Below are 112,543 nucleotides of genomic sequence, written 5' to 3'. Positions count from 1 at the left end.
ATCGATGCTGGCATTGCACATGCTGCGATTGAAGACACGCTTACGTTTGTGCGCACACGTTCGCGACCGTGGATCGATAGCGGAGTGGAGCGCGCAGCCGACGATCCGCTGACCGTGCGCGAGATCGGCCATCTGCACATCCAGCTTCACGCGGCCGATGCGTTGCTCGAACGCGCTGCGCGTACGCTCGATGCGATTGCCGCGCAACCCGAGGTCAGCGAAGACGACGTCGCGCGCGCTTCGGTGGCGGTCGGCGAAGCGAAAGTGCTGACCACCGAGATCGCGTTGCTTGCGAGCGAGAAGCTGTTCGAACTGGCGGGCACGCAATCGACGTTGAGCGAACACAACCTCGATCGTCACTGGCGCAATGCGCGCACGCATACGCTGCACGACCCGGTGCGCTGGAAGTATCACCTCGTCGGCAACTACTATCTGAACGGTGTCAAACCGGCGCGTCATCCGTGGAATTGACGTCATGAGCGCATTGCCAGATTCAGTGGCGCGTGGCAAGCGTGTCGCAACGCGCATCGAGAGCGACCAGCAGGCGCTCGACATCGCCCGTGCGCTCGCGCCAACGTTCGCCGAAGGTGCCGCCGAACGCGATCGCGAGCGTCGCTTGCCGTTCGATGAAATCGAAGCGTATTCGGCGAGTGGTTTGTGGGGCATCGCGGTGCCGCGCGAATATGGCGGCGCGCAGGTATCGTTTGCGACGCTCGCGGAGGTCACGGCGATCATCTCCGCCGCCGACCCGGCACTCGGCCAGATTCCGCAGAACCATTTCTTCATGCTCGACGTGCTGCGTGTGAACGGTACACGCGAGCAACAGGCGCTTTACTTCGAACGTGCGCTGGCGGGCGACCGCTTCGGCAACGCGTTGTCCGAACGCGGCACGAAGACAGTGCGCGACTATCGAACCACGCTGACACCGGAAGGCGCCGGTTTCCGGATCAACGGCACGAAGTTCTATTCGACCGGTGCGCTGTTTGCGCAATGGATTCCGGTGGTCGCGAAAGCGGCCGACGACACGCTGTACGTCGCCTTCACGGCAGCGGACACAGCGGGCCTGTCGGTCATCGACGACTGGTCGAGCTTCGGACAGCGCACCACGGGCAGCGGTACGACGGTACTCGACAACGTGTACGTCGATGCCGCAGCCGTGGTGCCGTACAGCACCGCATTCGATGCGCGCCCGACGACGGTCGGCCCGCTCGGACAGTTGATCCATGCCGCCGTCGATCTCGGCATCGCCCGCGCAGCGTTTGCCGACGCGCGGCGCTTCGTGCGCGAGCGGTCGCGGCCGTGGGTCGACAGCGGCGTAGAACGCGCCAGCGACGATCCGCTTACGCTCGAACTGTTCGGCAAGCTCGCGCTGCAACTCGACGCAGCGGATGCGCTGTTCGAACGCGCGGGCCGCAGCGTCGATGTAGCGGCCGCGCAGTCCGACGAACGCACGGTGGCGGCTGCATCGATTGCGGTGGCGAAGGCGCGCGCCGCGACAACTGAGATCGCGTTGCAGGCTTCGACAAGACTGCTCGAACTGGCCGGCACCCAGGCGACGTTGCGCGAACACAACCTCGATCGCCACTGGCGCAACGCGCGCACGCATACGCTGCATGATCCGGTGCGCTGGAAGTACATCACGGTCGGCAACTACTATCTGAACGACACGCTGCCGCCGCGTCACGGCGCGTTGTAACGCGCCGCGTTTTCGTTCCGAATTTTCGTTCGCTCTACTCCAGGATTTCGACGATGACGAGACAGATCCGCCTCAACGCGTTCGACATGAACTGCGTCGGGCACCAATCGCCGGGCTTGTGGGCGCATCCACGCGATACGTCGTGGCGCTACAAACACCTCGACTACTGGACGGACCTCGCGAAGCTGCTTGAGCGCGGCAAGTTCGATGGTTTGTTTATCGCCGACGTACTCGGTATCTACGATGTGTACCAGGGCAATGGCGAGGCGGCGATTCGCCAGGCCGCGCAGGTGCCGGTCAACGATCCGGTGCTGCTCGTCTCCGCGATGGCCAACGTGACCGAGCATCTCGGCTTTGGCGTGACGTGTTCGTTGTCGTACGAACATCCTTATCCGTTCGCGCGTCGCATGTCGACACTCGACCACCTCACCAACGGACGAGTCGGCTGGAACATCGTCACGTCGTACCTGGACAGTGCCGCGCGCAACGTCGGCTTGCCGAGCCAGGCGAATCACGACGAACGCTATGCACTTGCCGAAGAGTATCTGGAGGTTTGCTACAAGCTGTGGGAATCGTCGTGGGAAGACGATGCGGTGGTGCGCGATGCGGCGCGGCAGGGGTTCACCGAGCCGTCGAAGGTGCATCCCATTGGGCATCGCGGCACCTACTTCGACGTGCCCGGCATCCACTTGTGCGAGCCGTCGCCGCAACGCACACCGGTGCTGTATCAGGCGGGTGCGTCGAAACGTGGCAAGGACTTCGCGGCACAGCACGCGGAATGTATCTTCATCGCCGCACCGTCACGCACGATCTTGAAGAATTTCGTCGCCGATATCCGTGCACGCGTGAAGTCGTTCGGTCGCGATCCACACGATGTGCTGATTTTCAACCTGCATACGGTGATCACCGGCAACACCGCCGCCGAAGCGCACGCGAAGCACGCCGACTATCGCCGCTATGCAAGCGACGAAGGCGCGCTCGCGCTGATGTCCGGCTGGACCGGTATCGATCTGTCGAAGTACGGACTCGACGAACCGCTGCGGCATATCGAAAGCAATGCGGTGCAGTCGGCGGTGGAGGCGTTGTCGAGCGCGGATCCGACGCGCGTGTGGACCGTGCGCGAGATTGCGAAGTGGGGCGGTATAGGCGGGCTGGGTCCGCTGTCGGTGGGCGATCCGCGCGAAATCGCCGATGAACTGCAGTCGTGGGTCGACGAGACAGATGTCGACGGTTTCAATCTTGCGTATGCGCTGACGCACGAAACGTTCAGCGATTTCGTCGATCTGGTGGTGCCGGAATTGCAGCGCCGCGGAGTCTACAAGACCGACTATGCTGAAGGCACGCTGCGCGAAAAATTGCACGGCGGCGGCGCGCGGCTTACCGGACCGCATCCGGGCGCGAGCTATCGCGCGGCACATGCGGCACACGAATGAAGATTTTTATCGCTTCACTCGTTCATACATATGAACTTCACGGGCCGTTCGTAGCGGCCAGAAAATAGAAAAGGACTTTCGATGAGATCGCTTGTTCATGTTGCGCGCCGTGTGCGTGCATCGCTGCCTATTGCCGTCGCGCTAGCTGTATTGGCCACGTTCCTTGTAACAACCGCGGCGAATGTTGCGAATGCCGAACCACTGAAAGGCGCACCTGCGCCGTTCGACAAAGGCGGCGTAAAGGTCGCACTGGTCAACTATCTGTCGACCGGCGATTTCTTCCAGGCCTATGAAGCCGGTGCGCAGAAACAGGCCAAAGCGCTCGGCATCGATCTGCGCATTTACGAAGGGCGCCAGGACGCTGCGGAGCAGCGCGAGCAGATCCAGCAGGCGATCAGCCTCGGCGTATCGGCGATCATCGTCAATCACGGCTTGCCGGAATCGCTGAAGGATGTCGTGCAACGTGCACTCGATAAAGGTATCAAGGTCGTCGCTTTCGACGTCGATCTGAACAACCCGAAGGTGCCGCAGATCGAACAGAGCGATCGCGATCTGGCGACGCTGCTGCTCGATCAGGCGGTCAAGGACAACGGCGATGCATTTGCGGCGGGTTATGTCTATGTAGCGGGTTTTGCGCCGCTGGACCGGCGCGATGCGGTATGGCGCAGCTTCAAGGAAGCGCATCCGAAGGTGCAGGAGAAAGCGCGCTGGGGCACGGTCGACAATCCGATTGCGCAATCGGTGGCGAATCAGGCTGCGGCTGCGTATCGTGCGCACCCCGATATCCGCGTCGTGTTTGCGCCGTATGACGAGTTCGCGCGCGGCGCGAAACTCGCCGCTGACGAAGCCAAACTGTCGACGAAAATCCGCATCTACAGCGCCGATATTTCAACCGCCGATATCGAAGCGATCCGCGCACCGGGTAGCGCGTGGGTTGCAACTGCGGCGACCAATCCAGCCGTGGTTGGCGCGGTATCGGTGCGGGCGGCGGCGCTGCTGGTGGCGGGGCAGAATCCGGGCGCCCACATCGCCGTGCGGCCCGCGTTGATTACCCGTGATGACCTCGTCAAGAACGACATCCACACGATCGCCGAACTCGGCGCGAAATTTCCGGCGTTCCGCACGAGCGATGCGGCGCAGGCGGCGTGGATTCCGGTGGCGGATTGAGCGTACAGAGCGTCGCGCTTCAGCGCTTCCCGCGCGAACGCTCTGCCGTCTGACGGCGACGTTTTTTCCGCCGCGCCGGGCCTGTCGATGCGCGCACAACCAGTACAGGCACCGGCGCAATCTGCATCGGTGCGTTACCGCCGGCCTTGCCGTCGATCAACGCTTCCAGCAATTCAACCGCGAGCGTCGCAGCAGCTTCAGTCGGCACCGCGACCGTCGATAACCCCGGACGCGATTCGCGTGCCAGCTGAATATCGGTGATGCCGATCACCGAAATGTCTTCAGGAATACGCAGCCCGCGATCGGCAGCGGCATGCATTGCGCCGAGCGCTGGCAGGTCGTTGGTCGCGAAGATTGCGGTGAGATCCGGATGTGCGTCGAGCAACTGCACGGCAGCCTGATATCCGCCTTGCACGGAGTCGGTGGTGAAGCGCACTTCGCTATCGGGATGCGCGACGTTCTCTAACTTCAACGTCGCGCAGAAACCCTCATAGCGCGGTGCCTGCACGCCATCGAGCCCGCCAGCGAGAATCGCACCGATCCGCCGATGCCCCAGCTCCAGCAGATGATGCGCGGCGAGCGCACCGGCTGCGGCGAAATCGACGGCAATACATGGAATACCGGGCGGGGTTTCCGGCCGCTCCCACAAACACAGCACGACCGGTGTGCCGCGTGCCTGGGTCTTGCGCAGCACCTCGAAATCGACTTTCGCATTCATCACGAGCATGCCTTCGGACAACGTCCCCGCAATCTGATCGAGGTACGCGCGCAGCATGACGGGGTCTTCGTTGGTATTGCACACGATCAGGAAGCGCCCGCTACGTCGCGCGGCTCGTTCGGCGGCGAGCGCGAACTCCGGATAAAACGGATTCGCGATGCTCGAGACCATCAGCGCGAGCGTCGGCGTGCTGCCTTCCGCCAGTGCGCGTGCAGTGAGGTGCGGACGATAGTCGAGCGCCGCGACCGCTTCCAGCACGCGCTCGCGCGTTGCTGCACCGACCTTGCCGCGCTGACGCAGCACGTTCGATACGGTGGCCGGAGTGACGCCGGCACGTTGCGCGACTTCCATCAGGGTGGTCATCGATGCTTTGGGTCGAGTGAGGATGAATGCGCCGGCGAATCAAGGTCGGCGCAACTGTCGCAAGCATGCGGTCGGGCTGCAAGTTTTGGCAGGGGTGTCCACATTTCGGGATAACTTCCCGGTATTTGCATGATTGCGTGGACCTCGTTAGATTTCGTCCCAAGGTAGCAAGAACATCACGACGGAGACGGCCGGACAGTAGCGATCCAGACACGGATCGTTTTTTCTACGGCACGAGGTTAAGCGCTTAACCTCGATGTGTCTCCGAGGGAAAATACGGAGACGTCGGGCATGGCGAGCATCTCGTTACGATCGGTTCAGAAGGCATATGGCGACCATGCGGCGGTTATTCGCGACGTCGATCTCGAGATCGGCGAGCACGAGTTCTGCGTATTTCTTGGTCCATCGGGTTGCGGCAAGTCGACGCTGCTGCGCATGATCGCGGGCCTCGAAGACATCACCGATGGCGATCTGCTGATCGACGGCAAGCTCGTCAACGATGTGCCTGCTGCGCAGCGCGGTGTGGCGATGGTGTTTCAGAGCTATGCGCTGTTTCCGCACATGACCGTGTACGAGAACATGGCGTTCGGCCTCACGCTTGCAAAGACGCCGAAAGACGTGATCGATCGCAAGGTTCGCGAAGCAGCGCGCGTGCTGCAACTCGAGGCGCTGCTGGAGCGGCGTCCGAAGGCGCTCTCGGGCGGGCAGCGGCAACGCGTGGCGATCGGCCGCGCGATCGTGCGTAGCCCGGGCGTGTTTCTGTTCGACGAGCCGCTGTCCAATCTCGATGCGACGCTACGCGGCCAGACGCGCGTTGAGATTGCGCGTCTGCATAAGCAGTTCGACAAGGCGAGCGTTGTCTACGTAACCCACGATCAGATCGAAGCGATGACGCTTGCCGACAAGATCGTGCTGCTTCATGCGGGCGCCGACACTGCGAAGTACGGCAGCATCGCGCAGATCGGTGCGCCGCTCGAGTTGTATCACCGGCCTAAGAGCCGCTTCGTCGCAGGCTTCATTGGTTCGCCGAGAATGAATTTTCTGCCTGCGCGCGTGGTTTCGTGCAACGCCGGTAGCGTTCAGATCGCGCTCGACGGAACCGGCGAACGTCTCGATACGCTGCTCGACGGTACCGCGCTGCAGCCAGACCAGAACGTCACGCTCGGCATTCGCCCCGAACATCTCGAACCCGCCGCCGCGCACAACGGCGTTCAGCAGATTCGCCGCACGGTGTCGCTCGTCGAGCGTCTCGGCGAGCACAGCTATCTGCATCTCGATCAACCTGACAGCACGACATCGCATGCGGCGCTGATCGCCAAAGCGCCAGGCGACCACACGCCCGGCAGCGGCGAAACCGTCGCATTCAACGTGCCGCCGGCGTCATGCCATCTGTTTACCGAAGACGGTTTCGCCGTCCCACCGGCGACTATCAATCACTAGCGTAGGAGCGCACCGTATGCGTCTTGGAGTCTGTTATTACCCGGAGCATTGGCCGGAGACAATGTGGAAGGACGACGCCGCGCGCATGAGGGCGCTCGGCATCGACTACGTGCGGATTGCAGAGTTCGCGTGGAGCCGTATCGAACCGTCGCCGGGCGAGTACCAATGGGACTGGCTCGATCGTGCGGTCGACGTGCTCGGCGACGCCGGCCTGAAGGTTGTGATGTGCACGCCGACAGCGACGCCGCCGAAGTGGCTGATCGATCGTCATCCGGACATCCTGCCGGTCGGTGCGGATGGCCGCGTGCGCGGCTTCGGCTCGCGGCGGCACTACGATTTTTCGTCGCCGTCGTACTTCGAAGCTGCGCGCACGATCTGCAGGGCAGTCGCCACACGCTATGGCAGGCATCCGGCGGTCGCGTTCTGGCAAACCGATAACGAATTCGGTTGTCACCATACGGTGGTCAGTTATTCGCCTGCTGCGGCCGCGCGTTTTCGCAGCTGGCTAAGAGAGCGTTACGGCAATATCGATGCGCTCAATACCGCATGGGGCACGGTGTTCTGGAGCATGGAATACCGTAGCTTCGAAGAAATCGATCCGCCCATTGGCACGGTGACCGAAGCACATCCGTCGCATCGGCTCGACTATCGACGCTTCGCCTCCGACGAAGTCGTGCGTTTTAACCGCATGCAGGTCGACATCATTCGCGCGCACTCGCCGGGTCGACCGGTTGCGCATAACTTCATGCAGCTCTTCACCGAGTTCGATCACTACAAGGTCGCGGCCGACCTCGAGATTGCCGCGTGGGACAGCTATCCGCTCGGCGCGCTCGAAGAGCAGTGGTTCGCGCCGGAAATCAAGGCGAAGTGGTTGCGCACCGGGCATCCGGATTTTGCATCGTTCAATCACGACGTCTATCGCGGCATGTCGGCGCTGCCGTTCTGGGTGATGGAGCAGCAACCGGGACCGGTGAACTGGGCGCAATGGAATCCGGCGCCATTGCCGGGGATGGTGCGGCTATGGAGCTGGGAAGCGTTCGCGCACGGTGCCGGTTGCGTGTCGTATTTCCGCTGGCGCCAGGCGCCGTTTGCGCAGGAACAGATGCATGCGGGGTTGAACACACCGGACAACCGGCTCGACATCGGTGGTCTGGAAGCAACGGCGGTCGCGCAGGAAATCGATGCGGTGCTAAAGGCGGACGGTGTCATGCCGGTCGTCGCGAAGGTCGCGCTGATCTGGGATTACGAAGCGAAGTGGCTGTTCGAGATTCATCCGCAGGGCGCGGACTTTCACTATCCACGCTTCGCGTTCGAGTACTACAGCGCGCTGCGTAGTCTCGGACTCGACGTCGATGTGATTGCGTCGAGTGCGCCGCTTGATGGCTACAGCATGATCGTTGTGCCTCCGCTGCCAGTTGTGCCTGCGGGCTTCGCCGCAAGGCTGGCCGCGAGCGGCGCGCAGGTGGTGCTTGGGCCACGCAGCGGATCGAAGACCGAAAGCCTGACGATTCCCGGCACGTTGCCGCCGGGCGCCGATCTCGCGAGCATCATGCCGATTCGCGTGTGGCGTGTCGAATCGATGCGGCCGGGCATTGCGGTGAAGGTCAACGGAAGCGTCACCGGAGATGCGTACCACTGGCGCGATTTTGTGGAAACAGGCGAAGGCGTACAGATCGATGCGCGCTTTGCCGACGGTCATCCGGCCATCGTGCGTCATGGGTCGATTCGCTATCTGGCGGCACCCTTCGATGAAACGCTGACACGAACGCTACTCGGCGACGTTGCCCGGCAGGCAGGGCTGCCTGCGCAGGCGCTACCGGATGGTGTGCGCATCAGCCGGCGCGGTGCGCTGACCTACGTGTTCAATTACGGCGACGCGCCGTACCGGATCGAGGCACCCGGCAGCTTTGTCGTCGGGCGGCAGAAGGTCGAGCCGCAGGGCGTCGCGATCTATCGCAGTTGAAGACAGCAAGCGAAGTACACAACACTCATCCATGAGGAGACGCGCATGAAAACTTCGATTCGCTTAGCGTTAACCGGTGTCGCGCTGGCCGTTGCATTTGCTGCGACGGGCGCCGCGCAGGCCGGTACGCTCACCGCCAACATCGCCTTCAAGGGCGCGAGCCAGCGCGCGGTCTGGCAGCAGACCTTCGATGCGTTCCACAAGGCGCATCCCGACATCGACGTGAAGGTCTCGTTCGTCGACGAGGAAGCCTACAAGGTGCAACTGCCGGGCTGGCTCACGACCGCGCCTCCCGATATCATCAACTGGCACAACGGCGAGCGCATGGCGTACTACGCGAAGCGCGGCCTGCTCGAAGACCTGACGCCCGACTGGAACCGCAACAACTGGAATGCGATGTACGCGTCGACGAAGCAATCGTCCACGTACAACGGCAAGCAGTATTCCGCGCCGACCGTGTACTACGCGTGGGGCATGTTCTATCGCAAGGATCTGTTCCAGAAGGCTGGTATTGCCGGCGAGCCGAAGACGTGGCCGGAATTCCTCGACGCCTGCAAGAAGCTGAAGGCCGCGGGCATCGTGCCGGTCGCGGTGGCGGGCCGCGATGCATGGACGCTGGCCGGCTGGTTCGACTATCTTGATCTGCGTATCAACGGCAATGCATTCCACCAGCAACTGATGGCGGGCGAAGTACCGTATACCGATGCGCGCGTGAAGAAGGTGTACACCGCGTGGAAGCAACTGATCGACGACAAGATATTCATCGACAACTCGCTGTCCTACGATCTCGACGCCGTGCAGCCGTTCCTGTTCCAGGGCAAGGCGGCGATGATGCTGATGGGCACGTTCATTACGGCGGGTTTCCCGGAGAACATCAAGCCGCAGATGGGCTTCTTCCAGTTCCCGATCATCGACAGCAAGGTGCCGACTGCTGAAGATGGCCCGGTGGAGTCGCTGCACATTCCGGCGAAAGCGAAGAACAAGGCCGATGCGCACACGTTCCTCGCATTTGCCGAGACGCCTGCGATCAGCGCGCAACTGGCGAAGGGCATGGGCTCGTTGCCGACCAATAGCCAGTCGCCGGAACCGGACGATGCGATTTCGAAGACCGGCTTCCAGATCCTCTCGCAGACGACGGGCGGTATCGCGCAGTTCTACGATCGCGACATGACGAAGGAAATGGCCGACGAAGGCATGAAGGGGATGCAGCAGTTCGTCTCCGATCCGTCGAAGCTCGACGACGTACTCGCGCAGCTCGAAGCGACGCGCAAGCGCATCTACAAGAAGTGACGCGTTATGCGGCTCGCCAGGTCGGCGAGCCGCATAACCGATGAGGAGAGCACGATGTCCGAAACCCTCCGCGCGCCGGTCGCTCGCGCGAAGCGTCGCAGGAAACTGTCGGCTACGGCGCGCCAGCAGCGTGTCGCCGCGTTTCTGTTTCTCGCGCCGGCCTGCGCGATGGTTGCGATCTACGTGGTGTGGCCGATCCTGTCGAGCATTGCACTCAGCTTTTACAGCTGGGACGGGATGACGGAGAAAACCTTTGTCGGTTTCGCCAACTACGTGGAGCTGTTTCACGCGCCGACGTTCTACACCGCGCTCAAGAACAACCTGCTGTGGCTCGTCATGTTCCTTCTCGCACCGCCGATGGGTCTCGCGGTCGCGCTGTATCTGAACCAGGCGGTCAGCGGCATCCGCGTGGTGAAGTCGCTGTTCTTCGCGCCGTTTGTGCTGTCGGGTGTGGTGGTCGGGTTGATGTTCAGCTGGTTCTACGATCCGACGTTTGGTCTTCTCAAACTGATCCTCGGCCACGGCATACCGGTGTTAGGCGATCCGCGCTATGTGAGCTTCGGCATCATCTTCGCCGCGCTGTGGCCGCAGACTGCCTATTGCATGATCCTGTACCTCACCGGGCTGACTACGCTCAACGCGGAGCAGATCGAAGCCGCGCGGATGGAGGGCGCGAAAGGCTGGGCGATGCTGCGACACGTCGTGCTGCCGCAACTGCGGCCGACGACGTTCATGGCGATCGTCGTGACGATCATCGGTGCGTTGCGCAGCTTCGATCTGATCGCTGTGATGAGCGGCGGCGGCCCGTTCGAAAGTTCGACCGTGCTCGCGTATTACATGTACGACCAGGCGATCAAGTACTACCGCATCGGCTATTCCGCCGCGATTGCGGTGGTGCTGTTCGCGATCATGATGGTGTACATCGTCTATCACCTGCGCCGTATGCTGCGCACCGAGTCATAAAGGAGCGCGCGATGTTTCCGACACCGATCGCCAGATGGAAGCCCGTCAACCGGACGCTGTACAAGCTGTCGTTACCTGTTGCGCTTTTCATCTGGCTGCTGCCGCTTCTTGCCGTGATGGTGACGTCGATCCGTTCATCCGACGAGCTTGTCGAGGGCAACTACTGGGGCTGGCCGAAGCACTTCTCGCTGATTGCCAACTACAGCGACGCGTTGACCACGTCGCCGATGCTGCATTACCTCTGGAACAGCGTGCTGATTACGGTGCCGGCGGTGGTGGGTTCGATCGTGCTCGCTTCGATGGCGGGTTTTGCACTCGCGATCTATTCGTTCCGCGGCAACACGACGCTGTTTGCGACGTTCGTCGCGGGTAATTTCGTGCCGATCCAGATCCTGATGATTCCGGTGCGTAACCTGTCGCTGGAACTGGGTATCTTCAATACGGTTGGCGCGCTAATCCTGTTTCACGTGGCTTTTCAGACCGGTTTTTGCGCGCTGTTTCTACGTAATTTCATCAAGCAACTGCCATTCGAACTGGTCGAGGCGGCGCGTATCGAAGGTGCGAACGAATGGACGGTGTTCTTTCGCATCGTGTTGCCGCTGATCCGGCCTGCGCTTGCGGCGCTCGCGATTCTCGTGTTTACCTTCGTGTGGAACGACTACTTTTGGGCACTGTGTCTGACGACCGGTGACGATGCAGCACCGATTACGGTCGGCGTGGCCGCGCTCAAGGGGCAGTGGGTGACTGCGTGGAATCTGGTGTCGGCTGGGTCGATACTCGCAGCGTTACCTTCAGTGATGATGTTCTTCGCGATGCAACGGCATTTCGTGGCTGGGTTGACGTTTGGGGCGACGAAGGGGTAAGCGCGTGCGTTGGTGGCGGACGGTGGCGACAGGTGAGAGTAGGGGATAGTATGCTCGTCACTCAGTCGGATTTTCGACTGGCTGCGCAACCCCATACGGATAGCAGACCATGAAGCTTTCGTCCAAGGACGCCGTTACCATTGCCGGAATGCTTGCCGATGTCGCACAGCGCGAAGTGATGCCGCGGTTCCGGAAGGTTCGTGAACTCGAAGTGCGCGAGAAGACCTCGAGTTTCGATGTGGTGACCGATGCAGACCTCGCGGCGGAGCGCGCGATATCGGAGTCCCTTAGTCGCCTCTTTCCGGGCGCCGCTATCATTGGCGAAGAAAAAGCAGCACGCGATGCGACCGTACTCGAAGGGCTTGCATCGGCGGAACTTGCTTTTATCGTCGATCCTATCGACGGTACGAAGAACTTCGTGTCGGGGTTGCCGCTGTTCGGCATCATGGTCGCGGCGACCATCCGTGGAGAGATCGCACTCGCTGCGATTCATGATCCCGTCTGCGGCGACACAGCACTGGCAGTGCGCGGCGAAGGCGCGTGGCTTGAAGGCGATGGCCCCACTCGCATCGAACTCCGCGTAGCATCTGCGGTACCCGTGCCGGAGATGAACGCGATCATCGGCACCAACTTCCTTCCCGAACCGCTGCGAACCACGGTCAACGGCAACCTCTCCAGACTAGGGATGAGCTCCTGGCTCCGATGCGCCGCGCACGAGTACAGAATGGTCGCCGCGGGACACTGCCATCTACTCTTCTATAACAAGCTGATGCCTTGGGACCACGCTGCCGGCTGGTTGCTTCATCGTGAAGCAGGCGGCTATAGCGCGCATTTCGACGGGAGCGCCTATCGACCCGATCACCTGACAGGAGGGTTGATCTGCGCGCCCGACAAGGAAAGCTGGGAGCGAGCGCGACAGGCGCTATTTCAGCCGCGATCGACGGAATAACGCCCCGGTCCTGCCGCACCCAGCGCAACCAGTCCACCCGCAATCGACAGATTCTTGTAGAAGTGAATCATCATGTTCATGTGATCGGCGGGCGGTACCGACCAGTAGTGGTGGCCGATGATCGCGGTGCCGATCGTATAGAGCGCGAGCAGTAGCGCAAGCGGCCGGGTTTGATAACCGATCAGCAAGGCGATGCCGACAAAGAACTCCAGCACGATCGCGATCAGTGCGGAGATGGCCGGCAACGGTGCACCTTCCATATTCATCAGTTTCACCGTGCCGGAATAGTCCAGCAGTTTCTCCCATCCGAACAGCACGAACAGGATGACAAGCAGGATACGGGACAGGAGCAGTAAAGCGTCTTTCTGGTTAGCGAGGAACGTTGAACTCGATGTCATGGAAATCTCCGTTAATACGTGTGTGCGGTACTTGCGCGCTTATTGGTGGCAAAGGCTTAAGCGCGGATCGGGCGTGTGCTTGCCTTTATTCGCTCTTCTGTTGCGCGGGCAATTTCGCCGGCGGCCGGTTCAGTTCATCCTTGATGACCGCAATCCCTTGAACCTCGACGACGATGCCCGGGCGCGCAAAGTTGGAGATGGTCAGAAGCGCGGAACCGGGGTACGGGCCGTCCTTGAAAACTTCCTTGATGACTTCCGCCTCCGTCTGATTCATCCGCGGGTCGTTGACGTAGACCGTGATCGACACGAGATCCGACACGTTGCCGCCTACGCGCTGTAAATCGGCATCGATATTCTTGAAGATCTGGCGGACCTGCGCCTTGAAGTCGTAGGAGATGTCCTTGCCGTTATCGTCGGTCGTGGTTGTATGTCCGCCAAGCCAGATGATCTCGCCACCCTTGGTGACGACGAGCGGCGAGAAACCCCATTGCTTTTGATAGTCGGTGAGTTCGACGCGTTGCTTGGAGTATGCAAGCGGAGGCAGCGCAACGAGTGCTGTGCCAAGCGCCAGGGTCAGCGCGATTCGGGAGAGACTTTTAGAGCGCATGATGTTCAACATTTGGTTCCTCGTCTATAAAGGGTGATGGACGCATACGCCCATTACGAATTTTTGCTGATCGAAGCGTCTCGTTCATCGCCCAGAGTAAGTAGGTCTTTTGGCATAGACGCTTGCGTCATGCATCAGAACGGGTACTCGCGCGGCGTGGTCTGGATCGTGATCCACCGCAACTGGGTGAAGAAGTCGATGCCGGCACGGCCGCCGAAATGACCGAAGCCCGAGTGCTTGACGCCACCGAACGGCATCGGCGCTTCGTCGTGGACGGTCGGGCCGTTGATATGGCAAATGCCCGATTCGATGCGCAGCGCCACGTTCCAGGCGCGCGCGGTGTCGCGACTGAACACCGCTGAAGACAAGCCGAACTCGTTGTCGTTGGCGACGGCAATCGCTTCCTCGTCGCCCTTCACACGCACGATGCCCTTGACCGGTGCGAAACTCTCTTCGCGGTAGATGCGCATCTCGGGCGTCACATAGTCCAGCAGCGTGGCGGCCATGAGCGTGTTGTCAGACTTGCCGCCGCACAGTAGTTTGGCGCCCTTGGCCAATGCGTCTTCGATCAGGTCGTTGGTGTGTCGCACGGTGCGGCTATCCACTACTGAGCCGAGCACTACAGGTCCTTTGCGTGGATCGCCTAACGGCAGGCTGCTGGCTTTAGCGACGAGACGATCGACGAAGGCGTTAGCGATCTTTTCATCCACGACGATGCGCTCGGTCGACATGCAAACTTGACCCGAGTTGACGAAGGCGCCGAAGGCGACACCGTCGACAGCCACTTCGAGGTCGGCGTCGTCGAGCACCAGCACAGGCGCCTTGCCGCCCAGTTCCAGAATGACAGGCTTGAGATATCGCGCGCAGGTCTGGGCGATGATCTGGCCCACGCGTGTAGAGCCGGTGAAGTTGACGCGTTTGACGGCGGGGTGAGACACGATCGCTTCGACCACTTCGCCGGCGTCTTCCGGTGCATTGGTGATGAAGTTGACCACGCCCGGGGGCAGGCCCGCTTCCTGCAATGCCTCGATCACCAGGCCCTGGGTATGCGGACTCATCTCGGCACCCTTCAGGATCACGGTATTGCCACAGGCGAGCGGCGTGGTGATGGCACGCAACGCCAGGATGACGGGTGCGTTCCACGGCGCGATACCGAGCACCACGCCAGCGGGTACGCGTACGGCCAGCGCGAGGTTGCCTGGGATATCGGAGGGAATCACTTCGCCGTTGATCTGGCTCGTCAGCGCAGCCGCCTCGACGAGCAAGCTGACGCCCAGGTGCGCGTTGAATTCGGCCCACACGGATGAGGCTCCCGTTTCGCGGGCCATCGCGTCGATCAACGCGGGCGCCTTGGCTTCGAGTGCCTGAGCGGCCTTGAGCAACAGCGCACGGCGCTCGCTGGGGCCGAAGGCGGACCACACCGGGAAGGCCGCGGCGGCAGCGTCGGCGGCTGCGCGGGCATCGACGGCTTTGGCGGCCGGTGCTCGCGTGGCGACCTCGCCGTCCAGCGGATTGCGGCGTTCGAAGGTGGCGCCGCCCGCGGCCTGGACTTTACGGCCGCCGATCAACATATCGATAGTGCTCATTTCACGTTTCTCCTGCGAAGTCTTGTGGATAGGTGAGTCGATGTGTGTGGTTTCAGCGTCCGGCGCTGTTGACCACCGGCTCTGCACGAGCCCGGTCATTCGTCGCGTGCTGGAGCAGATCGAGCGCGACATCGACGATCATGTCTTCCTGCCCGCCGACCATCTTCCGGCGGCCGAGCTCGACGAGAATATCGACGGTCTTCAGGCCATACTTGTTCGCCGCGATTTCCGCGTGGCGCAGGAAACTCGAATAGACGCCGGCGTAACCGAGCGCAAGCGTCTCGCGATCGACGCGCACGGGGCGGTCTTGCAGGGGCCTGACGAGATCGTCGGCGGCATCCATCAACTGATACAGATCGCAGCCGTGATGCCAGCCAAGGCGCTCCGCCGCCGCGATGAACACCTCGAGCGGCGCGTTGCCGGCACCGGCACCCATTCCGGCGAGACTGGCATCGATGCGGTCGCAACCTTCTTCGACGGCGACGATAGAATTGGCGACGCCGAGGCTCAGGTTGTGATGCGCGTGGATGCCGGTTTGCGTGTCGGCCTTGAGCACGTCTTTAAACGCACGGAACCGGTCTCGCACATCGTTCATGCCGAGCGCACCGCCCGAATCGACGACATACACACAGCTTGCGCCGTAGCTCTCCATCAACTTCGCCTGCGCGGCGAGCTGCTGCGGCGTTGTCATGTGGCTCATCATCAGAAAGCCCACTGCGTCCATGCCGATGTTGCGCGCATATTCCAGATGCTGGCGCGATACGTCGGCCTCGGTGCAGTGCGTGGCGACTCGCACGACCGTTGCGCCAGCATCGAAGGCGTTGCGCAAGTCGTGGATCGTGCCGATTCCGGGAATCAGAAGCGTCGATATTTTTGCGTGCTTCACGCTCTGTCTCGCCGCTTCGATCCATGCAACATCCGAATGCGCGCCGAAGCCATAGTTGAAGCTGGAGCCTTCAAGTCCATCGCCGTGCGCGACTTCCATGCTGTCCACGCCGGCCTGATCGAGTGCGCTGGCGATCGCCTTCACGTTCTCGATGCTGTACTGGTGACGAACCGCATGACTGCCGTCGCGCAGCGTCACGTCGGAGATATAGAGTTTCTTGTCGCCGGGATTCATCACACCGCCTCCTTGTGACCGCGAGCGATGCCCGCCGCAATTCTGCGTCGCGCCATCATGTCGCCGCACGCCAGTGCGGCCGACGTCATGATGTCCAGATTGCCCGCATACGACGGCAAGTAATGCGCCGCGCCTTCCACTTCGAGAAACACGGACGTCTTCAAACCATGCTTCGGTCCGAGTCCCGGAACATTGAGCGGCTTGTCCTCGGGGATCAGATCGAACTGCACCTTCTGCTTCAGACGATATCCGGGCACATAGGCCTGCACACTGCGCACCATCGCGGCGATGCTGGCTTCGACCTTGTCGGTGTCGACCGCGTCGGACAGGACGAAGACGGTATCGCGCATGATGAGAGGTGGCTCGGCGGGGTTCAGGACGATGATCGCTTTGCCGCGCGTTGCACCGCCCAGTTGTTCGATTGCGCTGCGGGTGGTCTCGGTGAACTCGTCGATGTTGGCGCGCGTCCCCGGTCCGGCCGACTTGCTGCTGATCGATGCCACGATCTCCGCGTAGTGAACCTGCGCGACTCGCGACACGGCAGCGACCATCGGAATCGTCGCCTGACCACCACAGGTCACCATATTCATGTTCGGCGCGTTCTCTTCCTCGAGATTGATCGCGGGAATCACATACGGTCCGATGGCGGCCGGTGTCAGGTCGATCACCTGAATGCCGTGCTGCTGCAGAATGTCGTTATGCTTGCGATGCGCGCCCGCCGATGTCGCGTCGAACACGATATCGATGTCCTTGAACACGTCGAGCCTGAGCAGTCCCTCGATACCATCGGATGTCGTCGCCACACCCATGCGTTGTGCACGCGCCAGGCCATCGGACTGCGGATCGACGCCGACCATCGCGCCCATCTCGAGATGCCGGCTGTTGCGCAGCACCTTGATCATCAGGTCGGTGCCGATGTTGCCCGGCCCGATGATCGCTACTTTTACCTTGGTACTCATTTCGCCTCCTTAACGTGAAAGCCGGCGCTGCCGAGCCGATCCATCTCGACCGAGACGTATTGCCCGGGAGCAATCCACTCGGCGGAAGTGGCGCCGCCCGCCATCACGATCCAGCCAGCCTGGAGAGGTTCTCCCGCAGCGGCCGACAGGCGCGCTGCCGCAACCAGCGAGCGCAGCGGATGACCCAGGAGCGCGGCGGTCGAGCCCACCTGAACAACGCGCCCATCGAGGTTCAGCGTCAGGCCGAGGTTGCTGAAATCGAGCGACGGGCGGTGCCATGCGCCGATCACGAAGCCGCTCGACGACGCGTTGTCCGCAATGACTTCGGGAAGCGAGAACCTGAAATCGCGGTAACGCGAATCGATGATCTCCAGCGCCGGCGCGATCGCCTCTACTGCAGCGAGCGCTTCCGGCCCGGTCACGTTGCCGCTCAACGAGCGCTTCAGTACGAACGCGATTTCCGGTTCGACGCGCGGGCGGACGAAACGCGAGAACTCGACTGAACCGCCATCCTCGATCTGCATGCTGCTCGTCAGGCGGCCCCATATCACGTCCGAGAGGCCCATCTGGATCATCTTCGCGCGGCTCGTGAAGCCCATCTTCACGCCGACGCGATGTTCGCCGCGTGCGAGGCGCCGCTGGATCGACTGCGACTGGATGGCGTAGGCATCGTCGAGCGACAGTCGGCCTTCGGGATCGAACTGCGTAACGTTGTGGGCGTGGCTCGCTGCATCGTCGAGCAAGCTCGCGTATTCGGTGAGATGGCTCATGAGCGTGCACCCTTGTTCTCTGATACGTCCGATGCGGACAATTCGAACACCGCGCGTACCGATCCCAAACCATCGATACGCGCCTGAAAAACATCGCCCGCTGCGACTGCGACCATCGGACCGAGCGCGCCCGACAGCACGAGGTCGCCCGGCCGCAACGGCGTACCGACCTCGACCATCTTGCGTGCGAGCCAGACGACCGCATTCAACGGATTGCCGAGGCACGCTGCACCTGCGCCGACGGAGACCGGTTCGCCGCGCCGTTCCATCACCATGCCGCACAGCCGCACATCGAATTCCGTCAACTTGCGCGGCGAGGTGCCGAGTACGTATGCCGATGACGATGCGTTGTCGGCAATCGTGTCCGCGATGCGTATATTCCAGTTCGCGATCCGGCTACCGACGATTTCGAGTGCAGGCAGCGCATAGTCGATCGCGTTCATGACTTCGTGCGGCGTCGCATTCGGCGCGGTCAGATCGCGACCGATCACGAACGCGATTTCCGCTTCGATCTTTGGTTGCGTGAGTCGCGACATCGGGATCGGTTCGCCGTCGCCGTAACCCATATCGTCAAACAGCATCCCGAAGTCGGGTTGATCGACGCCCAGCTGCTTCTGCACCGCAACCGACGTCAACCCAATCTTGCAACCGACCAGACGGCGACCCGATTCGATCCGGCGTTCGGTGTTGATCCGCTGAATCGCATAAGCGTCTTCGATGCTGATGTCGTCGTAGGTTTCGCGCGGCGGCGAAATATAGATGCCGCTATGCTCCGCGTCGGCAAGCGCGCGAGCAGCCTGGTCGATCTGTTGGGGCGTCATGGTTGTTACTCCCGCTTTTCGGACTGCCGGGCTTCGGTCAGTTCATCTTTCGTTTGCTCGCCCACTGCCCAGTGCGTGGCAGGCGTCGATGTCGCATACACGCGAATCGTCGCGAGCGGGGCGCCGAGTGTTTCGTGAACGGTTCGGGCAACGGCCTTGACGCAGGCTTTAACGGTTTCGTCGTCTCGTCCTTCGACGAGTGCGATGTGTACGATAGGCATGGCTTGAATGTTCTCCGGGTATGGGATGGATGAGGCTGGGTATCGGTATCGGTCGATACCCGATCGTTATCAGGCGCTTCGTTCCAGGATCGTCTGGTCAGGGCGCGCGCCAAGTGCCTTGCCCGTAATAGGTGGCTTGGGCAACTTCGCTTCGCCTGCCTCGATCACGAAGTGGTGATCGAGCGAGTACCAGGGCCCTTCGATGTCGTCGGCCGGCGCCTTCTCTCCGTCATGCAGCACGTATTGCCCGACCAGCGCACGCGTCACACCGAACTGCACATCGGTTTCCAGATTCGGGTCGTCGCTTGAATACACCTGCGAGAACTGGGTCTTGAAACCGGGCTTGTAGATCATGAAGTGGATATGCGCCGGTCGCATGTTGTGGCGTCCCTGCACACGCAGCAGATCGCCAACCGGGCCCGATACCGGAATCGGATAGCCCGCCGGCTTCACGCTGCGAAATGCGATGTGGCCGTGCGCATCGGTCGTGAACTTGCCGCGCAGGTTCATCTCGGCCTGCTCGGGGTCCTGATTTTCATAAAAACCGTCGGCGGAGGTGTGCCACACATCGACTTCCGCGTCCTGAACCGGACGTCCGTGCCCGTCGCGCACCCAGGCATTCACGAAGATCGGCGCGCCGGGCGTCGGACTACGTACGATCGATGCGCCGTTGAGCGTGTGCGGCGAGTCCATGCGCCAGAACGGGCCCATCAGGTTCGCGGTCGTGTCGGTCTGCCCGCTGTCGCCGTTGTTGAGCAGGCAAACCAGCGAAGACAAACCGAGCGAACCGGCGATCAGGACGACTTCGTTGTGCGACGCGGTGCTCAGCTGGCCGAGTCGGGCGATCACCGCGCAGGCCTGGTGAAATTCCGCTTCGGTGAGTCGCGTCTCGCGGGCAAACCCATGCAGATGCCGCACGGCGGCCGACATGATGTCGCGAAAGCGCGGGTCCGCTGCGCGGGCAAGTTCCGCGAGTACCGCGTCGGTCACTTCCTGCTGGTTGGTGATGATCACGCTCTGCCTCCTGTTGGCATCCGGTCGTGGACGTCTTCGTTGAGTGAATATTGAGCAATTGAAAGCAACCCGTCCAATGCTATATTTTGGAAAATCGATACCGATCCGGTATGGACCAATCATTGCGCATGACCGTGAAACTGGAGGAGCGAACGAATGGAACTGAAACAGATGCGCTACTTCCTCGCGCTGGCCGAAGAGCTCAATTTCGGCCGGGCTGCCGAGCGTCTTCACATCACACAGCCCCCGCTCACGCGCAATATTCACGCGCTCGAAGAAGAACTTGGGGCACAGCTCTTCGTGCGTTCGTCAAAAGGCACGGAATTGACGGAGGCCGGCAAGGCGCTGCTGGCGGAGGTGCCCAACATACTCGGGCTGTCGAAGCGGGCGGCCGAGCTGGCCAAACTCGCGGGGCAAGGGCTGACAGGAAGGCTCGACGTCGGCATCTTCAGCTCGGGTGTGTTGAACGTCATCCCCAGGTTGCTTGCCGAGTTTCACACCCAGCGCCCGAACATCAAGATCGGTTTGCACAACATGTCGAAGACCGAACAGATCGTGGCGCTCCGGGAGCGGCGCATCACGATCGGCTTTAACCGGCTCGTACCGGACGAGCCCGATATCGAAGTGGATTGGGTACAGCGAGAACCGTTCCTCGTCGCGCTCTATGAAGGGCATCCGCTGTGTTCCAGGAAGGTCATTACGCTAAAGGACATGCATGACCAGCCGATGATTGTCTATCCCAACGCCCCCGTCTACGGACTCGCCCAGCAAGTAGCCGCTGCGTTTCGTGAAGAAGGGTACGGCCTGCGCATCGAGCAGGAGGTCGAAGACGTCGTGACATGCATTGCACTGGTGGCCAGCCGGTTCGGCATATGCATCACAACCGAATCAGCCGCGAACCTGCGCCTTCCGGGCGTGGTCTATAAACCGTTGAAATCGTCGGTACTCAAGCAGATCGAATTGAATTGCCTCTATCGGCGCGGAGATTCGTCGGCGGTTTTGCAGGCGTTTCTGACGCTCGTCAAACGCGCTCGTACGAAGCGGGTCGAGATCGAATACTAGCTGCGTTCAGCCGACGTTTTAGGTGTGAATGTTTTAGGTGCGAATATCTGCGAAAATCCACCTGAAACGGTTGGTGCCGGCGCAATGACTTGTCAGAAATAGGTGGAAGCATGAAAGGAAGGGCAAGCAGCATTGGAATGAAACTCGAACTGCTATTCGGGTTGGTCGCCTCGCGGGTGTTTCACCACGCGTCGACGATGTTGAACGGCGATGTGACCTTCGCGCGCATCATTTCCCTGTTTCACCTGCAGTTTCACGATACGCAGACCATTGCGGAGATCGCCGGGGTTACTGGCCTGAGTCAGGCCGCGGCGAGCCGTATGGTCGACGGGTTGTACCGGGAGGGGGTGGTGGATCGTCGCGAGTCGGAAGAGGATCGCAGGCAGAAATGTGTCGAACTGACACCTGACGGCTTGAAGCGGATCGAGGCCATGCGCCAGGTCACCACCGACGCCTATGCCGAGCTGATGGCGCAGGTGCCTCGCGATCTGCGTATCAGGCTGCATGAAGTCCTGATCGAACTCGAGCCATATTTGATTCCGTCCGAAGCAGGGCGCGAGGGTCGTCCGCCAGGGTCCCGGGTACCGCGCTAAAACTGAAGGCGTGCCGCGGAACACGGCGACGGCACAGTGCCTCGCTTCATGACACTTGCGTGAAGTCTATTCGCGAGTGCATTGTATGCATGATCGCACATGATATAGTTTGCATCGATCGCAACGAGACGTACCCATCGCTTAGTGCCTACGCTTAGTGTCCACCGCTTAGTGCCCGCCATTTCCGCCGCCATGTCTCAAGAGCCTAGACGTCATACCGAATGGCGTGCCTCCTTTGGACCGTTCACCCTGTCTCCCTCAGAGCGTCTGCTTGAGCGAGACCGCGTACCCGTCCGGCTGGGCGGCCGCGCGCTCGACCTGCTTATTGCACTGGTGGATTCCGCAGGAGAAACGGTCAGCAAGCAGGACCTGATCGCCCAGGTGTGGCCCGACGTACTTGTCGAGGAAGGCAGCCTGCGCTTCCATATGGTTGCCATTCGCAAGGCACTCGGCGAGGGAGAGGGCGGCAGTCGCTATATCACCAACACGACCAATAAAGGGTACACGTTCGTTGCCTCTGTCGAACGCCGGGAGTTGAGTTCGCCTGTCCAACCGGCCATTACCAGCACCTTCAAATCGGTGCCGGCGCCCGCCACCCCGGTGGTAGGGCGTGACGAAGAAGTGAAGACGCTCGTCGCGAACCTGCTGCAGCGGCGCCTGGTTTCGGTCGTGGGGCCCGGCGGCATCGGCAAGACTACGGTGGCGATCGCGTGCGCGCAGACCGTGGCCCGGCAGTTCAATGGCGATGTGCACTTCATCGACCTGTCGGCGATCTCGGAGACGCAACTCGTGCGCTCGTCCGTCGCCACGGCGGTCGGACTGCAGAACCGCTCGGACGACCTGCCCGCGGTCGCCACGCATCTGGCCGACCGCAACACGCTGATCGTGCTGGACTGCTGCGAGCATGTCATCGCGGGAGCCGCCGAGCTTGCCGAAGCGTTGATCCGCGTCTGCCCCAACGTCCATATTCTCGCCACCAGCCGCGAACCGCTGCGTGCCGAGGGCGAGCTTGTCTATCGTCTGCAGCCGCTGGCCTTCCCTCCGGAGGGTGCGGGGACAACTGCGCAAGCAGCGCTTGCCTACCCCGCGGTCAGACTGTTTGTGGACCGAGCGATCGCCAGTTGCTCGAGTTTCGAACTCAAGGACAGCGACGCGCCGCTGGCTTCGCAGCTGTGTCGGGAGCTGGATGGCATTGCGCTCGCCATCGAGCTCGCGGCCGGTCGCATCGAGGCATTGGGTCTCCAGGCCATTACGTCTCACTTCGATGCGAGTGTCAGGTTGATGTGGCACGGAAGGCGCACCGCGGTGCCGCGTCAACAGACCTTGGGGGCGACACTCGACTGGAGCGTCAATCTTCTGTCGGATGACGAGAAGCGTCTTCTCTATCGACTCTCGGTGTTTGCGGCAACGTTTTCTCTCGATGCAGCCATCGAAATCTGCAGCTTCGATGGCGACAGGTCGGTTGCGATCGAGTTGATCGCAAGTCTCGTGTCGAAGTCGCTGGTTACCGTCGATGCGGGCGAAGCCGCGCTTCGCTACGGCATGCTGGACACGACACGGTCGTATTGCTGGAAGAAGCTCTGCAATACCGGCGAAGAGGCCGCGGTTTCGCAGCGCCTTGCCTGCTACTTCAGGAACTGGGCGCAGCAGTATGCGGCGGGCAACCTCGACAAGGACGCGCTCGACGTCGTGGTGCTGGAGATGTCCAATCTGCGCGCGGCACTCGAATGGCACTTCCGCGCGGATGAGCACCAGTCCGACGCGTTCAAGCTTGCGGCCTCGCTGTGTCCTCTGTTGCTGCAGCTGTCGAAAGTCGCCGAGTGCGCTCGATGGGCGCAAACCGCGCTTTCGCAGATGCCGGCCGAATTGCTCGGATCGTCTTTTGAAATGCGGCTACAGGGCGCGCTAGGCCAATCCTCGATGTTCTCGACGGGCGGTGGTGAAGCCGAGACGGCATACCGCCGAGGTATCGAACTCGCGGAGCAACTGAAAGATTTCCGCAGCACGCTGCATCTGCTCAACGGCTACGTGGTGCTGCTGCATCGAGATGGGCGCTATACCGATGCGCTCGACAACGCGCGCAAAGCGCAGTCGCTTCTGACTGAGCTAAACGACATGGAGTCGCGCGCCATTGTCGACTCGCTCATGGGTGTCGCGCTTCACCTCGTCGGCAATGTGAACGAGGCGATGCATCATTGGGAGCGATGCTTCGCTCAAAGCTCGGGTGCGTCGTCCAGTACGACCTCGAAGCTCGGTTTCGACTTTCACATCAGGGCGTTGTGTGGACTCGCGCGCAGTCTGTGGCTCACCGGGAACTATTCAAAGGCAATTGCCGTTGCCGAAGAGACCATCGCGAAGGCGCGCGAATCGGGCCATGCGGTGACCTATTGCATCGCACTTATCTGGGCTGGTTCGGTGTACATCTGGGCACGCAATGTCGAGCGCCTGGAAGAAATCGCAGCAACGATCGAGCGCGTGGCGAAGCAACATTCGCTCACACCGTATCTCGCGTTCGCGCGTATCACGCGCGGACAGTTGCTGATCGCGAGACGCCAACCCGCCGAAGGCGTTGAACTGATTCGAAGCGCCGTGGAGGTACTGCACGAGTGCCGCTACAGAATGGTCACCAGCGTGTCGCTGTCCATCCTGGCAAAAGGGCTGTCCGATATGTCGCTGCACTCGGCGGCGCTCGCGATGTGCGACGAAGTCGAGACGCTGATCCAGACCTGCGGCGACTTCCTCCGTATGCCCGAGCTATTGTCCGTTCGGGGGTACTGCCTTGCAGCCGCGGGGCAGGCAGCGGAGGCCGAGAAAAGCTATCGTGCGGCTATCGAGCTTGCCCGTTCGCAAGAAGTGAAGTCAGGTCAGATCGAGGCAGCGGTCGCGCTGGCCCAGCATCTGATCGGGTCGGGCCGACAGGAAGAGGCCCGGCGCCTGCTTCATCCATTGGTCGCGGAAGCCGGCGATGAAATCTCGCTCGACCTCTCGCTGGCGCGCAGTCTGCTCGGTTAAGTCTCTTTCACGAACGTGCCGAAAGCGGCGCCCAGGCTGCAGCCACTACGCGGCCTATGCCAAAAGACATACTCAATCTTGGTGATGGATACAGCGCATCGATCGACGAAACTATCGATGTGCAAGCGACCTCAACTGCAAGTCATTCATGAGGAGGCGTGCACGACCATCACTCTTTAAGACTGGGGACCAACATGCAATTCAAACCTTTCTCTCTCCGGCATACCCTTCTCGGCATGCTGACCGTCGGCCTGGGAACGCTCGGCGTCGTCGAGCAAAGCGCCGCTGCCGGACCTGTCAGGAACGTGGTGCTGGTGCACGGCGGCTTCGTCGACGGTGGTGGCTGGGAGCCGGTGTACAAGCTGCTGAAAGCCAAGGGCTACAACGTCAGCATCGTGCAGAACGCCACGACCTCGCTCGCCGACGACGTGGCTACGACGAAAGCCGTCATCGCTTCGCAGGATGGCCCGGTTGTGCTGGTCGGTCACTCGTACGGCGGAGCGGTTATCACGGAAGCCGGCAACGATCCCAAGGTCGCGCGCCTCGTCTACATCGCAGCATTTGCTCCCGATAGCGGCGAATCGGTGCAAAAGTTGATCGCCAATCCGCCGCCTGGCGCCGCGGTTCCGCCGATCCTGCCGCCGGTCAACGGCTTCCTGATGCTGGACAAGACGAAGTTCGCCGAGTCGTTTGCCGGCGACGTAGCGCCTGAACGCGCCGACTTCCTTGCCAATGCACAGGTACCCTGGGGTGTGGCCGCGTTAGCCGGCGACATCTCCACGGCCGCCTGGCATACGAAGCCGAGCTGGTATCTGCTCACCACGCACGACCGGATGATTCCTCCGCCGGCCCAGCACGCTATGGCCGAGCGCATCGGTGCGGTCATTGCGGAATCTTCGGCTAGCCACGCCGTGTACGAGTCGCGGCCAGCCGATGTGGCAGCGCTGATCGAGAAGGCGGCTACGTCGGTGAAGTAGCGCGCAGCGGGCACGCTACCGTACGCCCTTGGAGTCCACACTCGAAGGGCGTTTTTCTTGCTCGCCACCAACGCCGATCGTTAAAGCGCTTTGCGGATGTCGGGCTCCGCGTCGTCCGTTCGCGTCAGCAAGATGATCAATCGGGCCACCTTTCCTGCGTGGACAAGGAAATTGAAGCTCAGGATCATCGGATCAGGCAAGCCCGTGCTGTCGAAATCTCCGGAGACTTTGGCCAGCAGGATCAGGTCGCTGTAGTGTCGCCGGGCCTGCAACACATCCATGCTAAAACGCACGCCGACAATTTCGTTGCGAATCCAGTCTTCAACCGCGTCGATTCCCCAGAAGTCGCGCAGCTGGTCGTTCACATGCGCGTTCTGCGCGAAGAGGCCGGTGAGCTTATCCGCGTCGAAGGTGTTGACTGCGTCTACGAAGGAAACGACGACGTCATCGGGGATTTCCCGCCAGTTTTTCGAAGATTGATCAGGCTGCATCGTGATTTGCCTAGTAATACACGCTGCCATCATGAGCCAATCCGGGCAAAGCCGACGCTATGGATTGTTATGCGTGGTTAGAACGACGGCCGCCCCTTTGGGTATGTGGCATCGCTCGAAGGGGGCGCTTTTCCTGCTGGCTATCAATCAGCTAACAACGGATAACTCGACCCCGCCTTTTCTGTCGTTAAAGATAAAGGTACGGCGAAGTCACTTGCCATCACCAGGGGAGGGCGAAATGAGTCAGCATCAAACCGGGCGTCGGATCGCGGTACTTGTGTCTGTCGCCACACCGTTGTTGCATGCCGGCGTTCGCGCATCCCTTGCAGATGCACCCGATATCGAAGTACTCGGCGAAGGCTACATTGCCGTCGAGCGCAGTGTCGACGTCGTGGTCGCGGAAAGCTCGACCGCGGCGCGGATTGCGCAGGATAGCCGGCGTTTTACGCACTGCCCGGGTCTGCAATCCTCACGCATCCTGGTGCTCTCCGACCAGGTGCGGGAGCACGCGGTGCGCGGCGCACTGGAGCAGGGCATCCACGGTTTCGTGCTGATCAGCTCGCCTGTGTGCGACCTCCTTGCCGGTGTCCGGGCGCTTGCGCGCGGCGGCACCTACCTGTGCCCGCCGTTGGCGCAGCAACTGGCACAGATCTCCGGCCACGACATGCTGACGAGTCGTGAAGGCGAAGTACTGCGACTCCTGACGATGGGTCAGTGCAACAAGTCGATTGCGTGCGATCTGGAAATTGCAGTCGGTACAGTGAAGGCCCACGTGAAATCGATCATGTCGAAGCTGGACGCGAGTTCTCGAACCGAGGCCGCACGCATTGCGACGGAGCGCGGACTGATCGATCTGCCGGATGCCTCGGTGGGGCGAAAAAAACTGCGCGCCTTTGCATCGGCCCGGATGCATTCCTCTCTGCTTCAACCTGGCTATGCCTGATCGGCACAGCGCAAGGAGGTTTCATGACTACGGTACGACATCATTTGTTTGGACTGGAAGCGGAAGTCTCGATCCTGGAGCGCGGTGCCGACGACGTCTGGATGCGCTGGCTGGAGCCGGGACGCTGTCACTATGGCGAGCAGAGATGGGCCGCGACCGTCGCGCGGGGCAACGGCAGGTGCGCTTTGACTGGCGCACCGATACGGCGCGGCGACCGGATCTTCAGGCCGACCGGGCGACCGCGTCCATCTAACGCGAATGTGCTGATTCTGGCGGATCAGATCGTGAAGATTCTCGATAGCGCACCGGTGGGTGAAGCTGGTTAGTGTGGGTGAATTTCGCGCCGTCACCCCAGCAACGGCGGCAACTCATCCTTCAGAAAATCGACGAACGCGCGCACCGCCGGCATCATTCCGCGGCGCGTCGGAAACAGCGCGGCAAGTCGTCCCTCTCGTGAGCGAAACTCCGGCAACACGACGCACAGGGTCCCGGTTTCGAGCTCGCGCGCGCAGGCATAGAGCGGCAGGCTCGCGATGCCCATTCCTGCGAGCGCCGCTTCCCTCAACGCCGCGAGATTGTCGCTCTGCAGTCGCGGTTGAATCGTTCGCACGAGCGCCTCGCCGTGTGCATCGATCAGGCGCAGTGTGGTCACCGGTTTGTTGATCGATTCGTAGATCAGCAGATCCCCCTGAGGCAGCGCGTCCGGCTCATCGATCATCCCGGTACCTGCGAGGTACACAGGGCTCGCCACGAGCCCCCAACGCGCCGTACCGAGCGGCGCCTGAACCAGGCTGGAAAGCTCCACGTCGAAACTCAACCCGCGCACCACCACATCGATGTGTTCTTCGACAAGATCGACCTGGCGGTTGCTTGCCTCGATCGCGAGCCGCACCTTCGGGTAACGCAGCATGAAGCGGGGCAGCAGTCTGGCCAGCAGGACGTCGGTGATCGCCACCGACATGCTGACGCGCACCAGTCCCGTCGGCTCGGCAGTCCGGCGCCGGACTGCTTCTTCGCCGGCCTGCGCTTCGGCAATCATGGCCCGGCAGTGCGTGTAAAGCTCCTCGCCCGCATCGGTCAGGCTCAGTCTGCGCGAGGTTCGCTGCAACAACCGAACGCCGAGACTCGCTTCGAGATGCGTGACGCGCCGGGAGATGTGGGACTTGCTGATGCCGAGCAACTCTCCGGCGGCAGTAAACCCGCGCTGCTCGATGACCTGAGCAAACAGGTAGAGGTCGTTCAGATCGAGAGAGGTGGAGTTCATTCGACGTCCAGGTCGCCTTGGGAGAATCCATTCTATCGTTTCCTGTGAGCAACGATAGGTTGATAAATACCCTATTTATCGCCAATCGTTGCCTGCATATGATTCATCTCAACCGGAACAGATACGAACCGGACAGTCCGGCAAAGCGTCGATACGCCGATGCCGCATCCAAATGTCACTGGTACAAACATCATGAAACTCTCCAATCTTCTGAAAGCTGTCGTTCTCCCCCTGGCTATCGTTGCCACCTCCGCTGCTACGGTTCAGACCGCCAGCGCGGCGCCCGCGACGAGCGCGGTTGCACCTTCGGGCGCGCCGTACTCGCTGCTGTCGCGCGACAACACCGTGCTGGTGCTGGTCGATCATCAGATCGGTCTCTTCACCGGTGTGCGCGACATCGATGTCGGCGAACTCAAGCACAACGTGGTGGCGCTCGCCAAGGCCGCGAAGACGCTCGGCATCCCGATCATCGTCACGGCGACGGTGCCCGACGGCATGTGGGGCCCGACGATCCCCGAACTGACCGCGGCGCTTCCGGGCGTCCCGGTGATCGCCCGGACCTCGATCAATGCCTGGGATGATCCGAATGTCCGCGCTGCCATCGAGAAGACCGGTCGCAAGCAGGTGTTGATCGCCGGTGTTTCGCTGGAAGTTTGTGCCACGTTCCCGGCGCTGTCGCTGAAGGCCGCCGGCTACGATCCACGTGTCGTGCTCGACGCGTCCGGTACGTTCAGCGATGCCAAGCGCACGGTTGGATTGCAACGCCTCGCGGGTGCCGGCATTCCGGTGACCGACTACGCGACGGCCGGCGTGGAAATGCTCCACGGCAACGACGATCCGAAAGCCCAGCAGGTGTACGCCGATCTCGACATGCCGTTCGCCAACCTGGTGTGGCAGTTCAAGAACGTCAAGGCCAAGTGATACCGATGCAATGACCCGATCCGGCGAGGACCCGCAGCGTCTTCGTCCGGACAACCTCGAAACCGTCCGCGCCCACGTGCCCGGACGGTTTCGGGCTTAACGCTACAGTGAGAAGGAGTATCGCCATGGACAAGTTCGTGCGTGTGTCGCCTGTCGTCGCCGGTCACGATATGACCATCGGCAAGGCATTTTGCGCAAAGCACTTCAGTGAGGAATCGTTTGGTGGCCTGGTGGACCCCGTTGTCATGCTCGATCATTTCCACATGACGCGTCCAACCTTTGCGGTGCATCCGCATGCGGGCATTTCGGCGGTGACCTACGTGTTCGAGGACGCGACCGGGCCGCATGTCAATTACGATTCGCTCGGCAATCAAGGCCCGATCAATCCGGGGGCGTTGCACTGGTTTGCGGCCGGGCGCGGCGCGGTCCACACCGAGCAGCCCGAGGGCGACGAGCAGCACGTCCACGCGCTGCAGATCTTCGTGAATCTGCCGGCCAGCAAGAAATTCGACGCGCCTTATGCCGTGCATGTGGAACCGCACGAGATCCCCGAGATCGAGACTCCCGGCGTTCGCGTGCGCGTGGTTTCCGGTAGTAGCAACGGCGTGAGCGCCGATCACACGTTGCGGTTACCTGAACCGTTTACTCTGCTGGATGCTTTCCTCTCGCGTTCGTCTGCATTCCGCCACGAGTTATTGCGTGGATGGAGTGCGATGATCTACGCCGTTTCGGGAGCGTTGCAGATCGAGGTTGGGGGCGAGGCGCGGCAACTGAAGGCGGGAGAAGCCATTGGCGTGGCTCTGGATGAAGACGCTGCACAGAGCACTGCGGCCATTCAGTTTGCTTCTACTGAGGGCAGCCACTTCGTGGTGCTTTCCGGTCCGACGCTGGATGAACCGATTGCGAAGCACGGGCCGTTTGTCATGAATACGCACGAGCAACTCGAAGACCGCTTCAGGGCGTTTCAGAACGGTGAATTTGGACAGGTCGCGATGGCGCAGTCTGCGAGGCCGTGATCTTCCCTTGTCCCGATGCTCCGGTGTGCGTGATCGGGTGGTGCTGTCGGACACGCTCAATGCGCAAGCCGGGCACGGGCGAGTTGTCCCAGCTTGCGGACGCCGTTTTCGATGCGCTCGCTCCATTCATATCCGGCGCTCAGGCGCAGACAATTCCGGAAGCGCCGGCCGGCGGAAAAGACATCGCCAGGGGCAAAGCAGATGCCTTGCTCGAGCGCCTCGTCGAAAAGCGCACGTGAATCGAATCGCTTCGGCAGTTCGAGCCAGAGCACAAAACCGCCGGCCGGTCGACTCACTTTCGTATCGTCGGGAAAGCTCGCTTCGATCGTTCGTGTCATGCGCGCAAGATTCTCTTCGAAGGCTGGACGGATACGCCGCAAATGCGCGTCGTAAGCACCGCTCGCGAGGAAGTCCGCCAGCGCGACCTGCGGCAACATCGGACCGCACAGACTAAACGCAAGCTTGCGTTCCATGACCTGCTGCATGTAGGCGCCCGCCGCGATCCAGCCGATCCGGTATCCGGGCGCAAGGCTCTTCGAGAACGAACTGCAGTAGATCGTATTGGCGCTACCGTCGAGCGCGATAAACGGTTTTGGCCGCTCGCGAGCGAAGTGGATATCGCCGTAGACATCGTCTTCGATCAATGGCACGGCATGTCGCGCGAGTAGTGCAAGGAGCGCGCGCTTGTCGGCTTCGGCCATTATCGAGCCAAGCGGATTGTTGAAATTCGACGAGAGCAGGCAAGCTGCTACCGTTTCCGTCTCCAGCAGGCGAGCGAGTGCCACGATATCGACGCCGCGCACGGCATCGGTGGGCAATTCGAATGCCTTCAGGCCCAGCATTTCCAGCGTATGCAAAAACCCGAAGTAGGTGGGCGATTCGACCGCGATCGTATCGCCGCGTTGCGCAACCGTAGACAGCGCGAGCACCAGTGCTTCGGTGCAACCGTTGGTGACGAGCACATCGTCGGGGGAGAGCGCGTGTCCGAAGCGCATCGCGCGCTTCGCGATTTCCTGACGCAGATGCGGCTCGCCGTGCGGTGGGCAATAAACGTTGTAGCGTGCGCCGTGCTGTCGCGCAGCCCGTGCGAGCGCGAGATCGAGCCGCTTCGATTGCAATAATGCCCCGTCGGGTACCGAACAGCCGAGCGGAACGAGCCCGGAATTCGAGGCGTGTTCGAGCAGTGTCGCGACCGCTCCGCTGATCGATACGGTCGACGCCTTCGTGCGCGGGCGCGATGTGGACGGCAATGCGAGCGTGCCACGGTGCTTCGCGGCGACGTAAAAGCCAGACTGCGGCCGCGCGACGAGGACGCCGCGATCTTCGAGCAGACGGTACGCCTGCAGCGCCGTGGCGATGCTGATGCGATGTTCCTCGCTGACTGCGCGCACCGAGGGTAGCCGCATGCCTGGCTCGAGCGCGCCATTGTCGATCATGCCGACGATGAGCTCGGCCAGTTGCTCGTAAAGGTACGAAGCGTGCGTGTCCACGGTAGCGCCCGTCACGGAAGAATGCGCCATTATCGAGCCGCAAATGAGCGATCGGCAAGCAAAACTGTGCTGGTTCAATCAGTTGAAAACTGTGACTGTTATGGTCGGTCCATGAAGGCTACGATGGTTGGGTTCCTACGCCGAGACTTTCCAGATGAATTCCGACGCACAACAAACACGTGGCTTGAACGAACCGGACGCCCATGCGTGGCGCGGAAGATTTCCGTACAACGAGATCATTTCGCTGCTCGATGTGAATCGACCGTTCAACCTGGCCGAGAGCACATCGCAGGACCTGACGGTTGGCGAGTTGATGGATCTCGCGGGGCTGGAGCGCATTCGCGATCTGAAGCTCGGCTACGGCACATCGGCCGGCGGGATCGCGCTTCGCACGGCCATTGCAGATGCCTGCAAGGTGCCCGCCGAGCAGATCGTCACGACGCAAGGTACCGCGCTCGGACTCTTTCTTCTCGCGTTCGAAGTATGCCGCGCCGGCGACGAAGCGGTTCTCGCGACACCGTGTTTTCCGCCGAGCCGCGACAGCCTGCTTGGTGTCGGCGTCGAGGTTCGCGAAGTGACGCTTTCGTTTGAGAACGGCTATCGGCTGGATCTGGAGCAGATCGAGGCGAAGCTATCGCCGAAGACCCGCCTCGTGAGTATTGCTTCGCCGCAAAACCCAAGCGGCGTGCAGACATCGCGCGCGGAGATCGAGAAGCTGCTGGTGCTGATGGAAAAGCGCTCGCCGCAGGCGATACTTTTTGTCGACGAGACTTATCGGGAAGCCAGCTATGGCGACAAGGCCGTGATCGAGAGTTTTGCGGGACTCGACCCGCGCGTCGTCACCGGTGGCTCGGTATCGAAGGCGCTCGGTGCGCCGGGTTTGCGGACCGGCTGGCTCACGGTGGCGGACGATGATCTGCGTGCACGTCTCGTTGTCGCGAAGATGAATACTGTCATCTCGGGTTCGGTGCTCGATGAGGCGCTGGCCACGGTCCTGTTGCGCAATAAGGAGGACGTGCTCGCGCCGCGCCGACGGTTGCTCGCCGCGGCGCTCGATGAACTGACGACCTGGTGCGAGAGCGAACGCGCTCGCGTCGAGTGGGTGCGGCCCGATGCCGGTGCGTTGTGTTGCGTACGCCTGCGCTCCGACGCGTTCGACGATGCGGCGGTTTCGCGCTTCTGGGATCTGTTGCCGCAACACGATCTGCAACTGGCGTCCGGTGCGTGGTTTGGTGAAAGCAGTCGCGTGTTCCGGCTGGGCTTCGGGTATCTGCCACCCGAACGTCTCGCGCCTGCGTTGTCGGCGATTTCGGTTGTTATGAACGCTGCTACCTCGTATCGGTCGTGAAGACTCGAGATTAAGTGGCCGGTGGCTAGAACGTCGACCTCTAAACACATGGAGTAAAAGCATGAAAGTACGAATCGCCTATATCGAGGAACCGCCGTTCTACTGGACCGGCGAAGATCGCGCCCCAACGGGCTCCGACATCGAACTCGCCGATGTGATCCTTCGGGCGATCGGTGCATCGTCTATCGAATATGAACTAACCACGTTTCCGGAGTTACTGCTGGGTGTACAGGCAGGCCGCTGGGATATGAACGTGCCGATTTTCGCAACGGCCGAACGCGCAAAGGACGTGGCGTTCAGCGTACCGGTCTGGACGCTTGGCGATGGCTTCGTGGTGCATCGGGGTAATCCGAAAGCACTGACGAGCTACAAGAGCGTAGCGGCACGCAGCGACGCACGGCTTGGGGTCATTCCTGGTCAGGTGCAGTTCGACGCCGCAAAGTCGGCTGGTGTGAGCGACAGCCAGATCGTCGCGTTCAAGGAGCAGTCGGAAGCGGTCGCCGCATTGTTGGCAGGAACAATCGATGTATTCGCAGCCACCGCGGTGGGCAACCGTGCGATTGTCGATGCCAGCCCGGAACTGGAGGCAGTCGCTCACGAAAGTAGCCGGGACGGCAAATCGCCTGTCGGTGCGTTCTCGTTCAGCAAGAGCAATCACAGCTTTTTGCAGGCGGTCAATACACAGCTTCGCGAGTATCTGGGTTCGGCCGATCATCGCGCGCGGATGGCGAAGTATGGAATCACGCACACCGAGATCGATGGCGTAGTAGTGGGTAAAGACACGAAGTAATCCGCTTCGTGGAAAGACGCGAATGTTCAGAACGGAGGCCACGATGAAGCGTTCCTACAAAGTAGTCGATGTGTTTACGCATCGACCGCTGCTGGGTAATCCAGTAGCCGTGATACTGGACGCAGACGATTTAAGCACCGACGCGATGCAAGCAGTCGCGCGCTGGACGAATCTTTCCGAAACGACTTTTGTTCTTTCGCCCACGATAGCCGGGGCCGATTACCGCCTGCGGATTTTCACGCCGCGAAACGAGCTTCCGTTTGCCGGGCATCCGACACTTGGCAGTGCCTACGCCATTCTTGAGGACGGGCGTGTGTCGCCTCGTGCAGACGGTCGGTTGATTCAGCAATGCGAGATCGGCCTTGTCGAATTGACTGTCGAAGGGCAAGGCGACAGTCGCGAACTGACGTTCAACCTGCCGCCTGCGAAGATGACATCGCTGCACGTCGCCGATATCGCGGATCTGGAACGCGTCCTTAGTTGCAACGTGACTGCGAGGACCGTACCCGCCATCGTGAATGTTGGGCCCAAATGGGTGATTGCACAGTTGAACGACGCCGCTTCTGTCATCGATCTGCGGCCCGATCTTGCCCGGCTCGCCGAGTTCGAACGGCGCCTCGGTGTTACGGGTTTGACCGTGTTCGGCGTGCACGGGCATGGAGATGCAGCCATCGAAGTGCGGACTTTTGCGCCGTCCTGCGGAGTCGAAGAGGATCCCGTGTGTGGAAGCGGCAACGGTAGCGTGGCTGTCTTTCAGTGGGAACGTGGCCTGTTGCCGCGCGATGGAGCGGACTACGTCGCTGCGCAAGGGCGCTGTGTCGGTCGGGATGGACGAGTGAAGGTGAGTGTGGATGCGGGTGGCAAGGTGCGTGTCGGTGGTGCTTGCGTCACGTGTGTGGAAGGCTCGCTTACGCTTGCGGACATTTGATAAATATCTATAACCACTCCGCTTAAGTCGAGTGCAGCGATTACACCGCGCTGACATTGATTCATCAAGCATTTCTGCTTCGAATCGACATCCTCAAATTTCCTCTCCTTGAATTGGAATCGGTGTGCACGTCGCCTATGCTCAGTCCGGCGTGCCATTCGATGACCGAAGCAAAAGAAATTCCATTTACATCGTTATTCCAGATGGATCGTGTATCGGTTGTTACCCGTGCAGAACAACAACTCCCGGAATGAGCATGTAAAAACCCTTCTATGGAGAATCAACCATGAATCGCGTTTCCAGTTTTCTGTTGAAACGGCTGATGGCGGTGACCGTAGTCTCGGTGGGTCTGCTAGGGATGGCGTCTGCAAATGCGGGCACGACCAACGTTAGCAACGCGCAGTTGCGGCGCGTGAGCGATCTGCCGGCCAATACCGCGCCGACCACGGTGCCGCTCGATTATGTCGTCACACCGAACGGGTTTTTCCCGTCGGAGTGTGTGCACGAAATCAAGCGAGGTGAAACGTTGTTGAGCCAGTTGCGTGTCTTGAGCGCGGATGGCAAGACGGTGCGACAGGAAGCGATCTGTGCGCGGCCGCACTACACAAAGCAGGGACAGCGTGTCGATACCGCAGCGGGGATTCGTCGCGATGCCGCGTCGGGCACGAAGCCCGATAGCAGCGGTGGTTGGTATGAGGCGTTGACGTACGTGAACGGCAGCACCGGTACGCGCCAGTTGTCCGCCAACTGGACCGTGCCGTCCGCACCGTCGGTCGAGAACGGGCAGGTTGTGTTCTTCTTCCCGGGCCTCACGCAGTCGAATTATTCCGGCACGATCCTGCAGCCGGTATTGCAGTGGAACGAGTTCGGCAACAACTCGTGGCAGTTCTCGAGCTGGAATTGCTGTGGTGCCGATGGCTCGGGCACGATCAACTACAGCACGCCTATCGATGTCGCTGTGGGCGATCAACTGGCTGGATCGATGACGCAAACCTGTGCGGTCGGGTCGAGCAGTTGCGCAAGCTGGAATATCGTCAGCGCCGATCAGACGACCGGCCAGAGCACGACGTTGAAGACCAGTGGCAATAACACGGGATCTAGCGGTCAGGTCTACAACTGGCTCGATGGCGCAGTGCTGGAGGCTTACGGGGTGACCGCCTGCAATCAGTTCCCGGCCGACGGCAGTGTGCATTTTTCGTCGATCTCGGCGCATGACGCGAACAACCACGTGATCACTCCCACGTGGTCGTCCGACGCGAATGGGATCGGCTATGTCACGAGCCCGGCGTGCAACTACACGTCGTCGGCGACCGCGACCGATAACTGGTTGTACTACTGATCACACGCTCAAGGCGAAATAAGATCCGCAAGCGCGACGTGCGTTTCAGTTACTGCATCTGCATGCCTGTAGACGACCGCGACGCTCGGCACATTGGGCGCCTGAAGCATTGCCCTGATCTTCGATAACGTGGAAGCGTCGGCCTTAAGCGGGCCGACTCTTTCTATCAAATCGCCTGAGCGAACTCCCGCTGCGGAAGCCGGGCCGTCCGCGACGACGTCAAGCACCTGAAGCCCACGCTGCGCCGATAACCCCAACCACATACCGCTTCGATCGTACCGATCCGACGCGGCGAATTCGGCGCCTTTCGAAAGCCACATCACGTGACGGCCGTAGTCGAACGACACGCGAAACCGTTTGAGCACCCCCATCCCTATGTTGCCGGCGCGATCTGTCTGGGTAAAAGCACCGGCCTTCTGCAGCGACAGGCGGGTGACCGGAGACGGTAACGTCACATCACCGATCGAAAACGCAGTTGGCCGCCCGACCAGTCCGCGAATCGGCCCGCCACCGCCATATCCGGTCATGGCCTCGACCGTGTGCCCCATCTTTTCATTCAAGGCATGTGCCTGCCAGAACGCATTGAACAGCGTCAGGCTGAACCGGTCGCCGGTATCGATCTGAAACAGGCCCGTTGTGCCCGCAACCGTCGCTTCGATCAAGGGCATCTGGTTCTCGTCCAGTGAGAACGGCACCTTGATTGCGTCTGCGGGTGGCTTGAACTGCGCTTCGCTCTCGATGACGAGTTGCCGGCGGGCGGCATCGAGGGTCAACACGTGCTGCTGGAATATCTCGACGCCAAGCACGCCTTCGAAGTGCTGGAATCCCAGCGCCTGGCTTAGTGCGCTCGTGTCCATCGCGGGAGCGTCCAGCGCGCCGATTGAGAATGGGCCGACGCTTAGATCGTCCAGATGAACCACCGGGAACGACAGTGCGTGTTCGCCGGCGCCGGTTCCCGTGCCGGTGTTGACCGCAGGCAGCTTCAAACTTTCTGCGAGCGCGGCGCTGACGGTGGAACTCGACGAACCTGTGTCGAGGATGAACTGAAAGGGTCCCTTTGCATCGACCGTTACGCCGACAAACGGACGGTTATCGATGATCGAGAGCGGAAGAACGGCGGTGTGCGGCGAGTCCGCAATCGTCGCGGATCGCGCCGCGGTGCTGCACAAGAACAGTAAGGCTAGCAAGGTCGGCCGTGCGACGCGCATGTTCATCACCGTATTCCTGTCGGAGGCGGAAATTATAGGGCAGCTCGATTGCACGGGAAAACGTCGCCCGCTCTTTGTCAATCGCTGGACCGCAGAAATAGAAAGCATAAAAACTTGATTGACCGCTGCACGCCCGGTCCCTACACTCTAACCCATCTTGTCATAACAAGTTGAGTTCACTGTGCCGAAGTCCTCGGGAAACCTGATCCAGCTGTCCCCGGCGCCGCTTTACGAGCAGATCAAGACGGCGTTGCGCGCGAGCATTCTCGACGGTACGTACCCGCCGCATAGCCAGATGCCGTCGGAAAGCGAACTGTGCGCGACCTTCGACGTGAGCCGCATCACCGTGCGCCAGGCGCTCGGCGATCTGCAGAAGGAGGGCCTGGTGTTTCGCCTGCATGGCAAAGGCACCTTCGTCTCGAAGCCGAAGGCGTTCCAGAACGTCACCGCGTTGCAGGGCTTTGCGGAGGCGATGTCGTCGATGGGCTACGAGATCGTCAACCAGTTGCGCGTGCTGCGCTTCGTGCAGGCAAACGCGCATGTCGCGGGCAAGCTCGCGTTGCCGGAGGGCGCGCGTGTCGCGGAGATTCATCGCGTGCGGTTGCTGAACCGCGAGCCCGTGTCGCTCGAAGTGACGTGGGTGCCCGAGGAACTGGGCAAGCGTCTCTCCAACGCGGACCTCATCACGCGCGACATTTTTCTGATCATCGAGAACGATTGCGGTATCGCGCTCGGCCGCGCGGACGTGTCGATCGACGCGATCCTCGCCGACGACGAACTCGTCGATGCGCTGCAGGTCGAGGAGGGCGCGCCGGTGTTGCGCATCGAACGATTGACGCATGGCGCGGACGGCGCGCCGATCGACTACGAGCATCTGTATTTCCGCGGCGACGCGTTCCAGTACCGGTTCCGCGTCGACCGGCAGAAAGCGAAACGAACCGCGAAGGGGGCACGATGAATACGCTGGTGAGCGAATACGATGTGGTCGTCGTGGGCGGCGGCACGGCTGGCCCGATGGCGGCTATCAAGGCAAAAGAGCGCGACCCGTCGCTGAAGGTGCTGCTGCTGGAAAAGGCGAACGTCAAGCGCAGCGGCGCGATCTCGATGGGCATGGACGGGTTGAACAATGCGGTGATTCCCGGTCATGCAACACCGGAGCAGTACACAAGGGAAATCACGATCGCCAACGATGGCATCGTCGATCAGTCTGCCGTCCACGCCTACGCGCAGCACAGCTTCGCAACAATCGAGGAACTCGATCGCTGGGGCGTGAAGTTCGAGAAAGACGGCACCGGCGACTACGCGGTGAAGAAAGTGCATCACATGGGCTCGTACGTTCTGCCGATGCCCGAGGGTCACGACATCAAGAAGGTGCTGTACCGGCAACTGAAACGCGCGCGCATTGCGATCACCAACCGGGTCGTCGCAACGCGTCTGCTGAAGGATGCGCAGGGCAATGTATGCGGCGTACTCGGCTTCGATTGCCGTACCGCAGAATTTCACGTGATCCGCGCGAAGGCCGTGATTCTCTGCTGCGGCGCGGCCGGCCGGCTCGGCTTGCCGTCCTCGGGCTATCTGATGGGCACCTACGAAAACCCGACCAACGCCGGCGACGGTTATGCGATGGCATATCACGCGGGCGCTGCGCTTGCGAACCTCGAATGCTTCCAGATCAATCCGCTGATCAAGGACTACAACGGTCCCGCGTGTGCGTACGTCACGGGGCCGCTCGGCGGTTTTACGGCGAACGGCAAGGGCGAACGTTTTATCGAATGCGATTACTGGAGCGGCCAGATGATGTGGGAGTTCTATCAGGAACTGCAGAGCGGTAACGGCCCTGTGTTCCTGAAGCTCGACCATCTCGCCGAAGAAACCATCCAGACAATCGAGCAGATCCTGCATACCAACGAACGTCCGAGCCGCGGCCGCTTTCACGCGGGGCGCGGCACCGACTACCGGCAGCAGATGGTCGAGATGCATATTTCGGAGATCGGTTTCTGCAGCGGGCACAGCGCGTCGGGCGTGTACGTAAACGAGCGCGCGGAGACGACGGTGCCCGGCCTGTACGCAGCCGGCGATATGGCAGCGGTGCCGCACAACTACATGCTAGGTGCGTTCACGTATGGCTGGTTCGCCGGCACTAACGCCGCGCAATACGTGGCGGGTCGCGAGCACGCGCCGCTCGACGAAGCGCAGATCGCCGCCGAACGCGCGCGTATCTACGCGCCGCTCGAACGCGAGACAGGGCTCGCGCCTGCACAGGTCGAATACAAGCTGCGACGCATGGTGAACGACTACCTGCAGCCGCCGAAGGTGACGCGCAAGATGGAAATCGGTTTGCAGCGCTTTGCGGAGATTGCCGAAGACATCGATGCGATCAAGGCCCACAACTCGCACGAACTGATGCGCGCCGCCGAAGTGCGCGCGATCCGCGACTGCGCCGAAATGGCCGCGCATGCCTCGCTGTTTCGCACGGAGAGCCGCTGGGGCCTATATCACCATCGCGTCGATTATCCGCAGCGCGACGACGCCGAATGGTTCTGCCACACGCATCTGCGCAAGGATGAGTTCGACCGCATGACGAGCGCGAAGCGCGCAGTGGAGCCGTACATCGTGCCGCTCGATGCGCGCGACAGCGACGCCTATCGCAACCTGCGCATCGCTGTGCCTGCAGCTGTGCCAGCCTGAGATGACCCTAGCCATGTCCACGACACCCCACGATATCTTTCAGCGCAGCGCTGCTCCCGTCACGATCGACGAAGACCTGTGCATCGCCGACAAAGGCTGCACGGTTTGCGTCGACGTCTGCCCACTCGATCTGCTCGCGATCGATATGACTAAAGGCAAGGCCTACATGAAGTTCGACGAATGCTGGTACTGCATGCCGTGCGAGAAGGACTGCCCGACGAATGCAGTGAAAGTCGAGATTCCCTATCTGCTGCGCTGACATGACCGATTCCTCGCTACCACTCACCTTCGATCCCGCCGCGCTCGACCCCGAAGCGGCGCAACTGCTACCGCGCCTCGCATCGCCGGATGCGGCCGTGCGCCGCATCGCGCTGCTCGCGCTCGCCGATCTCGAAGACGAAGCCGTATTGCCGCCGATCGTGGCAACGCTGCACGACGACGCTGCATCCGAGGTGCGTGCGGAAGCGGCACAGGTGCTCGGTGCGTGGGAACGCGACGACGTGGTCGAGGCGCTGTGCCGCGCGCTGATCGATGCCGACGCCGCTGTGCGCGACGCGGCCGCGCTGAGTCTCTCGCAGTTGAAGGACGTGCGCTCCGGGCCGATCCTCGCGCGCTGGAGCGGACACGCAGAGCCGCTCGTGCGTGCGGCCGTGCTTCGCGCCCTGCGTGAATTGCGCTATGCAGGCGCACGCGAGCCGGCGCTTGCCGCGCTCAATGCGCCTGAAGCTGCTGTGCGTCTCGAAGCCGTCAGCGTGCTCGGCTGGTTGAAGGATCGCAGTGCGCTCGGAGCGCTTACCGCGCTCGTCACTTGCGATTCACATGCCGAGGTGCGCCGCGCGGCAACCGGCGCACTCGGTCTGGCAAGCGCCGCGGACGCGCAAACGGTCGATGCACTGCTGAGTGCGTTACGCGACGACGCGTGGCAGGTGCGCGAAGCAGCCGCGACCACGCTAGGCAAGCTGGCCGCGGCGGATGCGTGCAATGCACTGCTCGCGGCACTCGATGACGCGTACTGGCAAGTGCGTTTGCAGGCGGTGCGCGCGCTCGGCAGGCTGCACGACGTTCGCGCGGTCGAGCCGGTGGCCGGCTTGCTGACGCACGCGATCAGCAATCTGCGCAAGGAGGCGGCGCTGGCACTCGGCGAACTCGGTGACGCACAGGCGCGGCCGGCGCTTGAAGCTGCTGCCGCCGATGCCGACCCCGAGGTACGCAAGGCGGCGCGGATTGCGCTGGCGCAGATCGACGGGGTGCAGCGGTGAACGTACCGCAACAGGTGGCCGTCGATGCGGCCGCGCGCACGTTGACGCTGCGATGGGACGCTGCACGCGTGCAGACGCTCGATCATGCGGTGTTGCGAACGGCGTGCCCGTGTTCGACCTGTCGACGTGTGCGTCTCGCGGGCACTGTGGTACCCGCGACCAAAGATATCGCCATCGTCGACGTGCAACCGATGGGCTATGGCGTGCAGATCGTATTCAGCGACGGCCACGCGCAAGGCATTTTTCCGTGGGCGTATCTGGAGACGCTTGTTACGAACCAACGCGTTGATACAGGCGAAAAAAGACCCGCATGAAGCGGGCCGAACTGTTACCGGAGTTTCGCGAGTTCATCGCATGCAGGATCGTAGTCACTCAGTGTGAAAGCCTCGTGAAAGTAATCGACTCGGCACGGAATCACTGCTTCAGAGATCGAAAAACACGGTTTCGTTTTCGCCTTGCATATGGATGTCGAAGCGATAGACGGCGTTTCCTGTTCCAGGCTCGCGTCGCGCGATGAGCGTGGCGCGACGTTCGGCCGGTACCGTTGCGAGTACTGCATCGCGCTCATTGGCTGCCGCCTCGTCATCGAAATAGATCCGCGTGAACGTGTGCAGCAGCATGCCGCGCATCGTCACGACCACATTCAGATGTGGCGCTTCATCCGCCGACACGCGGCCCGGCTTCACGGTATCGACGATAAAGCGCCGCTGCGGATCGGTCCCGGTACCCACGCGCGCAAAGCCGCGAAACCCGCTCGCCGAACATTCCTCCCGCGACGCCGGATAGCGGCCTTCGCTATCCACCTGCGAGAGTTCAAGCATCGCATCGAAGATCGCCTCGCCATTGCCGTCGAACACCCGACCCACGATCGTGATGTGCTCGCCCTTCGCTTCGCGATCGGCGAGCGTTGCAGTGAACAGGCTTCTGAAGTCGAAGTCGTATTGCTGCGGGCAGAGTCCGTAGGCGAAATACGGGCCGACTGTTTGCGACGGTGTTTGTTTGAGCGTCGTCATGTTCAGCGCTCCATCGGGGTGTCGTTGCGGCCGCGCAGCACGATGTCGAACTCATAGCCGAGCGCGAAACCTTCTTCGGTCACATCGAGCGAGAAACGCGAGATGAGGCGCTCGCGCGCATCGGCGGGCGTGCCCTGGTAGATCGGATCGAGTGCGAGCAGCGGGTCGCCGGGGAAATACATCTGCGTGACGAGGCGCGAGCCGAAGTAGTCGCCGAACAGCGAGAAGTGGATGTGGTTCGGCCGCCATGCGTTCGGATGATTGCCCCACGGGTATGCGCCTGGTTTGATTGTGAGGAAGCGATAACGGCCCTCGTTGTCGGTCAGACAGCGGCCCGCGCCGAGAAAGTTCGGATCGAGCGGGGCGTCGTGCTGGTCGGACTTGTGCACATAGCGGCCCGTTGCGTTTGCCTGCCAGATTTCGACCAGTGTGTTGCGCACCGGCCGCGCGTTCTCGTCGAGTACGCGGCCGGTCACGATGATGCGTTCGCCGAGCGGTGCGCCGTTCACCACGGCGTTGCGCGTCAGGTCGTGGTCGAGTGCGCCGAGGTCTTCCGCACCGTAAACCGGCACGTGCTGGTCGCGTAGTCGCTCCTTCAGCGGGATCAACGGGCGCAATGGGCCGCGTTTCACCGACGAGCGGTAGCCAGGCTCGATATAGGCGGGGTGCGATGCGAAGTCGCGTGGAGTGAGGATGGAGTTGTCCATCGGGTGTCTCCGTTGAGGGATGTATAGGGGGCGCAGCGTATGACGCGACTTTATCTAATCCGAGAAGTTATGCAAAATGACGTTTTCTAGTGTTTCGTATAACCATCCGTTATGCAACGTAGCCTTGCTGACAACCGCGTCAAATTTCGCCATCTGCAGTGCTTTCTGGCTGTCGCGCAGTTCGGCAGCGTGCAGAAGGCAGCCGAGAGCCTGTCCGTGACGCAACCCGCCGTGTCGAAGACGGTGGCCGAACTCGAGGCGATTCTCGATGTGAAGCTGTTCGAGCGCGGTCGTCACGGTGCCGTGCCGACCCGCGAAGCACAGCTGTTTCTGCCGCATGCCAGCGCGTGTCTGAGCGCGCTGCGGCAGGGCGTCGACCTGCTGGCGGGCACGCAGGGTGCGATAACGGCAACGCTCGCGGTGGGCATGCTGCCGACCGTTGCGCCTTCGCTGGTGCCGCCGGTGTTGCGGCGTTTCGCGGCACAGTGGCCGCAGGTGGTCGTGCAGCTTGCCACCGCCGCAAACGGCGATCTGCTCGAGCAATTAAAAGCAGGGGCCATCGAATTCGCCGTCGGGCGGCTGGCCGACCCGGAGCGGATGGTCGGTCTGAGCTTTGAGCAACTGTACGGCGAGCCGCTCGCCGCCGTGGTGCGCGCCGGACATCCGATGGCGAAGAGCGCCATGCCGGCCGCCGCATTGCTCGACTACCCGGTGGTGCTGCCGCCGTACGGCACGATCATCCGCCAGTCCGCGGAAAGCCTGCTGACAGTGTGGGGTGTGCCGCCGCTGTCGTCGTTCGTCGAGGTGCTGTCGGTGTCGGTGGGGCGTGCGCTGGCGCTCGCCAACGACGCCGTCTGGTTCGTCCCGATCGGCGCAGTCGAGTACGAACTGGCGCACGGCGTGCTGGTGCGCTTGCCCCTGCCGTTTGCCGGTACCGACGAGCCGGTCGGACTGATCCTGCGCGCGGACTCGCAGCCGTCGCCGGCCGGGCGGGCGCTGCTCGACGCGGTGCGGGCGGTGGCGCGGGAGCGGCTGGCGGCGCCCGGCGGCGCGTCATCAAAGCGCGGACGCAAGGCGGGAGGCAGGCGGGGGAACGCGGCGGATTGACATTCTGCGTTGCGGGTAGATAGGCCTAATAGGCCCACAGGGTGCGGGGCCATCGCTTCGAGCAAACATCGCCGAACGCCCGCATCGCGCTCCCAATTCCGCCGCAACGGCCATCGCGCCGTGATCGCGCCGGGCTCCTCCACGAAAACGGCGACTTTCTGCTATCGTCGCGGGCATGCAAACGATCCTATCCGTTTCGAATCTCTCGAAAACCTACGCGTCCGGATTCCACGCACTCAAACAGATCAACCTCGCGATCCGGCGCGGCGAGATCTTCGCGCTGCTCGGCCCGAACGGGGCCGGCAAGACGACGCTGATCAGTACGATCTGCGGCATTGTCCGGCCGACCGAAGGCACCATCACAGTGGCCGGCCACGACATCCATACGTCGTACCGCGCGGCCCGCTCGATGATCGGCCTCGTGCCGCAGGAATTGACTACCGATTCGTTCGAGACCGTCTGGGCAACCGTGTCGTTTAGTCGGGGCCTGTTCGGCAAGCCCGCGAACCCGGCGTACATCGAAAAGGTGCTGAAGGACCTGTCGCTGTGGGACAAGCGCAATAACAAGATCATGACGCTGTCGGGCGGCATGAAACGGCGCGTGCTGATCGCCAAGGCACTGTCGCACGAGCCGCAGATTCTCTTTCTCGACGAGCCAACCGCGGGCGTCGACGTCGAACTGCGTCGCGACATGTGGAATCTCGTGCGGGGCCTCAGCACGAGCGGCGTGACGGTCATCCTGACGACGCACTATATCGACGAAGCCGAAGAGATGGCTGACCGGATCGGCGTGATCAACGGCGGCGAGATCATGCTGGTCGAGGACAAAGCCGAACTGATGCGCAAGCTCGGCAAGAAGCAGCTGACCGTGCAACTCGAAAGTCCGCTGACTACCGTGCCCGCGCAGCTCGCCGACTATCGCCTCGAGTTGTCGGGCAACGGCAGCGAACTCGTGTACACCTACGACACCCACGACGAACACGCCACCCAGGCGGGCCAGGTCGGTGATGATCGGCCGGTCGAGCGCAGCACGAGCATCGTCGCGCTGCTCAACGCGCTGAGCGATGCGGGGATCCGCTTCAAGGATCTGCAGACGACGCAGAGTTCGCTGGAAGACATCTTCGTCGGGCTTCTGAAGGGCGGCCGCAACGGCACGAACGGTACGAGCGGCGACGCGTCGGACGACAACGATAAAGGCAGTACATCATGAACATCCACGCAATGCGCGCGATTTACCGCTTCGAAATGGCGCGCACCTGGCGCACGGTGATGCAGAGCATCATCGCGCCGGTCATCTCGACGTCGCTCTATTTCGTCGTGTTCGGTTCGGCGATCGGTTCGCGTATCAGCCAGGTGGGCGGCATCAGCTACGGCTCGTTTATCGTGCCTGGACTCGTCATGTTGTCGCTGCTTTCGCAGAGCATTTCGAACGCGTCGTTCGGCATCTACTTTCCGCGCTTCACCGGCACCATCTACGAGTTGCTGTCCGCGCCGGTGTCATATGCGGAGATCGCTATCAGCTATGTCGGTGCGGCCGCAACCAAATCGATCATCCTCGGGCTGATCATTCTCGCGACTGCGGCACTCTTCGTGCCGCTGCAGATCCTGCACCCGTTCTGGATGATCCTGTTTCTCGTGCTGACGGCGGTGACGTTCAGCCTGTTCGGTTTCATCATCGGGATCTGGGCGGACGGCTTCGAGAAATTGCAACTGGTGCCGCTGTTGATCATCACGCCGCTGACGTTTCTCGGCGGCAGCTTCTACTCCGTCGATATGTTGCCGCCGTTCTGGCGCATCGTCACGCTGTTCAATCCGATCGTCTATCTGGTCAGCGGGTTTCGCTGGAGCTTCTACGGTCTGGCCGACGTGCATGTCGGCGTGAGTCTCGGTATGACGGTGGTGTTTCTTGCGGTGCTGATGGCGGTTGTCGCGTGGATCTTCAAGACGGGCTATCGGCTCAAGACCTGAGCGATGTTTATGGCGGCAAGCGGTTGTTGTTCGACCGCGCCGCCCTGTGCCGTACCGCTTCGAACGACCTTCAGGTACGCCCAGTCTTCATGCGAGCCGCAACAAGCAACGAGATCAGACAGCCCACACCAAGGTAGGCCGCGACCGGATGCCACGAGCCGCCTGCCAGATTCACTAGCGCGACCGCGATGAACGGCGTGAAGCCGCCGCCCACCACACTCGCCACCTGATATCCAACGCCCGCGCCGCTATAGCGATACTCGGTGCCGAACAGTTCGGTGAACATCGGTTGCTGCACGCTCACGACCATGTCGTGTGCGACGTTCGCCAGCAGCACGGCAAACACCACGATCCAGACCGTCGAGCGCGCATCGAGCGCGACGAAGAACGGCACTGCGCCGAGCACGCCGAGCGTCGCGCCGAGCATATAGATGCGCCGGCGGCCGAAGCGATCCGCGAGCCACGCAAAACACGGAATCGTCACGCAACTCAGCGCGCCCACCAGCAGCCCGATGCCAAGAAAGAACTCGCGCGGCATGCCGAGATTCGCTGTCGAATAGTTCAGTGCGAACGCGGTGACGATATACATCGTGAACAGCTCCGCGAGACGCAGCGCGATGATCAGCAGGAACGCCTTCGGATGGCGCAGCAGCGCTTCGACGATCGGCGCGCGCAGCCGTCGCTCGCCGTGCTCGCCGACCTTCTCGACGAACTCGCGCGACTCGGCCATGCTCGAGCGGATCCATAGTGCGACCAGCACGAGCAGCACACTGAACAGAAACGGCAGACGCCAGCCCCACGCGATAAACGACGCATTGTCCATCGACCGGCTGATCAACGACACAAGGCCAGTCGACAGCACGAGCCCCACGCCGTAACCGACCTGCACGCCGCTGCTGTAAAACGCCTTGTTGCGCTCGGGCGCGCTTTCGACGGCCATCAGCGCCGCACCGCCCCATTCGCCGCCGACGGCAAAGCCCTGGATCGCGCGCAGCGTCACGAGCAGCACAGGCGCCCACCAGCCGATGCTCGCGAACGACGGTAACAGCCCAATCGCGGCGGTAGACAGGCCCATCATCGCGACCGTTACCACCAGCATGCGCTTGCGGCCGAGCCGGTCGCCATAGTGGCCGAAGATGAAGCCGCCTAGTGGACGAAACAGAAAACCGACACCGAACGTCGCGAATGCGGCAAGCGTGCCCATCGCGGGGCTGACCTTCGGGAAGAACTCGGTATTGAACACGAGCGCGGCGACGATGCCGTACAGCAGGAAGTCATACCAGTCGACGACCGCACCGACAAAGCTGCCGAGCGCAGCCTTGCGCGCCTCGTTGCGAGTGCCGGCAGGGTTCGCCGATGAGGTGTCTGTCGTAGGCTGAGGGCCAGCTGCGATGGGCATTGCGAGGTCTCCTGATGTGATGTTCCAGCAAGCGCGCCGTGCTTTCGTCCAGACTCACGGTCGCGCTGCGTCGCGGCGCAGTTGCGTAGAGTAATGCAGCGTATCGATGCCGGCCATCAGCAGCAGCTGGCAGTTCGCTGAGAGTCAGCGTACGCCCGGATGGCGTGTTGCTGACCACGGTCCGTCGCAAGTATTCGCTGGATGACCTCGTTGCCCAATGCAGCACAAAAGCGCCTTTCCCGAGCGACATGACTGCATGGGGTGACGCCAGGCCGGTGGGGCGTGAAGCACGGTGAGGCGAGTCTGGTTCGAGCGAGGCGACGGTTTATTTCACCACCCAAAATCAATCGCAAACGATTCCCCGGAGCGCTTGATCCGCCCAACATAGGGCGTTTCAAAGTGCGCCGGCAGCAGCAACACATTCTCGGACGCACAGAACTCCAGCAGCTCGCGACGCGATTTCGCCGACATTGCCTTGTCCCAGCACACTCTGCTGCTCCAGTTCCAGAACGGCACCTGCACCGGCGAATGCATGATGTCGCCCGAGAACACACCGCGCTCGCCCTGAGAGTTCAACTCGATGCGCACGTGGCCAGGCGAATGACCCGGCGCGGGACGTAAGGTGAGGCAGTCGACAAACTCCTGCACGTCGTCGACAAAGTAAGCCTTGCCCGCTTCGACAATCGGAAAGATTGAATCCTCGAATACCGCTTTGAGAAACGGGGGACTGCCTGGATTAGCGGCTTCTTCTTTTGCAGCCTCGAACTCGGTCCGGGAAATAACGTACTTCGCGTTTGGAAACGTGGGTACCCAACGACCGTTGGCGAGCCGCGTGTTCCAGCCGACGTGATCCACGTGCAGATGCGTACAGAGCACAAAATCGATATCTTCCGGGCTCACACCGCAGTCCGCCATGCGCTCGAGATAGCGATTCTCGAGCATGTGCATTTCCCCAATGCCAGGCCGCGACTTGTGGTTTCCCATACACGTGTCGATCAGGACGTTATAGCTTCCCACCCTGAGCAGCCAGCTATGCACCGGCATGGCAAAGTGACCGCTCTCCGGGTTGTAGTGCGTCGGACATAGCCAGTGTTCGTGAGCCCTGACTGCCTCGCGATCGAAGTCCGGGAACCATGACTGCATCGTTTCGCCAAGCAGATAACTGTCGAGAATTCGACAGATCTCGATGTTGCCGACCTTACCGACTACGTTCCTTAGCATGCGTATCTCCGGTTCATGTCCAGTCCGTGCCATTCAAGCTCGCACGACATTCACTCGCTGCTAGTCCATTCGACATTTGCGCCGATCGAGCGCAGGTTCTCGACAAAACGCGGATGCGCTCGCCGGATCGGCAGCGCATTCATGATCTCGGAGCGTCCTTCGATACTGGCCGCAACCATCAGCAACGCAATCGCCACGCGAATAATGTACGGACTCTCGACGCGCGCCGGGCTCAAAGCAAGGCCGCCGAACGTGATCAGCCGGTGCGGGTCGGATAGGAACACATGCGCACCGAACTTCGACAGCTCGCTGGTCCAGCCCATCGCGCCGTCGTAGACCTTGTTCCAGAACATCGCGCTACCCTCGGCTTTCACGCCGAGCGCGACGAAGATCGGCAGCAGGTCGACCGGGAGATAAGGCCACGGCGCGGCCTCGACCTTGGTGAGAATATTCTGCGTGAACGGTCGGCGTACCCGCAGCGGACCGTTGCTCAGCGCACGCGACCAGCCGTCACGATGCTCGACGGTGACACCGAACTTCGCGAATGTTCTATCGATCAGCGGGAACTGCTCGGGGGCGGAGTTTTTGACCACGATATCGCCGCCGGTGATCGCACCGAGCGCGAGAAACGTGGCGATCTCGTGGAAGTCCTCGCTGAAGCGAAACTCGCCGCCGCCAAACCGTCGGCCGCCCGTCACGCTGAGCCGCGACGTACCGATGCCTTCAATGCCGACGCCAAGCATGGCGAGAAAGCGGCAGAACTCCTGCACGTGAGGTTCCGATGCCGCGTTGACGAGCGTCGATGTTCCTTCGGCGGCGGCCGCGCACAGCGCGAAGTTCTCGGTCGTGGTAACCGATGCGTAGTCCAGCCAGTGATCGTTGGCGGCCATGCGCTGTTCGTTATGCACGAGCAATGAATCGCCGGTGCGTTCCACCCGCGCACCGAATCGTTCGAACACTTCGACGTGCGGGTCGATCTCGCGCACGCCGAGCGTGCAGCCCTTCACATCGCTCTCGAGCCGTGCCACGCCGAAACGCGCCAGCAGCGGCGGTACCAGCATGATCGATGAGCGCATCTCTTCGGGCAGCCTGTGTGTTGCCGGATCGAAGGTGGTCGCGCTGTGATGCAGGTCGAGGATGCCGCTCGAAAAATCCACCGACACCGCGCTGCCGAGCGTGCGGAAGATGTCGAGAATCTTTCTGACATCGGTGATATCGGGTACGCCGATCAGGCGCACAGGTTGATCGGTGAGCAGCGTGGCGCAAAGGATCGGCAGGACAGCGTTCTTGTTGGCGGATGGCGTGATTTCCCCGCGTAGCGGGGCGCCGCCGTGGACGATCAGATTGGACATGGTGGAGACGGTTCGGGAAATGAGGACGTGAGGCCGATATCATGCCATCGCAGCGGGAAAGTCGCTGCAAATCACCCGGCGTCTTCGCAAAGATCATCGCGAATGCGCGGGCCGCTTCTTCTCCTGTCGCAAGGTCTGCGCGACCAGCGACCTGAACCATCGATGGCCCGCATCGTTGTGTCGTCGTGCGTGCCAGAATTGCTGCACGGTCAGGTCGGGCAAGCTGATCGGCAACTGGAACACGTCGACGTCGGCCATTTTGGAGAACAATTCCGCGAGTTCGTCCGGAACCGCGGCAATCAGATCGGACGTCGCGACAAGACTCGGCACCGCCAGCAGATACGGTACCTCAACACCGACGTGTAGCCGCGCGCCATGCCGGCGTAATTCCTTCTCCAGCAACTGGTTCGTGATCGCGAGCGTGCCCGAGACGACATGCTCCGCTTCGACGAACTGCTGCAGCGTCAACGATACGCGCCGCCGCGACTTGCCACCGCGCACGATGCCGACCAGCGACCGCTCGAACAGCGGTTGCTGATGCAGGCTATCGCCCAGCCTGCCGAGGTAGCCGATCGCCAGATCGATCTTGCCGTCCTGCAAGGCGCCCGCCAGTTCGAGCGATGGCAACTGGATCGGCTTGAGCGTCGCGAGCGGCGCCTGTTGCTTGATCGCGGCGAGCAGCCGTGGCAGCAACACGATCACACCCATGTCGCTGAGACAGACGGAGAACGTCCGACGCGTCGTCGCTGGATCGAATGCGACGTTGCTCCAGATCTCTTCCTCCACCACGGCCAGCACACGGTCCACGCCCTCGATCAAACGTTCGCCGATCTGCGTCGGCGCCATTTCGCTGCCGGCGCGGACGAACAGATCGTCCTGGAACGTCGTCCGTAGTTTCCCCAGTGCGTGACTCACAGCAGGTTGCGTAATGCCAAGCCGCTGCGCGGCGCGCGACACGCTGCGCTCCTTGCCCAGCGCCTGAAGCACAAAAAGGAAGTTAAGGTCGCGGGTCGTCATCATGAACTCAATTCATTTTCGATATGAATTTCATTGTATGGATTTATAGAGGTATCCGCACTATCTTTGGCGCAAAGCATGAAACCCAGGAGACAGGAATCAGATGGATTGCGATGTCATCATTGTTGGCGGAGGCCCAGTCGGTCTGTATCTCGCGGCTGCACTCGGGCAGCGCGGCGTGCGCGTCGAACTTTTCGAAGCGCGTGACGGAACCAGCCGGCATCCGGCCGCCAACGCAAATAGCGCGCGGACGATGGAGCATTTCCGGCGCATCGGCGTATCGAAGAGGATCCGCTCGCTCGGCTTGCCGACGGACTACGCCCCCGATGTCGCCTACTTCACCAGCATCACCGGTCACGAACTCGCGCGCCTGCATCAACCGCCGTCAGGCGAAGCCGAGCGTTGGGCGCAGTTGCACGCGTTCACGTGGCCGACGCCCGAGCCGCCGCATCGCTGCTCGCAACTGTATGTCGAGCCTGTACTGCTGGATGCGGCGCGCGCCTGTTCGACGGTGAAGGTGCATTTCAGCGCACGCGTCGTCGACTTCGTACAAGGCGCCGATTCGGTGACGGCGACCGTGGTCGACACCATCGACGGCGCCGAAGCCTCTCCGCGTCGGGTACGCGGCCGCTATCTGGTGGGCTGCGACGGTCCGCGCAGCTTCGTGCGCAAGACGCTGGACATCCGCTATAGCGGCGTCGCCGGTGAGAAGCGCGAGTTCATGGGCGGCCTGATGGACGCCGTCTACTTTTATGCCCCCGATCTGTATCGCGTGTCGCCGCATGCGCCGGCGTGGCAGTACTGGACTTTCACGCCGAAGCAGCGCGCGCTGATGATCGCCGTCGACGGCAAAGGTCATTTCATCATCAACGTTCAGGCGCGCGAGGGCGAGAGTGCCGATGCCGAGGCGATTCGCTCGCGCATTCGCGAGGCGATCGGCGCGGAAGTGCCGTTCGAGATCCGCAGCACGTCGCGCTGGACCGCGGGCTATACGCTGGTTGCCGATCGATTCGCAGCGGGCAATGCGTTGCTCGCGGGCGATGCTGCGCACCTGTTCACGCCGACGGGCGGCCTCGGCTACAACACCGGCATCGACGACGCGGCGAATCTCGCGTGGAAAATCGAGCTTGCGATGCGCGGCGAAGGCGGCGAAAGGTTGATCGACAGTTATGACGCGGAGCGCCGGCCAGTCGCGTTGCGCAATACTGCATTTGCACGCGCGTTCGCCGACAGTATCGGCCACGTGTCGGTGCCGGCAAACCTGCTCGATGACGACGCCGCCGGCGCTGCATCGCGCGATGCACTGGGCGACTATCTGCAGTTTCATGCGAGCTTCGAGTTCGCGATTCCCGGTGTCCACCTCGGCACGCGCTACGAAAGCTCGCCACTGACGACACCCGAAGACGGCGTGCCACCTCCCGACAATCCGAATCTGTACGCGCCCTGCGCGCGTGCCGGACATCGCGCGCCGCATGTGTGGATCGCCGACACGTCGCTTTACGACTGTTTCGGCGCCGGCTTCACGTTGCTGTGCACGGGCGCGCGCGCGCTGACGGCACAGGATCAGCGCACGGTCGATGCCGCGCGCCTGACGCATGCCGCGCTGAGCGTCGTGTGCACCGACGATCCGCAGGTGAAGGCGCTCTATAGCGCGAATTACGTGCTGATCAGGCCCGACCTGCATATCGCATGGCGCGGCGACGCGCTCGAAGAACATCTGCAAATCGCCCTGGATCGTGTGCTCGGTCGTAACGAACACGCGGCTGACACCGCACCGTCGATCGCGCAACGACCCGCGGCCTGAACAGGCATGCGTCGCAGCAGGCGGTGCCGGACGTATCGCCCATAACAATCATCGGAGACATTCATGCACGCGAACGCAACGTCGGCAACGTCGGGGGAGGCCGCGCGGGCGGACACCGGTCGGCCGACGGCTATCCAGATCGTGACACTCGTACTGTGCTTCCTCGTGGTAGCCGCCGATGGTTTCGATGTCGCGAGCGTTAGCTATGTCGCGCCGCTGCTCAGGAAGATGTGGTCGCTGACGCCGGCAGCGTTGGGGCCGATCTTTGGCGCGGGTCTGTTCGGCCTCGCGGTCGGCAGTTTCGTGTTCGGTCCGCTCGCGGACAAGATCGGACGCAAGCGCGTAATCGCGCTGTCGTTGCTGCTATTCGGCGCGGGCAGCCTGGCGTGTGCGGCTGCGCCATCGGCGGGCTGGCTGATCGTGCTGCGCTTCCTGACCGGTGCAGGACTTGGCGGCGCGATGCCGAACGCGATCACGCTGTCGTCCGAATTCGCACCGCCGCGAAACCGCGCGCTGCTCGTCACGCTGATGTTCTGCGGCTTTACGCTCGGGCTCGCGTTCGGCGGTGCGGTGGCGTCGGTGCTGATTCCGTCGTTTGGCTGGCAGGGGGTGTTCGCATTCGGCGGCCTGTTTCCGCTGGTGCTGGCGCCGTGCATCTGGCTCTGGCTGCCTGAGTCGTTGCGCTTCATGGCGGGCAAGCCACGCTACGCGCGTGAAGCACAACGGGTGGCGCAGCGTCTCGGTGAAGCGGCACATGCGCTTCTGCAAGGCACGCACACAAAGGCCGGCGATACACCTCGCGAGCGTGTCATCGGTCTGCTGTTCAGCGCGCAATATCGCGCCGGCACAGCGCTGCTATGGCTCGCGTTCTTCTGCACGCTGTGGGTCTACTACCAGATCAGTAGCTGGTTGCCGCTAGTCATCACTAGCGCCGGGATCGACCCGGTTCACGCCGCCCGCGTGGTCGCGATGATGCCGCTCGGTGGCACGATCGGCTCGCTCATCAATGCGCGTCTGATGGACCGTCGCAATCCGTTTCTGGTGCTCGCCGCGTCGTATGCGATCGCGGCCGTGGCGATCGCTGCGATCGGCGTGTCAATCCATCTGCCGTCGCTGATCTATTGCTCGGTGTTCGTCGCCGGATATGGCCTGTCCGGCGCGCAGACTGCGGCGAACGTGCTAGTCGCCGGCTTCTACACCACGGCCGCGCGCGCCACGGGTGTGAGCTGGGCACTCGGCGTCGGCCGTATCGGATCGATCTTCGGCTCGATGACAGGCGGCGTGATTCTCGCGTGGTTCGGCCGGGTGGAGCCGGCATTCATCGCGTTCGCGGTGCCCGTCGTGCTGGCCGGCGCAGCGATGGTCATCGCCGGTCGGCTCTATCCGCGGCGCAGTCTCGATGAACGCGCGCCGGCTGCAACGCCAGCAACGTCATCGGGTCATTGATTCGCAGATCGGTTGATTCACCACGAAAAACAAAAGGAGGGGAGACATGAAACTACGCGTGTTGTCGTTGGCCGGGCTTGCCGCCGGTCTGCATCTGGGCATCGCCTCGGCACAAAGCAGCGTCACGCTGTACGGCATTCTGGACACAGGAATTGAGATGGTCACGCACGCCGACGCAGCAGGCGACCGGATCGTGCGCATGCCCGGCATCACCGGCTCGATGCCTTCGCGCTGGGGACTTCGCGGGAGAGAAGATCTCGGCGGCGGGCTGGCCGCGATTTTCACCCTCGAAGACGGCTTTAACCCGCGGGCCGGCGACATCAATCAGGGAGGACGGCTGTTCGGTCGTCAGGCGTGGGTCGGTCTGTCGAGCCCGTACGGTGCACTGACATTCGGGCGTCAGTACACGATGACGTACTGGGCGATCGTCGATTCCGACATTCTCGGCCCCGACATCTACGGTGGTGTCGGTTCGCTCGATGCGTACGTGCCCAACGCTCGCAGCGACAACACGATTGCGTACAAGGGTACGTTTGCGGGATTGACCGCCGGGGCGACGTGGTCGTTTGGACGCGATTCGGCGGGCACGGGCAATTCGCCGGGGCAGGGCACCTGCGCGGGTTCGTTGCCGGGCAATGCGCAGGCCTGTCGCCAGTGGTCCGTGATGCTGCGCTACGACGGCGATAACTTCGGCGTGGCGAGTGCCTATGACGAGCAGCGCGGCGGCCCCGGCGCGGCGGCCAACCTGTTCAACGGCGCTGCGCCATTGCCGCTGACGGCGAGCGGCGACAAGGACGTGCGAATGCAACTCAACGGCTACTACAAGCTTGGCTCGTTCAAGGTCGGTGCGGGCTGGCTTGGCCGTCACGTCGAGACCGTATCGCCTGCTGTGCCGGGCGTTCATACCGACATCTGGTACGTGACTGCGAGCTACTTCGTCACGCCGGCCGCCATCATCGACGGCGGAGCGTACCGGACGATCGATTCGCAGCAGGACACGCGCGGCACGATTGCGACGCTGCGCGGCACCTATCTGCTGTCGAAAGCGACGGCGGTATATCTGCAGAGCGGCTATCTCTTCAACAGCGCCAAAGCGAAGTACACATTGAGCCAGGGTGGTCCCGGCGCGACACCGGCGGCGGGCATTGGGCAACTCGGCGTAATGGCAGGCATTCGACACAGCTTCTGATTCCATCGATAGGGAGAACCGGTCATGACAAACAAGATGAGCTGGCGATATGTTGCCGCGAAGGTTGCAACGGGCGTGCTGCTGCTAGCCGCGCTCGATGCATCGATGTCGGCGTCGGCGTCGGGCCCCGGCGCGGGCAGCCTGACGATCGTCGAATCGGGCGTGCTCGTGGGCGGCGCGCCGGACGCGTCGGGTGTGGTGAGCTACAAAGGCATTCCGTACGCGGCGCCGCCGGTGGGTCCGCTGCGCTGGCGCGCACCGCAGCCGGTCCAGCCGTGGTCTGGCGTGCGCAATGCGCAGCAATACGGCCACACGTGCTGGCAGGGCACGGCGTTCGGACCGGTCGATAACAGTCAGGCAAGCGAGGATTGTCTGACGCTCAATGTCTGGAGCGCAGCGAAAGGACCGGGCGAACGACGGCCCGTGATGGTCTGGCTGCATGGTGGCGGCTTCCAGTTTGGCACCTCGGGCGACCCGCGTTGGGAAGGGGCCAGTCTCGCGAAAAAAGGCGTGGTAGTGGTGTCGATCAACTACCGGCTCGGTGTGTTCGGCTTTCTCGCGCGAACCGATCTCGACAGTGAAGCGCCCGGCCAATCGTCCGGGATGTACGGCATCGAGGACATGATCGCGGCGTTGCGGTGGGTCAAGGCGAACGCAGTGGCTTTCGGTGGCGATCCGGGCAACGTGACCGTATTCGGCGAATCGGCGGGCGCGCATACGGTCGGCATCCTGATGGCGTCGCCGATCACGGGCGGGTTGTTTTCCAAAGCGATCGCCGAGAGTGGTGCATTCTGGGAAAGTCCGAAAGGTGTGATGGCGAGCCACGCGGCGGCGTTGCAGATCGGTGGGCAACTCGGTGCGGCGTCGGGTGGTCCGCAGACACTCGCAGCGCTACGCGCGGCACCGGCCGCGCAATTGATGGCCGATCCGACCGAGCCCGCGTATAGCCCAAGCATCGATGGTTTCGTGCTGCCGACGGATCCCGAGACGCGCTTCGCGCGCGGACTGCAACGCGACGTGCCGTTGCTCGAAGGCCAGAACGCCGACGAAGGCACGATTTTCGCTGCGACGTCAGGCATCCCCGGCAATTCGGCGCAGGATTTCATCGCGGCTGCAACGACGGCATTCGGCGCATCGAACATCGATCGGTTTCTGCAGCTTTATCCCGCCGCGAGCGATGCGCAGGCGCAGCAGTCGCAGGTATTGCTCACCGGCGACCTGGTGATAGCGTCGCAAACCTGGCAGATGGCCAACCTGCATCTGAAGACGTTGCACGCGCCGGTCTATTCGTACTACTTCAGCCAGACGTCGGCGTATAACCCGCTGCCGATCCACGTCTCCGAAGTGCCCTACGTGTTCGGCGATCTGGTGCCGAACGGTCATGGCACACCAGGCGCAAGCGACGTGGCGCTGTCCGATGCCATGTCGTCGTACTGGACCAACTTCGCGAAGACCGGCAATCCGAACGGCGCAGGCTTACCCGGCTGGCCGACGTATACCGGCGCCGGTGGCACGGTGATGGGTCTCGCGACACCGTTGCAGCAGCAAGCCGAAGTCGGCACCGCGCGCTTTGCGTTTTTGAACAGCTTCCGGACACCGGGCAATCTGGGTTTTCATTTTTAACCTCATCGGGAAAGAAGGAGCAGGGACATGCGTTTCATCAGTTTCGAGAAGAATGGCCGGTCGATGCTGGGCGTTCGGGAGGGCGAGCACGTGCGGGTGATCGGCGAGGTATCGCTGGAAGCGCTGCTCACGCAGGGTGTGGATCTGACGGCCTATGCGCGTGCGCATGCCGGCGACGAGCGGCTGGCGATCGATGGCCTGAAGCTGTTGCCGCCGCTCTCGCGGCCGTCGAAGATCATATGTGTCGGCCTGAATTTCGCGGACCACACGTCCGAGAGCAACTATCAGCAACCCGACTATCCGACGCTGTTCTTCCGCGTCGCGACGAGTCTTGTTGCGCATGGCCAGCCGATCGTTCGACCGGCGGTCGAGGATTGCGACGGCGTCGATTACGAAGGCGAGATCGCGGTCGTGATCGGGCGCGGCGGCCGGCATATCCGTCTTGAAGATGCGCTGTCGCATGTCGTCGGTTACTCGCTGTTCAACGACGGTTCGATCCGTGAATACCAGTTCAAGACACCGCAGTGGACCGTGGGCAAGAACTTCGATGCGACCGGCGCGTTCGGGCCCGATCTCGTTACCGCGGACGAACTGCCCCCTGGTGTCGAAGGGTTGCGTCTGGAGACGCGCTTGAACGGTCAGGTCGTGCAGTCGGCCAGCACCGACGAGATGGTGTTCAACGTCGCGAGCCTGATCAGCATCATTAGCGAAGCCATCACGCTGGAGCCGGGCGACGTGATCGTCTCCGGAACGCCATCGGGGATCGGCTGGGCACGTCAGCCGAAGCTGCTGATGAAGGCGGGCGACGTATGCGAGGTGTCGGTCGAAAAGATCGGCACACTGCGCAACGTGATCGCCGATGAGGTCGTTTTGTGAGCTCACGCATTGCGTATCGTTCAGGGAGAACATCATGTCTGCCTCTGTAGCCGACCATGCTGCCGTTCATTCAATCGATCATTTCGCGCTCAACGTACCCTCGCTCGACGAAGCTCGCCGCTTCTACACGACGTTCGGCCTCGACGCGCGCGATGCCGCGAATGCCGGGGAAGCGTTCGAGCTTTACGCCGCCGATGGGCATCGCTGGGCGCGCATCCTGCAGGCTGGGCGCAAATCGCTGGCGTATCTGTCGTTCGGCTGTTTCGCCGCCGACCTTGAGCGGCTGCATCGACAGATTGCGAGCACAGGCGTGGAAGTATCGACGGATGCAGAAGGGCTGTGGTTTCGCGATCCCGATGGCAATACCGTGCAGGTGAAGCCGGCTCCGAAAACCAGCCCGTCGGGCAAGACGCCTTCGCTGCTCGCAGGTGTGCCGGCGAATGCGCGTGGCTCGCACGCGCGCTCCGAGTCGGTGCCGGTCAGGCCGCGCAGGCTGTCGCATGTGTTGCTGTTCAGCGCGGACGTGCTCGCCGCGCTCGACTTCTACGAACGTGCGCTCGGATTGCGGCTCTCGGACAGATCGCGCGACATCATCGCCTTCACGCACGCGCCTCACGGCAGCGATCATCATCTGGTGGCGTTCGCCAAAAGCGCCGCACGCGGCTGGCATCACTGCGCGTGGGACGTCGACGACATCAACAGGGTCGGCGAGGGCGCGGCGCAGATGGCCGCGGCAGGTTACACGAAGGGATGGGGCACCGGCCGGCACGTGCTGGGGTCAAATTATTTTCACTACGTCGAAGATCCGTGGGGATCGTTCTGCGAGTATTCGGCGGATATCGACTACATCTCGGCGGGCGAACAGTGGGATGCCGGGGACTTCCCGCCGGAGGATTCGCTGTACCTCTGGGGGCCGGCTGTGCCCGAGAATTTTGTCAGGAATAGCGAGTGCGGAGAAGAGAAAGAACCGGTGCGGCATTCCTCGTCATCGCCCACTCCGTGATTGCGACTTGATAAAGTCCACAAAAACTCTAAGCGCCGCCGGCATCTGGCGGCGGCTGTTGTAGTACAGCCTGGGGCCTGCGAACTCCTCCTGCCAGTCGTTCAGGACCCGCACCAGTCTGCCGTCGGCGAGCGGCTCCGCGACGAATTCCTCGAAGGTGAACAGGATGCCGAGGCCGGCCACCGCGCCAGCCACTTCCACGTCGGACGACTCGCTTGCGAGGCGACCATCCGGCACGACGCGGACGATCTCCTTCTTGCGTTTGAGCTCCCAGACGATTCTCCGCCCGCTACCGAACATGTGTCGAATACAGGCATGCTCGTTCAAATCGCGTGGGTGCGCGGGCACCCCATGGCGGGCGAGGTAATCCGGCGCCGCCACTCCCACCAGGCGTTGTCGCGCGGGCCCGATGGGGACAGCGATCATGTCGCGCGCGAGGTGCTCTTCATAACGCACGCCGGCATCGCAGTTGGCCGCAAACACATCTACGAGCCCTTCGGTGACGGTGACTTCCATGCGGATCGTCGGGTGGGCGACGAGGAAGGCTGACGCAATTTGCGGAAGCACATGCCGGGCGACGATACCCGGAACGTCGAGCCGCAGGGTCCCTGTCGCCTGGTCACCCATTGCAATACTGTCGAACGCGGCGTCGAGTTCGGAAAGCGCCGGGCGCAATCGCTCCAGCAACTGCTGACCGGCTTCAGTGGGCGTGACGCTGCGCGTTGTCCGGTTCATCAGACGGACGCCCTTGAGTTTTTCGAGGCGTTGAATGGCGTCGCTGAGCGAGGACGCAGACAGCCCGTTCCTGAGCGCAGCGAAACGGAAACCGCCTGCCTCGGCGACGAGCGCAAACATCTTCATATCAGTCAGATCGGAGATATCCATTGTTCTCTCTCCCGTACGGCTCGTTCTTCTCAGGACGGGTTATCGAATGAGCGCTGCAGGCGCATAGTGAAGTCACATTATCGAACGGGAACACTGATGAAACATCGCAAGCTCGGATCTACGGGTCCCACTGTGTCCGCTATCGGACTGGGTTGTATGGGAATGTCGGATGCATACGGACCGGCCGACCGATCCGAAAGTATCGCGACAATACAGGCCGCGCTCCACGACGGCGTAACGCTGATCGATACCGGTGACTTCTACGCCTCCGGGCTCAACGAATTGCTTATCGCAGAAGCGCTGAATGGTATTGCGCGCGACCGCTATCAACTCTCGGTCAAGTTTGGCGGCGTGCGCGATCCGGCTGGAGGATGGGGTCCCATGGACGGTCGTCCCGAGGTTGTCCGGAATTATCTGGCCTATTCGCTTCGTCGTCTCAACGTGGATCACATCGATATCTATCGGGTGGGCGGCCTCGACCGATCGGTTCCGATCGAAGACACGATAGGCGCGCTGGCGGACTGCGTTCAGAAAGGCTGGATCAGGCACATCGGACTGTCCGAAGTCGGAGAGGACACGATCCGTCGTGCGGCAGCAGTGCATCCTGTTGCCGATTTACAGATCGAATACTCGCTGTTGTCGCGCGGGATCGAAGACAGGATATTGCCGACGTGCCGCGAACTCGGTATTGCGATTACCGCCTACAGTGTGCTGTGCCGCGGTTTGCTCAGCGGACACTGGCATCCAAACGGGACAACTGACTTTCGATCCATCAGTCCGCGGTTTCAGGGCGACAACCTCGCTGCAAACCTGCAACTGGTCGAGCAACTTGCTCGGGTCGCTTCGACGAAAGGCGTGACGACCACCCAGTTAGCGATCGCCTGGGCGCTCGCGCAGGGCGAGGACATCATTCCGATCGTCGGCGCCCGTCGACGCGAGCGTCTTGCCGAGGCGCTCGGCAGCCTCGATGTAACCCTCTCCGAGGACGATCTTGTTTCCATCGAACGTGCCATCCCGAAGGGTGCGGCGAAGGGGGCACGATATCCCGAAGCAATGCTGGAACATCTGGACAGCGAACGGAACGGATCTGCTGTTTCGTGAGTTCGACGGCGTTGAGAGATCGCCTTGCTGCTGATCCGTGCTGGCTTGCGCAGCCATCGCGATAGTCTATTAATATACCGACTGCTTTCCACAAATAACGACTGGACTTCTGGGCGCACGGGTCGTTGGTCGCTCGACGACGGTTCGTCCATCCCACACGCGCGTTCCTTTCCCTTTACCGTGTCTGGGGGGCGTGGCCATGAAGGTGCAGTCGATAGCGGTATCGGTGGGTGTCGGTGTAGCGATCGCGTCGATGAGCGGATGCGGGCACGGCGACAGACATTCGCCACCCCCTGTCTCGAGCGGCGCAGGCTTCATCAAGAGTTTCCAGATCATTTCGAGCGTGCCCGCTTTCAATGGCGCGACGCCTGCCGGTGCGGCAGGCCCGTACCAGGTGATCACCGCCGTCGTACACGGCGAACTCGATCCGAACAATCCGCTCAATGCGGACATTGTGAACATCAAGAACGCGCCGGTCGGCAGCGATGGTGACGTCGCCTATTCGACCGACGTCGTCATCCTGCGCCCGCAGAGCGCATCGACCGCGACACGCGTACTGTTCTACGACGTGGTGAACCGCGGCAGCAAACTTGGCGTGGGGTCTTTTGTGGGTGGCGGCGCGCTCGACACCGGTGCGGCGCCGCCGTCGAGTTTCCCGTCGCTGCTGAGAAACGGCTATACGATCCTGTGGAGTGGCTGGCAAGGCGATATTCCGCTCAACGGAAGTAGCACGACAGCGGGCGCGGGTTTGCTCGGCGTCACCTTTCCTGTTGCGACGAACCCGGACGGAACACCGATCACCGCCATGAGCCGCGAGGAATTCATTCCGGACTACGCCGGCGGATCGCCGACCACCATTCCGCTGACCTACCCGCCGACCAATCTGTCCGACACGGCATCGGTCACGTTCACCGCGCGCCAGTCGTGGCTCACTGCCTACGGCAGTATTCCGGGCGGCGTCGAAACCTATACCGCGCCATCGCAGCCAGTGGCGACGTGGCGCTACATCAGCACGCCAGACAACGTCTATGAAGGCAACTATTCAGTGTCGTTCACGCCGCCCGCGAGCGTGCCTGGCCCGAACGGCACGCAAGTTTCACCCGATGCCGGGACCATCTACAGTTTTGTTTATCGGGCCGCTGCACCGACGGTCGACGGGATCGGCTTCGCTGCGTTGCGCGATCTGGTGTCGTTCCTGCGTTACGACGCCACCGATGCACAAGGCGTCCCCAATCCGCTCGACGATCTGAAAAACGCCGCATGTGTTGCATCGTCGTGCTCGACCAGCACGAACTTCGATATCGCGATCGGCGAGGGTATTTCGCAGTCGGGCCGTTTCATGAAGGACTTTCTGTATCAGGGCTTCAATGTCGACAGCAACGGCAAGATTGTGTTCGATGGCATGTTCCCGATCATTTCGGCCGCTCGCCGTACGTGGACCAATGCGGACTTCGCACAGCCGGGGAGATGGTCGAAGCAGCATGAGGATCACTTCATGCCCGGCTTCCAGTTCCCGTTCACTTACGCGACCACGACCGACCCTGTGAGCGGGGCGACCGACGGCATCCTGAAGCAGTGCACGGCGACCAACACCTGTCCGAAGATCATGCAGCTCGATGGCGCGTTCGAATGGTGGGGCGGTGCGGCGTCGCTCGTCGTGACCGACGGGCGTGGCAACGATATCCAGTTGCCGCAGAATGTCCGTTACTACCTGGTGCCGGGGACCCAGCACGGCGGCGGCAGCGGTGTGACGACCGGCAATTTCACTGTGCCTGCAGCGGGGAGTCAATGTCAGTTGCCGGGATCGCCGGTTGAGGAAACGCCGGTGGAGCGCGCGCTGATTCCTGCGCTTGTCAACTGGATCGGCCAGGGCACGCCGCCGCCAGCCTCGCAATATCCCACGGTCGCCTCCGGCACGCTGGTCGAACCGACCCAGATCGCGGTGGGCTTTCCGTCGCTGACCAACGTGAAGGTGCCGAGCGGAGCGGCCGCTACCCCCACGCTGCTGCAACTCACTTTCAATGGCGAATACAACCAGTTGTTCGTCACCGACTTCAGCAATGCGGTGCCGGTCGTGAACGCCGCGCAGGCTTATACGATTCTTGTGCCGAGTGTGGATTCGAACGGAAATGAGACGTCCGGCGTGCTGGTGCCCGACGTCAGCGTGCCGCTCGCGACCTATACCGGCTGGAACTACCGCGGCGCGGGCCATGCGATCGGCGACGGCTGCATTTCCAACGGCTCGGCGATTCCGCTTGCGGTGAATGCCGCTGCGCAGGCGGGCGGCACCGATACGCGTGCCACGCTGGCGACCCTCTATGGAGGCAGCCGATCGAAGTACCAGGCGGCGGTCGCGGCCGCGGCGAATGCACTCGTCAGTCAGGGCTATCTGCTGCAGGACGACGCGAATAACGTCTTCATTGCAAACGCGGGCAGCGTTTCTGCCACGCTGTTGCCGCAACCTTGAAATCTGGTCGGCCCACAGCTAACGCGTCGCTTGAGCTTTCGTTCCATCGGTGTCGCTATCCGATGGAGCGGACGAACGCAGTCCGGCCATCACGAGATCGAGCACGCGGCCGACCTGTTCTTCATCGGCCGACGCTGTCGCAGCGACAACCGAGCCGGCCAGGCTCAAGGTGAGATCGTCCGCTCGAATCCCACTGCGGATGCTGCCGTCGCGCGATCCCGCTGACAGAAACTTCTCGATGGTCTCGTTGATCCGGATGCGCGTCTCGGAGACGGTCCCGGAGCGAAACGTCATTGCGATCCTTAGCGCATCGTGCATGGCATGTTTGGTCGCGACGAACTTTGCATAGCGGTCCATCCACTGGCGCATCGCGTCCGCGCCCAGATGCCTCGCGAGAAGCTCCTCGGCCTCGAGATCCAGCGCGTCGAGTTCAGAGCTGTATACCGCCTCGACTAGCGCCTCTTTCGTGGGGAAATGACGGTAGAGCGTGCCGATTCCCACGCCCGCCGCCCGGGCGATGGCCTCCAGCGAAGTCGTGCTGGCAGCAGTCGAGAACAGCCTGCGCGCCTCGACGACGATCTGCTCGCGGTTCTTGGTTGCATCGGCGCGTTGGCGAGATGGCATTGACAAGCGGAGGATCCTCCGGTTAAGGTGATGAAAAACGGAGGACCCTCCGCCAAGGTGTGATTATAGGAGAACCCTTGATGTCCCGGCATACTTCGAGACCTGCTGCCCGTGCGGGAAGCTATCCCCTGGGCGCCCACGAGGTCGCACGGATCGGCTTCGGCGCCATGCAACTCCAGCGAAGTGCCGACACGCCGGCAGAGGCGCTCGAACTTCTTCGGCATGCCATCGATCTCGGCGTCAATCACATAGACACCGCTCAGTTCTACGGCAACGGTTTCGTCAACAGGACGATCGGTGAACTGCTTCGCGAGGCGCCGCAGATTGTCGTGGCGACCAAGGTTGGGGCCGATCCCAATCCTGGAGGGAGATTCCACCTCAGACCGGCACAGCGCCCGGAACAATTACGGGCCAGCGTCGAGGACAATCTCCGCAGCCTCGGCGTAGACCAGCTTGCGGTCGTCAATTTGCGTCGTCTGGACGTCGGCCCTGGCATCGCCGCCGAAGGTGACCAGATCGTCGATCTCGATGACCAGCTCGCCGTGATGATCGCCATGCGACACGAGGGCAAGATTGAGGCGATCGGACTCAGCGCCGTCGATCTCAATGGACTCAGGCGCGCCATCCCCGCAGGCATTGTGTGTGTTCAGAACGCCTACAGCATGATCAGCCGGCAATACGAAGACATGCTCGACCTGTGCGCCGATCACCAGATCGCATGGGTGCCATTTTTTCCACTGGGAGGCGCTGGTTTTGCTGAGTGGCCCAAGGTGATCGACCAGCCGAAGGTTATCCAGATTGCCGCGCGGATGGGCGTCGAGCCATCCCAGCTCGGGCTCGCCTGGTTGCTGGCTCACAAGCCGAATATCCTGCTCATCCCAGGCACCTCGAGCCTTTTGCATCTCGAAGAAAATGTCGCTGCGGCGTCGATAGCGTTCGACCGCGATGTTCTTGCCGAGCTTGATGCCAACGACGCCAAAGCCGCTCAGGCACCTCACGGAGTCAGACTGTGACCGATCAATCGACGGATCAGCCGCTTACCGCCAAGGCCGTTACATACAAAGGCCCGGGCGGCTATGAGGTCATCGAAATCCTGGAACGTCAGGTCCGGCCACCTGCGGATGACGAGGTTCGTATCGAGGTGAAGGCGGCCGCGGTCAATCCGACAGACCTGCTTCTCCGTGCCGCGGGCGCAGGCGATCAGACGTCGTTTGTTGTGCCCGGTATGGATGCTGCGGGGATCATCGAATCTGTCGGGCCGGGCGTATCGCGCCTGCATCCCGGAGAGGAGGTGATGGCGGCCGTCATGCCGCGGCGCCCTGAAGGGGGAGCGCAGGCACAGTACATCGTGGTGCCTGCCGCCTCAGTTGTTCGGATACCTGAAGGTGTATCCATAGCGGAGGCCGCGACCCTGCCGATGAACGGGTTGACTGCATTCCGGGCGCTCGAACTGGCTGCCTTGAAGAAAGGGCAATGCCTGGCCGTGAGCGGCGGCGCCGGGCTTCTCGCGCACTACGCAATCGCGGTCGCGAAACGGCAAGGAATCAAGGTCATTGCCGATGCGAAGCCGGAAGAAGCCGAACTGGTACGCAGTTACGGCGCAGATGTTGTGATCGAGCGTGGGTCGAGCTTTGCAGACGCCGTTCGTCACGCGTTACCAGAAGGCGCTGACGCCCTGCTCGACACGGCCGTCCTTGCAGAAAGTGCTTTTGGCGCCGTTCGTGATGGGGGCGTCTATATCCCGGTTCGCGGCTGGGGAGGCAAGCCGGCCGAGCGCGGAATCAGGATTGCGCCGGTGTTCGTGGTCGAGGCGCTCGAGCGTACCGAGTGGCTTGAACAGCTCCGTGACATGGTCAGAGCAGCAGAGATCAGGCTGCGCGTCGCAGCGGAATACCCGCTCGAGCAAATCGCTGACGCGCAGCGCTCACTCGAAGCCGGGGGGCTGCGCGGCCGGCCGGTCATTGCCTTCTAGCGTCCTCATCGCCACCGTAGTCGGGTAGCTTCAGCGAATTGTGCGCCTGGCTGGAGTGTTCGCTGTGCGATGAAGTACCTCCGGATGACGACTCGTTGATATACTACATACGCAATATTGATTTTTGCGGCAATGCACCATATCATTGAGTCACTTGTTCACTCAATCTTCTGGGGCTGCAAATGGATCTGCTTTCTCTTTCACTGCTTGGGGTATCCGTTGTAGGGTTAGGCGCTGCCGCGACGATTCTTTTGACGAAGTGGGTCCCGCAGCCGGTCGCCGAACTGGCGGCGGAGCATGGCCGCTTCGTCGGCCTCGGCGAAACGGTGTCGACGCAGGCGCCGGCAGCAGCAACGACGCCGTATCGCGCGCATGTTCAACAAGAGGCGATGAATGTCGTCAGAACTTCAAACTGAAGCAGTGGCGAGTCCGCTCACACTCTCGCTCCAGCCGATCAACGCAAGCGTCAGCCTGCGCGATCAGGCCTACGTGATGCTGCGGCAGGCCATCGCCGACGCAGACATCTATCAGTCACACGATGAAATCCGCCTCGACGAGCGCGTGCTGAGCGAAACGCTCGGCGTGAGTCGCACGCCGGTGCGTGAAGCGATGACGCTGCTCGAGCAGGAAGGTTTTCTGCGGATGGTGCCGCGTCGCGGCATCTATATCGTGCGCAAGAGCAAGCGCGAAATCGTCGAGATGATCCAGATGTGGGCCGCGCTCGAAAGCATGGCGGCGCGTCTTGCCACGCTGCATGCGACCGACGAGGAAATCGCCCGTCTGCGGCACATGTTCGACAATTTCCGCGATGCGACGCCGGCCGAACATATCGCCGAGTATTCGGATGCGAATATCGCGTTCCACCAGGCGATCGTCGAGTTGTCGAAGTCGCAGATCATCCTCGAGACGATCAAGAACATCTTCATTCACGTCCGCGCGATCCGCCGCATGACCATTTCGCAGAGCGACCGCGCATCGCGTTCGATCGTCGATCATCTGCGCATCATCGAAGCACTGGAGCAGCGCGACACGGAACTGGCCGAGCGGCTCGTGCGCCAGCACTCGCTCGATCTTGCAGCGTTCGTCGAAGCGAACTGCGACTTCCTGGATTGAAGAACCGGCGGCCTCTGTGCCGTGCAGGGTGTAGCAGCGAATCAGAACAGAAGGCCGACGGCAAATTACCGTCGGCCTTTTTTTACGTGGCGCAACGACTCGTCACGCCGACGCCGTACCCCTTCAGTTGCCCCTCGCCCGACATTCGCGGGTATCCCGTCTTTTCCCACTTGGTAAATCGGCGCCATGCACTGCGGGAAACCCTGCACTTGACGCAGAATGGAATGTAGTATGTGATATATCAACGACGCAGAATGCATGAAGATACTCGATATTTTTCCCGACGGCAGGTCGTCGGGATTTGGTGATTAACCGCCGAAACCCAGGCAGGACGGGCAGAGGCGCCATCTGCAACGGCATCTGGTGGCTGAGATCGAGCCTGAGCGCAGCTGATATATCACATTCTGAATTGCCTTGGACAGGCCAGCCGCCCAGTGGCGGGGCGTCGCTAAAGCGGGCACGTCCGTCGACAACCGTTATTCAACCGATTGGCCAGGAGACGACATGAGCAAAGCACTCGACGGTGTGCGCATTCTCGATTTCACGCATGTGCAATCGGGCCCGACCTGCACGCAATTGCTGGCGTGGTTCGGCGCCGATGTGATCAAGGTGGAGCGGGCCGGCGCCGGCGATATCACGCGCGAACAGTTGCGCGACATCCCCGACGCCGACAGCCTCTACTTCACGATGCTCAATCACAACAAGCGTTCGGTGACGATCGACACGAAGAACCCGGAAGGCAAGCAGGTGCTCGAAACGCTGATCCAGAAATGCGATGTGCTGGTCGAGAACTTCGCGCCGGGCGCGCTCGACCGGATGGGCTTCACCTGGGAGCGCATCCAGGAACTGAACCCGCGCATGATCGTGGCCTCGGTGAAGGGCTTCGGTCCCGGCCCCTACGAAGACTGCAAGGTCTACGAGAACGTTGCGCAGTGCGCGGGCGGCGCGGCCTCGACGACTGGTTTCGACGATGGTCCGCCGGTCGTCACCGGTGCGCAGATCGGCGACAGCGGCACAGGCCTGCATCTCGCGCTCGGCATCGTCACCGCGCTGTACCAACGCGTGCAGACCGGGCGTGGGCAGAAGGTGCTCGCGGCGATGCAGGACGGTGTGTTGAACCTGTGCCGCGTGAAGTTGCGCGATCAGCAGCGGCTCGAACGCACGGGCGTGATGAAGGAGTATCCGCAATATCCGAACGGCACCTTCGGCGAAGCGGTGCCGCGCGCGGGCAATGCATCGGGTGGCGGTCAGCCGGGCTGGATCCTGAAGTGCAAGGGTTGGGAAGCCGATCCGAATGCGTACATTTACTTCATCACGCAAGCCCCGGTGTGGGCAAAGATCTGCAACGTGATCGGCAGGGAGGAATGGGCCACCGATCCCGACTACGCGACGCCCGCTGCGCGTCTGCCGCATCTGAAGGACATCTTCGCCGAGATCGAACGCTGGACGATGACGAAGACCAAGTTCGAGGCGATGGACATCCTCAACCGCTACGACATTCCATGCGGCCCGATCCTGTCGATGAAGGAGATTGCCGAAGAGCCTTCGCTGCGCAAGACCGGCACGATCGTCGAAGTCGACCATCCGGTGCGCGGCAAGTATCTGACGGTCGGCAATCCGATCAAGCTGTCCGACAGCCCAACCGAGGTGAAACGTTCGCCGCTGCTCGGCGAACACACGGATGAGGTAATGACCGAACTCGGCTATTCGACGGAACAGATCGGCGCATTGCGCGCGGCCGGTGCGATTTGAGCGGCCATGCCGCAAGGAGAATGCTGTGGATACATGGATGCGTTTCATGTCGAACGATGGCGGTGTCGTGTTCGGTCGTGTCGAGAATGGCTATCTGCACGAATACGACAGCCTCGATCAGCCTGTGCCGACCGGCGCTGTGCTATCGCTGCGCACGCTTACGCCGCTTGCACCGTGTGCGCCCGGCAAGGTCGTTGCGTTGTGGAACAACTTTCATGCGCTGGCCGCGAAACTCGACAAGCCGGTGCCATCACACCCGCTCTTTCTGCTGAAGCCGCCGGGTTCGGTGATCGGTTCCGGCGCAGCGATTCGTCGGCCCGCGCACTACGCGGGAAAGATCGTCTACGAGGGTGAGCTCGGCATCGTGATCGGCCGGCGTTGTCGCAATGCGACCGTCGATGAAGCCGCGGCCGCGATCTTCGGCTACACGATCGTCAACGACGTAACCGCCGCCGATCTCCTCAACGAGAACCCGCATTTTCCGCAGTGGTGCCGCGCGAAGGGCTTCGATACGTTCTGCTGCATCGGTCCGGCGATCCTGTCCGGCTTCGCGTGGCGCGACGCGCGTGTGGTGACGACGCTCGACGGCGTCGAGCGGCAGAACTATCCGCTGGCGGACATGGTGTTCTCGCCCGCCGAGCAGGTGAGCCTGATCTCGCAGGACCTGACGCTCGAACCGGGCGATGTGATTGCATGCGGTACCTCGCTCGGTGTCGGCTCGATCAAGGACGGGGCGACGGTGGCGGTGTCGATCGAAGGAATCGGGACGTTGAGCAATGTGCTTGCTGTGGGCGGGCAGGATGTCGCTGCGGCGAACGCGGCGGCGGTGCCGGCCTGAGCGCGCCGGAACATGGCACGCAGCATGGGCAATCTGACGCGACGGTCGCGGACCGTGGTGCTGTTTGGCGGCTCGGCGGGGCTCGCTACGATGGTGGGTGGCTTCGCTCGTTACTTCGCAGACGCGACGACGCCCACGCTGCAGCGTGTCGCGGTTTGTACTGCGATCTTCATCGGTGCACTGCTGCTGGCGGCCTCACTCGTTGCGTTTTGCAAACTGCGCGGCACGCTCGAGGCACACGCTATCGCGCGGCCCGGCGACAGTCTCGTCGATTTCGCCGCGCTCGCATTGTGTGTGTGGCTCGGTTATGGATTCGCCACCGCACCGGCCCAGATGCCTGCGCTAGCCGCGCTTCTCGCAATGGGCGCGCTTGCCGCCGCGTTGGGTGCGCATCGAGTAGTACTGGCCGGCACGTTGACGACGCATGCTCATCTGCGATGCCCGTCATCTGGTCAACGCGTGCAGTCGCGCCTGCGCTTCGAGTGGCGCGACGTCGACGCGCATGCACGCGCGGGCGACGGCTGCATGCAACCGTGGAAACTCGAAGCCACCATAAACGGCGCGATCCGGCGAAATACACACCGGAGCGTAACAAAGCGTCGCGATCGTCAGCAGCAACGTTATCGCGCGATGCGACGTTGATCGAACCCGGAGAAATAGTCGAGAAAAATCGACGCCCGCGCAGGGTGCAACAGCGGGCGCCGCAGATAAACAGACAAGCAGGCGTTCAGAAGCCGGAAGCGGACTCGCAGTAGTACAGGGTCTTCTTGCGCAAGATCAGCTGCGCCAGGAAATCGGCGTCATAGGCCTTATGAAGATGCGCATGAAACCGCTCGATATACGCCGTGATCCGCGCCGTTTCGCTCGGGAATTCGTTGAGCGCGTCGAGCGTACTGCGATCCCAACGGAAGCGCAGGCCAAGGTCGCTAAACGCGGCGTTGTAAGCGCTCAGATGCGCATCGTCGGGACTGCCCGCGCTAACGCGAGCGGCACGCGTGGTGACATGAGACACCGTCGAAGCGTGATTCATGGTCGGACTCCTCTGTGGACGAGTGAATGAACTCGACTCCAGCATAGAGTCCGCGATGGATTTGCAATAGTTAAAGTTTTATTGGAATTTCATAACCTATTGCTTATGAACGCTCAGCGACTTCACGCTCGTGATCTGTTCGATCAGCTTCGCTCCTTCCTCCATCAGGAAGCGCTTGAACGCAACCGCGACCGGCGGCAGCCGCTTGTTCTTCCGGTGCACAACATACCAGTTGAGCATCACCGGAAAGCCTTCGACATCGAGCACGACCAGGTGTCCCACCTGCAGTTCGAGGCTGATCGTATGCGCGGACAGAAACGCAATGCCCATACCGGCGATCACCGCCTGCTTGATCGTCTCGGTGCTCTTGATCTCCATCGCGATCTTCAGATTGGTGAGCCGGCCCGCAAAACCTTCTTCCATCGAATTCCACGTGTCCGAGCCGCGCTCGCGCACGATGAACGCTTCATTCGCGAGCTGACTCATCTTGATGTTGCGCTTGTGCGCAAGCGGATGATTTGGCGCGGCGACGATCACATACGGATGCGGCGCAAACGATTCGTTGATCGCATCCATTTCGTGCGGCGGACGCACCATGACCGCGAGATCGGTCTGGTTGCTTGCCAGTTGATGCAGCAATTCTTCGCGGTTGTGCACCGCGAGATTCAGCACCACGCCGGAATAACGTCGCGTGAATTCCGCGAGCAAGCGCGGAAAAAAATAGTCGCCTGCGCTGATCACCGCGACGTTGAGCTTGCCGCCGGAGATGCCCTTCAGCTGGCTCATCGCTTCGTCCACTTCGTGGAACTGCTGGATGATCGCGCGGCTGTAATGCAGCATCTCGGTCCCGGCGGGCGTCAGGTAGATCTTCTTGCCGAGCTGTTCGAAAAGCGGCAGCCCTGCGTGTTCTTCGAGTTGGCGCACCTGGGTGGAGACGGCGGGCTGTGTGAGATGGAGTTCCTCTGCGGCACGCGAGAAGCTCAGATGACGAGCCACGGTCTCGAACACCTTCAACTGGCGCAGCGTGGCGTTTCTCATCGTGATGCCCGATGTATAAGCAGATGTGAATCCTGATACTAACAAACTTTAATTATCGTTAATTCAGCATAGACCCTAGGATGAATCGATGAATTTGTATCGGTTCAATACGCGGTTGAACGAGCGGGGCCGCCAATGGCGGGCACAACTATAAGGTGGGGCGCATCTAGCACGGCAATAACGCCGGCAACCCTGAATACATAGCGGAGACAACGCATGAACGCGAATACCCAGCCGGTTCCGGCTGCTGCATGGCTATCGAACCGGTGGTCGCAACTCGTCATCGGTATGTTGTGTATGGCACTCGTGGCGAATCTGCAGTACGCGTGGACACTCTTCGTCACACCGATGAACACGCGGCATCACTGGGGCGAAGCGTCCATTCAACTTGCGTTTTCTCTCTTCATTCTGACTGAAACGTGGCTCGTGCCTGTGGAAGGCTGGCTCGTCGACAAGTTCGGCCCGCGACCGGTCGTCGCTTGCGGTGCGTTGTGCGCGGGCATCGCATGGGTGATGTATTCCTGGGCCACGTCGCTGGCCGAGCTGTACACCGCTTCGGTGATTGCCGGGATCGGAGCGGGCGGTGTGTACGGCACGTGTGTCGGCAACGCGTTGAAGTGGTTTCCGGACCGGCGCGGTCTCGCCGCGGGGTTGACCGCGGCCGGTTTCGGCGCGGGCGCCGCAGTCACTGTGATTCCGATTGCCAACATGATTACGCGCTCCGGTTACGAGCACACGTTCTTCTTCTTTGGCATCTTGCAGGGCGTGTGCATTTTCGTACTGGCCCTGCTGCTGAAAAAACCCGTGGTGCGCAAGGTGTCGGCCGTGAAGAGGCGCTTCGCGGTGACGAAGATCGACTACACGCCGGGGCAGATGATCAAGACACCGGTGTTCTGGGTGCTGTATCTATCGTTTGTCGGGGTCGCCGCAGGCGGCTTGATGGCGACCGCGCAGATCGGCCCGATCGCGAAGGACTGGGGCCTCGCCCGCATTCCGATGAGCTTCTTCGGCATGACGTTGCCGCTGCTCACCATGACGCTGTCCATCGATAACATCTGCAACGGCTTCACGCGGCCGCTGTGCGGGTTCATCTCCGACAAGATCGGTCGCGAGAACACGATGTTCATGATCTTCATCGGCGAAGGGCTCGCGCTGCTCGGGATGATGCAGTTCGGTACGAACCCGTACGCGTTCATGACATTCGCCGCACTGATCTTCCTGTTCTGGGGCGAGATCTTCTCGATCTTCCCCGCAACCTGCGCGGACACCTTCGGCAGCAAATACGCCGCGGCGAATGCGGGCACGCTGTACACGGCGAAGGGTACGGCTGCGCTGCTTGTGCCGATCGCGTCGGTGCTGTCTGCGACCGGCGGGTGGAATGCGGTGTTCGTCGCGTCGGCGGTGATCACGATAGCCGCCGGTGTCGCCGCGAAATTCATCCTGGCACCGATGCGCACGCGGTTGATCGAAGCGAGCGATAAGCCTGCGGTCAGTACGCTCGGAAACCCCTCGCGTCTTAGCCACTGGCCGGAGCAGACCGGTGAATAGCGAATAGTGAATCGCGATCGTAGTCCCGACAGGTAACCCGATGAACGTATCGCTGCAGCAGTTGCGGGTTTTCATCGCCGTCGCGCGTCAGCGGAGTTTTACCCGCGCGGCGCGCGAATTCGATTTGACGCAGTCGGCGGTAAGCCGCTGCGTGCGTGAACTCGAAGAAGCCATCGACCTGCGGCTCTTCGATCGAACCACCCGCCAGGTCGAACTGACGAGCGCCGGCGCGAGTCTCGAGCGACGCATCGGCCGGCTGCTCGACGAAATCGAGCTAACCCTGCGCGAAGAGCGCGCCGCGAACGAAGGGCACACCGGCGTGGTCGTGATCGCGTGCTGCCCGGTGCTGTCGTCGAGCTGGTTGCCGGATGCGCTCGCGCGCTGCGCAGCCGCGTTTCCGGAACTGATCGTGGCAGTGAAGGACTGGTCGCAGGACGCGGTGATCGAGAGCGTCGAGCAGGGCGAGACCGACTTCGGCGTGATCTCCGCAATGACCTTGCCAGGTCCCGAGACACTGCATGTGCAGCCGTTGTTTGCGACGCCGCTGCGGGCGTTGTTGCCCATCGCGCATCCGTTGGCACACTGTGCTTCGATCGAATGGGAGGCGCTGAGTCATCTGCCGCTCATCACGCTGGATGCCGGGTCCGGCGTTCGCGTGGCGGTGGACAGTGCATTGCGGACCCATGGCGTGCGGCCGCGCGCAGTGCAGGAACTCGCACACGCTGCCGCAGTGCTGCGCATGGTCGAGCTCGAACTGGGTGTCGGCGTGCTGCCAGTCGACGCCCACGAAACTCTCGCAGCCACGCTCGTTGCGCGGCCGTTGCATCCGGAAGCGACGCTGACAGCCATGCTCGTGCGCCGTCGCAACCGCTCGTTGCGACCGAATGCCGAGGCAGTGTGGTCGCAGTTCGCCACTGGCAGCAAGCAAGTGAGACGCGCCGGCAACGCACAACACGTCCACCGCGACATCGACGACGCGAGCGCGGACAGTCCGCTCGACGACGCAACGCTACGTACGGCCTGAGGCACGTTTTACATGCCTGCCGTTCAGAATTTCCATGACCGAGCACGACGATGAACATGCAAACGGATCTCAAGCGCCACGATCTGCTGATCGACGGCAAACGGCTGCCGCCCGGCACCGGAGAATACTCGGTCGATATCGACCCGGCCACTGAGCAGACGATCGCGCTGGTCGCGCAGGGCAGCGCCGCCGATGTCGATACCGCCGTGCTCGCTGCACGCGCCGCGCTGAAAGTGTGGAACGGCATGCGTGCGGCCGAGCGCGGACGCATACTCAACCGCCTCGCGGACCTGATGCGTACGCATCAAGACGAACTGGCCGAACTGGAGAGTCGCGACGCGGGCAAGCCGATTGCCGCAGTGCTGCGCCAGGACCTGCCCGCCGCGATCGATACGCTTGCGTACTACGCGGGCTGGTGCGACAAGATCACAGGGCAGGTCGTGCCGGTGCGCCCCGATGCGCTGACGTACACGGTGCGCGAACCGGTCGGCGTGGTGGCGGCGATCGTGCCGTGGAATTTCCCGTTGATGATCGGCATGTGGAAGATCGCGCCGGCGCTTGCCTGCGGTTGCACGCTGATCGTCAAGCCTGCGGAAATCACGCCGCTTAGCGCGCTGCGCGTCGGCGAGCTGGCGCTCGAAGCCGGTGTGCCGCCGGGCGTATTGAACATCGTGACGGGCAAGGGGCGCGTGGTCGGCGATGCGCTCGTCGCGCACCCGGGCGTCGACAAGGTGACGTTCACAGGTTCGCCCTCGGTTGGGCGCGGCATCCTGCAGGGGGCGGCCGGTAACTTCAAGCGCGTCACGCTGGAGCTCGGCGGCAAGTCGGCGAACGTGATCTTCGCGGATGCGAACCTCGACAACGCGGTGCGGGCGGCCGCGTCGGGCATCTTCTTCAATACCGGCCAGGTCTGTTCCGCGGGCTCGCGCATTCTGGCGCAGCGCGAGATCTACGACGAAGTCGTCGAGCGGCTTGCCGTGCGTGCGAACGCGATCAAGGTTGGCGATCCGTCGCGGCGCGAAACGTCGATGGGGCCGCTTGTTTCGGCGGCGCAGATGAAGACGGTACTCGACTATGTCGACATTGGCCGCAGCGAAGGCGCGTCGCTGGTGGCGGGTGGCGCGCGCATCGGCGAGAAGGGCTACTTCGTGCAGCCAACCGTGTTCGCCAACGTCGAACACGAGATGCGGATTTCTCAGGAAGAGATCTTCGGGCCGGTGGCGAGTGTGATCCCGTTCGACGACGAGGCCGATGCGGTGCGGATCGCCAACGGCACGCTGTACAGTCTCGCAGCGGGGGTGTGGAGTGCCGACATCGGCCGCGTGCATCGGGTCGCGCGCGAGCTGCGCGCGGGCACCGTGTGGATCAATACCTATGGGTATACCGATGTGCGTCTACCGTGGGGTGGTTCCGGCGATTCGGGTTTCGGACGCGAGCACGGCGACGTCGCCATCGACAACTTCACCGAACCGAAAACAGTGTGGCTTGCGCTCGATCAGTGATCGCCCTGCAACGCCATCCGCTCGCGCAGTTTGATCAGCGCGAGCACGACATCGATGGCCGGTGTGGGTTCGCCGACCAGTCGGCCCATTTCCTGCACGACGGTCAGCAGCGGATCGATTTCCATTGGTCGCCGGTTCTCGAGATCGACGAGCGTCGATGTCTTGTGCGCGCCGACTGAACCCGCGCCGTCGATACGCTTCTCCATATCCACACGAAAATGCACGTCGAAGCGATCGGCGATCCGCTTCGCTTCCGTCATCATCGTGCGCGAGACGGCGCGCGTGCCGGGATCGCTGGTGAGGACATCGAGCGTGGCATGCGTGAGCGCACTGATCGGGTTGAAGCACAGATTGCCCCACAGCTTGAGCCAGATCTCGTCGCGAATGTTGTCGCGGATCGGCGCATCGAAACCGGCGGCCTGCATGATCTCGTGCAGCGCCTGGATGCGCGGTGTTCGTTCGTTGCCCGGTTCGCCGATCGGAAATTTCTTGCCGTATACGTGTTTGATCACACCCGGTTCGACGATTTCGGCCGCCGGGTACAGCACGCAGCCGATAGCCCGTTCGGGACCGAGCTTCGTCCATTGCGCGCCGTCCGGATCGATGCTGGCCAGACGCGTACCTTCGAACTTGCCGCCGTGCCGGTAGAAGTACCAGTAGGGGATGCCGTTGACGCCCGTGACGATCGCGGTGTGTTTGCCGAGCAATGGTTGCATCGTATCGACGACGCCCGGCAGCGAATGCGCTTTCAACGTGACGATCACATAGTCTTGCACGCCGAGTTCAGCCGGGTCGGACGTGCAGCGCACGCGTGCGCTGACTTCTTCGCCGTCGATCTGCAGCCGCGCGCCATGTTCCCGCATCGCGGCGAGATGCGCGCCGCGCGCGACGAAACTCACATCGGCTCCTGCACGCGCGAGCTGCACGCCCATCATGCCGCCGATCGCTCCTGCTCCGAAGATACAGATCTTCATGATTGCCGCCCCCTGACGATTAAAAACCGCTCGCCTGCCCGCGCGCGTCACGCGACGGGGGCGGGCCATGGTTGCAGAATAGGGGGAGCTTACGATTGATGACAGTTAAAGTTTCTCGCGAAAACCATTATCGATCGTTTATGGTCGATAGGTGCTTTCAACGATGCGGCGACACGTGCAAAACGTGTGGAAAGCCGCGTGCCGGAGCGGGCGTCAGGCGCGTCGCACCAGCAGGAAGCTGATGCCGATCGCACCGAGAAACGTGCCGCAGCAGCGGTTGAACCAGCGCCGCACCTTGCTGCGTGTGAGCCACTTGCCGAGGTACATGCCAGCCCACGAATAAAGTGCGATCGCGACACATTCAAGGACGAGGAAGCTCGCGCCCAGCACGGTGAACTGCGGCAGCATCGGCTTCGCGATGTCGACGAATTGCGGCAGAAACGCGGTGAACACCAGGATCGCCTTCGGATTGCCGGCCGCCACCAGGCACTCCTGACGCGCAATGCGCCACAGCGACGCATCGTCCTGCTTCGGTGTGTCCATGGGGCTAGCGTCGGAGCGCCACAACTGGATGGCGAGCCACACGAGATAAGCGGCACCGGTCAGCTTGATCGCGAGGAAGAATACTTCGGAGGCGTGCAGGACGACCGCGAGGCCCGTCGCCGCCAGCACCAGCATCAACGCAAACGAGACGAGACGGCCCGTACCCGCCACGAAGGCGGTCATGAAACCGTGCCGTGCCGCGACGTTGATCGATAGCAGGTTGTTGGGTCCCGGCGCCATGTTGATCGCAAAGCATGCGGGCAGAAAGAACAACCAGGCGGTAACGGACATGGCGACTCGCAGCGAAAGGGTTGAGCGGGAACTGGGGGATCGAGCCCGATTGTAGCGAACGGGCGCTGCTCGTCGCGAATGATCGTGATTCGCCGTGCTAGTTACCGAGCGCTCGCGCAAACGCCGCGTCGTCGATCAACACGTTCACGCTTTCTCTCACTGTGTCTTCGAGCGCGATGGGGTTGCTGGTGAATTTCGGCGCTTCGTGCCGGACCGTCTTCGCCGACGAGAAGACCACGCGGCCCGTTTGCGCATCGGTGACGATGTAACGAATGCGCAGTGTCCACCGTGCGGGCGACTGCTCGTCATCAACCGAGCATTTCTCGATCTGCCCGCTCAATACCCTGCTTTGCCCGGTCACGTCGAAGCCAGCGAGTTGCAGTTGCGCGGCGACCGCATCGCGCACGGCGGCGCGCACCTCCTGCTTCAGCAGGATGCCACTGACAGCAGTGTTCTCGATCCGGTGGGGCGACTGATGAAGGGTTTGCGCCGGCAGATAGACGAAGTCCTCCGCGGGTGCGATATGCAGCGAGCCGGTGGCGGGCACCGCGTGCGAACGATGGTGCCAGAAGCCGAACAGCGAGCAGGCCGGCAGCAGCGACAGCATCGAGACCGCGCAGAGAATGCGGCAGGGGGTGGAGAAAAGCAGTTTCACGGTAGCGGGCCGGTTCGAACTGGGAAAACATGTGCGCGTCTTGCTGCGATCCGCACACCACACACGAGGTTTCGAGCGCGCCCGGTAGCAGGGCCTGGACATGACGTGCGTCCGAAGCGGATGGTACCGTGCCCGTTGCCCGTCAGTCCATGCGGGCCGGATGACGGTGTGGTAGATCGCGCAGCACTGCGCGGCGGCACATTGTGTGCATGGCATAATCCCGCGGTCGCGTTTCCTGGTGTTCCACACCCGCTCTCCGCATGCCGCATCGCCGTTTTCAGAGGATCGGCAGTTTCCTTGCGTTGTTCGCCATGCTGCTGGCGACGCTCGCGCCCACGATTTCGCAGGCGCTCGAAGCGCATGGCCGGCTCGATACGGCGTTGCGCCATTACTGTTCGGTGCAGACGCCTGCGGACGGTACCGGGCGCAGCACACCCGATTCGACGGGGTTCCACTGGCAGGCATGCGGCTATTGCAGCCTGCTGTCCCATTTGCCTGTCGTGCCTGGCGCTGTTGCTGCGCCTGCGCAGGTCTCGACGTTCTCGACCCGTCTCGTTGTCCGCATGAGTGCGGACACGCGTGCCCAAACGGTACGTACGCCGGCCCAGCCGCGTGCTCCGCCTGCCATTGCACGGCTTTCATGAACGGTTTAGGGCAGCCCGGTGCGCATCACGCACATGGCGCTCATCCTTTTTCGAAAACTTGCGAACTGGCGGCGCTCGGGCAGACGAATGCCACACGCCGTTTCATATCGCGCGTACATAGTGACGGAGCAGTCGAACATGACATCGAACAAAATCATTCAATGGGGTGCGGCCATCGGCGCCGCATGCATCGTAGCCAACGCACACGCGGCCGGCGTGCACGCCGAACAGTGCTGGATTCGCGCCATGCCGGCGTCTGTGCCTTCGGCGGGTTACCTCGTGGTGGTCAACGACAGCGATGCGCCGCGCACGCTGACCGACATCGCGACGCCGGCGTTCGGCATGGCGATGATGCATCGCACGGAAAGCAACGGCAGCACGTCGACGATGGTCGACGTCGATTCGTTACCCGTGCCGGCACACGGGTCGGTCAGCTTTGCGCCGAAGGGGTATCACGTGATGCTCGAACAACCGGCGCATGCGCTGAAAATCGGTTCGACGTTGCCGCTGACGTTGAGCTTCGATGACGGCTCGAAGGTGACCGCGAACTGCGCGATCAAGTCGCCGGCCACACTGGGGCAGTCCGCGCAGTAAGGCGAGGCGGGTAGCGTCGCGGTTCGCGTGAAGGAGGCGGAGCGCGACGCGTTATGCGGGTTTGCGCGGTACGTCGCGACGTACTTGCGCGGGCGTGCAGCGCAGGATTTAATACGGGCTGCCATGGCGGGTGCAGCCACGGCAATTGCCCGGCCGGGCCACGGCTGAAAACGATTCAGCGCGGTGCCGCGGAGGTTCGTGGCGCGCCGCGCAAGCGCCGGCACAGGCGGTTCATGACGACTCAAACACGGAGCAGAGCATGAAGGCCAGTACCATCGCGGACCGACAGGCAGCCGGGCGCGCCGCGCGCGAACATTCGAAACGCTCGAGTCATCGCGCCGTCGGCGAGCTGCATCGCGATCCACTCGACCTGCTGCGCCTGAGCAGCGAGGGCCGCGTCGAACGGCTGGTGCCGCTGCGCTACGGGCGCATGGCCGCCTCGCCATTCGCCTTCTTTCGCGGCAGCGCGATCCTGCAGGCTCACGATCTCAGCAAGGTGCCGCATACCGGCCTCGTGATGCCGATTTGCGGCGATGCGCATCTGCTGAATTTCGGCGGTTTCGCCACGCCGGAACGGCAGCTCGTCGCCGATCTGAACGACTTCGATGAAGTCTCGCTAGGGCCATTCGAATGGGATCTCAAGCGGCTTGCCGCGAGCCTCGTGGTGGCCGCGCGGCACATGCGCTTCAGCCGCGGCACGGCCGCCGAGCTGGTGATGACCGCGATCAACGAATACCGCGACCGCATGGCCCAGTATGCGGAGTGCGGCGCGCTCGAACTTTGGTATGAAAAGATCACGTTCGACCGGATGATCGAATCCGCGTTGACGCCGGAAGGGCGACGCACGATCCGTCGCGGCATGGAGAAAGCGGCGGGCCGCACGCATGAAAGCATGCTCGACAAGATGGCCGAGCGCGACGGCGACACGTGGCAGATCCGCGATGCGCCCCCGGGTCTGTTTCATGTGCATGGCGCCAATACGCTGTTCGATGCCGGCGACGACTGGCTCAAGGTTGGTGGCTGGCAAAAGCTCATTGCGCGGATGTACGGCGATTATCGGAAGACGCTGTCGCACGAGCGTTGCGAACTGCTCGACCAGTTTGCGCTGCAAGACCTCGTGTTCAAGGTGGTTGGCGTGGGTAGTGTCGGGACGCGTTGTCTCGTGCTGCTTGGCGTCGATCATCATGACAAGCCGCTGTTTCTGCAGGCAAAGGAAGCGCGGCGATCCGTCGTCGCGCAGTATTTTGCGGCGGCCGCGCCGCGGCATGAGGGCGAGCGCGTCGTGTACGGCCAGCGTCTGCTGCAGGCGGCCAGCGATATTTTCCTCGGTTGGGCCACCGGCCCTGCGGGACGACACTTCTATTTCCGCCAGTTGCGCGACATGAAGCTGTCGGCTTCGATTGAACTGTTCGATAGCAGCTTGTTGCAAGGGTATGCGCGGCTGTGCGGCTGGATCGTCGCGCGTGCGCATGCGAAAGCAAGCGGCCAGGCGATCGAGCTTAGCGCCTACATGGGACGCAACGACCCGTTTGCCGAAGCGCTGACCGACTATGCGTGCAGTTATGCGGACCAGGTGGAGCGTGACTATGATCGCTTCATGAAGGCGTGCCGCAGCGGGGAGATCGAGGCGCGTACCGATGATGATATGGCGGCGGATTTCAGGGTTTAGCGTTATTACGCTGCGTGAGGAACGAACTGAAAACAATTCTCTTTTTTTGTAATCGGGCGCTGACTGCACTTCGCGGCGTATGCGGAATCGTCTGGAAGGTTTCCGGCATCCTCTGGGTGGCGTTCATGCTGCTCTCGCTTTACGTTCAAGGTACCGGTGGCCCCGCATTCCACTGGTTGTATACCGCGATCGTGCGGACGTTCGACCCTGATCCAGTGACTATCGGCTCCCTCATGTCCGTCATCAGCTACGTCGCGGCCTTGCTCTTCGAATATTCCGTCGCGACTGCATTGGCGCTGTGGGTTCTGCACACCGTGCTGCGCTACTTCTTGCTGCGCGACGCATACGATACCGTCGGCGTCATAGAGAGCCTGAGACAATCGGGTCTCCAGATAAACCGGACGCCGGTCATGTCAATGAAGATACGATTCGACGCACCGGACGGACCCATCGTCGTACGGCTGCGCAAGCTGATCGATCTCGGGAACATGCCGCGCCGAGGCGAGCGCGTCATGCTGCGCGTGAGCCGTATCGATCCGATCTGCGTCAAGTATCGAGGACCGACCTGAATCCTGGCGCACGTCGGCTCACTGGAACAAACCGGATGCGGTGATCTCGACGATCCAGTCGATAAACACCTTGACCGCGGCGCTCGCGTTTCGCCCGTGCGGATAGACGATGGAAACCGGCACGGGTGAACATCGCGCATCGGCCAGGACCTCTTTCAAACGCCCGCTGTGAAGATAGGGGCGGGCGGCAAACTCCGACAGCTGAATCAGTCCCAACCCCTCCAGGCCGCATTGCAGATAAGCCTCGGTTTCGTTGACCGAAAACCGGCTTTGCATCGTCATGGCGACGTCCTCGCCATCGACGCTAAAACGCCAATCCAGTGGACGACCGGTCGCATTCGCCAGGTAATTGACGACACGATGAGCGCCCAGGGCGTTCACAGAATCGGGCTCGCCGTGCTGCTCGAGGTAGCGCGGCGCCGCGCAGGTCAGCCAGTTCAACTGACCGAGTCGGCGCGCAACGAGCGTCGAGTCCATCAGCTCCCCACTGCGGATGACGCAATCGATACCGTCATAGATCAGGTCCGCGGGACGATCGCTGAGACCGAGTACGAGTTCGATGTCCGGAAAGCGTTCCTCGAATTCGAGCAGTCGCGGCAACACGATCGCACGACCGATTACGCCGGGCATATCCACTCGTACACGTCCGCGCGGATTTTTCGCATCCGTCGACAAACCGCTTTCCGCCTCGGCAATGTCGGACAGAATGGCCTGACACGATGCGAAGTAACGCGTGCCTGCGTCGGTCAGACTGAGCGTTCGCGTGCTTCGTCTGAGCAGCGGCGTGCCAAGATGCTTCTCCAGATTCTTTATCGTCGTCGTCACCGACGAGCGCGGCATCGACAAGGTCTCCGCTGCCTTACTGAAGCTCTGTGCTTCGACGACACGCACGAAGATCGTCATTGCCTGAAGTTTGTCCATGAGGGGCACGCGTAGCGGATTCGTTGACAGACGGTAGCAGGGTTCCCGAAGAGAGACTCATCTTACCGCCGCTGCGTGGCGGACCCGTCGCGGTTCGGCGCTCACGCAATCTGTATTCCGTCATGGCGAACAATGCGGCACGCGTGCGCCACTACACTCCAGCTCGTTCATCGGGCCTTCTCTCCGCTGTTTTTGCAGCGGGATGCGAATGCACTCTCTTTCAACGATCTTCTTCCCTGCGAGGAAAACACACATGTCGCGGAACCAGACAATTCTCGTTCTAGGCGCAGGCGAACTCGGCATGGCCGTGCTGCTTCGTCCATCGACGATCGACTCCAGCGATGCCGTCAAACAGAAAGACATCGCAGAGTTGCGCGCGTTGGGCGTCGAACTGGTTCCTGGCGATCTGGCGACGCAACCCATAGCTGCGCTCGCCGATGTCTTCGCCCGCTTCGACACGATCATTTCCTGCAGCGGGTTTGCCGGCGGACGGGATACGCAACGCAAGATCACGCGCGCGGTGCTGGACGCAGGCGTTAAACGGTACGTGCCGTGGCAATTCGGTGTGGACTATGACGTCATCGGCAGGGGAAGCGCACAGGACCTGTTCGACGAACAACTCGACGTGCGCGACCTGCTTCGCTCGCAAGAACAGACGCAATGGATCATCGTCTCGACCGGGATGTTTACGAGCTTCCTGTTCGAGCCATCGTTCGGTGTCGTGGATCTGGCAGGGAACGTCGTACATGCACTGGGTAGCTGGGACAACGCGGTAACGGTGACGACCGCCGAAGACATCGGTGCCTTGACGTCCGCCATCGTGTTCTCGGAGCCGGCAATCGTGAATCAGGTTGTGCGCGTCGCGGGCGACACAGTGACTTATCGTCAGCTCGCGGATACGGTCGACAGATTGCTGGGTCTGAACCTTCGTCGCACGGAATGGAGTGTGCCGGAACTGAGACGTCAACTCGGCGAAGACCCGCACGATGCGATCAGAAAGTATCGGGTCGTATTCGCCGAAGGGCGTGGGGTGTCGTGGGACAAGAAGCAGACCTTCAACGCGCAACGTGGGATGACGGTTTGCCGGCTCGAAGACTGGGTGCGCGAAAACCTGCAATCGGGCGACGGTGTTCCGGTTTAACCGGGCGCTGGAATTTGTGACGAACGAGCCGCTGTTGTATGGTGCGAAGGCGAAGCAGTCGGATCCCGACTGAACGATCCGCTGTCGGCGGATCTGAAATCGCTGTTCGCGAACCCGCAACCACTGCGCGCTCGACCGGATCGATTGAATCGACTGTCGCACGCATCGCCGGACGCGGATGGCCTACGTCTGCAAGGAGACATGTTGTGACCGAGGTTGCCGATTCGAAGAAGACGAAGAAGATTGCGCTCGTGACCGGTGCCAGTAGCGGCATCGGCCTGTCATGTGCCCGTAAGTTGCTCGCGCATGGCTATACGGTTGTGCTGGCCGGGCGCCGTCAGGCGCTGCTCGACGAGGTCGCCGACGCGGCGCGACAGCGCGGCGAAGATGCGCTGGCCGTCGCATGCGATGTGACCGACGACGCGAGCGTGACCGCACTGTTCGATACGATCCGGCAGCGCTATGGGCGACTCGATGTGCTGTTCAATAACGCGGGCCGCAGCGGGCCACCGGTCGAGATCGACGAGATCCCTGTCGACGAATGGCGTGCCGTGGTCGACACCAATCTGACGGGCGTTTTTTTGTGCACGCGCGCAGCGTTCGGGATAATGAAGAAGCAGTCGCCGCAAGGTGGCCGGATCATCAACAACGGCTCGATCTCGGCGCACGCGCCGCGCCCCTACAGCATCGCCTACACGGCGACCAAGCACGCGATTACCGGGCTCACGAAGTCGGTGTCGCTCGATGGTCGGCCGTACGACATCGTGTGCGGCCAGATCGACATCGGCAATGCCGCCACCGAGATGGCGGCGCGCATGGCGCGCGGCGTGCCGCAGGCGAACGGCGAGATCGCCATCGAACCGCTGATGGACGTCGAACATGTCGCCGATGCGGTACTGCATATGGCCGAACTGCCGCTGTCGGCGAACGTGCAGTTCATGACGATCATGGCGAGCAAGATGCCGTTCGTCGGCCGCGGCTGACGTTCGGCCTGAGTCGTGGCGGCGCGCGGCATGCTGCAGCCGCCCGACTTATACTGCTGGCTTCCTGCGCACGTTGCTGTTTTTGTTGCCGTGTCGAAACCATCACCCGACCATCTGTCCGCGGACGATCCACCGCCGCAACCGCCGAGGCGTCCCGAACCGGACGACTGTTGCCGCAGCGGTTGCGAGCCCTGCGTCTTCGATCTGTACGACGAAGCCGTCGAGCGTTATCGCGTGGCACTTGCCGCATGGCAGGCGCGCCAGGCATCTACGTCACGGCGATGAACATGCGCGCGCCGTTGCCCCATCCGCTGGTTTTTGCAAGCCCAAGCTCAAGACCATGACCGAATCGCAATCCGCGTTTGCCGATACATCGACGCTGGCCGACCTGTACGACTTCGTGCAGCGCCATCCGCGTCTGTTCGTGCTGACCGGCGCCGGCATCAGCACCGACTCCGGCATCCCCGGTTATCGCGACGAGAACGGCGCATGGAAGCGCTCACCGCCGATCACGCTGCAAGAATTCCTCGGCTCCGTCGCCGCGCGTCAGCGCTACTGGGCGCGCAGCACGGTTGGCTGGCCTGTCGTCGCCGACGCGCAACCGAACGATGCGCATCGCGCGCTCGCGCGGCTCGAAGCGGCGGGGTACATCCCGACGCTCGTCACGCAGAATGTCGACGGCCTGCATCAGCGCGCGGGCAGTCATGAGGTGATCGAATTGCACGGTGGAATCAATGGGGTGACGTGCCTCGATTGCGGGGCGCAGCATGATCGCGCGGCGATCCAGCACACGCTCGTCGCCGACAATCCCGGCCTGCTCGATGCGATTGCCGAGCCGGCCGCCGACGGCGACGCGCATCTCGAATGGCACGATCTAGATGGATTTCGGATTCCGCCGTGTCCGGCGTGTGGCGGGTTGCTGAAACCGTCGGTGGTGTTCTTCGGCGAAAGCGTGCCGCGCGAACGTGTCGAGCAGGCGAGCGCAGCGCTCGAAGCCGCCGACGCGATGCTCGTGGTCGGTTCGTCGCTGATGGTGTATTCCGGTTATCGCTTCTGCGTGTGGGCGCAGAAAATGGGCAAGCCGATTGCGGCGTTGAATCTGGGACGTACGCGGGCCGATCCGTTGCTTGCGCTGAAGGTCGAGGCGCCGTGTGTGCCGACGCTGACGGCGCTGGCCGAGCGGCTCGCCGCGGCCTGAGCGCGTTCGCGCACTGCGTGCGGCACACGCCAGATAGTCGATAATGACGCACCCGTGCACCCAAACGCTTCACAGCGCTTTCACGATCACGACCCGCATCCGGAGCCGCCCATGCTGACGACGCTCGAACAACTCGAAGCCATCTACGGTCAACCTCACGAACGCTCGCTGCGCAAAGAGATTCCGTTCGTCAACGAAGACTACCGGGCGTTTATCGAGCATGCGCCGTTCGTCGTGCTCGCAACAGCCGGCCCGGAAGGGCTCGACTGCTCGCCGCGCGGCGACGCACCGGGTTTCGTGCGGATCGTCGACGAACGGACGCTCGCGATTCCCGATCGTCTCGGCAACAACCGCATCGACAGTCTGCGCAATATCGTCAGGGAGCCGCATCTCGCGCTGCTGTTCGTTGTGCCGGGCGTCGGCGAAACACTGCGCGTGAATGGCCGCGGACGCATCACCGACGATTCCGAGTGGCTCGAACTGTTTGCGATCGATGGCAAGCTGCCGCGCACGGTGCTGCTGGTCGACGTCGATGCCGTGTATTTTCAGTGTTCGAAGGCGCTGGTGCGCTCGAAACTGTGGGACCCCTCGCACTACGTGGACCGTTCGCGGCTGCCGAGCACCGGCGCAATTCTTGGACGACTCAGCGACCCGGCGTTCGACGCCGCGGCCTACGACCGCGACCTACCCGAACGCGTACGCGCGACCCTCTACTGAGCGTTACCGATGACTGCTTCGCCCCCAGACGCACGACAACACTCGCCTTCGGCACAACGCAACCGCGAGCCGATCCTCGCGGTACTGCGCGACGTACTCATGCCGAGCGCACACGTACTCGAAATCGCGAGCGGTACCGGCGAACACGCGATGCATTTCGCCACCGCGTTGCCCGACGTCGAATGGCAGCCGAGCGATGCGGATGCGGCGGCACGTGCGTCGATCGCCGCGTGGATCGCGCATACGGGCGTGTCGAACGTGCGTCTGCCGCTCGATCTCGACGTGCGCCGCGTGCCATGGGGTATCGAGCGTGCGGATGCGATCGTCTGCATCAACATGCTGCATATTTCGCCATGGAGCGCCGCCGAGGCACTCTTCGACGGTGCGTCCCGCCTGCTCGGGCGTGACGCGATCGTGTTTCTGTACGGTCCGTACCGGCGCAACGGCGCCCACACGGCGCCGAGCAACGAAGCCTTCGATTACCAGTTGCGTAGCCGCGATCCCGCATGGGGCGTGCGCGACATGGAAGCGGTCGTTGCACTTGGCGCTGCGGCAGGCTTTACCTGCGACGAACCGCTGCCGATGCCGGCCAACAATTTCAGCCTGGTATTGCGTCGCAGCTGAGTCTGCCCGCAACCCATCCGCAACCCGCCCAGCGCCGCCACGGCGCGATGCGGGCCGTCATTCAGCCCGAAGCACACCCGACCTTTCGCCGCAGAAAGCCCCGCGATCCTGCCAGGAAGCAAGCGGCCGCGTGCCATTTCTTTTATCCTTTCATCCTCGACGCCCCGCGACCGCTATACGCGACGGGGCATCCCGTTTTCTGGAATCTGGAGAGTTCACATGGGCAAGCAGGCAATCGGCGTGGTGGGGCTGGCGGTCATGGGCCGCAATCTGGCGCTCAACATCGAAAGCCGTGGGCACGCGGTTTCCGTCTTCAACCGTAGCCGCGAGAAGACCGAGGAACTGATCGCTGAGTTTCCCGATCGCAAGCTGGTGCCGGCGTACACGCTGGAAGAATTTGTCGAGTCGCTCGAAAAGCCGCGCCGCATTCTGTTGATGGTGAAGGCCGGCGAGCCGACCGATGCGACCATCGCGTCGCTCAAACCGCTGCTCGAGAAGGGCGACATCCTGATCGACGGCGGCAACACGCATTTCACCGATACGATCCGCCGCAACCAGGAGCTGGCGAAAGCCGGTCTGCACTTCATCGGCACGGGCGTGTCGGGCGGCGAAGAAGGCGCGCTCAAAGGCCCGTCGATCATGCCGGGCGGCCAGCGCGATGCCTACGATCTGGTTGCCCCGATCCTCACCGAAATCGCCGCGAAGGCGCCGGACGGCGAGCCGTGTGTCGCTTACATGGGGCCGGACGGTGCGGGGCACTTCGTGAAGATGGTCCACAACGGCATCGAGTACGGCGACATGCAACTGATCGCCGAAAGCTATGCGGTGCTCAAGCAGGTAGTCGGCCTGTCGAATGCGGAACTCGGCGCTGTCTATACCGAGTGGAACAAGGGCGAACTCGACAGCTATCTGATCGAGATCACCTCGAAGATCTTCGCGAAGAAGGACGATGAAACCGGTCAGGATCTGGTCGACGTGATCCTCGATCGCGCCGCCCAGAAGGGCACTGGCAAGTGGACGAGCCAGAACGCGCTCGATCTCGGCGTACCGCTGCCGCTCATCACAGAATCCGTGTTCGCACGCGTGCTGTCGTCGCTGAAGGATCAGCGCGTCGCGGCGAGCAAGGTGATCGAAGGGCCGGTCATCAAACCGTTCAGCGGCGACCGGGCGGCGTTTATCGAAGCGGTGCGTCGTGCGCTGTACTTCAGCAAGGTGATCTCTTACGCGCAAGGCTTCGCGCAACTGCGCGCGGCTTCGGAAGAGTACAAGTGGGATCTTCAGTTCGGCACGATCGCGAAGATCTTCCGTGCGGGTTGCATCATCCGGGCGCGCTTCCTGCAAAAGATCACCGATGCGTATGCGAAAGACCCGGCACTCGCGAACCTGCTGCTCGATCCGTACTTCCGCGATATCGCCTCGAACTATCAGGCGGCATTGCGCGATGTGGTGAGCGCGGCGATTGCGGCGGGCGTGCCGGTGCCGACGTTCTCGTCGGCGGTGGCGTACTTCGACGGTTATCGCTCCGCACGTTTGCCGGCCAACCTCGTGCAGGCGCAGCGCGACTTCTTCGGCGCGCATACGTTCGAGCGTACCGACAAGCCGGGCAGCTTCCACGCAAACTGGTCCTGAGCGAGCGGTTTTACGATTGACGGCCGGGCGGCGCAGCGCGCGCCGCCCGGCCGTTTCGCATTGGCGGGCTTGATCGGGCGGCATTATTGCGGCCAGCTATCCAACCGATAGCAAATTCCGTCCTTATTGTTGCAAATCGGGGAACAGAGAATCAATGAATCTGGGGTTTTCCCTAGAGGTTGATTTGCCTAGACTGTAATCAATCGCTTAAGACACGAGTCGAAGCGAACTAACTAAAGTCTGGAGGTTAATCATGAAATCCCTGTTCCCCGCTCTCGTCGTTGCCACTCTTCTTGCCGCTCCGGTTGCATCGTTCGCTCAATCGAACCAACCGTTGACCCGTGCAGAAGTGCGCGCCCAACTGGTCCAGCTTGAAAAGGCCGGCTACAACCCGGTCGGCGACCAGACCGAATACCCGAACAACATCCAGGCAGCACAACGCCGCGTCGACGAACAAAACGCGGTCGCGCAAGCCGACACGAGCGGCTACGGTGCTGCGAGCAACGGTTCGTCGCAAGCGGGTGTCCGCGCTGCGATCCCGGCTGCGGCTACTGGCCCGTCGTCGGTGTACTTCGGCCACTAAGCCGGTCACGAGGCAGCGCGCTCATGCAGCACAGTCGAGCGCGCCGCTTACGCAGCACCCTAAAGCAGCAAACGTAACGCCCGCCCGGACAGCCCTGCAGTGGTCCGCGCCGACGAAGCGAAGCAGCAAGCATGAAATCAGGCAGCAAACGTAGCGCCCGCGGGGACAGCCATGCAATGGTCCGCACCGACGAAACGAAGCAGCGAGCATGAAATTAGGCAGCAAACGTAGCGCCCGCGCTGGCAGCCCTGCAGTGGTCAGCGCCGACGGGACGAAGCAGCAAGCATGAAATCAGGCAACAAACGTAGCGCCCGCGCTGGCAGCCATGCAATGGTCTGCGCCGACGAGACGAAGCAACAAGCATGAAAACGGCGCCGCCCGGGACTCCCCGGGCGGCGCCGTTTTTGCGTCTGACGCGCCAGATTGCGCTATACCCGGTATCGGCGCGCGATAGCCGGGAAGCGTGACTCAGCGGTTAGTCGGCAGATGCGGCAGCACTTCGTTATTGGTCAGATTGAGCTGATGGATCTGCCGGTGCGCCTTGTTCAACTGTGCCTGCGCGGCAACCCGCTGCGCCTCGAGCTGCGCGACTTCCTTGCGCACCTGATGCTGCCGGTTCGACACAGTCTGTTCCTGCGCGCTGCCGCGCTGCAGATCGTTGCGCAGCCGCTCCGCCTGCTGCTCCGACTGCGCGATCGCGCGCGCGAGCTGCTCGTTCTGCGCTTCAAGCTGGGCCCGCCGCGTTTCCCCGTCGGCGAGACGCGCGGCCTGCTCTTCGAAGTGATGGAACACCGACTCGGCAGTCTCGAGTTCGACGGTCTTCAAGGCGCGCCACAACGAGTTGTCCTGGTACAGCGCGATGTAGTAGGTCAGCTCTTTCGCATGAAACAGCAGGCTGACCGAATAATCGAAGCTGCGAAATACCCTGAACGGCGTGAGCGCTTCTTCGGAAGCGAGCCATTCGACTTCGGCGCTGTCGGCCATCAGCACCGCGCGGCCATTCACCTGCGACGGCACCACCGGAACCGGCCGCAGCGTCGTCACGGGGCGGACGGCCTCGCTCGTCGCGGGCAGATGCACGGTGGCCCTGTTGGCTCCGGTGGCCTCTTCTTCGGCGGCAGCCGGCGCGTCTTCCCGCGTGACCGGGACCAGGTGAGCTGTGCCGTTGGCGAGCAATCCGCTACGCCGGTTCAGGAGATTTTTCATCGCAGTTCCTCTAAGTGACGTGCCCTCGAAATTCTTGGCCTGGCGGCGTTCAAGCCCGGCGTCGAGCCGGTAAGCGGTGCGTAGCGCAGCGGGCAGCAGCCCGCGTGTTTGTTGTCGCGCGAGTCAGTGCAGCGTGCGGCGGCGATTCGAGAGGTCGTTGAACAGCGCGCGGCTCGGTTCGAGCGCGAACAGCCACGACTCGTCGTAGCTGCTCAGCGTATCGAGCGCTTCACGGAGTTTCTCGATCGCCAGAGCGGAGATTTCGACGGTTGCCTCGGTGCCGCCCGTGAGTCGGGTCACGCTGGCCAGCTGGACCAGGGCATCGGCGGCCTCGGCGACATCCGCGGAAAAAACGAGGTGGGCATTCAACAGTTCGACGAGGCCCGGCGACGCCGTGACATCCTCGACGTTCAGCTGCACGGCCAGAAACGTAGCTTTGTTCATCGTCGTACTCCTCAAGGACGGGACATCGCGGCGACAGGCTCGCCTGCTGGACGTGTGGCAGCAAGGACCAGTATAGGCGAGCGTTTCGTGGAATCAATGCTCCGATAAAATTGGCGGGTTGCCCGCAGAGCGGCTTCCAGCGCGGCTCGCACCGAGGTTTGTAAAGAAAGCAGCCCTATAATGGGGAGCGCGCAACCGGGTGAGGGCCTGGTTTTCGCGCTGCCGGCGGCGGCTGCAGGGGCGGGAGGCCCTTGGGGTACGCCGCTACGGCCGGTATCGGCAAGATCCGTTTCGGTTCGATTGACCCGGAACGCATCGAGCGGATGCCGATCGAACGACGGCGCCAATAAGCATCGTTTTTTGCTTCACACCCTGGAAAACTGACGATTGAACGTCGATTGACCCACGTGTCGAGGATCACAAGATGACTGGAAAACCGCTGCAGACACGCACGCAGTTCCTGATTGCCCTTTCAATTGCGGCCGCCGTCGGCGGCTGTACGCTGACTCCGTGGCCCAGCGAACCCGGCGCCACAGGCGGCCCGACCTCGTCGAGCACGGCGGCGGTGCCGGCCGGCTACTACCGCGTCAATTCCGGCGATACCGTGGCGAGCGTGGCCTCCGCATTCGGCCAGAGGCCGCAGGACATCGCCACCTGGAACGTGTTGCCCACGAACGCGGTGCTGATCGTCGGGCAGGTGCTGCGGGTTGCGCCGCCGGCGCCGGGCGCATACGGCACGCCGTACGCGGCGCCGGGTGCGGCGCCTGGGTCCCCGGCGGGCGCGGGTACCACCGAGGCATCCACCGTGCATCTCGCATGGCCGTTGCGCGGCCCGATTCTGCGGTCGTTCGTGGCCGGCAAGAACAATGGCATCGTGATCGGCGGCAAGCCGGGCGATCAGGTGCGGGCGGCGGCGGGCGGTCGTGTGGTGTATGCGGGCACCGGTATCCCGGCGTATGGGCCGCTCGTCATCATCAAGCACGATGCGACCGTGATCACCGCGTATGGACAGAACAGCCAACTGCTCGTGAAGGAAGGCGACGTGGTCACGCAAGGACAGCCGATCGGCGAAGTCGGTGTGGACGCACGCGGCGTCGCGTCGATCCAGTTCGAAGTGCGGCGCGACGGTCATCCGGTCGATCCGCTTGCGTGGCTGCCGAAGGCGGGCGGTTAGCGGGTGGCTGGCATCAAGTAATGCACCGACACCGCGGCGCCTTCGGGCGCCGTATTTACGTATCGCATACACTTTCCGCTTGTGTCTCCTTTCGACTTCCCAGCGGCCGCTTCGCGCATCGCGATACCTGACGATGTGCGCAGGCCGCGCGCCCACTCCCATAGGACCGCCTGATGATCGACCTGCGCAGCGATACCGTTACCCGCCCCTCTCAATCGATGCTCGCCGCGATGGCCACTGCCGAAGTCGGCGACGACGTGCTCGGCGACGACCCGACCGTGCTGCGCCTGCAGGCGGCAGTCGCGGAACGCGCGGGCAAGGAAGCGGGCCTGTTCTTCCCGAGCGGCACGCAGAGCAATCTCGCGGCGCTGGTGGCGCATTGCGCGCGCGGCGACGAATACATCGTCGGGCAGCAGGCACACGCGTACAAGTACGAAGGCGGCGGTGCGGCGGTGCTCGGCAGTATCCAGCCGCAACCGATCGAAAACGCGCTCGACGGTTCGCTGCCGCTCGACAAGATCGCCGCCGCGATCAAACCGCTCGACGATCACTTCGCCCGCACGCGTCTTCTCGCACTCGAAAATACGATCAACGGCAAGGTGCTGCTGGCGGGTTATGTCGACGAAGCCGTGCAGCTTGCACGTCAGCACGGGCTATCCACCCACCTCGACGGGGCGCGGGTCTGCAATGCCGCGGTCGCATCGGGTCGGCCGCTATCCGCGTTGTGCGCACCGTTCGATTCCGTGTCGATCTGTTTTTCGAAGGGACTCGGCGCGCCGGTGGGGTCGGTGCTGGTCGGCAGCAAGGCGCTGCTCGAGAGTGCGCGCCGCTGGCGCAAGGTGCTGGGCGGCGGGATGCGGCAAGCCGGTGTACTGGCCGCGGCGTGTCTGTATGCGCTCGAACACAATGTCGAACGGCTTGCCGAAGATCACGAGAACGCTGCGCATCTCGCAGCAGGGCTCGCGCAGATCGATCAGGTGAAGGTGCAGTCGCACGCGACCAACATGGTGTTCGCGCAACTGCCGCAGCAGGACAGCGCACCGCTCCAGGCGTGGCTCAAGGAGCGCGGCATCCTCGTCCTGATGCTGTACACGTCGCGCTTCGTCACGCACAAGGACGTGTCGCGCGCCGATATCGATACGTTTATCGCCGCCGTCAAAGGTTACTTCGCGCGCTGACGCTGTTTCGCGTTGCGTCCTTCACGGGCGCTTCGCACAGCGCGACTAGTTGCGCGATGTCTTGGGCAACGTACCGGCGCGATGCGACGGTGCGAATAGCCGCAAACCGCTTGCAATGCTCGCCGCCCCTGCGAAAACCGCGCCCGCGGAAAGCGCCAGCGTTGGACCATGCCGTCCCGCAATGCTGAAGCTCAATGCGACCAGCGCGGCGCCGGTGGTTTGCCCGAGCAGGCGCGCCGTAGCGATGATGCCGCTGGCGCCGCCGCTTCGTTCGGGCGGCGCGCTCGCCATCAGCGCTTTCAGATTCGGCGACTGGAAGAAACCGAAACCCGCGCCGCAGATCGACATCCGTATCGCGATGTCGAGCACATGCGGATGCGGCGGCAGCGACGCCAGCGATGCCATCCCGCCACACAGCACCGCGAGTCCGATCGCGCCCAGCAAACCCGGCGGATAGCGGTCCGACAGCCGTCCGGCGATGGGCGCGGCCAGCGCCACGACGACCGGCCACGGCGTCATCAGGAAGCCGGTTTCCACCTGGCTGCGATGCAGGACGTCTTCGAAATAGAACGGTAACGAGACGAACGCGAGACCTTGCGTCGCGAACGAACAGACCGCGGTCACCGCCGAGAGCGCAAACACCGGTAGCTTGAACAGATCGACGGGCAGCATCGGCGCGGGATGACCGGCTTCGCGGCGCATCAGCAGCAAGCCGAAGACGATCGCGACCGCTGCCGCGATCAGCACGACATGAGCGGGAGCACGCTGGGCCGCTTCGCCAAGCGCGAAGATCAATGCCGCGAACGTAATCACGTTGAGCATCGCCGCGACGCGATCGAAGTGATGTGTGCCGCGCGTCGTGTGCGGTAGCGCGGGCAGCGCGAAGGCGAGTGCGAGCACGCCGAGCGGCACGTTGACTGCGAAGAGCCACGGCCATGTCGCCACCGACAGAATCAGCGATGCCACGGTCGGACCCACGGCAAACGATACCCCGACGATCAACGCATTCAGACCCACCCCGCGGCCGAGCCGATGCGGCGGATAGAGAAAGCGGATCAACGCCGTGTTGACGCTCATGATCGCGCTCGCGCCGAGTCCTTGCAGCACGCGCGCGGCGGCGAGCAGCGGCAGTGTGTCCGCGAGCGAACACGCGAGCGATGCCAGCGTGAAGAGCGCGATGCCGGCGATATAGATGCGCCGGTGTCCGACGATGTCGCCGAGTGCCGCAAGCGGCAACAACGTCGCGACCATCGCGAGCTGATACGCATTGATGATCCAGACCGATGCGGCCGGTGCCGCATGCAGATCGCCGGCGATGGTGGGCAGGGCGGTATTGGCGATCGCGGTATCGAGTGTCGCGAGGGCGACGGCGAGCATGATCGCGGCCATTGCGCGGCGACTGCTCGCGGACATCGGTTCGTCGAAGGTGCGGGGACTGTCGGTGGCGGCGGTGGGGTCGGACAAGGTGGGACTCGTCGGGGTTGTGTATTGATGTATCGGTGCGTCGGGTGCGTAGGGGGCGCGAAAGCGCCGCAGGGCGGCCAGTTGCAAGACGATGCAGGGATATCTCGGGCCGTACGCTTTCGATGAGCTGACAGCGTGGCCGCTTTATAGCAAACCGCGGCAAATCGCGCGGCGAACCTCGCGATTGTTGCAGAGCCGGAGAAATCCTGCAGCCAGCAGCGCCATGTGCAGTGTGTCGTGTGTGCGGAAAGTGCAACTAACTGTCTGCCTCGGCAAACGCCAGCAAGCACAACGGGCAGCGAATCTTTACGGGCGGCAGTGAAATCCGTTTGCAGAAGAAGGCGGCAGAGCATGCCACAACCCGACGCGCGTGGGTGACATGGATAGTGTCCGCAATCTGGACGTGCCGCGTGAGGCCCGTGCCTGTGCAATGACCTGCAAGTGCCAGCGCCACAGCTACTGCAGAATCGCCGACCCGGCAAACTCAACTACAAGTCGCGAGCAGAATCGACAGCTTGCGGATGTGCGCCTTGAATGCCTCGGCGGTTTCGCGATCGTGTCCCGCGCCCAGATGCGGCGCTTCGGCCAGTTCCACCTGATCCTGAAATTCGTCGGAAATCCGGCGGCGGGTATCGGGTGGCAGCGCGCGAATCATCGACACCATCAGCAGTTCCTGGGCATGCATCATTCCGAGCATGGATTGTGCGTTCATGTCGACCTCCATCGGCGCGATGAAGCGGAGAGCCCATCGGGCAAGCGCGGGCCACACGGTGCTGTCGCGGCGCCGCCTTGTTCCTCTCTCATACTAGTTCACGCGACGACGCACGGAACCATGCACCGTCGCCGCGCGTCCACAATGAACCGGTGACCCGCGATCGAACCCGGCCGCACCGACATCGTGCGGTACAGTGGCGGGACGATTGCATTGCCGACAAGCGCATAGCGTGTGTCGTGCGTGTTCAGATTGGTAGGTCGCCAGATGTCCTACCTTGCATATTGATCAGCGGTCGACAGCAACATCGCGTCGCATCGCACAACCCGGAGGCTTCGATGACAACCGTGGACCTGGAGTTCGACCAGCTCAACAGTACCGTCGACGCGCTACGGCGCTCCATTTCCAATCGCATGATGTACGGCGTCGGTAAGGACGCTGTCACTGCGCATCCGCACGACTGGCTGCATGCGGCGGCCCTCGCGGTGCGCGACCGGCTCGTCGCGCGCTGGATGAAAACCACGCGCCTGCAATACGAGCAGGATGTGAAGCGTGTGTACTACCTGTCGATGGAATTCCTGATCGGTCGTACGTTCACGAACGCGTTGCTCGCGCTCGGTATTCACGACCAGATGAAAGAGGCGCTCGCGAGTCTCGGCGTCGATATGGACGTGCTGACCGAACTCGAACCCGACGCAGCACTCGGTAACGGCGGTCTGGGCCGGCTTGCCGCGTGCTTTCTCGATGCGATGGCGACGCTCGGTATTCCCGGCTTTGGTTACGGCATCCGCTATGAGTATGGGATGTTTCGTCAGCAGATCGTCAACGGCGAGCAGGTCGAGACGCCGGACTACTGGCTGCGCGCCGGCAATCCGTGGGAATTTCCGCGGCCCGAGATCCAGTATCTCGTGCATTTCGGTGGGCGTACCGTGCAGCGCGACGAACATGTCGAGTGGATCGACACTGAGCACGTCAATGCAATGGCCTACGACACGGTGATCCCCGGCTACGCGACGAGTGCAACGAACACGTTGCGACTATGGTCCGCGCGCGCCACCGAAGAACTCGACTTGTCGGCGTTCAACCGGGGCGACTACCGTCGCGCCGTCGATGCAAAGAACATGTCGGAGAACGTCTCGCGCCTGCTGTATCCCGACGACTCGACGCCGGCCGGCCGTGAACTGCGCCTGCGTCAGGAATACTTCTTCGTGTCGGCGACGATGCAGGATCTGATTCGCCGCTACATGCGCACGCACAGCACGTTCGGCCGCTTCCACGAGAAAGTGGCCGTGCATCTGAACGACACGCATCCGGTGCTCGCGATTCCCGAACTGATGCGGCTTCTCGTCGACGTGCATCACGTGCCGTGGGAGCGGGCGTGGCAGTCGATCGAGCAGATGTTCTCGTACACGAACCACACGCTGATGCCCGAAGCGCTCGAAACATGGGACGTCGAGATGCTCGCGCGGCTGCTGCCGCGCCACCTCGAAATCATCTTCGAGATCAATGCGCAGTTCCTGAAGCGCGTCGGCGAGCAGTCGGGCCACGACACGGAAATGATCCGCCGCATCTCGCTGATCGACGAGTATGGCCAGCGCCGCGTGCGCATGGCGCATCTCGCGATCGTCGCGAGTCACAAGGTGAACGGCGTGTCGAAGCTGCATTCGCAATTGATGACGCGCGACATCTTCGCCGACTTCGCGCGCCTGTTCCCCGAGCGCTTCACCAACGTGACGAACGGCATCACGCCGCGGCGCTGGCTCGCGCAGGCAAGCCGGCCGCTCTCCGCATTGATTGACGAACGGATCGGCACGCACTGGCGTAGCGATCTGTTCGAACTCGCGAAGCTGCGCGATCTGGCCGACGATGAATCCTTTGCCGAAGCGTTCCGCGAGGCCAAGCGGCAGAACAAGATCCGGCTCACGCAACGTCTCGCGCAACAACTCAAGGTAACCGTCGATCCCGATGCGCTGTTCGATCTGCAGGTCAAACGGATTCACGAATACAAGCGGCAGCTGTTGAACGTGCTGCACGTGATCGTCCGCTACAACCAGATTCGCGCGGAACCCGAGCGCGACTGGGTGCCGCGCGTCGTGATGTTCGCGGGCAAGGCGGCATCGGCGTACCGCATGGCGAAGACGATCATCCGCCTGATCGGCGACGTGAGCGCGAAGGTCAATCACGATCCGCTGGTCGGTGATCGGTTGAAGGTGGTGTTCGTGCCGAACTACGGTGTGAGCGTCGCAGAGTTGATCATTCCCGCCGCCGATCTGTCCGAACAGATTTCGACGGCGGGTACCGAAGCGTCGGGCACCGGCAACATGAAGCTCGCGCTGAATGGCGCGTTGACCATCGGCACGCTCGACGGTGCGAACATCGAGATCTGCGATGCGGTGGGGCGCGAGAACATGTTCATCTTCGGCCATACCGCCGACGAAGTGGACGCACTACGCTCAGCGGGCTATCGTCCGCGTCAGCTGTACGAAGAAAACCCCGAGCTGCGCGTCGCGCTCGATCAGATCCGCACCGGTTTCTTTTCACCCGACGACCCGCTGCGTTTCGCGGACATTTTCCACACGCTCGTCGACTGGGGCGATCAGTACATGGTGCTGGCCGATTTCGCAGCGTTTGCGCAGGCCCAGAACGACGTCGATGCGCGCTTTCGCGATCCGCATGCCTGGACGCGGAGCGCGATTGCCAACGTGGCGGGTATGGGGCAGTTCTCGGCGGATCGCACGATCGGCGAATACGCGCGCGGTATCTGGCACGTGAAGCCGCTCGACATGAGTTGAGTGTGCTGCGGGCGGCTTATCGGTGGCTTATGCGCGGTTCGTGTGCAAGCTGAGTCAGTCGTCGTGCAGCGCGGGGCGCCGCTCGACCGAAGCCGCGGCACGGCCGAGCGTCGCCTGCGACAGCGTGCGGGTGAGGGCGACGATCACCTCGTCAAGCGTGTGCGAGGTCACTTCGACGCGAAAGGTGGTGTATTCGTTGCGTTTGTCGATCGTCACGATAAAGAGGCGCAGATCGTCGCCGAGTGCGGCCTGCAGTGCCCGCCGCGCATCCGCCGACGATGTGCCGGGCACCGTGACGTCGAGTGTGACGAAAGAAACCTGGGTGGGTTGTGCATGGGGCATGCGCAAGGTGCGCGGGACGGCGCTCTCTCGAGCGAGGACGGACTGGTGGAGCATCATGGGAGCGCCGGTATCGCAGATGACGGCGCGTTGTTGAGATGACTTCACTCTATAGCCGCGCGTATCAAGCCGCTGCAAAAGCTCACGGGCAGGGTATTAACATTGTGTTAACGCCGAGCGCAGCGTACCCGGCATACCCGATGTTTCCGCGTGGGTATTACAGCGTTTTTTGCACTTTCGGCGGGGCGGCGCTCTCGGACATCGCAGCGCGCACCGTTTGCTCGACCTTTTCGACGAACGCGCGTTCCAGACTCGACAGCACTTCACGCGTTTGCCCATTGCTGTCGACCATCAACCGGTGCGTGACATCCTGAGTCGTCCACGCGAGCCCGCCGACCACGATCAGCATGATTCCGCAAACGAGGCCGCCCCCCGAGCCGAGCACGCCACCGACAATCGCGCCGATCAAACCCAGCAACGAAATACCGATCGGGACAATCTTGTTCTTGGGGACGGTCACGACACGCACATCCTGGATGTCGCGCAGCTGAAAAACCTGGCCGGCGGCGGACAGCGCGTTGCGCGTCACCGAGACGCCGCGTTCGTTGAACGGAATTTCCATCGATTCGGATACAGACGGTGTAAAGGCCGCAGCGTAACAGAAGCGGCACCCGCGCTGGAAGAGGCCCTACGACGCAGTGCCACGCGCCGGGCACCATGCAAGCCGGCAGCGCGTGTAAACGCAAAAAACGCCCCGCAGGGCGTTTTCCGGTTCACGACAGCGGCAGCAGGCACGAGGCCCACCCGCCGCCATGATCACATCGCAACGATCAGAACTTGTGGCGAATACCGACGCGCACTGCAACCTGATTGTCCGCGCCATTACCCGACGTACCGAAGTACGACGTCGGGCTCGAGCCGATCTGTGCCTGCACGTCCACGCCCTTGTTGCTGCCGGCCGCGCCTTGATAAACGCCGAGCAGATACACGTCGGTGCGCTTGCTGAGCGCGTAGTCCACGCTTGCATCGACCTGGTTGAAGTGGCCGGTGTTCGCATTCGACAGACGCATGTACGTGTAGCCGAGCGCTGCCGTCAGTGCCGGCGTGAACGCGTACTTGCCGCCGGCTTCATACGCGTTGAACGACGTTGCTGCGCCCGTCAGTGCTTCGAGACGCGTGTTCGTCCACAACGCCCACAGCGTTGCCGGTCCGATCAGATAACGACCGCCGATACCGTACGTGCGCAGATCGCGAATCGTGCCGGTGCTGACGTTGGAGATCGCGGTCGTGAACGCCGGTGCCGACTGGCTCGGGTAGCGGATATCGGTGAATGCAGCGCCGATGCTCAACGGGCCGTTCGCGTAGTTCGCGCCGACGCTGTATGCGCGCGACGAACCGGCAACCGGGCTCGTCGACGTACCGCTTGCCGGTGCGCCGGCGAAGGCGCCTGCCTGGTTCGAGAAGCCGTACAACGCGCCGAACGTGAAGCCCGAGAAGTTGGCGCTGCTGAACTTGACCGCGTTGTTGATCCGGCTCGACGTGAGCTGGTCGACGTCGTTGATGTGGTAACCGTAGTTGCCGGCCACCGACTGGCCGCCGTTCGAGTAGCTGCCGCCGAGGTAGTCGGTCGAGAACGAGTACTGGCGACCGAACGTCAGCGAGCCGATGCCGTCCTTCGACAGCCCGACGTAAGCCTGACGGCCGAACATCGCGCCGCCCTGGCCCAGCGTGCCGTTGCCGCTGTTGAAGCCGTTTTCGAGCACGAAGAGTGCTTTCAGGCCGCCACCGAGGTCTTCGGTGCCGCGCAGGCCCCAACGGCTGCCCTGTGCGACGCCGTCGTCGTACTTGACCAGGCTGTCGTGGCTGGTGCCAGCCTTGGCGTTGTTGACGTAGCTGATACCCGCGTCGATCAGCCCGTAAAGCGTCACGCTGCTTTGAGCGTGCGCGGTTCCCGCGAGAGTAGCGAGGATGGCGGTGGTCAATACTTTCTTGTTCAAGGCGTTTCTCCGATTAAAAAGATGCAATCGCGACGCCATGCTCTGCGGCCGGTCGGGCGATTGGCCGCAAATGTAAAGTAAAACAAGCGAAAGGATTGTGACAGGTAAGTTATATGCGCCATGTGTCGTTTGGGCGCTACATCGGTGTGGCGAAAGCCGGGGAAATATCGCAAGCGCCCGCCGCATATGCTTGGCAGTCCGGTCCCCATATGCGTAGCAGAAACGATTGGTTATGCCCGCTCACGGTGCATGCGACGATGCGCGTCCATTCATATCCAGTCGTAACGGGGGCCGCATGCAACGCAGAACCATCCTTGGACGTCTTTTCGTTACCGCGACCGGCGCGGCGTTGGCCGCCTCGTTTGCCATTAGCCCGGCGCATGCCGCCGACCCGACCCTGAAAGTCGGCACGATGAGCGGCCCGGATGCGCAGATCTGGTCGGTCGTGACGAAGGTCGCGGCGCGCGAAGGTCTGAACGTGAAGGTCATCGAGTTCAACGACTACGTCCAGCCGAACGCCGCACTCGACTCCGGCGATCTCGACGCAAATGGCTTTCAGCATCAGCCGTTTCTGGACAGCCAGATCCGCCAGCGCGGCTACAAGATCGTGAACGTCGGCCTGACCTATACGTCGCCGATGGGCTTCTACTCGAAGAAAATCAAATCGCTGAAGGATTTGCCCGAGGGCGCGAAGGTGGGCATCCAGAACGATCCGTCGAACGGCAACCGTGCGCTGTTGCTGCTGCAGAAGTACGGCGTGATCAAACTGAAGGCGGGTGTCGGTACGAACGGCGTGAACGCGACGCCGCTCGACGTCGCGGAGAATCCGAAGAAGATCCGGCTGGTGGAACTCGATGCTGCGCAGTTGCCGCGGGCACTCGACGATCTCGAGGCCGCATCGATCAACACCGACTATGCCGTGAAGGCGGGTTTGCAACCGACCCGCGACGCGATCGCCATCGAGGATCTGAAGGGCCCGTACGCGAACCTGATCGCCGTGCGCGCCGCGGACCGCGACAAGCCCTGGGTGAAGAAGCTCGTCGCGGCGTATGAGTCGGATGAAGTGCGCCGCTACATCGACTCGGAGTTCAAAGGCGCGATCGTGCCGGCGTTTTGACGCGTCTGCACGCGGCCGTCACTGCGACAGCAGCGAGCCCGTGCGGAACGCCTTGGCTCCCGCAACGCGGGCCACTTCCATACCGGCCGTTGCGAAGCGCGACAGATGCCGCGCGTACAGCACACCGGCCACGGTACAGGGCAGCGTGACGACGGTGTCTGTGAGCGGATCGACGATATCGGCGATCGGCTGGCCGGCTTCGACCCAACGCCCCACTTCGGCACGGAATACCACCACGCCGCTGACCGGCGCGACGATCGGCTCGGTGCCCGCAAGCGGCGTCGCAGCGAATTCGAGTAGCGGCTGCGGCGCGGCTGTTCCGGCGACCACCCCGCGATGAGTCAGATATTCGATGATCGCCTGCGCGTCGTGTTCGGCGAATTCGTGCGAAACGTCGGTCTGGCCGCGCAGTTCGATGGTCACCGAGATCGAACCGTTCGGGATCGGGAAGCGGTTGCCGAAACGGGCACGCAGATCGGACCAGCAAAAGCTGTGAATCTCGTCGAACGGATTGCCCACCGAATTCAGCGCCAGCAGCGATGCCTTCGCTTCGACGTAGCGCGCGAGCGGTTCGACTTCGGGCCACAGGTCCGGGTTCGTATAGATATGCATCGCCGCGTCCCAGTCGCAGTGAAGGTCGAGCACGACGTCGGCGTCGTACGACAGACGCTGCAGCGCGAGGCGTTGCGATTCGAGTTCATTGACGGGTTTCTGCGCGTCGAGCGCTTCGCGCATCGCGGTGCGGATGGCGCTGCGGTTGCGGTCGACGTCGGCGGATAGCCGCTCTTCGATGACCGGCAACACCAGTGCCGACAGATCGTAGAAGTTACGGTTGAAGTTCGTCGCGGAGTTCGATTCGAAGCGACCCATCATATGCCCGAGGAAATGCTGGTTCAGACCGATCGGATTGGCGACGGGCACGACGATCACTTCGCCGCGCAGTTTGCCGGCGGTTTCGAGCGCGGCCAGTTTGCGACGCAGCGCCCAGGAGACCAGCATGCCTGGCAGTTCGTCGGCGTGCAGCGACGACTGGATGTAGATCTTCTGTCCGCCGCCAGGACCGTAGTGGAAACTCGTCAGATGGCGTGCGGTGCCAAGCGTCGGGGAAATCAGCGGATGGGTCTGGGTTTGCATGGTGTCGGGGCGCGGCGCTCACAGCGGGCCGCACGAATGAGCGGTTACGGAAATGGAAAGCGGCGGCACGGTGGCTGCTCAGTGGCCGTTCCGCGCATGCGGAACGGAACGATCTTAGCCGATCCCGCCGATGTGCGCCCTGCAGCCGGTCTGCACATAGCCGGATCACGGCGTTAAAACAAAACGGGCCCCGCGTGTAGCGGAGCCCGTTCAGGTTGCCTGCACGGCGCGGAGAACCGCGCCGGTCGAAGCATCAGCTGCCGTACACGTCGAACGTGAAGTACTTCTGTTCGAGCTTCTTGTACGTACCGTCCTTGATCATGTCGGCGATCGCCTTGTCCATCTTCGCCTTCAGATCCGTGTCTTCCTTGCGCAGGCCAACGCCAGCACCGGTGCCAAGCGTCTTCGGATCGTCGAGATCCTTGCCGACGAATTCGAAGCCCGCACCGCGCGGCGTCTTCAGGAAGCCGATGTCGGCTTGCACGGCGTCTTGCAGCGTGGCGTCAAGACGACCGGACAGCAAGTCGGCGTAGACCTGATCCTGGTTCTGATACGGCACGACCTTCGTGCCCTTCGGTTCCCAGTAGGCCTTCGCGTACGTTTCCTGGATCGTGCCCTGTTCGACGCCAACCGACTTGCCCTTCAGCGAATCGGCGGTCGGCAGGATGCCCGAACCCTTCTTGGCGACGAGGCGCGTCGGCGTGTTGAACAGCTTCGCCGAGAAGCCGATCTGCTCGGCGCGTTGCGGCGTGATCGACATCGACGACAGCACACCATCGAACTTCTTCGCCTTCAGTGCGGGGATCATGCCGTCAAAGTCGTTTTCGACCCACACGCATTTTGCGTTCATGCGCTTGCAGATTTCGTTGCCGAGATCGATATCGAAACCGACGAGCTTACCGTCCGAACCCTTCGATTCAAACGGCGGGTAGCTGGCGTCGACACCGAAGCGGACCGTGGTCCAGTCTTTTGCGTGTGCGCCGATCGAAACGGTGGCGAGCAGGGCAACCGTCAAAGCCGCTAGCAGTTTTTTCACTGTTTTTACTCCTCGGAGTGGTTCAGGTGGTCGCGCATGCGCTTGTGCCGCTGCGCGACATTGCCCGGCGCGAGGACCGGGCTTGGTTTAAGGCCGCCGACCGGCGGCCGGCAGCGCGCGCCAAGCTTACCAGTTCAAAATGCTCGCGGAGTCGGTGAAACACCGGATGGTGGGGGAATCGGGCTCTAATTGCGTGCTGCGACGCAGCGAAAGGCGGGCTTTCGTAAGCGATGCGTAATCTTGTGCGCCTGCGCTCGCGCCGCGTGCCGCGCAGGCGCATCCGGTTCGACTGGACGTCGCCGCTAGACGATACGTGTGCCCGCGCGGTAAGTCGCGCGCGGCACCGGCAATGAATCGAGCATCGTGACGCGCACGAAATCCGCGCGCAGGCCGGGCGCGATCATGCCGCGGTCGTGCAGACCGGCGGTGCGCGCCGGTTCCGCCGATACCGTCGCAACGGCGCGCGGCAAGGTCCAGCCGGCCTTGTCGACGAGTTCGAAGGCGGCGGTGAGCAGGCTCGACGGTACGTAATCGGACGACAGGATGTCGAGCAGTTCCGCCTTCGCGAGTTCGAGTGCGGACACGTTGCCCGAGTGCGAGCCGCCGCGCACGATGTTCGGTGCGCCCATGATCGTTGCGATGCCGTGCGCGTGCGCGGCTTCGGCCGCGATGCGCGTGGTGGGGAATTCGGCGAGCACGATGCCTTCGGCGGCTGCCTGTTCGACGTGCTCGACGAGGGTGTCGTCATGGCTTGCGAGCGGCACGCCGAGCGCCGCACAGCGCGCGACGATTTCGCGGCGGTGCGCGTCGGCGAAACGCTGCTGCTCATCCTCGAGGACGACGAGCATCGATGCCGCCTGCTCGTCGGTCCACTTGCCGTTGCGCTCCTGAAAGCGGCGCCACTGGTCGCGGTCGTGCCACTGACGCTGCCCCGGCGTGTGATCCATCACCGACGCGAGTCGCAGTAACGGGTGAGCGCACAGCGACTCGAATAACTCGACGACGTCGGCGGTGGCGATCTCGCAGCGCAGATGCAGGAAGTGTTCGGCGCGCAAGAGGCCGCGCTCGGAAAAGCGGCTCAGTGCCTGCGCGCATTGCGTCTGCACTTCGCGCCCGCGGATGCCGGCGCCCGGACGCGAACCGATTGCGAGCGCGTCGAACACAGTCGTGATGCCCGCTGCGGCGACCTGCGCGTCGTGAATCACGAACGCGGCGTCGGTGTTCCACAGCACGCCGGGTCGAGGCGCGAGATGCTTCTCGAGATTGTCCGTATGCAGTTCGATCAGACCGGGCAGCAGGTAGTCGCCGTCCCAGTCTTCGGCTTCGGGAGCGGACGTCGTGCCGCGTTCGAGGTCGCGGATCGTGCCGTTTTCGATCCGTACCGCGCCGGTGAATACTTCATCTCGCGTCACGATGCGAGCGTTCTTGATCAACATCGACAGACTCCGTGGTGTTCGGTGTATTCAGCGTATTCAGTGCAGCGCGGCGGTGTCGCGCTGCGGCGGCTGCAGTTCGAGGCGGCGTGTCGCGACCTGTGCGCGCGTGTCCTCGTCGTGAAAAATGCCGACGATCGCCGCACCGCGTTCGCGTGCTTCGACGATCAATTCGGCCACGATAGCGCGGTTTTCCGCATCGAGCGAGGCGGTCGGTTCGTCGAGCAGCAGCAACGGATGCCCGGCGATCAATCCACGTGCGATGTTCACGCGCTGTTGCTCGCCACCGGAGAATGTCGCGGGGGCGAGCAGCCACAGTCGCTGCGGCACATTCAATCGCGCCAGCAATGCGCTGGCGCGCGCCTCGGCTTCGGCGGGTTCGACCCCGCGCGACACCAGCGGCTCGGCGACGAGTGTAAGTGTCGGTACGCGCGGAATCACGCGCAGAAACTGGCTTACATAGCCCACGACACTGCGCCGTAAATGCAAGACGTCGTGCGGCTCGGCCGCGGTGATGACGATGTGTTGCGCCGCCTGCGAGTCGTCGCGAATCGCAATCGTGCCGCGGCTCGCCAGATAGTTGCCGTACAGGCAGCGCAGCAGCGTGCTCTTGCCGGCGCCGGATGGCCCCACTAGCACCACGCATTCGCCGCGTTCGACGTCGAGCGATACGCCCGCCAGCGCATCGATGCGCACGCCGCCCTGGCCGTGCAGCGTGAAGGTCTTGCCGAGATCGACGGCGCGCAGCATCAGCGCCGCGTTGTCGGCGAAAGCGCGCGCGGGGTTGCGAAATTCGATGGAGGACATGGTTTGTCTCGAGTACGGATGTCAGACGGGCAGAACCGACGACACCAGCGTTTGCGTATAGGGATGCTGCGGGTCGTCGAGTACCTGGTCGGTGAGCCCGGCTTCGACGACTTCGCCGCCTTGCATCACCATCAACCGGTGCGCAAGCAGACGGGCCACGCCGATATCGTGCGTGACGATCAGCACCGACAGATGCAACGTCGCCGTCAGCGTGCGCAGCAGATCGAGCAGGCGCGCCTGCACCGACACGTCGAGCCCGGCAGTGGGTTCGTCCATGAACACGAGACGGGGTCCGGTCACCAGGTTACGCGCGATCTGCAGACGCTGCTGCATGCCGCCCGAAAACGCGGCAGGCAGCTCATCGATGCGCGTCGCGTCGAGTTCAACACGCTGCATCCATTGTGTTGCTGTGTCGCGAATCCGTCCGTAATGGCGCGCGCCGACCGCCATCAGCGGCTCGCCGATGTTCGCACCGGCTGACACGCCGTTGCGCAATCCGTCGCGTGGGTTCTGCTGGACGAAGCCCCACTCGGTGCGCATCAACAGACGGCGGCGCGGTTCGGACAGCGCGAACAGATCGAGCGTGTCGCCGTGCGACGTCGCATAGTGCAGCGTGCCGCTGTCGGCTGCGGTGCGCAGCGCGAGCGTGTTCAGCAAGGTCGTCTTGCCCGAACCCGATTCGCCGACGATACACAGCACTTCGCCAGGATATAGATCGAAGCTGACATTGATGCAGCCGTTGCGGCCGCCAAACTGTTTCGTGATGCCGCGGGCGCTCATCAGCGGGTTCATGCGGCGTCTCCGTGATGGGCTTCATCGGTGCCGGCGGTATCCGCATCGCGCCGCTCGTGGCAGTAGTCGCTATCGGAACAAACGAACATGCGCGTGCCCGCATCGTCGACGATCATCTCGTCGAGAAAACTTTCCTTCGATCCACACAACGCACACGCATGCTCCCAGCGCTGCACCTCGAACGGATGATCGTCGAAGTCGAGGCTGCGCACCGGCGTGTACGGCGGGATCGCGTGGATGCGCCGCTCGCGGCCCGCGCCGAACAGCTGCAATGCGGGGTTCATGTGCATCTTCGGGTTGTCGAACTTCGGAATCGGCGACGGCGAGGCGAGGTAGCGGCCATTGACGATCACCGGGTAGTCGTAGGTCGTCGCGATGCTGCCGTGGCGCACGATGTCTTCGTAGAGCTTCACGCTGATCAGACCGTAGTCCGCGAGCGCGTGCAGTTTCTTGCATTCGGTAGCGCGCGGTTCGAGCTTGTACAACGGCTCGGGCATCGGCACCTGGTAAACGAGAATCTGTTTGTCGGTGAGCGGTGCTTCGGGGATCCGGTGACGGGTCTGCACGATGGTGGCGTCCACGGTGCGCTGCGTCGTTGCCACGCCCGTTGTGCGCGCAAAGAAGCGGCGGATGTTGACCGCGTTGGTCGTTTCGTCGGAACCCTGGTCGATCACCTTCAGCGTGTCCGTGCGACCGATGATCGCGGCGGTGACCTGAATGCCGCCCGTGCCCCAGCCGAACGGCAGCGGCATTTCGCGAGCCGCGAACGGTACCTGGTAGCCCGGCACCGCGACGGCTTTTAGCAGCGCGCGGCGGATCATCCGCTTCGTCTGTTCGTCGAGGTAGGCGAAGTTGTAGCCCTCGGCGGCGCGGTCGTATTCGCTTGCTGCCGGTGCCATGGACGGGGTGTCGGTCGCGTTCATGCGGCTTGGTCCTCGTTGATCGGTTCGTCGCGGTCGTTGTCGTGTTTGTGGCTGGCCTCGTCCGCCTCATGCCGTGCCCGCAGACGCCGCACGAGTTCGAGTTCGGATTGAAAGTCGACGTAGTGCGGCAGTTTCAGATGCTGCACGAAGCCCGACGCTTCGACGTTATCGCTATGCGACAGCATGAATTCGATGTCCTGTGTCGGCGACGCGAGGGTTTCGCCGAGTTCGTCGGCACGTAACGCGCGATCGACCAGCGCCATCGCCATCGCCTTGCGCTCCGAATGTCCGAACGCGAGGCCGTAGCCCTGCGTGAATGCGGGCGGCACGCTCGAACTACCGGCGAACTGGTTGATCATCTGGCATTCGGTGACGTCGATCTCACCGATCTCGACGGCTTCGCCGAGTTCGTCGAGCTCCATCTCGACTGCAATCGTGCCGAACCGGATCTCGCCCGCGAACGGATGCGAATGCGCGTAGCCGCGCTGCGTCGCATAACCCATCGCGAGCAGAAAGCCTTCGTCGCCGCGCGCGAGATTTTGCAGGCGCGTTGCGCGGCTGGCCGGAAACGCGAGCGGTTCGCGTGACAGATCGCCGGGTTCGGGGGCATCGGGCGAAGGCGTTTCCTGTTCGATCAGTCCTTCGCGATCGAGCAGCGTGACGACGCGCGGCATCGGTTCGGAGCGTGCGTCTGTGGATTTATCTACGACAGTATCGGCATGTGTCGTTGTAGTTTCGGTTGACCCGGCGTCGCTCTCCGCGAGCAATGCGAAATCGAGCAGACGTTGCGTGTAATCGTAGGTTGCGCCGAGCAACTGGCCACCGGGCACATCCTTGAAGGTCGCGGAGATGCGCCGCGCAATCTGCATATGCTCCGTTTCGATCGCACACGTGTAGCCGAAACGCGGCAACGTCGTGCGATATGCGCGCAGCAGGAAGATCGCTTCGACCAGATCGCCCGCGGCCTGCTTGATCGCGAGCGCGGCCAGATCTTCGTCGTACACGGAACCTTCGGTCATCACGCGCGCGACCGCGAGCCGCAACTGTTCGCGAATCTGCGCGACCGTCAACGCGGCGAACTGCGTGTCGCCGCGACGTGCCTTGTCGAGCAAACGCCACGATGCCTCGATCGCGCGCTCGCCACCTTTGACGGCTACATACATGTGCTGACCTCCACACGGGTCGTACGCGGCAGGCCGACCACTGCATCGCCGCACACCAGATAGCAATCGATACCGCATGGAAAGAGCGGGGCAAGCGCCGCGCGTTCTTCCCAGAAGCGTTCGGGTAAGCCGAGCGGCGCGATGGTCGCGGTCGTCTTGATACCGGGGCCGCGCAACACGACTGGCGAACCGCCGCTCAATGCATCGACACGCACGAGCAATGTGACCGACTGTTCCGGAGTTTCGGGTTCGCCGAGCGCGAAGCTGGCAAGCGCGGGCAGTTCGTCTGCGTCGTGCACGTAGGCGAATGCCGCTTCGTGCGGTTCGTCGACGAGCGGTGCGCCAGTATGAAAACGCAATGCGGAACCGAGCGCTGTGTCCGGCTGCGCGAGCCAGACCGGCGTCGAGTAATCGCACAGTGTGAGCAGGGCGGCGAAGGCGGCAAGATCGGCACGTGTATGCGAAGCGCCCGAGGCACGCGCCGCAGGCAAGACATGATCGATCGTGCCGACGGTGCCGGGACGCGACAACACATCGAGCAGCGTGCGAAATACCGCCTGCGTGTCATGCACCGGATCGGCAAATCCCGGCGTTAGCGTGGAGAGCGCGATGTGCGCATCGGTTGATGTAGCGTTCATCAGTCGCCTCGAACCATCGTGAAAAATTCGACGAGCGTCGATGCGACGTCGACTTGTTTTTCCGCGCGCGCCGCGGCCAGTTGCGCAGCTAGCGGGGCAACCAGTTGCGCATGCAAGCGCGCATGATGTTCCGGCAGTTGCAGCAGTGCATCGGCCAGCGCAGCCAGTTCGGCGCGCCGGCGGTCACGACCGAGGTGACACGCAACACCGACCGGCGCATGACCTTCCGGTTCGCGCAGACGCAGCGTTGCGCGCGTCACGGTGGCCTCGCCGAGATTGAATGGATCGCCGCTGCCGCCGATACGCCCGCGCACCATCGCAAGGCCGATTTCGGGCGGCCGCAGCCAGTCGAATGCGGGCGCTGCCGTGCCTTCCAGCGCGCGTTCAAATGCAGCTTCGAGTGCGGCGCGCGGCGTGCGCGCAAACACCGCCATCCATGCGCGCCGGGCAGCGCCCGATGCAGGCGGCGAAACGGAAGAAGGGGAAGCAACGCTCATGAAGATGTCCTGTCGATCCAGCGTACCGCCATTTGAGCATCTATTCATCTAAACGTCTAGACGTTTAGAGTTAAAATGCGCCGTATCTCGCGCGATGGACATTTCATAATTCCATCACGGCTTGAGCACTACAATGCATCCAACGTTATTGAAACCGAAAGGAATGACAGCACCATGACATCGAACGACGGGGCAACACCCGGCACGACGGTGGAGCGAGGGGGTGGCGTTGCCGTGTGGCGACAGATCGAACAGATACTCGCGGCCGAGATCGCCGCCAGCGGTTTTGGAGAAGAGGGTCGTCTGCCCAGTGAGGGCGAACTGGCGAAGCGCTTCGATGTTAACCGTCACACGGTGCGACGCGCGATGCTGGGTCTTGCCGCGCTCGGACTCGTAACTGTCGAGCAGGGACGCGGCACCTTCGTGCAGCCCGGCGCGATCGATTACTCGATCGGCAAGCGAACCCGCTTCACGGAGAACTTGCGTCGCCAGAATCATGCGGCGGCGGGCACGATACTGTCGGCCGTGCGCGTGAAGGCGGAACCGGGTGTGGCGAAGGCCTTGGGGCTGCGTGCCGGGGCGCTCGTGTACCGGATCGAAGTGCTGAACGAAATGGATGACGTGCCGCTCCTTTACGCGCGCAACTGGTATCCGGCTGCACGCTTTGCAGATCTGCCCGCTGTGCTCGAGCGAACCGGGGGTATCACGAAGGCGCTGGCGGAATTCGGTGTCGCGGATTATCTGCGCAAGTGGAGCCGCATCGGTAGCGTGCTACCCGATGCGGAAGTGGCGCGGCGCCTCAACATCAATCGTCAGCAGCCGGTGCTGTGGGTCGAGAACGTCGACATCGACCTCAATGGCGTCGCGATCAAGTATGGCTTTACGCACTTTGCCGCAGACCGCGTGCAACTGATGGTGGAACACGACCTATGAGCGCAGCGGGGGAAGTGGAGTGGCCCGCGACGGCGCGTTTCGCGCTGTACTACGCACCACCGCGAGAATCGGCGTGGTGGCGCGCGGGTTGCGAGTGGCTGGGTCGCGATGCGGAAAGCGGTGAGTCGTGCATGTCTCCACAACCCGACGGATTGCGGCGACCACTAGCCGATCTCACGCAGGCGCCGAGGCGCTACGGCTGGCACGGCACGCTCGTCGCGCCGTTTCGTCCCGCCGACGGCGTGACGCAGCACGATGTGCTCACGGTTGCGCGTCATTGGGCGCAAACGTGCAGCGGTTTTGCCTTGCCTGTCGAGGCGGCCCGGCTCGGCGATTTCGTGGCGTTGCGACCGGCGACATCCACGGCTGAGGAACAGATGCGCGACCTCGCCGCCACCGCCTTGCACGCGCTCGCTGCGCTACGTGCTGCACCGACCCCCGCCGATCTCGCGCGCCGCCTCGAAACCCCATTGACCGAACGTCAGCGCACGTTGCTGATCGAGTGGGGCTATCCGTACGTGTTCGACGAATTCCGCTTTCACATGACGTTGTCGAATTCGCTCGATCTAGCCAGTGAGCGCGATGCATTGCTCGCGTGGTGGCATGCACGGGCGCCGCACCTCGGGCCGTTGCCGGTAGAAGGCGCGGCGCTGTTCGTCGAACCCGCGCCTGGCGAGCCATTCGTGCTCTGGCAGCGGCTTACGTTTTCTCACACGCGCGACAGGTGATACGGAGAATCG

General features: G+C 62.5%; 111 protein-coding genes (1 of these 111 cut by a window edge). 67 read left to right on the top strand and 44 right to left on the bottom strand.

The genetic code is table 11. From position 1 onward, the window contains the following. From M0D65_RS14000 to M0D65_RS13985, 4 genes are all read left to right on the top strand, one after another. A protein-coding gene (locus M0D65_RS14000; protein ID WP_266253208.1) for an SfnB family sulfur acquisition oxidoreductase crosses the window boundary here: on the top strand, positions 1-471 show its final stretch. The gene continues 771 nt to the left of window position 1, outside the view; the window shows 471 of its 1,242 coding nt (coding positions 772-1,242); its start codon lies beyond the left edge, outside the window; the stop codon is at positions 469-471. A 4-nt stretch (positions 472-475) separates the two neighbouring features. Continuing rightward, the gene (locus M0D65_RS13995) at positions 476-1,696 is read left to right on the top strand and encodes an SfnB family sulfur acquisition oxidoreductase (protein ID WP_266253207.1); all 1,221 of its coding nucleotides are present in this window, start codon (positions 476-478) and stop codon (positions 1,694-1,696) included. 53 nt (positions 1,697-1,749) lie between these two features. After that, positions 1,750-3,129 (top strand): LLM class flavin-dependent oxidoreductase, encoded by a 1,380-nt coding sequence (locus M0D65_RS13990; RefSeq protein ID WP_266253206.1) that lies wholly within the window; start codon positions 1,750-1,752, stop codon positions 3,127-3,129. Between the two features lie 81 nt (positions 3,130-3,210). Next, positions 3,211-4,296: a substrate-binding domain-containing protein gene (locus M0D65_RS13985; protein WP_266253205.1), complete on the top strand. Its 1,086-nt coding sequence runs from the start codon at positions 3,211-3,213 to the stop codon at positions 4,294-4,296. Positions 4,297-4,315: 19 nt separating this feature from the next. Here the strand turns inward: M0D65_RS13985 and M0D65_RS13980 are convergent, their stop codons facing one another. Continuing rightward, positions 4,316-5,377, bottom strand: a complete 1,062-nt coding sequence (locus tag M0D65_RS13980) for a LacI family DNA-binding transcriptional regulator (protein ID WP_266253204.1) — start codon at positions 5,375-5,377, stop codon at positions 4,316-4,318. Positions 5,378-5,668: 291 nt separating this feature from the next. On the opposite strand from M0D65_RS13980, the gene M0D65_RS13975 reads away from it, so the two are divergent. The 6 genes from M0D65_RS13975 to M0D65_RS13950 all read left to right on the top strand — a co-directional run bounded on the left by M0D65_RS13975 (position 5,669) and on the right by M0D65_RS13950 (position 12,845). Beyond that, positions 5,669-6,817: an ABC transporter ATP-binding protein gene (locus tag M0D65_RS13975; protein WP_266253203.1), complete on the top strand. Its 1,149-nt coding sequence runs from the start codon at positions 5,669-5,671 to the stop codon at positions 6,815-6,817. A gap of 16 nt (positions 6,818-6,833) precedes the next feature. Beyond that, positions 6,834-8,780, top strand: coding sequence for a beta-galactosidase (locus M0D65_RS13970; RefSeq protein ID WP_266253202.1), 1,947 nt, complete (start codon positions 6,834-6,836; stop codon positions 8,778-8,780). Positions 8,781-8,825: 45 nt separating this feature from the next. Next, a complete protein-coding gene (locus tag M0D65_RS13965) occupies positions 8,826-10,070 on the top strand; it encodes an ABC transporter substrate-binding protein (protein ID WP_266253201.1) in 1,245 nt (414 codons plus the stop codon). A gap of 54 nt (positions 10,071-10,124) precedes the next feature. Then, positions 10,125-11,033, top strand: a complete 909-nt coding sequence (locus M0D65_RS13960; protein ID WP_266253200.1) for a carbohydrate ABC transporter permease — start codon at positions 10,125-10,127, stop codon at positions 11,031-11,033. A gap of 11 nt (positions 11,034-11,044) precedes the next feature. Further along, positions 11,045-11,896 (top strand): carbohydrate ABC transporter permease, encoded by an 852-nt coding sequence (locus M0D65_RS13955; RefSeq protein ID WP_091008068.1) that lies wholly within the window; start codon positions 11,045-11,047, stop codon positions 11,894-11,896. A 109-nt stretch (positions 11,897-12,005) separates the two neighbouring features. Then, positions 12,006-12,845 carry an inositol monophosphatase gene (locus tag M0D65_RS13950; protein WP_266253199.1) on the top strand — a complete coding sequence of 280 codons (840 nt, stop codon included), beginning with the start codon at positions 12,006-12,008 and terminating at the stop codon, positions 12,843-12,845. Here the strand turns inward: M0D65_RS13950 and M0D65_RS13945 are convergent. From M0D65_RS13945 to M0D65_RS13905, 9 genes are all read right to left on the bottom strand, one after another. Then, positions 12,824-13,243 (bottom strand): DoxX family protein, encoded by a 420-nt coding sequence (locus M0D65_RS13945; RefSeq protein ID WP_266253198.1) that lies wholly within the window; start codon positions 13,241-13,243, stop codon positions 12,824-12,826. The two genes, M0D65_RS13950 and M0D65_RS13945, sit on opposite strands and share 22 nt — an antisense overlap. Positions 13,244-13,328: 85 nt before the next feature. Further along, entirely contained in the window at positions 13,329-13,862 is a 534-nt protein-coding gene (locus tag M0D65_RS13940; RefSeq protein ID WP_266253197.1) for a RidA family protein, read from the bottom strand. A gap of 122 nt (positions 13,863-13,984) precedes the next feature. Further along, the gene (locus tag M0D65_RS13935; RefSeq protein ID WP_266253196.1) at positions 13,985-15,436 is read right to left on the bottom strand and encodes an aldehyde dehydrogenase; all 1,452 of its coding nucleotides are present in this window, start codon (positions 15,434-15,436) and stop codon (positions 13,985-13,987) included. Positions 15,437-15,488: 52 nt separating this feature from the next. Continuing rightward, the gene (gene dmpG / locus M0D65_RS13930) at positions 15,489-16,556 is read right to left on the bottom strand and encodes a 4-hydroxy-2-oxovalerate aldolase (RefSeq protein WP_266253195.1); all 1,068 of its coding nucleotides are present in this window, start codon (positions 16,554-16,556) and stop codon (positions 15,489-15,491) included. Then, the gene (locus tag M0D65_RS13925) at positions 16,556-17,515 is read right to left on the bottom strand and encodes an acetaldehyde dehydrogenase (acetylating) (protein WP_266253194.1); all 960 of its coding nucleotides are present in this window, start codon (positions 17,513-17,515) and stop codon (positions 16,556-16,558) included. Before M0D65_RS13925 ends, dmpG begins: the two co-directional genes overlap by 1 nt. Beyond that, the gene (locus M0D65_RS13920) at positions 17,512-18,285 is read right to left on the bottom strand and encodes a 2-keto-4-pentenoate hydratase (RefSeq protein ID WP_266253193.1); all 774 of its coding nucleotides are present in this window, start codon (positions 18,283-18,285) and stop codon (positions 17,512-17,514) included. Before M0D65_RS13920 ends, M0D65_RS13925 begins: the two co-directional genes overlap by 4 nt. After that, positions 18,282-19,106 carry a 2-keto-4-pentenoate hydratase gene (mhpD, locus tag M0D65_RS13915; protein WP_266253192.1) on the bottom strand — a complete coding sequence of 275 codons (825 nt, stop codon included), beginning with the start codon at positions 19,104-19,106 and terminating at the stop codon, positions 18,282-18,284. The genes M0D65_RS13920 and mhpD overlap by 4 nt, the downstream gene beginning before the upstream one ends. Positions 19,107-19,111: 5 nt before the next feature. Next, the gene (locus M0D65_RS13910; RefSeq protein ID WP_266253191.1) at positions 19,112-19,327 is read right to left on the bottom strand and encodes a tautomerase family protein; all 216 of its coding nucleotides are present in this window, start codon (positions 19,325-19,327) and stop codon (positions 19,112-19,114) included. Positions 19,328-19,396: 69 nt separating this feature from the next. Further along, a complete protein-coding gene (locus M0D65_RS13905; protein ID WP_266253190.1) occupies positions 19,397-20,341 on the bottom strand; it encodes a dioxygenase in 945 nt (314 codons plus the stop codon). 156 nt (positions 20,342-20,497) lie between these two features. Between M0D65_RS13905 and M0D65_RS13900 the strand changes: the two genes are divergently transcribed. From M0D65_RS13900 to M0D65_RS13885, 4 genes are all read left to right on the top strand, one after another. Next, positions 20,498-21,403, top strand: a complete 906-nt coding sequence (locus tag M0D65_RS13900; protein WP_266253189.1) for a LysR family transcriptional regulator — start codon at positions 20,498-20,500, stop codon at positions 21,401-21,403. Between the two features lie 137 nt (positions 21,404-21,540). Further along, complete coding sequence (locus M0D65_RS13895) at positions 21,541-21,996, top strand: MarR family winged helix-turn-helix transcriptional regulator (protein ID WP_266253186.1); 456 nt, start codon at positions 21,541-21,543, stop codon at positions 21,994-21,996. Between the two features lie 192 nt (positions 21,997-22,188). After that, entirely contained in the window at positions 22,189-25,008 is a 2,820-nt protein-coding gene (locus M0D65_RS13890; RefSeq protein ID WP_266253185.1) for a winged helix-turn-helix domain-containing protein, read from the top strand. Between the two features lie 194 nt (positions 25,009-25,202). Beyond that, a complete protein-coding gene (locus M0D65_RS13885) occupies positions 25,203-25,985 on the top strand; it encodes an alpha/beta fold hydrolase (RefSeq protein ID WP_266253184.1) in 783 nt (260 codons plus the stop codon). Positions 25,986-26,065: 80 nt separating this feature from the next. On the opposite strand, the gene M0D65_RS13880 is transcribed toward M0D65_RS13885, so the two are convergent. After that, positions 26,066-26,476, bottom strand: coding sequence for a hypothetical protein (locus M0D65_RS13880; RefSeq protein ID WP_266253183.1), 411 nt, complete (start codon positions 26,474-26,476; stop codon positions 26,066-26,068). Between the two features lie 238 nt (positions 26,477-26,714). Here M0D65_RS13880 and M0D65_RS13875 point away from each other — a divergent pair, with 238 nt between their 5' ends. Both M0D65_RS13875 and M0D65_RS13870 read left to right on the top strand, forming a co-directional pair. Beyond that, a complete protein-coding gene (locus M0D65_RS13875; RefSeq protein ID WP_266253182.1) occupies positions 26,715-27,419 on the top strand; it encodes a response regulator transcription factor in 705 nt (234 codons plus the stop codon). A gap of 23 nt (positions 27,420-27,442) precedes the next feature. Further along, on the top strand, positions 27,443-27,745 hold the full coding sequence (locus M0D65_RS13870) for a DUF3331 domain-containing protein (protein WP_266253181.1): 303 nt from the start codon (positions 27,443-27,445) through the stop codon (positions 27,743-27,745). A gap of 20 nt (positions 27,746-27,765) precedes the next feature. Here M0D65_RS13870 and M0D65_RS13865 read toward each other — a convergent pair whose 3' ends face one another. Continuing rightward, positions 27,766-28,683: a LysR substrate-binding domain-containing protein gene (locus tag M0D65_RS13865; RefSeq protein ID WP_266253180.1), complete on the bottom strand. Its 918-nt coding sequence runs from the start codon at positions 28,681-28,683 to the stop codon at positions 27,766-27,768. Between the two features lie 192 nt (positions 28,684-28,875). Between M0D65_RS13865 and M0D65_RS13860 the strand changes: the two genes are divergently transcribed. Both M0D65_RS13860 and M0D65_RS13855 read left to right on the top strand, forming a co-directional pair. Further along, positions 28,876-29,604 carry an isochorismatase family protein gene (locus M0D65_RS13860; protein ID WP_091008924.1) on the top strand — a complete coding sequence of 243 codons (729 nt, stop codon included), beginning with the start codon at positions 28,876-28,878 and terminating at the stop codon, positions 29,602-29,604. 170 nt (positions 29,605-29,774) lie between these two features. After that, positions 29,775-30,620 (top strand): pirin family protein, encoded by an 846-nt coding sequence (locus M0D65_RS13855; protein ID WP_266253179.1) that lies wholly within the window; start codon positions 29,775-29,777, stop codon positions 30,618-30,620. 56 nt (positions 30,621-30,676) lie between these two features. On the opposite strand, the gene M0D65_RS13850 is transcribed toward M0D65_RS13855, so the two are convergent. Further along, positions 30,677-32,140 carry a PLP-dependent aminotransferase family protein gene (locus M0D65_RS13850; protein ID WP_266253178.1) on the bottom strand — a complete coding sequence of 488 codons (1,464 nt, stop codon included), beginning with the start codon at positions 32,138-32,140 and terminating at the stop codon, positions 30,677-30,679. Between the two features lie 124 nt (positions 32,141-32,264). On the opposite strand from M0D65_RS13850, the gene M0D65_RS13845 reads away from it, so the two are divergent. The 4 genes from M0D65_RS13845 to M0D65_RS13830 all read left to right on the top strand — a co-directional run bounded on the left by M0D65_RS13845 (position 32,265) and on the right by M0D65_RS13830 (position 36,515). Further along, entirely contained in the window at positions 32,265-33,458 is a 1,194-nt protein-coding gene (locus tag M0D65_RS13845; RefSeq protein ID WP_266253177.1) for a pyridoxal phosphate-dependent aminotransferase, read from the top strand. Positions 33,459-33,519: 61 nt separating this feature from the next. Further along, entirely contained in the window at positions 33,520-34,248 is a 729-nt protein-coding gene (locus tag M0D65_RS13840; protein WP_266253176.1) for a transporter substrate-binding domain-containing protein, read from the top strand. 43 nt (positions 34,249-34,291) lie between these two features. Continuing rightward, the gene (locus tag M0D65_RS13835) at positions 34,292-35,176 is read left to right on the top strand and encodes a PhzF family phenazine biosynthesis protein (protein ID WP_266253175.1); all 885 of its coding nucleotides are present in this window, start codon (positions 34,292-34,294) and stop codon (positions 35,174-35,176) included. A gap of 286 nt (positions 35,177-35,462) precedes the next feature. Next, positions 35,463-36,515 (top strand): hypothetical protein, encoded by a 1,053-nt coding sequence (locus tag M0D65_RS13830; protein ID WP_266253174.1) that lies wholly within the window; start codon positions 35,463-35,465, stop codon positions 36,513-36,515. A gap of 8 nt (positions 36,516-36,523) precedes the next feature. On the opposite strand, the gene M0D65_RS13825 is transcribed toward M0D65_RS13830, so the two are convergent. Further along, a complete protein-coding gene (locus tag M0D65_RS13825) occupies positions 36,524-37,729 on the bottom strand; it encodes an aspartyl protease family protein (RefSeq protein WP_266253173.1) in 1,206 nt (401 codons plus the stop codon). A 175-nt stretch (positions 37,730-37,904) separates the two neighbouring features. On the opposite strand from M0D65_RS13825, the gene M0D65_RS13820 reads away from it, so the two are divergent. Genes M0D65_RS13820 through M0D65_RS13800 form a run of 5 tightly spaced genes read left to right on the top strand, consistent with a single transcriptional unit; the run spans position 37,905 to position 41,984 of the window. Further along, positions 37,905-38,681, top strand: a complete 777-nt coding sequence (locus M0D65_RS13820; RefSeq protein ID WP_266253172.1) for a GntR family transcriptional regulator — start codon at positions 37,905-37,907, stop codon at positions 38,679-38,681. Beyond that, complete coding sequence (locus M0D65_RS13815) at positions 38,678-40,411, top strand: fumarate reductase/succinate dehydrogenase flavoprotein subunit (RefSeq protein ID WP_266253171.1); 1,734 nt, start codon at positions 38,678-38,680, stop codon at positions 40,409-40,411. The genes M0D65_RS13820 and M0D65_RS13815 overlap by 4 nt, the downstream gene beginning before the upstream one ends. A 13-nt stretch (positions 40,412-40,424) precedes the next feature. Then, positions 40,425-40,670, top strand: coding sequence for a ferredoxin family protein (locus M0D65_RS13810; RefSeq protein WP_096726158.1), 246 nt, complete (start codon positions 40,425-40,427; stop codon positions 40,668-40,670). A gap of 1 nt (position 40,671) precedes the next feature. Then, positions 40,672-41,670 (top strand): HEAT repeat domain-containing protein, encoded by a 999-nt coding sequence (locus tag M0D65_RS13805; RefSeq protein ID WP_266253170.1) that lies wholly within the window; start codon positions 40,672-40,674, stop codon positions 41,668-41,670. After that, positions 41,667-41,984, top strand: a complete 318-nt coding sequence (locus M0D65_RS13800) for a gamma-butyrobetaine hydroxylase-like domain-containing protein (protein ID WP_266253169.1) — start codon at positions 41,667-41,669, stop codon at positions 41,982-41,984. The genes M0D65_RS13805 and M0D65_RS13800 overlap by 4 nt, the downstream gene beginning before the upstream one ends. 108 nt (positions 41,985-42,092) lie before the next feature. On the opposite strand, the gene pcaG is transcribed toward M0D65_RS13800, so the two are convergent. Further along, complete coding sequence (gene pcaG, locus M0D65_RS13795) at positions 42,093-42,683, bottom strand: protocatechuate 3,4-dioxygenase subunit alpha (protein ID WP_266253168.1); 591 nt, start codon at positions 42,681-42,683, stop codon at positions 42,093-42,095. 2 nt (positions 42,684-42,685) lie between these two features. Continuing rightward, positions 42,686-43,390, bottom strand: coding sequence for a protocatechuate 3,4-dioxygenase subunit beta (gene pcaH, locus M0D65_RS13790; protein ID WP_266253167.1), 705 nt, complete (start codon positions 43,388-43,390; stop codon positions 42,686-42,688). A gap of 111 nt (positions 43,391-43,501) precedes the next feature. Between pcaH and pcaQ the strand changes: the two genes are divergently transcribed. The 3 genes from pcaQ (at position 43,502) to M0D65_RS13775 (ending at position 46,465) form a co-directional block, all read left to right on the top strand. Beyond that, a complete protein-coding gene (gene pcaQ, locus M0D65_RS13785; protein ID WP_266253166.1) occupies positions 43,502-44,497 on the top strand; it encodes a pca operon transcription factor PcaQ in 996 nt (331 codons plus the stop codon). A 175-nt stretch (positions 44,498-44,672) separates the two neighbouring features. Beyond that, positions 44,673-45,707: an ABC transporter ATP-binding protein gene (locus M0D65_RS13780; RefSeq protein ID WP_266253165.1), complete on the top strand. Its 1,035-nt coding sequence runs from the start codon at positions 44,673-44,675 to the stop codon at positions 45,705-45,707. Next, complete coding sequence (locus M0D65_RS13775) at positions 45,704-46,465, top strand: ABC transporter permease (RefSeq protein ID WP_266253164.1); 762 nt, start codon at positions 45,704-45,706, stop codon at positions 46,463-46,465. The genes M0D65_RS13780 and M0D65_RS13775 overlap by 4 nt, the downstream gene beginning before the upstream one ends. 70 nt (positions 46,466-46,535) lie before the next feature. Here the strand turns inward: M0D65_RS13775 and shiA are convergent, their stop codons facing one another. Next, on the bottom strand, positions 46,536-47,864 hold the full coding sequence (gene shiA, locus M0D65_RS13770; protein WP_266253163.1) for a shikimate transporter: 1,329 nt from the start codon (positions 47,862-47,864) through the stop codon (positions 46,536-46,538). Positions 47,865-48,001: 137 nt separating this feature from the next. Here shiA and M0D65_RS33120 point away from each other — a divergent pair, with 137 nt between their 5' ends. Then, positions 48,002-48,160, top strand: a complete 159-nt coding sequence (locus M0D65_RS33120; protein ID WP_308076667.1) for a MazE protein — start codon at positions 48,002-48,004, stop codon at positions 48,158-48,160. A 34-nt stretch (positions 48,161-48,194) separates the two neighbouring features. On the opposite strand, the gene M0D65_RS13765 is transcribed toward M0D65_RS33120, so the two are convergent. The 3 genes from M0D65_RS13765 to M0D65_RS13755 form a co-directional block, all read right to left on the bottom strand. Next, on the bottom strand, positions 48,195-49,085 hold the full coding sequence (locus M0D65_RS13765; RefSeq protein ID WP_266253162.1) for an MBL fold metallo-hydrolase: 891 nt from the start codon (positions 49,083-49,085) through the stop codon (positions 48,195-48,197). A gap of 50 nt (positions 49,086-49,135) precedes the next feature. Then, a complete protein-coding gene (locus tag M0D65_RS13760) occupies positions 49,136-50,437 on the bottom strand; it encodes a UDP-N-acetylglucosamine 1-carboxyvinyltransferase (RefSeq protein WP_266253161.1) in 1,302 nt (433 codons plus the stop codon). Positions 50,438-50,530: 93 nt separating this feature from the next. Further along, positions 50,531-51,457 (bottom strand): LysR substrate-binding domain-containing protein, encoded by a 927-nt coding sequence (locus M0D65_RS13755; protein WP_245811352.1) that lies wholly within the window; start codon positions 51,455-51,457, stop codon positions 50,531-50,533. A 100-nt stretch (positions 51,458-51,557) separates the two neighbouring features. Here M0D65_RS13755 and M0D65_RS13750 point away from each other — a divergent pair, with 100 nt between their 5' ends. From M0D65_RS13750 to M0D65_RS13725, 6 genes are all read left to right on the top strand, one after another. Beyond that, positions 51,558-53,258, top strand: coding sequence for an FAD-dependent monooxygenase (locus M0D65_RS13750; protein ID WP_266253160.1), 1,701 nt, complete (start codon positions 51,558-51,560; stop codon positions 53,256-53,258). 63 nt (positions 53,259-53,321) lie between these two features. Next, the gene (locus M0D65_RS13745) at positions 53,322-54,704 is read left to right on the top strand and encodes an MFS transporter (protein ID WP_266253159.1); all 1,383 of its coding nucleotides are present in this window, start codon (positions 53,322-53,324) and stop codon (positions 54,702-54,704) included. Between the two features lie 46 nt (positions 54,705-54,750). After that, complete coding sequence (locus M0D65_RS13740; protein WP_266253158.1) at positions 54,751-55,893, top strand: porin; 1,143 nt, start codon at positions 54,751-54,753, stop codon at positions 55,891-55,893. Between the two features lie 24 nt (positions 55,894-55,917). Next, a complete protein-coding gene (locus M0D65_RS13735; RefSeq protein WP_091007968.1) occupies positions 55,918-57,516 on the top strand; it encodes a carboxylesterase/lipase family protein in 1,599 nt (532 codons plus the stop codon). A 27-nt stretch (positions 57,517-57,543) separates the two neighbouring features. Next, a complete protein-coding gene (locus tag M0D65_RS13730) occupies positions 57,544-58,392 on the top strand; it encodes a fumarylacetoacetate hydrolase family protein (RefSeq protein WP_091007966.1) in 849 nt (282 codons plus the stop codon). Between the two features lie 34 nt (positions 58,393-58,426). Further along, the gene (locus M0D65_RS13725; protein ID WP_266253157.1) at positions 58,427-59,395 is read left to right on the top strand and encodes a VOC family protein; all 969 of its coding nucleotides are present in this window, start codon (positions 58,427-58,429) and stop codon (positions 59,393-59,395) included. Here the strand turns inward: M0D65_RS13725 and M0D65_RS13720 are convergent. After that, entirely contained in the window at positions 59,378-60,280 is a 903-nt protein-coding gene (locus M0D65_RS13720; protein ID WP_266253156.1) for a LysR family transcriptional regulator, read from the bottom strand. The genes M0D65_RS13725 and M0D65_RS13720 overlap by 18 nt on opposite strands. 96 nt (positions 60,281-60,376) lie before the next feature. Between M0D65_RS13720 and M0D65_RS13715 the strand changes: the two genes are divergently transcribed. Continuing rightward, positions 60,377-61,381 (top strand): aldo/keto reductase, encoded by a 1,005-nt coding sequence (locus tag M0D65_RS13715; RefSeq protein WP_266253155.1) that lies wholly within the window; start codon positions 60,377-60,379, stop codon positions 61,379-61,381. A 199-nt stretch (positions 61,382-61,580) separates the two neighbouring features. After that, on the top strand, positions 61,581-63,848 hold the full coding sequence (locus tag M0D65_RS13710) for an alpha/beta hydrolase domain-containing protein (protein WP_266253154.1): 2,268 nt from the start codon (positions 61,581-61,583) through the stop codon (positions 63,846-63,848). Between the two features lie 18 nt (positions 63,849-63,866). Here the strand turns inward: M0D65_RS13710 and M0D65_RS13705 are convergent, their stop codons facing one another. Next, on the bottom strand, positions 63,867-64,472 hold the full coding sequence (locus M0D65_RS13705) for a TetR/AcrR family transcriptional regulator (RefSeq protein WP_266253153.1): 606 nt from the start codon (positions 64,470-64,472) through the stop codon (positions 63,867-63,869). 80 nt (positions 64,473-64,552) lie between these two features. On the opposite strand from M0D65_RS13705, the gene M0D65_RS13700 reads away from it, so the two are divergent. The 7 genes from M0D65_RS13700 to M0D65_RS13670 all read left to right on the top strand — a co-directional run bounded on the left by M0D65_RS13700 (position 64,553) and on the right by M0D65_RS13670 (position 70,789). Continuing rightward, positions 64,553-65,485 (top strand): aldo/keto reductase, encoded by a 933-nt coding sequence (locus M0D65_RS13700; protein WP_266253152.1) that lies wholly within the window; start codon positions 64,553-64,555, stop codon positions 65,483-65,485. Further along, positions 65,482-66,444 (top strand): NADP-dependent oxidoreductase, encoded by a 963-nt coding sequence (locus M0D65_RS13695; RefSeq protein ID WP_266253151.1) that lies wholly within the window; start codon positions 65,482-65,484, stop codon positions 66,442-66,444. The genes M0D65_RS13700 and M0D65_RS13695 overlap by 4 nt, the downstream gene beginning before the upstream one ends. A 182-nt stretch (positions 66,445-66,626) precedes the next feature. Beyond that, positions 66,627-66,860: a hypothetical protein gene (locus M0D65_RS13690; RefSeq protein WP_266253150.1), complete on the top strand. Its 234-nt coding sequence runs from the start codon at positions 66,627-66,629 to the stop codon at positions 66,858-66,860. After that, positions 66,838-67,557: a GntR family transcriptional regulator gene (locus tag M0D65_RS13685; RefSeq protein ID WP_091007943.1), complete on the top strand. Its 720-nt coding sequence runs from the start codon at positions 66,838-66,840 to the stop codon at positions 67,555-67,557. Before M0D65_RS13690 ends, M0D65_RS13685 begins: the two co-directional genes overlap by 23 nt. Positions 67,558-68,061: 504 nt before the next feature. Next, entirely contained in the window at positions 68,062-69,309 is a 1,248-nt protein-coding gene (gene frc / locus M0D65_RS13680) for a formyl-CoA transferase (protein WP_266253149.1), read from the top strand. A gap of 25 nt (positions 69,310-69,334) precedes the next feature. Beyond that, the gene (locus M0D65_RS13675; protein ID WP_091007938.1) at positions 69,335-70,147 is read left to right on the top strand and encodes a fumarylacetoacetate hydrolase family protein; all 813 of its coding nucleotides are present in this window, start codon (positions 69,335-69,337) and stop codon (positions 70,145-70,147) included. A 12-nt stretch (positions 70,148-70,159) separates the two neighbouring features. Next, positions 70,160-70,789, top strand: coding sequence for an NAD(P)(+) transhydrogenase (Re/Si-specific) subunit beta (locus M0D65_RS13670; RefSeq protein ID WP_266253148.1), 630 nt, complete (start codon positions 70,160-70,162; stop codon positions 70,787-70,789). A gap of 85 nt (positions 70,790-70,874) precedes the next feature. On the opposite strand, the gene M0D65_RS13665 is transcribed toward M0D65_RS13670, so the two are convergent. Both M0D65_RS13665 and M0D65_RS13660 read right to left on the bottom strand, forming a co-directional pair. Beyond that, a complete protein-coding gene (locus M0D65_RS13665; RefSeq protein ID WP_266253147.1) occupies positions 70,875-71,177 on the bottom strand; it encodes a hypothetical protein in 303 nt (100 codons plus the stop codon). A gap of 96 nt (positions 71,178-71,273) precedes the next feature. Beyond that, positions 71,274-72,221: a LysR family transcriptional regulator gene (locus M0D65_RS13660; protein WP_091008904.1), complete on the bottom strand. Its 948-nt coding sequence runs from the start codon at positions 72,219-72,221 to the stop codon at positions 71,274-71,276. 210 nt (positions 72,222-72,431) lie between these two features. Between M0D65_RS13660 and oxlT the strand changes: the two genes are divergently transcribed. The 3 genes from oxlT to M0D65_RS13645 are packed head-to-tail and all read left to right on the top strand — an operon-like array spanning position 72,432 to position 76,289. Then, positions 72,432-73,763 (top strand): oxalate/formate MFS antiporter, encoded by a 1,332-nt coding sequence (gene oxlT, locus M0D65_RS13655; protein WP_266253146.1) that lies wholly within the window; start codon positions 72,432-72,434, stop codon positions 73,761-73,763. 40 nt (positions 73,764-73,803) lie between these two features. Next, positions 73,804-74,787: a LysR family transcriptional regulator gene (locus M0D65_RS13650; RefSeq protein WP_266253145.1), complete on the top strand. Its 984-nt coding sequence runs from the start codon at positions 73,804-73,806 to the stop codon at positions 74,785-74,787. 50 nt (positions 74,788-74,837) lie between these two features. Beyond that, on the top strand, positions 74,838-76,289 hold the full coding sequence (locus M0D65_RS13645; RefSeq protein WP_266253144.1) for an aldehyde dehydrogenase family protein: 1,452 nt from the start codon (positions 74,838-74,840) through the stop codon (positions 76,287-76,289). On the opposite strand, the gene M0D65_RS13640 is transcribed toward M0D65_RS13645, so the two are convergent. The 3 genes from M0D65_RS13640 to M0D65_RS13630 all read right to left on the bottom strand — a co-directional run bounded on the left by M0D65_RS13640 (position 76,283) and on the right by M0D65_RS13630 (position 78,752). Continuing rightward, positions 76,283-77,263: a 2-dehydropantoate 2-reductase gene (locus tag M0D65_RS13640; RefSeq protein ID WP_266253143.1), complete on the bottom strand. Its 981-nt coding sequence runs from the start codon at positions 77,261-77,263 to the stop codon at positions 76,283-76,285. The two genes, M0D65_RS13645 and M0D65_RS13640, sit on opposite strands and share 7 nt — an antisense overlap. A 213-nt stretch (positions 77,264-77,476) precedes the next feature. Beyond that, complete coding sequence (locus tag M0D65_RS13635; protein WP_266253142.1) at positions 77,477-78,097, bottom strand: LysE family translocator; 621 nt, start codon at positions 78,095-78,097, stop codon at positions 77,477-77,479. A 97-nt stretch (positions 78,098-78,194) separates the two neighbouring features. Next, positions 78,195-78,752, bottom strand: a complete 558-nt coding sequence (locus M0D65_RS13630; protein WP_266253141.1) for a hypothetical protein — start codon at positions 78,750-78,752, stop codon at positions 78,195-78,197. A 260-nt stretch (positions 78,753-79,012) separates the two neighbouring features. On the opposite strand from M0D65_RS13630, the gene M0D65_RS13625 reads away from it, so the two are divergent. The 4 genes from M0D65_RS13625 to M0D65_RS13610 all read left to right on the top strand — a co-directional run bounded on the left by M0D65_RS13625 (position 79,013) and on the right by M0D65_RS13610 (position 82,228). Then, entirely contained in the window at positions 79,013-79,396 is a 384-nt protein-coding gene (locus M0D65_RS13625) for a DUF2946 domain-containing protein (protein WP_266253140.1), read from the top strand. Positions 79,397-79,534: 138 nt separating this feature from the next. Beyond that, a complete protein-coding gene (locus M0D65_RS13620; protein ID WP_266253139.1) occupies positions 79,535-79,990 on the top strand; it encodes a copper chaperone PCu(A)C in 456 nt (151 codons plus the stop codon). 259 nt (positions 79,991-80,249) lie between these two features. Next, the gene (locus M0D65_RS13615; protein ID WP_091007907.1) at positions 80,250-81,659 is read left to right on the top strand and encodes a DUF2252 domain-containing protein; all 1,410 of its coding nucleotides are present in this window, start codon (positions 80,250-80,252) and stop codon (positions 81,657-81,659) included. A gap of 14 nt (positions 81,660-81,673) precedes the next feature. Next, complete coding sequence (locus tag M0D65_RS13610) at positions 81,674-82,228, top strand: hypothetical protein (RefSeq protein WP_266253138.1); 555 nt, start codon at positions 81,674-81,676, stop codon at positions 82,226-82,228. A gap of 18 nt (positions 82,229-82,246) precedes the next feature. Here the strand turns inward: M0D65_RS13610 and M0D65_RS13605 are convergent, their stop codons facing one another. After that, positions 82,247-83,149 carry a LysR family transcriptional regulator gene (locus M0D65_RS13605; RefSeq protein ID WP_266253137.1) on the bottom strand — a complete coding sequence of 301 codons (903 nt, stop codon included), beginning with the start codon at positions 83,147-83,149 and terminating at the stop codon, positions 82,247-82,249. 253 nt (positions 83,150-83,402) lie between these two features. Between M0D65_RS13605 and M0D65_RS13600 the strand changes: the two genes are divergently transcribed. The 8 genes from M0D65_RS13600 to M0D65_RS13565 all read left to right on the top strand — a co-directional run bounded on the left by M0D65_RS13600 (position 83,403) and on the right by M0D65_RS13565 (position 90,024). Beyond that, on the top strand, positions 83,403-84,290 hold the full coding sequence (locus M0D65_RS13600; protein ID WP_266253136.1) for an aromatic alcohol reductase: 888 nt from the start codon (positions 83,403-83,405) through the stop codon (positions 84,288-84,290). Between the two features lie 206 nt (positions 84,291-84,496). Beyond that, positions 84,497-85,273, top strand: coding sequence for an SDR family oxidoreductase (locus M0D65_RS13595; RefSeq protein ID WP_266253135.1), 777 nt, complete (start codon positions 84,497-84,499; stop codon positions 85,271-85,273). Positions 85,274-85,303: 30 nt separating this feature from the next. Further along, a complete protein-coding gene (locus tag M0D65_RS13590) occupies positions 85,304-85,558 on the top strand; it encodes an oxidoreductase-like domain-containing protein (RefSeq protein WP_266253134.1) in 255 nt (84 codons plus the stop codon). Between the two features lie 55 nt (positions 85,559-85,613). Next, a complete protein-coding gene (locus M0D65_RS13585; RefSeq protein WP_266253133.1) occupies positions 85,614-86,471 on the top strand; it encodes an NAD-dependent protein deacetylase in 858 nt (285 codons plus the stop codon). Positions 86,472-86,582: 111 nt separating this feature from the next. Further along, on the top strand, positions 86,583-87,188 hold the full coding sequence (locus tag M0D65_RS13580) for a pyridoxamine 5'-phosphate oxidase family protein (protein WP_266253132.1): 606 nt from the start codon (positions 86,583-86,585) through the stop codon (positions 87,186-87,188). A 9-nt stretch (positions 87,189-87,197) separates the two neighbouring features. Continuing rightward, entirely contained in the window at positions 87,198-87,812 is a 615-nt protein-coding gene (locus M0D65_RS13575) for a DUF938 domain-containing protein (RefSeq protein WP_266253131.1), read from the top strand. 219 nt (positions 87,813-88,031) lie between these two features. After that, positions 88,032-89,441 (top strand): NADP-dependent phosphogluconate dehydrogenase, encoded by a 1,410-nt coding sequence (gene gndA / locus M0D65_RS13570; protein WP_091007878.1) that lies wholly within the window; start codon positions 88,032-88,034, stop codon positions 89,439-89,441. Between the two features lie 253 nt (positions 89,442-89,694). Further along, positions 89,695-90,024: a DUF4148 domain-containing protein gene (locus M0D65_RS13565; protein ID WP_091007875.1), complete on the top strand. Its 330-nt coding sequence runs from the start codon at positions 89,695-89,697 to the stop codon at positions 90,022-90,024. 468 nt (positions 90,025-90,492) lie between these two features. On the opposite strand, the gene M0D65_RS13560 is transcribed toward M0D65_RS13565, so the two are convergent. Together M0D65_RS13560 and M0D65_RS13555 are read right to left on the bottom strand one after the other, a co-directional pair. Further along, the gene (locus tag M0D65_RS13560) at positions 90,493-91,230 is read right to left on the bottom strand and encodes a DUF2968 domain-containing protein (protein ID WP_266253130.1); all 738 of its coding nucleotides are present in this window, start codon (positions 91,228-91,230) and stop codon (positions 90,493-90,495) included. Between the two features lie 123 nt (positions 91,231-91,353). Continuing rightward, complete coding sequence (locus tag M0D65_RS13555) at positions 91,354-91,674, bottom strand: hypothetical protein (protein ID WP_091007870.1); 321 nt, start codon at positions 91,672-91,674, stop codon at positions 91,354-91,356. A 424-nt stretch (positions 91,675-92,098) separates the two neighbouring features. Between M0D65_RS13555 and M0D65_RS13550 the strand changes: the two genes are divergently transcribed. Together M0D65_RS13550 and ltaE are read left to right on the top strand one after the other, a co-directional pair. After that, on the top strand, positions 92,099-92,848 hold the full coding sequence (locus tag M0D65_RS13550) for a peptidoglycan DD-metalloendopeptidase family protein (RefSeq protein ID WP_266253129.1): 750 nt from the start codon (positions 92,099-92,101) through the stop codon (positions 92,846-92,848). Positions 92,849-93,021: 173 nt separating this feature from the next. After that, positions 93,022-94,026, top strand: coding sequence for a low-specificity L-threonine aldolase (ltaE, locus tag M0D65_RS13545; protein WP_266253127.1), 1,005 nt, complete (start codon positions 93,022-93,024; stop codon positions 94,024-94,026). Between the two features lie 45 nt (positions 94,027-94,071). Here ltaE and M0D65_RS13540 read toward each other — a convergent pair whose 3' ends face one another. Both M0D65_RS13540 and M0D65_RS13535 read right to left on the bottom strand, forming a co-directional pair. After that, the gene (locus M0D65_RS13540) at positions 94,072-95,439 is read right to left on the bottom strand and encodes an MFS transporter (protein WP_091008898.1); all 1,368 of its coding nucleotides are present in this window, start codon (positions 95,437-95,439) and stop codon (positions 94,072-94,074) included. A 535-nt stretch (positions 95,440-95,974) separates the two neighbouring features. Beyond that, positions 95,975-96,202, bottom strand: a complete 228-nt coding sequence (locus tag M0D65_RS13535) for a hypothetical protein (protein ID WP_091007863.1) — start codon at positions 96,200-96,202, stop codon at positions 95,975-95,977. A gap of 338 nt (positions 96,203-96,540) precedes the next feature. Between M0D65_RS13535 and M0D65_RS13530 the strand changes: the two genes are divergently transcribed. After that, positions 96,541-98,994 carry a glycogen/starch/alpha-glucan phosphorylase gene (locus M0D65_RS13530; RefSeq protein WP_266253125.1) on the top strand — a complete coding sequence of 818 codons (2,454 nt, stop codon included), beginning with the start codon at positions 96,541-96,543 and terminating at the stop codon, positions 98,992-98,994. A gap of 54 nt (positions 98,995-99,048) precedes the next feature. Here M0D65_RS13530 and M0D65_RS13525 read toward each other — a convergent pair whose 3' ends face one another. The 3 genes from M0D65_RS13525 to M0D65_RS13515 form a co-directional block, all read right to left on the bottom strand. After that, positions 99,049-99,336, bottom strand: a complete 288-nt coding sequence (locus tag M0D65_RS13525; protein WP_091007856.1) for a hypothetical protein — start codon at positions 99,334-99,336, stop codon at positions 99,049-99,051. Between the two features lie 214 nt (positions 99,337-99,550). Beyond that, positions 99,551-99,955 carry a DUF6232 family protein gene (locus tag M0D65_RS13520; protein ID WP_266253123.1) on the bottom strand — a complete coding sequence of 135 codons (405 nt, stop codon included), beginning with the start codon at positions 99,953-99,955 and terminating at the stop codon, positions 99,551-99,553. Between the two features lie 208 nt (positions 99,956-100,163). Beyond that, complete coding sequence (locus M0D65_RS13515; RefSeq protein ID WP_091007851.1) at positions 100,164-101,330, bottom strand: porin; 1,167 nt, start codon at positions 101,328-101,330, stop codon at positions 100,164-100,166. A gap of 295 nt (positions 101,331-101,625) precedes the next feature. On the opposite strand from M0D65_RS13515, the gene M0D65_RS13510 reads away from it, so the two are divergent. Then, on the top strand, positions 101,626-102,447 hold the full coding sequence (locus M0D65_RS13510; protein WP_266253122.1) for a MetQ/NlpA family ABC transporter substrate-binding protein: 822 nt from the start codon (positions 101,626-101,628) through the stop codon (positions 102,445-102,447). An 18-nt stretch (positions 102,448-102,465) separates the two neighbouring features. On the opposite strand, the gene M0D65_RS13505 is transcribed toward M0D65_RS13510, so the two are convergent. The 9 genes from M0D65_RS13505 to phnG all read right to left on the bottom strand — a co-directional run bounded on the left by M0D65_RS13505 (position 102,466) and on the right by phnG (position 110,870). Then, the gene (locus M0D65_RS13505; RefSeq protein WP_266253121.1) at positions 102,466-103,581 is read right to left on the bottom strand and encodes a M14 family metallopeptidase; all 1,116 of its coding nucleotides are present in this window, start codon (positions 103,579-103,581) and stop codon (positions 102,466-102,468) included. Between the two features lie 253 nt (positions 103,582-103,834). Further along, a complete protein-coding gene (locus tag M0D65_RS13500) occupies positions 103,835-104,617 on the bottom strand; it encodes an ABC transporter substrate-binding protein (RefSeq protein ID WP_091007845.1) in 783 nt (260 codons plus the stop codon). Positions 104,618-104,919: 302 nt separating this feature from the next. After that, positions 104,920-106,053, bottom strand: a complete 1,134-nt coding sequence (locus M0D65_RS13495) for an alpha-D-ribose 1-methylphosphonate 5-triphosphate diphosphatase (protein ID WP_266253120.1) — start codon at positions 106,051-106,053, stop codon at positions 104,920-104,922. Positions 106,054-106,089: 36 nt separating this feature from the next. Next, positions 106,090-106,857, bottom strand: coding sequence for a phosphonate C-P lyase system protein PhnL (phnL, locus tag M0D65_RS13490; protein ID WP_266253119.1), 768 nt, complete (start codon positions 106,855-106,857; stop codon positions 106,090-106,092). Positions 106,858-106,878: 21 nt separating this feature from the next. Further along, on the bottom strand, positions 106,879-107,649 hold the full coding sequence (gene phnK / locus M0D65_RS13485) for a phosphonate C-P lyase system protein PhnK (protein WP_266253117.1): 771 nt from the start codon (positions 107,647-107,649) through the stop codon (positions 106,879-106,881). After that, positions 107,646-108,572, bottom strand: a complete 927-nt coding sequence (locus tag M0D65_RS13480; RefSeq protein WP_091007831.1) for an alpha-D-ribose 1-methylphosphonate 5-phosphate C-P-lyase PhnJ — start codon at positions 108,570-108,572, stop codon at positions 107,646-107,648. The genes phnK and M0D65_RS13480 overlap by 4 nt, the downstream gene beginning before the upstream one ends. Further along, positions 108,569-109,735: a carbon-phosphorus lyase complex subunit PhnI gene (locus M0D65_RS13475; protein ID WP_266253116.1), complete on the bottom strand. Its 1,167-nt coding sequence runs from the start codon at positions 109,733-109,735 to the stop codon at positions 108,569-108,571. The genes M0D65_RS13480 and M0D65_RS13475 overlap by 4 nt, the downstream gene beginning before the upstream one ends. Continuing rightward, positions 109,726-110,373, bottom strand: coding sequence for a phosphonate C-P lyase system protein PhnH (phnH, locus tag M0D65_RS13470; protein WP_266253115.1), 648 nt, complete (start codon positions 110,371-110,373; stop codon positions 109,726-109,728). The genes M0D65_RS13475 and phnH overlap by 10 nt, the downstream gene beginning before the upstream one ends. Continuing rightward, positions 110,373-110,870: a phosphonate C-P lyase system protein PhnG gene (gene phnG / locus M0D65_RS13465; RefSeq protein ID WP_266253113.1), complete on the bottom strand. Its 498-nt coding sequence runs from the start codon at positions 110,868-110,870 to the stop codon at positions 110,373-110,375. The genes phnH and phnG overlap by 1 nt, the downstream gene beginning before the upstream one ends. Before the next feature lie 174 nt (positions 110,871-111,044). Here phnG and phnF point away from each other — a divergent pair, with 174 nt between their 5' ends. Both phnF and M0D65_RS13455 read left to right on the top strand, forming a co-directional pair. Further along, a complete protein-coding gene (phnF, locus tag M0D65_RS13460) occupies positions 111,045-111,803 on the top strand; it encodes a phosphonate metabolism transcriptional regulator PhnF (RefSeq protein WP_266253111.1) in 759 nt (252 codons plus the stop codon). Continuing rightward, positions 111,800-112,531, top strand: coding sequence for a DUF1045 domain-containing protein (locus tag M0D65_RS13455; protein WP_266253110.1), 732 nt, complete (start codon positions 111,800-111,802; stop codon positions 112,529-112,531). The genes phnF and M0D65_RS13455 overlap by 4 nt, the downstream gene beginning before the upstream one ends. Positions 112,532-112,543: the final 12 nt, after the last annotated feature.

Source organism: Paraburkholderia sp. CHISQ3 (genome assembly GCF_030464945.1).
Classification (GTDB): Bacteria; Pseudomonadota; Gammaproteobacteria; order Burkholderiales; family Burkholderiaceae; genus Paraburkholderia; species Paraburkholderia megapolitana.
The sequence above is the reverse complement of the archived record's forward strand: the minus strand, read 5'-3'. Positions and strand labels throughout refer to the sequence as shown.

Excerpts from the sequence above, each read along its gene's own strand:
- M0D65_RS13710 (WP_266253154.1), top strand. The coding sequence starts at position 61,581 with ATGAAGGTGCAGTCGATAGCGGTATCGGTGGGTGTCGGTGTAGCGATC.
- M0D65_RS13565 (WP_091007875.1), top strand. The coding sequence starts at position 89,695 with ATGAAATCCCTGTTCCCCGCTCTCGTCGTTGCCACTCTTCTTGCCGCT.
- M0D65_RS13950 (WP_266253199.1), top strand. The coding sequence starts at position 12,006 with ATGAAGCTTTCGTCCAAGGACGCCGTTACCATTGCCGGAATGCTTGCC.
- M0D65_RS13625 (WP_266253140.1), top strand. The coding sequence starts at position 79,013 with ATGCCGCATCGCCGTTTTCAGAGGATCGGCAGTTTCCTTGCGTTGTTC.
- M0D65_RS13940 (WP_266253197.1), bottom strand. The coding sequence starts at position 13,862 with ATGTTGAACATCATGCGCTCTAAAAGTCTCTCCCGAATCGCGCTGACC.
- M0D65_RS13600 (WP_266253136.1), top strand. The coding sequence starts at position 83,403 with ATGTCGCGGAACCAGACAATTCTCGTTCTAGGCGCAGGCGAACTCGGC.
- M0D65_RS13990 (WP_266253206.1), top strand. The coding sequence starts at position 1,750 with ATGACGAGACAGATCCGCCTCAACGCGTTCGACATGAACTGCGTCGGG.
- M0D65_RS13780 (WP_266253165.1), top strand. The coding sequence starts at position 44,673 with ATGCAAACGATCCTATCCGTTTCGAATCTCTCGAAAACCTACGCGTCC.
- M0D65_RS13530 (WP_266253125.1), top strand. The coding sequence starts at position 96,541 with ATGACAACCGTGGACCTGGAGTTCGACCAGCTCAACAGTACCGTCGAC.
- M0D65_RS13730 (WP_091007966.1), top strand. The coding sequence starts at position 57,544 with ATGCGTTTCATCAGTTTCGAGAAGAATGGCCGGTCGATGCTGGGCGTT.
- M0D65_RS13975 (WP_266253203.1), top strand. The coding sequence starts at position 5,669 with ATGGCGAGCATCTCGTTACGATCGGTTCAGAAGGCATATGGCGACCAT.
- M0D65_RS13480 (WP_091007831.1), bottom strand. The coding sequence starts at position 108,572 with ATGAACGCGACCGACACCCCGTCCATGGCACCGGCAGCAAGCGAATAC.
- M0D65_RS13855 (WP_266253179.1), top strand. The coding sequence starts at position 29,775 with ATGACCATCGGCAAGGCATTTTGCGCAAAGCACTTCAGTGAGGAATCG.
- pcaH (WP_266253167.1), bottom strand. The coding sequence starts at position 43,390 with ATGGACAACTCCATCCTCACTCCACGCGACTTCGCATCGCACCCCGCC.
- M0D65_RS13585 (WP_266253133.1), top strand. The coding sequence starts at position 85,614 with ATGACCGAATCGCAATCCGCGTTTGCCGATACATCGACGCTGGCCGAC.
- M0D65_RS13640 (WP_266253143.1), bottom strand. The coding sequence starts at position 77,263 with ATGAAGATCTGTATCTTCGGAGCAGGAGCGATCGGCGGCATGATGGGC.
- M0D65_RS13670 (WP_266253148.1), top strand. The coding sequence starts at position 70,160 with ATGGCACGCAGCATGGGCAATCTGACGCGACGGTCGCGGACCGTGGTG.
- M0D65_RS13910 (WP_266253191.1), bottom strand. The coding sequence starts at position 19,327 with ATGCCTATCGTACACATCGCACTCGTCGAAGGACGAGACGACGAAACC.
- M0D65_RS13520 (WP_266253123.1), bottom strand. The coding sequence starts at position 99,955 with ATGGAAATTCCGTTCAACGAACGCGGCGTCTCGGTGACGCGCAACGCG.
- M0D65_RS13765 (WP_266253162.1), bottom strand. The coding sequence starts at position 49,085 with ATGCTAAGGAACGTAGTCGGTAAGGTCGGCAACATCGAGATCTGTCGA.
- M0D65_RS13605 (WP_266253137.1), bottom strand. The coding sequence starts at position 83,149 with ATGGACAAACTTCAGGCAATGACGATCTTCGTGCGTGTCGTCGAAGCA.
- M0D65_RS13870 (WP_266253181.1), top strand. The coding sequence starts at position 27,443 with ATGACTACGGTACGACATCATTTGTTTGGACTGGAAGCGGAAGTCTCG.
- M0D65_RS13965 (WP_266253201.1), top strand. The coding sequence starts at position 8,826 with ATGAAAACTTCGATTCGCTTAGCGTTAACCGGTGTCGCGCTGGCCGTT.
- M0D65_RS13455 (WP_266253110.1), top strand. The coding sequence starts at position 111,800 with ATGAGCGCAGCGGGGGAAGTGGAGTGGCCCGCGACGGCGCGTTTCGCG.
- M0D65_RS13985 (WP_266253205.1), top strand. The coding sequence starts at position 3,211 with ATGAGATCGCTTGTTCATGTTGCGCGCCGTGTGCGTGCATCGCTGCCT.
- mhpD (WP_266253192.1), bottom strand. The coding sequence starts at position 19,106 with ATGACGCCCCAACAGATCGACCAGGCTGCTCGCGCGCTTGCCGACGCG.
- M0D65_RS13505 (WP_266253121.1), bottom strand. The coding sequence starts at position 103,581 with ATGCAAACCCAGACCCATCCGCTGATTTCCCCGACGCTTGGCACCGCA.
- M0D65_RS13890 (WP_266253185.1), top strand. The coding sequence starts at position 22,189 with ATGTCTCAAGAGCCTAGACGTCATACCGAATGGCGTGCCTCCTTTGGA.
- M0D65_RS13615 (WP_091007907.1), top strand. The coding sequence starts at position 80,250 with ATGAAGGCCAGTACCATCGCGGACCGACAGGCAGCCGGGCGCGCCGCG.
- M0D65_RS13715 (WP_266253155.1), top strand. The coding sequence starts at position 60,377 with ATGAAACATCGCAAGCTCGGATCTACGGGTCCCACTGTGTCCGCTATC.
- M0D65_RS13650 (WP_266253145.1), top strand. The coding sequence starts at position 73,804 with ATGAACGTATCGCTGCAGCAGTTGCGGGTTTTCATCGCCGTCGCGCGT.
- M0D65_RS13575 (WP_266253131.1), top strand. The coding sequence starts at position 87,198 with ATGACTGCTTCGCCCCCAGACGCACGACAACACTCGCCTTCGGCACAA.
- phnG (WP_266253113.1), bottom strand. The coding sequence starts at position 110,870 with ATGAGCGTTGCTTCCCCTTCTTCCGTTTCGCCGCCTGCATCGGGCGCT.
- dmpG (WP_266253195.1), bottom strand. The coding sequence starts at position 16,556 with ATGAATCCCGGCGACAAGAAACTCTATATCTCCGACGTGACGCTGCGC.
- M0D65_RS13850 (WP_266253178.1), bottom strand. The coding sequence starts at position 32,140 with ATGGCGCATTCTTCCGTGACGGGCGCTACCGTGGACACGCACGCTTCG.
- M0D65_RS13810 (WP_096726158.1), top strand. The coding sequence starts at position 40,425 with ATGTCCACGACACCCCACGATATCTTTCAGCGCAGCGCTGCTCCCGTC.
- M0D65_RS13840 (WP_266253176.1), top strand. The coding sequence starts at position 33,520 with ATGAAAGTACGAATCGCCTATATCGAGGAACCGCCGTTCTACTGGACC.
- M0D65_RS13830 (WP_266253174.1), top strand. The coding sequence starts at position 35,463 with ATGAATCGCGTTTCCAGTTTTCTGTTGAAACGGCTGATGGCGGTGACC.
- M0D65_RS13945 (WP_266253198.1), bottom strand. The coding sequence starts at position 13,243 with ATGACATCGAGTTCAACGTTCCTCGCTAACCAGAAAGACGCTTTACTG.
- M0D65_RS13835 (WP_266253175.1), top strand. The coding sequence starts at position 34,292 with ATGAAGCGTTCCTACAAAGTAGTCGATGTGTTTACGCATCGACCGCTG.
- M0D65_RS13865 (WP_266253180.1), bottom strand. The coding sequence starts at position 28,683 with ATGAACTCCACCTCTCTCGATCTGAACGACCTCTACCTGTTTGCTCAG.
- M0D65_RS13690 (WP_266253150.1), top strand. The coding sequence starts at position 66,627 with ATGGATCTGCTTTCTCTTTCACTGCTTGGGGTATCCGTTGTAGGGTTA.
- phnF (WP_266253111.1), top strand. The coding sequence starts at position 111,045 with ATGACATCGAACGACGGGGCAACACCCGGCACGACGGTGGAGCGAGGG.
- M0D65_RS13475 (WP_266253116.1), bottom strand. The coding sequence starts at position 109,735 with ATGTATGTAGCCGTCAAAGGTGGCGAGCGCGCGATCGAGGCATCGTGG.
- M0D65_RS13880 (WP_266253183.1), bottom strand. The coding sequence starts at position 26,476 with ATGCAGCCTGATCAATCTTCGAAAAACTGGCGGGAAATCCCCGATGAC.
- M0D65_RS13700 (WP_266253152.1), top strand. The coding sequence starts at position 64,553 with ATGTCCCGGCATACTTCGAGACCTGCTGCCCGTGCGGGAAGCTATCCC.
- oxlT (WP_266253146.1), top strand. The coding sequence starts at position 72,432 with ATGAACGCGAATACCCAGCCGGTTCCGGCTGCTGCATGGCTATCGAAC.
- M0D65_RS13540 (WP_091008898.1), bottom strand. The coding sequence starts at position 95,439 with ATGTCCGCGAGCAGTCGCCGCGCAATGGCCGCGATCATGCTCGCCGTC.
- M0D65_RS13775 (WP_266253164.1), top strand. The coding sequence starts at position 45,704 with ATGAACATCCACGCAATGCGCGCGATTTACCGCTTCGAAATGGCGCGC.
- pcaQ (WP_266253166.1), top strand. The coding sequence starts at position 43,502 with ATGCAACGTAGCCTTGCTGACAACCGCGTCAAATTTCGCCATCTGCAG.
- ltaE (WP_266253127.1), top strand. The coding sequence starts at position 93,022 with ATGATCGACCTGCGCAGCGATACCGTTACCCGCCCCTCTCAATCGATG.
- M0D65_RS13900 (WP_266253189.1), top strand. The coding sequence starts at position 20,498 with ATGGAACTGAAACAGATGCGCTACTTCCTCGCGCTGGCCGAAGAGCTC.
- M0D65_RS13510 (WP_266253122.1), top strand. The coding sequence starts at position 101,626 with ATGCAACGCAGAACCATCCTTGGACGTCTTTTCGTTACCGCGACCGGC.
- M0D65_RS13935 (WP_266253196.1), bottom strand. The coding sequence starts at position 15,436 with ATGAGCACTATCGATATGTTGATCGGCGGCCGTAAAGTCCAGGCCGCG.
- M0D65_RS13980 (WP_266253204.1), bottom strand. The coding sequence starts at position 5,377 with ATGACCACCCTGATGGAAGTCGCGCAACGTGCCGGCGTCACTCCGGCC.
- M0D65_RS13735 (WP_091007968.1), top strand. The coding sequence starts at position 55,918 with ATGACAAACAAGATGAGCTGGCGATATGTTGCCGCGAAGGTTGCAACG.
- M0D65_RS13885 (WP_266253184.1), top strand. The coding sequence starts at position 25,203 with ATGCAATTCAAACCTTTCTCTCTCCGGCATACCCTTCTCGGCATGCTG.
- frc (WP_266253149.1), top strand. The coding sequence starts at position 68,062 with ATGAGCAAAGCACTCGACGGTGTGCGCATTCTCGATTTCACGCATGTG.
- shiA (WP_266253163.1), bottom strand. The coding sequence starts at position 47,864 with ATGCCCATCGCAGCTGGCCCTCAGCCTACGACAGACACCTCATCGGCG.
- M0D65_RS13635 (WP_266253142.1), bottom strand. The coding sequence starts at position 78,097 with ATGTCCGTTACCGCCTGGTTGTTCTTTCTGCCCGCATGCTTTGCGATC.
- M0D65_RS13760 (WP_266253161.1), bottom strand. The coding sequence starts at position 50,437 with ATGTCCAATCTGATCGTCCACGGCGGCGCCCCGCTACGCGGGGAAATC.
- M0D65_RS13725 (WP_266253157.1), top strand. The coding sequence starts at position 58,427 with ATGTCTGCCTCTGTAGCCGACCATGCTGCCGTTCATTCAATCGATCAT.
- M0D65_RS13895 (WP_266253186.1), top strand. The coding sequence starts at position 21,541 with ATGAAACTCGAACTGCTATTCGGGTTGGTCGCCTCGCGGGTGTTTCAC.
- M0D65_RS13560 (WP_266253130.1), bottom strand. The coding sequence starts at position 91,230 with ATGAAAAATCTCCTGAACCGGCGTAGCGGATTGCTCGCCAACGGCACA.
- M0D65_RS13745 (WP_266253159.1), top strand. The coding sequence starts at position 53,322 with ATGCACGCGAACGCAACGTCGGCAACGTCGGGGGAGGCCGCGCGGGCG.
- M0D65_RS13815 (WP_266253171.1), top strand. The coding sequence starts at position 38,678 with ATGAATACGCTGGTGAGCGAATACGATGTGGTCGTCGTGGGCGGCGGC.
- M0D65_RS13995 (WP_266253207.1), top strand. The coding sequence starts at position 476 with ATGAGCGCATTGCCAGATTCAGTGGCGCGTGGCAAGCGTGTCGCAACG.
- M0D65_RS13580 (WP_266253132.1), top strand. The coding sequence starts at position 86,583 with ATGCTGACGACGCTCGAACAACTCGAAGCCATCTACGGTCAACCTCAC.
- M0D65_RS13525 (WP_091007856.1), bottom strand. The coding sequence starts at position 99,336 with ATGCCCCATGCACAACCCACCCAGGTTTCTTTCGTCACACTCGACGTC.
- M0D65_RS13925 (WP_266253194.1), bottom strand. The coding sequence starts at position 17,515 with ATGAGTACCAAGGTAAAAGTAGCGATCATCGGGCCGGGCAACATCGGC.
- M0D65_RS13750 (WP_266253160.1), top strand. The coding sequence starts at position 51,558 with ATGGATTGCGATGTCATCATTGTTGGCGGAGGCCCAGTCGGTCTGTAT.
- M0D65_RS13705 (WP_266253153.1), bottom strand. The coding sequence starts at position 64,472 with ATGCCATCTCGCCAACGCGCCGATGCAACCAAGAACCGCGAGCAGATC.
- gndA (WP_091007878.1), top strand. The coding sequence starts at position 88,032 with ATGGGCAAGCAGGCAATCGGCGTGGTGGGGCTGGCGGTCATGGGCCGC.
- M0D65_RS13955 (WP_091008068.1), top strand. The coding sequence starts at position 11,045 with ATGTTTCCGACACCGATCGCCAGATGGAAGCCCGTCAACCGGACGCTG.
- phnH (WP_266253115.1), bottom strand. The coding sequence starts at position 110,373 with ATGAACGCTACATCAACCGATGCGCACATCGCGCTCTCCACGCTAACG.
- M0D65_RS13845 (WP_266253177.1), top strand. The coding sequence starts at position 32,265 with ATGAATTCCGACGCACAACAAACACGTGGCTTGAACGAACCGGACGCC.
- M0D65_RS13685 (WP_091007943.1), top strand. The coding sequence starts at position 66,838 with ATGTCGTCAGAACTTCAAACTGAAGCAGTGGCGAGTCCGCTCACACTC.
- M0D65_RS13720 (WP_266253156.1), bottom strand. The coding sequence starts at position 60,280 with ATGGATATCTCCGATCTGACTGATATGAAGATGTTTGCGCTCGTCGCC.
- M0D65_RS13665 (WP_266253147.1), bottom strand. The coding sequence starts at position 71,177 with ATGAATCACGCTTCGACGGTGTCTCATGTCACCACGCGTGCCGCTCGC.
- M0D65_RS13920 (WP_266253193.1), bottom strand. The coding sequence starts at position 18,285 with ATGAGCCATCTCACCGAATACGCGAGCTTGCTCGACGATGCAGCGAGC.
- M0D65_RS13805 (WP_266253170.1), top strand. The coding sequence starts at position 40,672 with ATGACCGATTCCTCGCTACCACTCACCTTCGATCCCGCCGCGCTCGAC.
- pcaG (WP_266253168.1), bottom strand. The coding sequence starts at position 42,683 with ATGACGACGCTCAAACAAACACCGTCGCAAACAGTCGGCCCGTATTTC.
- M0D65_RS13495 (WP_266253120.1), bottom strand. The coding sequence starts at position 106,053 with ATGTTGATCAAGAACGCTCGCATCGTGACGCGAGATGAAGTATTCACC.
- M0D65_RS13620 (WP_266253139.1), top strand. The coding sequence starts at position 79,535 with ATGACATCGAACAAAATCATTCAATGGGGTGCGGCCATCGGCGCCGCA.
- M0D65_RS13860 (WP_091008924.1), top strand. The coding sequence starts at position 28,876 with ATGAAACTCTCCAATCTTCTGAAAGCTGTCGTTCTCCCCCTGGCTATC.
- M0D65_RS13970 (WP_266253202.1), top strand. The coding sequence starts at position 6,834 with ATGCGTCTTGGAGTCTGTTATTACCCGGAGCATTGGCCGGAGACAATG.
- phnL (WP_266253119.1), bottom strand. The coding sequence starts at position 106,857 with ATGTCCTCCATCGAATTTCGCAACCCCGCGCGCGCTTTCGCCGACAAC.
- M0D65_RS13960 (WP_266253200.1), top strand. The coding sequence starts at position 10,125 with ATGTCCGAAACCCTCCGCGCGCCGGTCGCTCGCGCGAAGCGTCGCAGG.
- M0D65_RS13875 (WP_266253182.1), top strand. The coding sequence starts at position 26,715 with ATGAGTCAGCATCAAACCGGGCGTCGGATCGCGGTACTTGTGTCTGTC.
- M0D65_RS13555 (WP_091007870.1), bottom strand. The coding sequence starts at position 91,674 with ATGAACAAAGCTACGTTTCTGGCCGTGCAGCTGAACGTCGAGGATGTC.
- M0D65_RS13535 (WP_091007863.1), bottom strand. The coding sequence starts at position 96,202 with ATGAACGCACAATCCATGCTCGGAATGATGCATGCCCAGGAACTGCTG.
- M0D65_RS13590 (WP_266253134.1), top strand. The coding sequence starts at position 85,304 with ATGCTGCAGCCGCCCGACTTATACTGCTGGCTTCCTGCGCACGTTGCT.
- M0D65_RS13550 (WP_266253129.1), top strand. The coding sequence starts at position 92,099 with ATGACTGGAAAACCGCTGCAGACACGCACGCAGTTCCTGATTGCCCTT.
- M0D65_RS13825 (WP_266253173.1), bottom strand. The coding sequence starts at position 37,729 with ATGAACATGCGCGTCGCACGGCCGACCTTGCTAGCCTTACTGTTCTTG.
- M0D65_RS13645 (WP_266253144.1), top strand. The coding sequence starts at position 74,838 with ATGAACATGCAAACGGATCTCAAGCGCCACGATCTGCTGATCGACGGC.
- phnK (WP_266253117.1), bottom strand. The coding sequence starts at position 107,649 with ATGAACCCGCTGATGAGCGCCCGCGGCATCACGAAACAGTTTGGCGGC.
- M0D65_RS13755 (WP_245811352.1), bottom strand. The coding sequence starts at position 51,457 with ATGATGACGACCCGCGACCTTAACTTCCTTTTTGTGCTTCAGGCGCTG.
- M0D65_RS13740 (WP_266253158.1), top strand. The coding sequence starts at position 54,751 with ATGAAACTACGCGTGTTGTCGTTGGCCGGGCTTGCCGCCGGTCTGCAT.